Here is a 115,343-nt window from a genome sequence, read left to right as displayed (position 1 = left end):
CTGCTAATCAAGTAGATTATATTTTGGAACCTTCTCAAAAAGAAATTGTTGAACAGTTGATCCCTAAAAACATCAAATTGCAATTATATAAAGCGGTTTTAGATTCTCATGCTTCAGAGCATGGCGCAAGAATGACAGCGATGGACAAAGCAACCGATAACGCTGGGGATCTATTAAAAAAATTAAAATTAGCTTATAACCAAGCCCGTCAAGCTGCAATTACTACAGAGCTTTCTGAGATTGTGAGTGGTGCTGCTGCATTATCTAACGGATAAGTTTTTTAAACTCAAAAGCGGAAGGCATTATGCTGAAAGCTAGAAAACCTCAATCATGAAAATGGTTGAGGTTTTTTTGTTTTTAATGAAAAACTAGAAAAAATTGCACAGATAGTATATCAAATTTTATGTGCAAGACTTTCCTTGTGACGCTTTTCGTTATTTAATTGGATTTCATTGATTACTTCCCACCTTCTTCCAATTCTTTATTACGTTTAAGCTTAATCAGATTATCGACTATCACATCTAAAACTTGGTTACGCTGACTAATCATTCTATCTGCAAGGGCCATTAGTTTTTGGATATTTCTTGCATCGGCAGCATCTAAACGCTCTTCTACACTTTGCAGATTTTGCGGTTCCAAACGGATGTAATTGTCTGGAATTCCTAAAAAGCTAAAAATCTGCTTCATGTAAAAGTGACTGGTTTCTGTAGCGGCGCCCATCATCATGTCTAACAAAGCTGGAACCACAAAAAGTGCCTTGGTGTCCCGCAGTTCATTACTATCGTAAGATTGCTTAGAAACGCCAGTACCTAAAGAAAGGATATGGATGTCATTTGGAAAAAACTCTTGTTCGGGTTCTCGTTTGATTTCAACAAAGGCACTTAAAGAAGGGTTTGTGGCGAATATTCCTCCGTCGAGCAATGGATATCTTACACCTGCCAGTGATTTTATCTCGGCAACACTAAAGTAAGTAGGAGCGGCAGAAGTAGCTCGGCAAACATCACGTACGTAAAAATCCCGGTGTACACCTCTGCTTTTTGCGGTTTTTTGCCTAAAGATGTGGGCTTTTCTTAACTCAATATTGTAAGCCGTAATGATACAAGGTTTTATCAACTCGCTCAGCTTTACATCCTCAAAATATTCCAATAATATTTTTTCTAAAAATTCAGCATCGTATCTTTCGGTTACCCAGCCTATATCTGCAAAAACTTTTTTGAAGCCTTTACTTTCGAATATTTTTGTTCCGTTTGTAATATAGAGATCCAGTGCCTCCCTTGCAGAAAAGCGTGGTTTTGTGGGGTCATCTTTTGAAGGACAAAGTAATAAACAAGTTAGGATGCCACCGGTACTGGTGCCTGCAAAAAAATCGAAATAACTGGCAATGTGTGCGTCGTTGTCTCCTGTTCGTTGCCTTAATCGTTCTTCAAGCTCTACCAAAACCATCCCAGGGATAATTCCTTTTATGCCACCACCGTCAATAGATAAGATTGTCTTCATTCTTTTAAATGTAGTAATAAAAAGAAAGTTTTGGGTTAGTTTCTGAAATTTTGGGTCACCATAATTCCATATATACCACCATCCATAATGCCAATGCCTATACGGCCAAATTTTGGATTTAAGATGTTTGCCTTATGCCCTGGTGAGTTCATTAAGCCCATGTGTGCAATTTCTACTGTTTGTGCCAAAGCTAGGTTCTCTCCCGCGGTAAAATAGTTTATGCCGTGTGCCTGAATTCTATCAAACGGAGTGGTATTGTCTAAACTGATATGGGAGAAATAACCTTTTTTAAACATATCTAATGAATGCGCTCTAGCGACAGTTCTTAAGGCAGTATCACGAGCAAAAGGCGGTAAATTGGCTTTCCTTCTTTCCTGATTTACCAATACCAACAAATGGTTTTCCATTTTCTCGTTTATAGTTGGGTTTTCAACGTTAAAATGTAAGTAAACTGTTTCGTCTGATTCGGGTTCGATGGTTAATTTGCTGATGCTTTGTTTCACCTTTTCGGTTATATCAGATGCAATTTTGGCATCTATAATTTCAATGTTTTGCGTGAGACTGTTAGCAATATAGCTTTCCCTAGTTGTTTTTGTTAAACCACCCCAAAGGTTGACGAACAGAAACAGCATGGCAATTAAGGAAGCATAAAAAAAACCTCGTACAAAGCCAGGAATTAAACCAGCGTATTTATTCAATTTGTTTTTATGTAAGCGTGGCGGTAGTTTTCTGATTAGAAAGTAAACGATAATACCGATTATAAAACGTGATAATACCAATGTTACTAGAAAGGAGAATGGTAAAGCCCAACGTTCTTCTAATTGCAGATATTGCGATAAGTAGGAAGCGGTTGTTTGGTAAAAGTAAAAAGCTGTCAGGATACTGACAGCTAGTGCAAAGAGTTCTAAAAAACCTAAAATAAAACCACGGCGGTAACCATGATATATACTCAGGATTATAATAAGGAATAAAATTAGGTCAACATAGTTAAGCATTTTCTGATATTACAATAAGTAATCCAAAAGCATGCCTTTTTAATTTTTAGGGGTTGTTAACCAATATAACTTTCTAATATTTTAAAGCTTTTGTTTGTACTTAGTACAACTTTTTCTGTGGTTGCCGGAATTAAAACACAATCGCCCATTTGTACAGGTAATTCTTCAATTCCATACTTTAAAATATAAGAACCTTCCACACAAACATGAATTACAAAACTGTCATTGGCGCTGTAGTCCCTTAATGTATCTTCTGTGTAGGTTAAAATATTGGTTGTAAAATATTTACAGTCAACTAATGCCACCGGCTCGTTGATGGTGTCGTTGTATTTTGTTTTATACTCGTCGTAAAAAGTATAATCAATAGCGTCTAATGCTTCTTCAACATGTAACTCTCTTTTGTTCCCCTGGTCATCTACACGGTCAAAATCGTAAATTCTGTAAGTAATGTCCGAGGTTTGCTGAATTTCTGCAATCAATAAGCCTTTACCAATGGTATGAACACGACCAGCAGGTAAAAAGAATACATCGCCAGCTTTAACTTCTTCTTTATTTAAAATATCGCTTAATTCGCCAGCATTGAATTTTTTTAGATAAGTTTCTTTATCAAGTTTTTGGTTAAATCCCGAAATTAAAGTAGCACCTTCATCTGCTTGTAAAACATACCACATCTCTGTTTTTCCTTTAGAGCCATGGCGCTTTTCAGCTAGTTCATCATTTGGGTGGACCTGAATAGAAAGATCTTCATTAGCATCAATAAACTTGATCAATAACGGAAACTCATTCCCAAATCTTTCATAATTTTTTTTACCGATGAGTTCGCCTTTTTGATCAGCTAAAAGTTGTGCAAGTGAAGTACCGGTTAATGGGCCGTTTGCGATGATAGAAACATCAGATTTTACACCAGATATTTCCCAGGTTTCGCCACAGTTGGGTAGGGGAGCAAAATCTTTTCCTAAATAGGTTTTAATTTTTTCTCCGCCCCATATTTTGTCTTTAAATATAGTTTTGAATTTTAGTGGATATAGCATTTTGGTAATAGGTTATAAGTAATAAGTAGAAAGTAATAAGTAGAAAGTATGGATTAAGAATTACAAATTAAAAAGCATTATCGTCGCCTTTTATGGTTACTAAAACGGTTTTAAATATAATATCGATATCTAACCAAAGACTCCAGTTTTCGATGTACCAAACATCGTATTCGATTCTTTTGATCAGTTGTTCTTCATGTTTAATCTCGCCTCTAAAGCCATTGACTTGTGCGTAACCAGTAACGCCGGGTTTTTGATAATGGCGGATCATATATTTCATGATGATGGCCGAATATTCATCAGTATGCTTTAACATGTGAGGACGTGGACCTACAACAGACATATCGCCCTTTATAACATTAAAAAACTGCGGAAGTTCATCAATGCTGGATTTTCTTAAAAATTTGCCAAGCTTGGTAATTCTTTTATCACCGCGTGTAACCTGTTTGCTGTTTGCTTCGTCATTAATTTTTAAGCTTCTAAATTTTATACATTTAAAAGGTTTATTGTTTAGTCCGGATCGTTCTTGCAAAAAGAAAACAGGACCTTTTGAATCTAACTTGATGAGAATTGCAATGATGGGAACTAACCAGCTTAATAAGAATATGGTTACCAAAAGACTAAAAACAATGTCGAACAGTCGTTTTTTTACTTTTACGCCAAAATCTTCTAAAGGCTCTGAACGTAGGGATAATACCGGTATGCCGTTTAAGTAATCAAAATGTACATCACGGTCTACAAAATAATGAAGGTCTGGCACAAACCTAAATCGCATACAAAGATTTTCTGCAGATTGCGCAATTTCATAGATTTCTGGATAAACTTCTGGCGAAAGGGTACAGTAAATTTCTGTAACTTGATTGTTTAAGGCATATTTCATGCAATCATCGAGGGTTCCTAAATACGGGAACTGGTCATCGTTTTCTGGTGTGGTTTTTTCGGAAAAACAACCTAAAACGGTTAAAGTTTTGTTAGCTTCCCTAAGCTTAATAACCAAGCTTTTAGCAAAAATATTATTCCCCAAAACGATAATTTTATTAAAGGCTAACTGTTTGCGAGCAATACGTTTGGAAAGCTGTAGAAACACCAATCGGCTGATTACCAAGAATCCTGCAAAGGAGGCAAAACTAATAATTAGATAGTTTCTGTTAAAATGAAAGCGAGAAAAATACAGGTAAACAGCTAATAAAACCACATATAAAATGAATGCTCTACTGGTTCTTTTTGCAAATTTTTTGAAATTTAGCATCTTATCATTGATGTAAACTTCTGTTAAGTATGAGCTAAACAACCAGAAAATGTTGTTCATGATAAAAAACTCTACATGGCTTATGTTTGCTGAATTGGTTTGAAAACTAAAGTTTAAAAGCAATACTAAATGCAACACACACAAAAAACCTAAGTCGGTAAATGCAAAAAATATTCTAAAAAGATTATCAAATCTACTATTCATATCACGTTTCGGTATGATCAACTAATTTTGCCGAAGCTCGAAGTTAATTCAATTTTATTGTTTATTTTAGGTTGTATTAAAAAATGAATTCAAAGCTCCGTTTTATTAAACTCTAAACATTTTCTGGCAAAAACTCAACCACGTAGTTAACTATTCCTAATTTACAAGCTATCGATATAATCACTCAAATAGTTCATGATCACAGGCTTGTTAGAAACAAATGGAACTGGTTTAAAATCGTCAATCTTATTTAAAACACTTTCAAGTTTATCTTGCTCATGCCAAGGCATAACATAACCTAACTCTACAAACTTATCTAAAATCTCGAGCTGATGGTCGTCAACGTGTTCGCCATGTTTTATTAAACGGGCTACGCCAATAATCTTTTTATGGAAACCCACAGCTTTAATCAAAGAACCAGTGCCCGCATGGGTGATAATAATTCTAGCATTCTGATGCAGTTCGTCAAGCTCTTTTGGGGAAATAAACGGTTTCATGATCAAATGCTTTGTATCAATAACCGTATGTCCACTTTGTACTATTACTTCTTCGGTAATTATACCTTCTCTGCAAAGCCTGTCAATTTCTAACAGCGGTCTTTTAAACTCTGTAACAAAGGTTCCTAATAAAACAAGAATCATTAATATATCCCTCCCAAATAAATGCCTTTTTTATAATTGAGTGCTTCATCAGGCCACTGTATGATAAATTTATCGGCAATTTTATACATTAAATCAGCTGATTTAGCCCGAGATTTCACCCTTGCATAAGATAAAATAAAAACTACTTTGATACCCAGTAGTTTTCCTAAAAAGCACATTGGAATAGCTGTATGACTTCCAGTAGAAATAATGACTTTTGGGTAATGCGTTAACAGTATTTTTAGTGACAAAAATGCATTGTAAAGCGCTACCAAATAAAAAGAGATTCCGCGTCCTTGTCCCTTAGATCTGGCGGCAAGAAAAAATGTGTTGTAGGTTTCTTCTAAAGATGCTGTTGCGGGTGTTTTTTCTGTAACCAATAAGTAATTGTACTTTAAAAACATTTTTTTCAAGTGCAAGGTTTGAGCTAAATGGCCACCGTCCGAACAAATTAGAATAATCTTTTTCCGTTTATCTTTTTCCATCCTTTGATTGAATGATTTTTCCTCCTAAAATTTTAAATAAAAATTCTGATACCACAGCTCTAGCGAATAAATGGTATAGATCTGCTTTCTATAATCTCTTTTACCCTGCTTGTGCATATTGATCATTTCCAGTAATGCAGGTTTGTTAAAGTATTGATCCGAAAGACTGTTGCTCTGACTCACTAAAGAAATCAATTCATCATATAAACTAGTTTTGAACCATTCGCCAACCGGAGTTTCAAAAGCTCGTTTCTTTCTGTTCATCACCTCGCTTGGCAAAAAGCTTTCTGCTGCTTTTCGTTCTACGTATTTGTGAATTTTTCCGTTCAGCTTAAAGTTGGAAGGTAAGGTTTCAACAAAAGCGACCAAATCTTTATCTAAAAAGGGTACCCTATTTTCAATGGAGTGCGCCATTGTTGTTTTATCGTTGAACAACAGTAGATTATCTGGTAACATGGTACGTGTATCAATGTACAATAGTCTGTTTAGCGAGTCTGATTTTCCACGTACTTCTTCGTAAAACTTACTGAAAAACTTATCTTTTTTGATTGCTATAGTAGAAAGTAGGTCGTTTTTATAAATTTTCGATTTCAAATCATCCGAAAACAAAGTGTAAATCGCCATAAAGCGATCTTCCTCGTTTTTAAACTGTGCAGAGTAAACTCCACGTTGAAATGTCTCGTTTGCTTTAAAAAACTGTTTAAGAATTTTATAGGGCATCAGGTTTAAAATACCTGCATATTTAGACATCAAAGCCTCGCCATAATAACGCTTGTAACCAGCCATTGGTTCGTCGGCTCCCTGTCCGCTTAAAACTACCTTTACGGATTTTGAGGCCATTTTTGAAAGATGGTAAAGTGCAGGAATGGTTGGCTCGGCAATGGGCTCTTCGGTATGGTAAAACGATTGTCTGAAATAATCAAGGTATTGGTCCTGACTTAAAAAGTCGGAAGTGTGATCCGAACCTAACAGCGTTGCCGTAGTTTGTGCATCTTCTAGCTCATTAAAATTTCCTTTTCCGGTAAAACCTACGGTAAATGTTTTAATTGGGTAATTGAGGTTTTGGCTCATCACCTTGCCTATAAAAGCTGAATCCAAACCGCCACTCAAAAACAAACCGACTGGTACATCAGCCAAAAGTTGTCTTTTAACAGCGTTTTCAAACAATTTCGAATACTCTTCTACAGCTTCGTTAAGTGTAATAGTGCTGTTTACTGCGTATGTTTCTTTTTTGTAGTTTTCAATTTTATGCTGATGAGATTTAAGATCATATTCAATATAAGATGCGGCGCTTAATTTAAAAATATTCTTAAATATAGTAGTTGGAGAGGGGTTGTACCTCAATGTCAAAATTGAATCTAACGATGATAAATCGATTTGTTTTTCAACGCCAGATTTTAATAAAACCTTTAATTCCGATGAAAAAACTAAACGATTTCCAGTGATATTGTAGTAAACAGGTTTCACACCAAAGTGATCTCTTACCAAAAACAATTTCTCTTTTTTTATGTCGAGGAAAGCAAATGCAAAGATCCCATTAAAATCGTTCACGCTTTTTATCCCGAACTCTCGAATATAATATAATATGGTTTCTGTGTCGGAATGGCCTCTAAAAGAGATGTTAGTTAGCTTTTTCCTGAGTTCCAGGTGGTTGTAGATCTCGCCATTAAACACAATGGCGTAGTTTCCGCAATCAGTTAACATGGGTTGGCTACCTGCCTCGGTAAGGTCAAGAATGGATAGCCTTGTATGTCCTAAATATACTTTGTTATCTCCAACTTGTTTTTCAATCAAGCCCTGCGAATCTGGACCACGATGTTTGATATAATTAAGTACTTCTAAATTAAGAGGTACGTTGATTGAGCCTGCTATTCCACACATATTTTCATTAAAATTGGATTGGTAAACTTACATATTTGAAGCGGTAATTGATGACTCAGCTTGCTTTGGCAACCATTTTCTGGTAGCCTCTTCTGCAAGCGAGCGAAACTTTGCGTATTCAAATCAATAAATTTTATGTTGTTAAATAATTCTCAAATATTCTTTTACAAACCGATTTGTTCTCATAATTCCCTTTTTTCAAAAACGCTGCTCTGATTGGGGCGTTGTTGTTTTCTATTGCTTTGATGGTTAAAAGAGCGAGTTCATTTGCATCGTAACTGTTGGACATAAAACAGTTTGGTATATCTTTTATTACCATATCCACATCACCAACTGGTACCGAAACTATGGGTAAGTTACAAGCTAATGCTTCTTTAATTACTTGTGGCGAACCTTCGCTTATCGAAGTCATAAGCAAACAATCTGCTTGGTTTAAAACGTCCCGAACTTGTGTCCTTGTCATGTTGTGAATACTTGCCAAACTGATATTAAAAGCACTTTTTGTTTTTACAAGCTCTGTAACTTCCTTAAAAAGGGGGTAGTTCTTCACTGTCCGTTCTGGGTCGCCGGTAAATAGAATTAAACGTGAGCTGTTTTCTTTTTCTTTAAGGGTGTCATCAACGGTGAAAAAATCTGCATCTACGCCACAGGGTAAAACTTCGTAAGGCACATTCAGTTCCTTCATAATTTCTTCCATCTCCGCATTCAGAATAAATACTTTATCGGCTTTTTTTGCGATATATTTTGAGATGATAACCTGTATGTAACGGCCCTGTTTTTTTAAAATATCTGAGCCATGAAATGTAACGAATATTTTTTTTTTCGGTCTGAAAAACAATAGAAACAATGCTGATAAGCCATAATGAATATGGATGATGTCAATTTCTTTGTCTTTTTTTAAAATTCGGAAAACCTTAAAAATAGATTTTAAATAAACTAAGTTTCCTTCTTCTTGTGCGTTGATGAAATAGGTTTTAGCTGTTATTCCAAAGTTTTCTACTAAACAATCTATTTGCTCCTTTACAAAAATCCCAAAATTGATAGATTTTGGATAAGGAAACATATTGGTGATATATAAAACTGTTAGTTTTTTTGCAATCATTAACTTTATTTAAATAACAATCATATTACGACTCCTGTTAGCATTTAAGCCTTCAATTTCTTAATTGTTAGATTTATATTTTCCGTGGCTTCGCTTCGTTTTGCAAGCTCGTCCGAAGATAATATTTTTTCTCAATATGAAATCTCGGGTTGCTCGTTAATCGTTTGAAGCGGTGTCTCGTTTTATAAATAAGGTTTTACGCTACGGCGTTACTAATGTTTCTTTTTATTAATATTTATTAAAGTAAACGGGGGCTCTGTATCAAAACGCAAATTTGGCTTAGCCAAGCTCCTTTAAAGCCAATTACGTCTAAAGGTTTAATGGAGCGATGAATCTTTTGGCATTACTGTTAAATATTTAGTGTGGAAATTTATGGTAACCTTACCCCAATTTTCTACGTAAAAACAATCAGCGAATCACGCAAAATATTTGTTGAACCAAATTCTTTTGATCGGAAATCATTTTAGGTTGTAAGAATTTAATACTTGTACCATGTTAAATTGTAGTTTTACGGAAAAAAAGCGAATAATGATGTTCTCGATGCTTTTGTTGTCTGTTTCTACAATGTTTTTTGGTTGTGCCAAAGAAGAGTTGCCGATTGCCGCAAAAAGCATGACTATCGGAACAACGAGTCAGCCCTTCGTTATAACTGGTCCCACACCATATCAAGCGGGGACTGATATTACTGCAATTTTACAAAATGAAGTAACCGAGGAGAAAGAGATCTTAATTCCGAAAGGGCTTTATTATATTTCTAAACCTATTACAAAAACCAATGGCACTTTAAACATAAAAAGTGACGGGGCTGTTTTACAGATGGTTTCGTCATTTCCTTCTGGGAAAAGGGATTTAAGTGCAGGGTTTATTCTGAAAAATCTTTCTAATATCGTTATTGAAGGTATTACAGTTGATGGTAACAGGGCTAATCTGACCAATGCTGGAAAAAATTGGACCAACTACATCATGGGGGTAGAGATTTTAAACTCTTCGAATATTCAGTTGATCAATTGCGATATCATCAATGCTCCTTCAATATCATTCAACATATCAAATTCGCGTGATATTCAGCTTCTGAATTGTAGCTCTGTTAACGGAATGTTCCATGGAGTAGTTTTCGAAAATTGTTCCAATGCAAGTGTTAGCGGTTCAACGGTGACGGGTATTGGTAATCAAGGTTTTGATAATAAAAAGGGGGGTATTGGAATACTGGGAATTGGCGGAGACCATTTAACTTTTACAAACAATCATATAGAAAATATTTCGGATACAGGAACTAAAACTGAGGGAAGCAATTATGTGACTTGGAGTGGTAACACTGTGAAAAACTGCGGTAAAGACGGTATCAAGTTTCAGAATTTAATAGCGGGAGAGAATCCTGGCATGGAACCTCTTTATGATTTTGTTACCAATGCCAAAATCATAAACAATACCATCGACCAGATTTATAACGGAAGAAACGACGGTAGCTCACTCATCCAACTTTGGAATGCGCATAATGTGGAAGTTATTGGCAATACAATAACTGGAGGTTTAAAAAATGGGCAGGAAGACGGAATCTGCGTTTGGTCAAACACAGCAATTAATGCCGATAATATTTTGATTTCTGGAAATACGATTAAAAACACCAACCGATTTATCTTTTTAAGTAAGGTAAACAACGCTATCATCACTGAAAATAACTGCGAAAATTTAGTGGCTCCAAAAAATCAGTACGACGGTTTAGCTGTTGAATTTTCAGATAAAATTACGGTTACCAAAAACTTAGTTAGAAGAAGTGCTACCGGATCAATTGATGGGTTTGCCGTTAAAATGTACGAGGCTACCAATTTTATAATTCAGAACAACCAACTGGAAAATTCTTTTGGAGCTGTAACTATGCAACTGGCTTCTTGTACATCATCATCAGTTATTGGAAATCAAATGAAAAACTTCTCAAACAAAGCAATCTCTTTGTATGCGAATACTCCGGGCACTACTTTAAATACTTTAAAAATTACGGAGAACACGATTTCTAATGTTGGTACAGTATCAGGATACAATGCAGTCATCAGCGTTGATCCTTCTAATTTAACACTTGATGTTTTAGATCTCTCAGGGACTAAAATTATTGGGAACGCAAAATTCGGCGATGTTGGGCTTGAGGTTAAATCAACTGCAAAAAAAGTAGATGTACTTAATTTGACAGGCCTTTCGGTATCGGGTAATGTTTTTTATCCTGCATCCGTAGATTTAACAGCTTGCAGAACAATTATCAAATAAAATGTAATTCTTACGCTTCTTAAGATTTAAAAAACCTTTGCCAGACCCCAACCATTCTACAAATTGCCTCCAAGTTAGATACGTTTTCAAACACACCAAACCTAGGAACCTCATAGATATGTGAGAGCGCAGTTTTGGTTAATGGCAATGGCTTTGTTGTGTACGCAATTTTATAATCTAATTGTTTTAAATAGGTTATCTCTCTTGAACTGTAATCTCCGTTAGGGTAAGCAAAGCTGTTTATATCTTGCCCAATCCAGTCTTCTATCATAACTTTTGAATCTTCCAGTTCCTTAAAAGATTGTTCATCATCGCAATTTGTGAGTATTGGATGCGTAACTGTATGCCCGCCGATAATTACGTGTTCCGATTTGGCGATTGATTTGATCTGTTGCACAGTCATAGCTTCCCTAGGTAAGGAAACCGTTTTTTTGATTTGCGCTAAAGCCAGTTCACGTTCCTTATTGGGTACTTTTTTAAGACCTCGAACTGTGAATTCCGCGATTTTGTTCTGCTCCGCGAAATCGACAGAAGGCCACCAATAATTGCCGTTTTCGATGGGTTCTGTAGAAATGAAAATAGTTACGGGGATTTTATATTTGTTTGCGATAGCAACTATATTTTCTTCATTGGTTTCCCATCCATCGTCCACCGTTATTACAACTCCGCCTTTTGGGAATGCTTTCTGATTATTCGAAATCGCTAGCACATCATCTTGCGTTAAAAAATGGAAATTGTTATTTAACAACCATTTGACGCAAAATTCAAAAAGCTTTTTGCTAGGGTTATGGAAGTAGATGGACAAAATATATTCCCCATTCAGTGCTTTCTTTTTTGATCTTCGTACAAGGCCAAATAAAATAAAACTTAAACTAAGGAGCCATGCTAGTGAATTTCTTACTTTGCTTTTCATTGAATAAGTTGCTTATAGGCTTTTAGGTAGTTGTTTGCGGTATCTGTTACCTTAAACTTATCTCTGGTAACTTTTAAACCCTGTAAACATCTGTCTTCCATTTCATGATGCTGGTAATCAGTAATTACCTGTTTAATCTGTGAAGCAAATTCATTTACACTATTTATATCAAAAATATATGCTGAATTAACGTTTTCTAGCACTTCTAAGGGGCCTTCGATATTTGAGGAAATTACTGGTATCCCCGTGGCAACCGCTTCAATTACTGTGATACCAAAACCTTCAAATCTCGAAGGCTGTACCAATGCGTGATAATTAACCAAATGCTCATAAATCCATGAACGGTCTTTAGGCCCTAAAAAGGAAACATAAGGCTGTAGTTTTAAGTTTTCACAGAGGTTTTTAAGGTATTCTTCAGAAGGGCCATCGCCGATGATGTCCAAATGAACGTTTTTTACTCCGAGATTATTCACCAGCACTGATATCGCTTCTAGCGAAATATCCTGTCCTTTTTGCTCATGTAATAACCGGCTGACTTGAACGAGCTTAAATTGTTCATCAGGCTGTGTTGTGTAATTTTTCTTTGTTTTAAAGAGGCTGAAATCTATTCCGTTATAGATCATCTCAGATGTTAACCCGCCTCTAACCATCAAATCGTCCTGAACTGCTATGGAAATAGAAAATAGCCTTTTGTATTTATGGAGGTTTTCAACGGGTACACCAGTAGTGTGCGACGTATAAATACATTTTGATTTAAATGGCGAGAGAATATCGATAATATTGGGTGTATGACAATGGATTACTGCAGGGTTAATGCGAAAGAGGGTAAGCCAAAGTTTTGCTAGGTAATACGGATTTTTACTTCCTTCTGGGCGATCTATCAATATTATTTTAACACGGTTTGAAATCCTGTTTAAAATCTTTTCATCGTAGTTTTTGTTGATTACGATGAGTGTGGTCTCAATATGTTGGGATTGTTCCTCCAAAATATCAACCAACATGTTTTCGATACCGCCTATTAAAAAAGAAAAACTGATGTGGCAAACTTTCATATAACTAAATCATCTGTGGGTACTTTGTGAAGTACCAAAACCCTAAAATCCAAAAATATATAATAAGCCATAACCAGTATGGTAATTACGTATGTGCTAGTAGCCAAAGAATTGTTTGACGAAGAAACGGCAATAAGTGTAAAAAGAATAGGAAATTTTATATCTGCGCCAATATTGTGCATCATATTGTATAAAAACATAATCAGGCTAATGATAAGAACTACGGTAACCACCAATCCGAAATTTAACAACCATTCGATATAAAAATTTTCAATAATTTCTACACCAGATAAATATTGAAGCATGTCAATCTTATCTAAACTAACGCCCGTCCACATTAAATCTTTTAAATCCACTTGTTGTAGGATATCAAATGAACCCACTCTAGCCTCGGCACTTTCATCAACGTGGGCAAGTCCGGCAATACGGTCGCCCAAGTTGGTAAAGCTAATCACAACGATTAATATTAACGCAAAAGAGGCAAGGTACATTAAACCACTTTTTATATTTCTACTTGGTTCTTTGGTAAAGCCCAGCCCATTTAAAATGATGTTTAACAAAATAGCACCAAAAACGCCTAATAATGCTCCTCTGGCCCCAAAACAGAATATAGAAAGCATACCGGCAAGTAATACGCCCATTTTTAAATAGGTTTCTTTTGTTGCCAGGAAAAGTATAATGGTTAAAACAGACATGATCAATGCGTTATTTAGCGGATGACCAAATAATGCAGTTGACCTAAAATAATCAAAAAACCAAGGCGAGTCTTTTAGAAATAATAACCTACTAAAAACCTTCTCAATTACTGCTATTCCAGCGTTCAGAAAGAAAAAGATATAAATCCATTTTCTGAAATCGAATAATATTTTTTTGTCGGTAATCCTTAAAAAAATCAAAATAATACAGGGAATTACCAACGAATCTAAAAACCACGACATCGGATTTGAATTCTTTGTGATTTGCCCATATATCACAATTCCGAAACAAATAGATAAATAAGCAAGCTCGTTTTTCATCCTGAATAGGAGGTCGGCTACAGTGATTTTACCGATCATGAAATAATAAGCGATTAGACCTAAAACGATGTAAAAAAGAGGATAAACCCTATAGATAAATAACGAAGTGAAATCGCGGTGGCGCCAACCAACCATCTCTAATACATTGTCTCCAAGTACAAAAATGATGAATGAGATACCAAAGAGCGTAGTACGTTTCATTTAATTATTTATGCTTTTTGCTATTTTTGTTTTTTTGTGAGTTTATCTTTAATCTTATCTTTTACTGTTAATACGTTGATCCTAAGTATATCATACGTGAAATATTCTGATCTAAATAAATGAATATTGCTTTTAACTAAAATAATGTACATGGCTACTGCACAATAGGTTTCTGTTAAAAACCACGAAATTGCAGCGCCCGGAGATCCTAAATACTTTATCAGTCCTAAATTTAAAACTACATTAATTAAAGCTGCTGATAAAGTAATGAGAAAGAATTTTTTATCCATTTTTAAATTCACCATGGTTTGGATGCCAAAAAGCATGTTTAGTGCTAACATCATAGGCATGAAAGCTAAAATTTTAAAAATTAGAATACTCTCTAAGAACTTGTCTCCATAAAATATTCTGACCGTTAAACCTCCAAACATTAAGATACCAAAAGCGATCGCTAGGGTAGAAAAGATAATAATCGGAACCATTTTTTGGATAATAGCAATACCGTCTGTTTTGCTGGTGCCAAATGCTTGCCCTATAATCGGAAAAAGAACTACGCCCAGCGGCGAAATTAAAAGTGCCTGAATCAAAATAATAAGTTTCCACCCGGCGGTGTAAAAACCCACCTCGGCTAAAGTGCTAAAATAACCTAGAAATATAATGTTGATGGTGGTATAAACAGTGTGTGCAAATGAATGGAAGAATAGTGTTTTGTCTTCCCAAAGCATACGATAAATTGCTTTTAAGCCCGGATAAATGATTTTTAGCGTGTAAAGCCTAATGGCCCAATAGAAAGAACCAACAGCAACAACGATCTGAGAAATGCTGATTAAAAGTGGTTGTAAAATGTAGTCACCCTGTTGTCTGATAAAGTAAAGAAATGATACGTTTAAAACCACTTTTGCAATTAGGTTGAATAATGCAACCTGTTTTAAATCTTGTTTTGCGGTATATAAATAGTTGCAATCAAAAATGGACGCAACACATATTAAATAGGTGTAGATAGATAAAAGAAGGTCGTTTCTCAGATTTTGCGAATAAAATATCAAACCCGCGAAGATGACAGTTGAGATAATAAACAACAGTATCTTAGTGAACAAAACCTTGCTGAAAATACGATTCAATTTTGCCTGATCACCTTGGTTCATGGCGATAGACCTTGAAGCAGATAATTCAAAACTGTAACCTATAAACAAAACAAAATAGGCTACAATAGAGCTGATGTAATTTATTGAACCAAAGTTAGAAGGACCTATAATCCTAACTATTATAGGGATAGTTACAATAGGTAATACATAATTCAATAGTTGCACAATAACTAGTGCCCCCATGTTAGTTAATGCTTTCTTCTTTGTACTCAAGGTTCTTCTTTTATATTAATTAGCTTTTACGGTTGTCTTGAAAACAAAGTTCTATAATAGACGTTTTGGTTTTTCAGTATCATTACTTATTACCTTTTCGCGATGTTCATGAATCAAATAAAATTTAGATGTAATGGGTTCCTGGCAATAGCATTGAAAAAACAATAAGATTTAAAATGTTGATGGGTATCTACCGCTAGGAAATTAACCTATAATATCCCTTGGTGAAATTTAGTCGAGCATATCATAATCGAAAAAATTAACCGTTACACTACTCAGAATCTTTTCCAGAAGTCAGTAAAAATGGTTCTCTTCTCTGTTTTATTGTAATAGCTGTTGCCGTAATTATAACCATATCCGTATTTGTCTCTTTGCACACCATTAAATACAATTTGGATGTTCGGAAGGTGCTTTTTACTATCTATTTCTTTTAAAAACTCCAATTCAACCTTGCTGGTGTAGCCTTGTTTTATAACATATAAGGTAACGTCCGCTAAGCGGGAAAGAATCATCGCATCTGGAAACAAATGAACCGGAGCGCTATTAATAATGATATCATCAAAAGTATCCTGTAAAGAAACAATCAGATTTTTCAACAGCTCTTTTTCCAATAATTCAGATGGGTTAGTTACACTAGTGCCACTACCAATAATATAAAGGTTTGGATTGACCTTAGTTTGTTGAACAATTTCTGCTAAGCTTGCTTCATCGTTTAAAAAATCGGTAATACCCGGATCGTTATTTTGTAAATTAAAAATATCCGCAAGTTTTGGTTGCCTCAAATTCATTTCTAGGATCACTGTCTTTCTCGCAATTTGCGCTAGCGTTATCCCTAAATTACTACTAATGAATGTTTTGCCCTCCTCGGCCACACTTGAAGTGATCAAAGTAACCCTGCCCTTTGCCTTATCGCCATAAAGATAATAGAGGTTGGTGCGCAACGTTCTCAGTTGTTCGGTAATGATATTTGTATCAAATGTTTTAAACGAAACTAAATCTTTAGATTTTTGAAGCGCAACCTCTCCAATCACTGGAATGTCAAGTTCAGTTGTTATTTCGTTTGCCTCGATAATACTATCGTTAAGATTATTCCTTAAATAAATAAGCCCAGTAGGTAAGGCAAGTCCTAAAAATAAGGCTAACACTAAAGCAAGCATTTTTTTAGATGCCTTTGTTTTACTAGCATATGCCTGATCTACTACTCTTACCGTAGAAACAAGCGTAGCATAGTTCGCCGAAATTTCTTCTCTTTTCTGTAGCAGGTAAGTGTAAAGTCCTTCTTTTACAGCTTGTTGTCTTTTAATACTTACCAGTAGGCGTTCCTGTGTTGGAATTTTTTTAATAGAAGACTCTAAAACGGTGTTAAAGGACTCTAGCTTAGCTCGAGCATTTAGTAACGACGACTTGATATTATTTACACTTTCTTTGATGGAAGCTCGCGTAGTGGCAATCTGTCTGTCAAGAGGGTCAAAATCAGGGTTGGTTTCTGGAGAGATTGCCAATAACTTATCTCGTTGTAACTGCAATCTTGACAAATTTTCAACCAAGTAGTTTAACGCCGGATCGTTGATTTGTAATGGCGCAGGAGCCTGTCTTGATTGCGGAGAATTTACATAGTTTTCAATTCCATTGATAATACTCAGTTGTACATTTACCTCGTTCAAACGCTTATCATTCTCCTGTAAGTTTTCCAAGCTTATCCGAGATTCTGTGCTGATATCGGTAAGTCCACGACTACTTTTAAAACCTTCAATATCCCGTTCTACAAGATTCAGTTCGGCAGTTAAGGAGTCTAAGCGGTTATCTAAAAAGGCAAGTGTTGCTTTCGCGTTAAGCTCATTTTCTTGTACACCGTACCATTTATAGCTGGAAATAAGTGTATTCAAAATATCTTTACCTCGCTGGGCAATCTCGTCATCTAAGGTTAAGGAAATAGAAGTAGATAGTTTGTTGGTTAAAGAAACGTCAATTGCTTTCTGATATTCTAAGGCCAGTTTTTCGTTGTCTAAAAATGTTATCTGTATGGTTTTGCCTTTGTATTCTGATAATAAAAGTGTTGGTTCTAACCTCCAAGTGCCCCAAGTATTACTTAAATAGGTGTTAAAAGAACATTCTTTTAATTTGTTGTCTTTAGTTTTTAGGTAAAAACTTTTATCGTCTTTTATAACAATATAAACTACCTTCTTTTTTTCGGTATTCAGCTTTTTACCCTGTGCAGGTAATATCGGATTGAACTGAATCAATTTAACCGGAGATATTCTGTACAGGTCCGTTAGTATTAAACCTTCTTTTTTATGGTAGGCTATTCCCAGATTTAACTCTTTGATTACTTGACTAATTAAGCGATTAGACTTAATAATCTCCATCTCATTTTCAATCTGCTTTGAGGCGCTTACAAGGTCAATTTGGCTAAGTGCTGATTGTTGATCGGGTGATTTTTTATTTTCTTTAATGATTAAAGTCGCTGTAATTTCATAAGAAGGCTTCGCAAATTGCAGGTAGAAAATTGCTACTGCTAACAAAACAAATAATGTTATCGCAAAAAGTGGCCAGTGATAAAGATATTTAGCTACAATACCCCTAATATTGAAAGACTTTTTACTTTCTTCCGGAATAATAAGTGTAGTAATCTGCGGTCGTTGTTTAGCCATAAAACCAGATTATCGGATAACAGTGGATAAGGTGATGGCAATTATGGATAAGCCAGATAGTACAAGCGTTAGCGTACGGAAGCCAATATCGCCAGGAGCATATTTGGTTCGGCTTGGTTGTACGTAAATCTCATCGTTATTTCTCAGGTAATAATACGGAGATTGAAATGTTTTTTTGGATGTCAAATCAATAGGTATGTAATTTCTTACGCCTTCAACTTCTCTGACAAGGATTACGTTTTTTCGCTTGGCAGTGATGTTAAGATCACCTGCTAAGGCAAGCGCTTGGGTAATCGTTGTTTTTTCGTTCCGAAGGGTATATACGTCAGGCTTTTGTACATCGCCATAAACAGTGACTTTAAAGTTGATTATTCTGACGCTCACCGTTGCATCTTTATAATAAGTAAGCAGGAGAGGGCGCATTTTCTCTTTTAATTGGGCTGTAGTAAGTCCAGCAACTTTTAAAACGCCAATTAACGGTAACTCTATTTCTCCGTTTTTATCTACCAAATAACCAGTAACAGGATTATCTGGCGAATTATCGAAATTATTGCCGTTGACCTTATTTAAGTTATAGTTAAACACCGAAGATGATTCCGGGTTTCTACTATTTACATTAATTCCTAAAATATCTGCAGGCTGTATCGTAAGTGGCGAGTAGTTGGTAATCTGTTCTTGACTAGGACTGTCGTGATTAAGGTCTTGGTAATATGGAATATCCTTATAAGAGCTACAAGAGCTAGATAGGATTAAAAATACCAAGAAGAAGAAAATGTTAATTTTTTTCATAGAGTTAGACAACCAAACACGGCAATAAAGATAATGATTTATGTTAAATAGAAAGAAATAAAACGGCTTCAGTGGTGGATGTGGTATTTGAATCAACGAGAATAATGAGAAGTAGATTTACCTCAAAAAACGTTTGTGACTACTAATGACTTGATTGTCACCTGATTTGTGTGGGCCATATATTCTCGTTGTGCTATTGTTATTTGTAAGGCAATGCTGGCTTTCTAACGCTTAGTAAATTATAATTTACATTTGTAGTTATTCCTCTTTAATAAACCGTGTTTTATACAAAATAAGTCAACTAATAAAGAACATTAATTTTAACAATGCATCCAACTACCATCTACATTCTCCTTATTGTTTTCATTGCTACACTTGTACGTTCTACTTTTGGTTTTGGCGAATCTTTGGTAGCTGTTCCTTTGCTTTTATTTTTCATGCCCATTGAAACTGCGGTTCCCCTGTGTGTTTTGTTATCCGTTTTTATTGCGATGGTTTTGCTTTCGCGAGATAGAAAAAAAGTGCAGTTTAAAAGTGCCAAATGGCTCGTTGTTTTCGCAATATTAGGTGTGCCTATTGGTCTGTTTACCTTGATTTATATGGACGAAAGCATCGTGAAAGTGGGGTTGGGAGGTCTGATAATTGGCTATTCGGTTTATTCTTTAGTTTCCACCAGTGTCTTTAAGTTGAAATCAGATAACATGTTTTGGCTTTTTATCTGTGGGTTTTTCTCTGGTATTTTTGGTGGAGCTTATGGATTAAATGGGCCACCAATTGTGATTTACGGTGATATGCGCAGTTGGACTCCTGCATATTTTAGGGCAACTTTACAAGCTTATTTTCTTCCACTCGGAATCGTTGGTCTTTTTGGTTACTGGTTTTACGGAATTTTAGATGTGGAGGTTTTCCGTTACTTTTTAATGAGTTTGCCCATAGTTTTACTGGCAATTTATTTCGGGAATTATTTGCACAGCCACATTAAGGAAGGAGCTTTTTTGAGATATGTTCACATTGGCTTGTTAGCCATTGGTGTGTTATTGCTTTGCCACGCTTTTTAAATGAGCTAGCGGAGTGTTAAGGTTGCTTATAAGCACTAAGCTTATAGCTATAAATTCTGCCATTTGTAATTACGCCGGTGCTGATATTCTTCTCAATATCTGTAACGGTTTTTTGTACTAAGCCAACGTTTTTGGCATATGTCGATTTTACCAAGTCTTCTTTGATGAGGTTAAACTCGTCAATTTCTTTAACGGTTACGGTACTGTCAAAGTTGAGTGTGTTTACGGTTAAAGGTGAAATGTCGTCCTCAATAGTATATTCCTGCTTATCTAAGGTGTTTTTTGAGTTCCCATTCCACTCAGAACCACGCAAGGGAGGAAAAACCAAACGGATAAAACGTTGGTTATTGATGAATTCTTCCGCCGCTCGGATAGATTTATTTCTGCTGTAAACCTGTTGTATTTTCCACGCGTCGTTTACTGTATTTCTTTTGTAGCGCTCAATGCGGTAATTAACCTGACCGGTTAAATCGGTAAAAGTATCGGCAACGCTATCTTTCAACTGAAATTGATACTGCACTTTTCCGCCGGTAAAGTTGCTATAAGCTGTTGAGTCAACATCGTAAATATAAACAGCACCTACGTTGAGTGGATAAAATTCTGGTTGTAGGTCAATAGCTGGAGCGTTATTTTCTTTGGTACACGAAGTCCAAATTAAACTACTAAAAGCAATCAAAAATAAAACTCGCTTTAACATCAAGCTAATTTAGCATTATGGAGTTCAAAAAAGAAGAATTACATTAAAAATCCGCCACCCAATAAATCATTCCCTTCGTAAAATACGGCAGACTGCCCAGGAGCAATCCCAGAAACAGCATGGTGGAAGTCAACTTTCATGTTATTTCCAATCTGTTGGATATGACTTGTAGCCCCAGCGTCTTTGTATCTTATTTTGGTGATGGCTTCTAAAGGTTCAGGAATTGAAGCGTATTTAATCAGATTCACGTTTTTAACCATAGCCTCGGTTCTTTGCAATTCACCCTCGGTCCCTAAAACCACGGTATTGCTTTCGGGCATAATTTGGGTAACAAACATCGGGTGACCAAAAGCTACACCCAAGCCTCTGCGCTGGCCAATTGTGTAAAAAGGATAACCTTTATGCTTACCTACTTTGGTTCCATCGGTTAAAACGAAATCGCCACCGTCAACTTCAGCTTCTAAATTAGGAACGCGGTGCTTTAAAAATGCTCTATAGTCATTTTCTGGAACAAAACAGATTTCGTAGCTCTCGCTTTTGTTTGCTAATTCTTGTTGGCCCATATCTAAAGCCATCTGTCTGATTTCCGACTTTGCAAAAGAACCTAACGGAAAACGGGTACGAGCTAAGTTTTCTTGAGATACGCCCCAAAGCACATAAGACTGATCTTTGTTTTCGTCTTTTCCTTTCGAAATCACGTACCTACCACTGTCTTGTTGTCGGATATTGGCATAATGCCCGGTTGCAATAAACTCGCAATCTAATTTATCGGCTCGCTTTAATAAAGCTTCCCATTTAATGTGTGTATTACATAAAACACAAGGGTTTGGCGTACGACCGGCAAGATATTCATCTACAAAATTATCAATCACGAAATCGCCAAACTCATCTCTAATATCCAAGATATAATGAGGCATTCCGTAACCTACTGCTAAAGAACGGGCATCGTTGATAGAGTCTAAACTACAGCAACCGGTTTCCTTAGAATTTGCACCAGACGAAGCGTAATCCCAAGTTTTCATAGTTAAGCCGATAACTTCGTAACCTTGCTCATGCAACATCACCGCCGCAACAGAACTGTCCACACCACCGCTCATTGCCACTAAAATTCTCCCGTGTTTACTCATTTTTGTGCCCTAAATTTCTGCAAAGATAATTTTTAATTTTTGGATGCGGAATTAGGCGTGGTCAACTGGAAGTAAGATTTGATTTAGAAAAGTAAAAAGTAAAAAGTAAAAAGTAAAAAGTAAAAAGTAAAAAGTAAAAAGTAAAAAGTGTTGGATGGTAAATACTTGGTCTGCTTTGTGGTTAATAAACCGAGCAAAAAAAATCCCCAACCGTTTAGGAAGGGGATTAGTATTTTAAAAGTATTCGATTTGAAAATCAGTTTTAAGCTTTTCGCTTTAAGCCTTCTGCTTTTTATTTGAAACGATCTTTCAACCCTGGTTTTTCGCAACAGCTTTTAACAGTGCTTGCAACGGTTTTATCTGTGGTTTCCTCCATATGGCAGGTTTTACCTTCTTTTTCCATTTGTAGCATTTCTGCCTCGGTACAAACTTTTTCGCCGGTGCAATTTACATGAGCCATTTCTGTAGTGGCATGCTGATGTGCGTTAGCTAAAGTAGAGCTTTGTACTGCGATATAAGGCGCAATTACCAAAGAAACGATAGACATCAATTTAATTAAAATGTTCATCGAAGGACCAGAAGTGTCTTTAAACGGATCTCCAACGGTATCGCCCGTTACAGAAGCTTTATGTGGTTCAGAAGATTTGTAGTGCATGGCACCGTTAATCAATACCCCTTTTTCGAAAGATTTTTTAGCATTATCCCAAGCACCACCAGCGTTTGATTGAAAAATCCCCATCAATACACCAGAAACGGTAACACCTGCTAACAATCCACCTAACATCTCTGCAGAACTTGCGTCAACAAAAACATTTTTAAAACCAAAACCAACTAAAATCGGCGTAAGCAAAGCAATAGCACCAGGCAATATCATCTCTCTAATAGAAGCTTTGGTAGAGATAGCCACACATTTTTCGTACTCTGGTTTGGCTTTGTATTCCATAATCCCAGGGATTTCTCTAAACTGGCGTCTTACTTCGTTCACCATATCCATGGCGGCTTTTCCAACTGCCTGAATACATAATGCAGAGAATATGAAAGGGATCATCCCGCCAACAAATAAAGCTGCTAAAACTGGCGCTTTATAAATGTCGATTGCAGAAATGCCTGCAACACCCACAAAGGCGGCAAATAAAGCCAAAGAAGTTAATGCTGCAGATGCAATAGCAAAACCTTTCCCCGTAGCAGCCGTGGTATTCCCAACTGCATCTAAATTATCAGTACGTTCACGAACTTCGGGGGGTAATTGTGCCATCTCTGCAATTCCACCTGCGTTATCCGCAATTGGTCCAAAAGCATCAATTGCTAACTGCATGGCAGTAGTAGCCATCATTCCCGCGGCTGCGATAGCAACGCCATACAAACCTGCAAAATGGTAGGAAATCATGATTCCAGCGGCCAAAGTTAAAATAGGGACAACCGTAGATTTCATGCCCACTGCTAAGCCAGAAATAATATTGGTAGCGTGACCTGTTGAAGATTGCTGTACAATAGAGTCAACAGGTTTTTTGCCCATTGCCGTGTAGTACTCGGTAATCAGACTCATAATTGTACCTACAACCAAACCTACAATAATGGCATAAAATACATTCATGCTGGTAAACTCATACCCACGCAAAACCATTACTTCTGGCAACATCCATTTTACAATAAAAAATGATGCAACCGCGGTAATCGCGATAGAAGACCAGTTTCCTAAGTTCAACGCATTTTGAACGTTAGATTTTTCATCCTTAATGGTTACAAACCAAGTTCCCACAATCGAAAACAAAATTCCTAACCCACAAATCACCATTGGCAACAAAATAGGAGACATTCCTCCAAAATTATCTACAGCAACAATTTCTTGTCCCAATACCATGGTAGCTAAAATAGTGGCTACGTATGATCCGAATAAATCGGCTCCCATTCCTGCAACGTCACCCACGTTGTCTCCAACATTATCTGCAATTGTTGCTGGGTTTCTAACATCGTCCTCTGGGATTCCTGCTTCCACTTTTCCAACTAAATCTGCACCTACGTCGGCAGCTTTTGTATAAATACCACCACCAACACGGGCAAATAAAGCAATAGATTCTGCTCCTAAAGAAAAACCAGTCAGTACTTCAATAGAAGTTTTAACGGTATCTGCACCTAAATCAGAAAAGTAAGAAAGAAATGCGATGAATAAACCGCCTAAACCTAGAATAGCTAAGCCTGCCACACCTAAGCCCATTACGGTTCCACCAGTAAAAGAGACTTTAAGCGCTTGTTTTAAGCTTGTTCTGGCAGCTTGAGTGGTACGTACATTTGCTTTTGTAGCAGCTCGCATACCAATGTATCCTGCAAAAGCAGATAATACAGCACCAATTATAAATGCAATGGAAATAATCCAGCTTGAGTGGATTTCTTTACCGTTCACTTCGTGTATTGTACCCGAGTAAGCTAATAATGCGGAGGCAAACAATACGAAAATGCTCAGCACTTTCCATTCTGCTTTTAAAAATGCCATTGCGCCATCAGCAATGTAGCCGGCAAGCTCCTGCATTTTTGCGTCTCCTGCATCTTGCTTGCTCACCCAAATGGATTTGAACACCATAACCAGTATACCTATAAGGCCTAATACGGGTATTAAATAAATTAAATTTGTTTCTAGTAATTCCATATATAAAGAAAATGAGGGTTAAAATTGGTTAATTGGTTCTGCCTCAATATTCCAAATTTAGCAGGGTAAATCATATTTCCAAACATTTATTTCTGAATGGTGAAAATAGTTTGAGTAACACGAACAATAGAACTCATTTTTTTTAGCAAGATATTCTCAATAAAGTGATAATATATACAATGTTAAAATGCGCTTTAATAAATTAATAACTGTGTTATTTTGTTATAAATCGTTTAATTATCATTGATAAATAGGTAAATGTTTTCGTTACATAAACTTGATTAAACTCAAAGGTGTTTATCAATTTCAATTTCTTATTTTTGCAGAAATTATTAGGACGATACCATGAAGAAAAACGTAAAGCTAGGCTTGGTGCAGATGTCTTGCTCGCCAAACAAAGAAGATAATTTAGAGAAAGCATCCATCAGGATAAGAGAAGCTGCCGAGAAAGGTGCGCAGATTATCTGTTTACAGGAGCTTTTTACCTCATTATATTTTTGTGATGTTGAAGATTACGACAATTTTGCTTTGGCAGAAACTATTCCTGGTCCATCTACAGATGCGTTGCAGAAACTCGCTGGCGAGTTGGGTGTAGTTATTATTGCTTCTCTTTTTGAAAAACGTACCGAAGGAATTTACCATAACACCACTGCGGTTTTAGATGCTGATGGTTCTTATTTAGGTAAGTACCGTAAAATGCATATTCCGGATGATCCTGGTTTTTACGAAAAATTTTATTTCACTCCGGGTGATTTAGGCTATAAGGTTTTTAAAACCAAATTTGCAACCATCGGTGTTTTAATATGTTGGGATCAGTGGTATCCAGAAGCTGCCCGTTTAACTGCTTTAAAGGGTGCCGAGATTTTATTTTATCCAACAGCAATTGGTTGGGCAACCACACAAGATCAAGCAACTAACGACGAGCAACACAACGCTTGGCAAACTATCCAAAGCTCTCATGCCATTGCAAATGGCGTACATGTAGTCGGAGTAAACCGAGTTGGCGAAGAAGCCGGCGTTAAGTTTTGGGGCGGTTCTTTCATTTCCAACCCATTCGGAAGACTGTTGTACAAAGGTTCTGTTGATAACGAGGAAGTTCATGTGCAGGAAGTGGATTTAGGAAAATCTGATAGCTATCGCATACATTGGCCGTTTTTAAGAGACCGCCGTATTGATTCTTATGGTCAAATTGTGAAGCGATTTATTGATGAGGAGTAGTTTTTAGTCCATGGTCCATTGTCGATAGTCCATAGTCTGGAAGAATATAGAAATTCAACTTTTTACTGTTAAATAATAGCTATGGCATTTAAATTTGAAAGCTTAAAGGTTTGGCATGACGCCATGGATGTCAATGATAAAATATTATTGATGACTAAAGATCATTTCCCGAAAGACGAAAGATTTATATTGACTCCTCAAATAAGGAGAGCGGCCGACTCAATCGTTTTAAATATTGCGGAGGGTTGTACAGGACAAACAAATGCGGTATTTAAAAATTTCTTAGGCTATGCACTACGTTCAGGAATCGAAGTTGTGTCATGTGTATTTTTAGCAAAAAGAAGAAATTATATCAGCGAAGAACAATTTAAAGAATTATACACGGATATCGAAATCTTATCAAAAAAGATAACCGCATTAAGAAACACGCTATAACTATGGACCATCGACCATCGACCAATGACAATCTTACTCCTTACGGCTACACCTTCCCACCCGAGTGGGCAAAGCATGAAGCTACTTGGCTAACTTGGCCACATAAAGAAGAAAGTTGGCCAGGGAAAATTGATGCTATTTATCCTAAATATGCAGAGTTTATTAAATATCTGGCATTATCTGAAAAGGTTCGTATCAACGTGATTGATGAGAAAATGAAAGCTTTTGCTTTAAAATATATTGCACAAGCTGGAGCTGATTTGAAGCAGGTTGAGTTTTACTTTAACCCAAGTAACGATGCCTGGTGCCGAGATCATGGACCTGCGTTTTTAGTGAACCCAGATGCTGAGCAAAAGAAAGTAATTGTTGATTGGGATTTTAACGCTTGGGGCGGAAAATATCCTCCCTTTGATTTAGATGATGTAATCCCGACCAAAATTGGTGCACATTTTAATATTCCGGTTTACCATCCAGGAATTATTATGGAAGGTGGTTCTGTAGAATTTAATGGCGAAGGAACTGTTTTAACTTCTAAGAGTTGTTTGTTGAACACCAACAGAAATCCGCAACTGAACCAGCAACAGGTTGAACAATATTTAAAAGATTATTACGGACAAAAACAAGTGCTTTGGGTAAGTGATGGCATTGTAGGAGATGATACCGACGGACATATTGATGATACTATACGTTTTGTAAACCATAACACCGTTTTAACCGTAGTTGAAGATAATCTGGAAGATGAAAACTACGAGTTACTACAAACCAATTTAGAAGAACTGAGAGCTATGCGTTTGCCAAATGGTGAGGCGCTTAACATCATTGAATTACCAATGCCCGATGCGGTGATTTTTGAGGATACTCGATTGCCAGCTTCTTACGCAAATTTTTACATTAGCAATGCTCACGTAATTGTGCCGACTTACCGATGCGATAAGGATGAAACTGCGTTAGAAATTATAGCGAAATGCTTTCCAGAGAGAGAAACCGTTGGTATAGACTCTACAGATATTATCTGGGGTTTGGGTAGTTTCCATTGTTTAAGTCAGCAAGAGCCACAGGTTTAGTACGTAATTAATTTGGGCGGACGAACGGGCTTTGCATGGCTTCGCTATCGCTACGGTACCGGCGAAAAGCCGGTACTAAACCATTACAATCCCTGCCGCAAAATTTTGGCAAAAAAAAAATTATGATTAACAAATCCTAATCAGCTATCGCTTCGTTATTACAATTCATGATTAAGAAACCGTTTGAAACCAACTAAGTATTTCATCTACCGTCACGTCATCACCTTGATATTCTTGGTTTTGATAGGTTTACGCTTCGGTAAAATTCGCGGTGTTTTAATTGTGCTCGTATTATATCTAGCTTTGAATATGGATTTTGTTAGATGGATAATCAATAGTTTCAAAAAGAATTCCTGATTTATTGTGCTATCATTATGACCTCACTCGTGGCTCGTCATCTCGACGATAGGAGAGATCTGTAAGTTCTTTGCATTAATTTGGTATACCGAATAAACCAACAGATTTCTCCTCGTACCTCGTTCGAAATGACGAACAAAGTAAAATGTCATCTCGATAAAACAATTAATCTTGGTATCAAAATTGAACCAAAAATCAAAGAATATAAAATGAATCATGGGAAATTTCAAAGAAATAATCAATCAAGATAAACCAGTGTTAGTCGATTTTTTTGCTACTTGGTGCGGTCCATGTAAAACCATGTCGCCAATATTAGAGGAACTCAAAAAAGAGTTGGGCGATAAAATCAGTATTGTGAAAATAGACGTTGATAAAAACCAACAAGCTGCACAAGCTTATCAGGTACAGGGCGTTCCAACCCTTATCCTTTTTAAACAAGGCAAACAACTTTGGCGACAGTCTGGCGTGGTGATGAAAGCAGAATTAATGAAAGTTATTAATCCGCAACTCTAAAAAAAGACCTAATCGATTTCTAAATTAGGTCTTTCCCAGCTTTCTTCTCTCGTCCAAGCAGGGTCTGTCGCAGACGACCTCGCATTTTCCTTGCGGTTGGTGTTGTCGCCATACCGCTCTTAGTATATATGAACTAGTCCAAGCAGGGGCCGCAGACAGCCCTGAGATAGTAGAACCCTGCTACTTAATACTGTCAGTAGTTTTCTTCTTGAAAAAGTTATTCAATTTATTCTTCACCTCATTTTGTATCCTCTGCTCGGTTTGCTTTTTCAAAGTGTCGGTTTTTTCTTGCAATTTCTCTTTTGCTTGGTCTGTAAACTTCGTCACCTCTTCTTTTGCTTTTGTCTCAAATTCTGCTTTTTTATCTGCAATAAGCTGATTCACCACACTTGTGGCTTCGTTTTTTAAGTCGCCAGCTAAATCTAGTTTAAGCGTTGGTTTTGTAATGGTTCCGCCTAACAGCGCATTAACTTTCACCATCTCGTTTACCGCTACATTACTTCCAACTTTTTTGTTCAAACTTGCCAATAAACTATTGGCTGTTTCGTTCGCTTTACCCAACATCGCCCGCGGAAGATTAATTCCCAATACATAATCCAAGCTTTGGTCTAAACCGTTAGAGCCAGCAATGTTCATCAAAATATCTCCCTTCTTAATGTTGAACGGTGCAACGTTCAATCGTCCGTCCGTAATATTGAATTTAGTAAGCAAGTCGTGTATTTCGAGTTTTTTTAGATTCCCGTTGCTTAAGCCCGAAGCCAATTTGTTTAAGGGTTCAAAACCTTCTAGCACCGCTTCAATAATATTTGCCAAACCAGAAGCATTAATGCTAGAGTAGATTGGCATCATATCCTGTTGTAGCAAGGAATTGAATTTAAGCTTGGTACTAAATACACCGTTTGTATATTTTGCTATTGGTGCTAAAAGTTTAATGGTATTTAAAGTTGCGAATGCCTTTTGGATACTCATTTTCTCAATCCCGAAATCAATATCAACAAATGGTTTTTTAGGATCTTTTGTGGTGTACATACCGTTCATTTTTACCGTACCGCCGAGCATCTGCAAAGCCATATCTTTAAAATAAACGCTCTCGTCTTTTACCAATAAAGCACCTTTTGCATTGCTAATGTCGTAATTATCGTATAAAACCTGCTTCGCGTTTACGCTCGCTAAAAAGTTAATGTTGGCTGGCACTTTGATTAAACTCAGTTTTGAGGTGTCTGTTTTAGCAGTAGTGGTATTTTCTGGCCCCATCAATTCGTTGATGTCCATTAAGTTGGAGTTTAAGTTAAACGTTCCACCTAAAGCCTGGTTTTTGTTGAAAATATAGCCCAAATAATTGGTAATGCTGCCATTTGCTGCAAAATCACTCTTCCCAACTTTGGCGCTTAAATTACTTAACGTGATGTTCTGCGGATTAAAAGTCATTTTAGCTGAGCTGATGCTCACTGGTTTCGCAACCGCATCCCCGGTATAAATAACGTTGCTTGCCAGCATTTGTCCAGAAGCTTTAAAGTTTTGGTATTGCTGTTTGTCAATGGCAGATTTATTTCCTTTTGCCTTTACGTCAGCATCTAAAATCCCGCTTAAAGTCACATCTTTCATCGGAAAAATAGTGGTCAGTTGTTTTAAATCTAGCTTACCTTTTAAAGCCATATCGATATAAGGATCGCTCGTCGGATTTTTTACAAATAACCTTCCGTCAATCGGTGCCTTATCAAAAACTAAATGGAAAGCAGGAATATTCACTTCGGTATGGTCAATCACGCCGTCAGGATTTGTTATTTTTGCATTTATCTGAATATCGTTCACGGCAGCAGGTAATCCCACATATTTCATTTTTCCATCCTTAATGCTTAGGTTCACATCAAAAGCTGGTAGAGAGGTTTCGTTATAAGTTCCTTTGGCAAACCCGTTGAAAGCAAATTTTCCACTTGCATCCATATCCTTAAAATTACTTGCATAAATGGCAGGAATTAAAGAAAGAAAGTTCTTAAGATCTGATTGCTGTGCATCAAACTTAAAATCAATCAGCATATCTGTATCATTTGGCATCGCTAAACTCCCGGTAACCGCCAAAAGCAAATCGTTCAGCTTGATTTTGTTGTCACCGAAACTGAACTTCATATTTTTCATGTCGATGTCTATTGGCAGTTCGGCATTTAATTTTACATCATTTAAATAAGGGATCCCGCCATATTTTATCGTTAAGTGTTGCAAGTCCGATTGAGTTTTCAATTGAAATAAATCTTCCGTAAAATCGCCTTTCCCGCTGTGGTTTACGTCTTTAATGTTCATATAAAAACCTAAAGAAGCATCATCATAAATGATATTCCCTTTTTCGATGCTGTATTTTTGTAAGCTTGCTTTAAATTTTGTTTGAGCGGTATCGGCAGGAGTAGTTTGGGTAGAATCCACTTTCGTGATATCCCAATTTGCCTTTCCGCTTTTTAAAACTTTAGCGTAGATGTTTGGCTCAAAAAGGTTGACTGAGTTAATTTGATAGGTTTCGCCTTTAATTACACTCAGCAAATTAAGGTTCAATTCCACCGTTTTTATATTCGCTAGCGTATCGTTAGCAAAGCTATCGACGCCAATCACAACCAAATCATTGAGTTGTATACCCAAATTAGGGAAAGTGCTAAGGATACTTAAATCAATAGCCTTAAAGTTGACGTTGGCATTCACATTTTTATTGATGGCAGTTTTTACGCCGGCAACAATTTTATCTTTAAAAAGGTAAGGGATGCTTGCTAATGCAATAACAATCACCACTAAAAAGGCTACAATACCAATAATTATCTTTTTATACATTCTGATTCGTCTTTTAGTTTGGAATTAAGATAAACAAATTTGAGGTTTTTTTCGAGAAGAGCGATGTTTTTACGGTATTTAGCTTTTTTGGGTTAAATTTAATCACAGTGGAGAGAAGGTTTGCCAAACGTAAGGGTTAACCACAGGGACGTGGAGTCTCCTAGTTTTAAGTGAATAAAAGATTATGTTTTGTCGCTGAAAGTACGGTTCACTTTCCTTTTTTCTCAAATTGTCGACAATAAGAGCGATCCGAAAGTTTTTTGACCCACCATTTGTGTGTGTTGGTATCAAAAAAAGCGAATTTTATAACTAAAAAATCACTTCCAAACAGGATTTGCGCCTTCCTTGGTAATTACAATGCTTGCTACATTTTGCCAGTTTTGTATAATCTGGTTGTAAAAGGGTATATCGGCCGATCCACCTTTCCATATCACGTATAGTCCATCTTGATATGTTTTTGACCTGGTTTCTATCTCCGAATTAGAGATGCCTGTTAATACTTTACTTAGGTCGAAATTGAAAGTTGCTTTATAATTGTCTGATGGGTTAATTACAATATCATTCACCTTAACATCTACTTCAAATGCAATGGAACTACGCACCATCAAACTATCTTTCCCTCCTTTGGTATTGCTAAATTTTCCTATAAAGTCTAAGCCAAGCTCCTCCGCAGAATTTTTTCTGCAAAACATTTTAACATTAATGTCTTTATAAACACCTGCGGGGAGTTTAATTACGCCCATTAAAGCTTCAGAACTAAAAATATTCAGCTTCTTTTTAACCATAATGGTAGTATCCAATAATTGTCCATTTTTACCAACAAAGGAGATTTTTTCTACCCAAACAGAGGCCGAAGACCAGTTTACTGCAACTCTATTTACGACAGAGTCAGCCATAAGCTTTACCGAATTTTTTACGCTGGCTGAAGATTTACCCCAGAAGTAGAGGCATTGCAAAATAGGCTATATTCCCAAAAGCAGAGTTATTTTTATTTTCGCCTGCTTTATTTTCACTTTTTTCACAGGAGATTAGGCTTGTAGCTAATAGCAAAATAATAAAGATATGTTTTAAAAGGTAGTTGATAGGTTTCATAAGCAGTGATTATTTTTTTTAAATATAAAAATAAATTATATTTTTTGACTTAATTTTTATCGCTGATAATCGGCGCAATAAATTGGAACCCAAAAGCGATAAAATGGTATCCTTCTCATAAGCTGTTATAAAAGGTAGCTGGGGGAAACGGTTAAAATAAGGGTTCGGAAGTTCATTGATGAGCTTTGCTGATTTTTCCAAATTCCCCGAAGGATTCTTTAGGTATAGCATGGAAATAACACTTTGACATCTGAAGTAGAACGAGACGGTTTGGAGTACATGCGAAAGAATTTATGCTGAGAATAGCATCGGGAGGTTAAAAAACTCTTAAATCAAAAAAGCCATCGCTTTGTGGCGATGGCTTGATGACTTTAAATGTGATTATATTAAGAGACCTGCTTAAGCAAGTTTAACATTCACTGCATTTAATCCTTTTTTTCCGTCCTGTAGGTCGAAAGTAACTTCGTCATTTTCTCTGATTTCGTCAACCAGACCCGAAACGTGTACAAAATATTCTTTGTTTGTTCCGTCTTCTTTAATAAAACCAAATCCTTTGGTTGAATTAAAGAACTTTACTGTTCCATTATTCATTGTGATATTCTAATTATTATTTAGACAAATGTAAATATTTAAAATTTAATAATCGCTATTATTTTAATTTTTTGATAATCAATAAATTATTGAACAAAAAAAGGCTAAACTTTTTTAAAGTTTAGCCTTTTAAATATGATTTTGATTTTTATCCTCTTAGAAAGAAAAATCGTCGTCTGTTTTTTCTACTACGTGGTCTGGATTAAACTCGTATCTTTTTTCAACAACATCTTGGTTGGCTTTTACATATTCAACAGTTTCTGTTAAGCCTTCAGCAAATTTTTCAAAGTCCTCTTTGTATAAGAAGATCTTGTGTTTAACAAATACCCCATCTTCTAATCGCTTTTTACTTTCGGTAATAGTAATGTAGTAATCATTAGATCTTGTAGCTTTTACATCAAAAAAGTAAGTTCTTTTACCCGCCCTAACCTTTTTAGAATAAACTTCTTCTCGTTCTTTATTATCGTAATCTCCCATTGATGTGTTGTTGTTTAAAATTTGATGGGTTAAATAAAGAAAGAAAATATTAAACTTCCAAATAATAGCGTCAACAATTAAGATAATTGTTGTTCTTCTAACAATTGTTTCTCGTAAAGCTCAAAGTAAAGGCCTTTTTTATGCATGAGTTCCGAATGATTTCCCTGTTCTGCAATTTCTCCTTCGTTAAGCACTAAAATTTTATTGGCATTTTTAATAGTCGATACGCGGTGCGCAATTAAAACACTTGTTTTGCTTTTCATCACCTTACCTAAATTGCTTAATATTTCTTCTTCGGTTTTGGTGTCAACTGCGGATAAGCAATCATCGAAAATTAAGATTTCTGGTTCTTTAATAATCGCTCTAGCGATAGAAATCCGCTGTTTCTGTCCGCCAGACAGGGTTATGCCACGTTCGCCAATGTATGTTTCAAACTTTTTGTCAAAAGCCATGATGTTTTTATAAACCGCGGCGTTTTTTGCAGCCCGTTCTACACGTTCCATATCCAGCTCGTCTAAACCAAAAGCAATATTTCTAGCAATTGTATCCGAAAAAAGAAAAACCTCTTGCGGTACAAAGCCTGTCTTCCTCCGGTAAGCTTCTAAATTAACGTGTTTAATATCTTGGTTATCAATTGTAATTGCACCATGGTCAACATCATACATCCGCATCATTAAATTTGCGATGGTAGATTTTCCAGAACCTGTTCTGCCAATGATAGCCAATAGTTCACCTCTTTTAAGCTCAAATGATATGTTTTTTAATGCTTGTATGCCGGTATCGGGATAAGTGAAGCTTACATTTTCAAACTTTATATTTCCTCCTACATAAAAAGGGTTTGGATTTGGGTTGATGATCTCTGGTTTGGTTTTTAAAAACTCGTTGATGCGTTTCTGAGAAGCGGCCGCCCTTTGCACCAGTGAAGTAACCCAACCTAAAGAAGTAACCGGAAAAGTAAGTTGCGTAACGTAAACAATAAATTCGGCAATATTTCCCGAACTTATTTTACCCGCCATAACCTGTAAGCCACCAATATAAACTGTGATAATGGTGCTTAATCCAACCATCAATAGCATAATTGGATAAAAATAGGCCTGCACTTTTACCAAAGAAAGAGATTCTTGTTTGTACTCTTCACTTTGAGCTTCAAAGCCCGTCCTAATAAAGTCTTCTTTTACATATGATTTTACCACCCTAATGCCAGAAAAGGTTTCCTGTACAAAAGAAGAAAGCGTACTCAGCCTTTTTTGGATTTGTTCACTTTTTTGGTGGATAATGCTGTTTACATAGTAGATGGTAATTGCTAATAATGGTAAAGGAACCAAGCTGTAGATGGCGAGTTTTAAATTCACGTTTACCATTGCAGTAATCGTCAGCGCAAAAAGTACCGCGGTATTTATGGTATACATCACGGCTGGACCAATATACATCCGCACTCTGCTCACGTCTTCTGTAACGCGGTTCATTAAATCGCCAGTGTTATTTCTTCTATAGAACGCTAAAGAAAGTTCCTGGTAATGCTGATAAATCTCGTTCTTTAAATCAAACTCTATATGTCGCGACGTTAAAATAATAGTCTGTCGCATAAAAAACAGAAACAGACCCCTTATAATTGCCAGCAAGATCACCAAACCTCCAAAAAACAAAAGACTGCTTGCAAAAATATCATAGATTAAACCTTGCTTGTCGAACCCGTTAAAAAGGCGGTAAAGCGCAATATTTTCTTTGACCAAGTCAAAAGCAATCCTAATAATCTGCGCAGGTAAAACAGCGAAAAAGTTAGATATGATTACAAAAAACACCCCAGGTAAGAGCTGCCATTTATACTTGTAGAAAAATTTATTTAAATACGCTAGTTCTTTCATTTATCAAACGCAAAGGTATGATTTTGTTTTTTTTCTATTTCATTTTCCCAAAACAAGTTTAACCATGTAATTGTCTTTTTGTTTGGCAAGGTTGGTTAGCTGTGATTTTTTGCTTGGAATTGGTTTTGGGCGTTTTAACACGCCTTACACTATATCTTTTTGGTTTGATCCTTCGTCTGCGCTCAGGATAAACCAAAAAGGATGCCGTTTCAGTCGTTAACGCACATAATAGATTAGTCATTTTGTTTATAAGCAACTATTTAATCTGTACAGCTTCCTGTTGCAAAACCTTGAATCTTTTACAAAGCACAATCATCTTAATTCAAAAAAAACAGCTACTTTTGCCCAGAAATGTAACCATACCCATATGTCATCAATTCAGTTAGAAGAGAATTCAATATTTAATCAACTAGGTGCTTTTGGTCATCAGAAAGTGGTTTTTTGTAAAGATGATGATACTGGTCTTAGGGCAATTATTGCAATCCACGATACAACATTAGGTCCGGCAATTGGAGGAACACGTATGTGGTCATACACCACAGAAGCAGAAGCTTTGTACGATGTTTTGCGTTTATCACAAGCGATGACTTACAAAGCTGCCATCACAGGTTTAAACCTAGGGGGAGGTAAAGGTGTAATTATCGGCGATAGCCGCACAGATAAATCTGAGGCTTTAATGCGTAGATATGGTCGTTTTATTGAAAACTTAAATGGTTCGTTTATTACTGCTGAAGAGGTAGGTACCGGCACAAAAGATATGGAGTACATCCGTATGGAAACCAAATACGTTACCGGTGTGCCAGAATCTATAGGCGGTAGCGGAGATCCTTCTCCAGTTACGGCAAAAGGGGTGTTTTTTGGAATAAAGGCTGCAGTAAAAGAACTGTTTGGCACAGATAGTTTAGCCGGAAGAACTGTTGCAGTACAAGGAACAGGAAATGTAGGCGAGCATTTGGTGAGCTTACTACGCCAAGAAAACGCCAAAGTTTACGTTAGTGATATCAACGAAGAAGGTTTGCGTAAGGTTGCTAAACTGTACGGCGCCGAAGTGGTAAACAACAACAACCTTTTTGATATAGAATTTGATATTTACGCCCCATGCGCATTAGGTGCAACGGTAAATTCCGAAACCATTGCCAAAATGAAGTGTGGCATTATTGCAGGTTCTGCAAATAACCAACTGGCAGATGAAAAAGCGGACGGACAGTTACTTTTAGAAAAAGGGATTTTATTTGCTCCTGACTACTTAATTAATGCTGGTGGTTTAATCAACTGCTATTCGGAAATGGCTGGTTACAGCAAAAAGAGAACCATGCAATTGGCAGAAAATATTTACGAAGCTACACGTAGCGTACTTAAAAAATCTAAAGCAGACAATATCCCAACAAATATTGCAGCTAATAAAATTGCCGAAAAAAGAATTGCAGATATCAAGAAGATAAAATCGAGTTTTTAGGAGGGGTGAAAGTTGGTAGTGGGCGGTCCGAACTCTGGGTGGATAAACAGATTGGAAATAGAACGGACTAAAACCTCTGACTTAAAAATAAAATACAAGAGTAGATTAGCCTGCGGACAGCGGATTAAAAACCTCGGACTTTAAAACAAATAAATATAAAACCGGCTTTACCAAGCCAAATCGTTCTTTAAAAATGTTAAATAGAAGGCACCTAAGGGTTAAAGTAATGCAAGTGATGTACGCATTCCAACAATCAGAAGTAAAAGACATTAAGCAACAGGAAAAAAACCTATTGGCAAGTGTCGATAAGGTTTTTGAAATGTATATCAGTTTGTTGGCTTTGATAGTTGATGTTGTGCAATATGCGGAGGTTGATGCGATAGATAGAGCCAATAAATACTTGCCATCTGAAGATGATTTAAATGCTAGTTTAAAAGTTTTGGATAACAGATTTATCCAGCTTTTAATCAATAACAACGCTTATATCGATGCCGTTAAAAAGTACAAGGTATCTTGGAGTTTTGATCCTGAATTGGCGAGGTCTTTATTTTCTACGTTAAAGAATAGCGAAGAGTACAAAGAATATTTGGCTAAAACAGATGATGATTTACACAGCGATAAAGATTTGATTAAATTCATCTTTAAAAAGGTGATTCTTAAATCAACATTGGCACAACAGGCTTTAGAAGAAAAGCATTTGAACTGGCAGGTAGATCAAGATGTTTTGCAGGCCATGATTGCAAAAACGCTGAAGAATTTCTCTGGCGAACCTGGAGATCAAAAGCTAGCTCAGATCAGCGCAAATTGGGACGAAGACCGAGAATTTATTTTAGATCTTTACCAAAAAACGATTGCACATAATGCTACCTTTCAAGAGTTAATTGGTGCAAAAACCCAAAATTGGGAAACAGACCGGATTGCCATGATGGATGTTATTTTAATGAAGATGGCATTAGCAGAATTGATTTATTTTACTAGCATACCGGTTAAAGTAACTATTAACGAATATCTAGAACTGGCCAAAGAGTTTAGTACTCCAAAAAGTAACTCGTTTATAAACGGGATTTTAGATAAAATTTTGGATGATTTAAAAGAAGAAGGAAAAATTAGAAAATACGGTAGAGGTTTATTATAAGTGCTTAAAGCAGAAACCTCAACCTAATCTACAAAATCGTTACGGCGTGTGTGTTTTTTAACTTTATTAATGAAATAGAAAATAAAATGAGAAATGTTTTTTTAGGATTAATAGCGCTGATCTCGGTTAGTGCTTGTAATACAGATGTTAAAAATGAGTCGGCTACAGATACCAGTGCTGTTGCAGTTGATTCAACAATGGCTCCAATTATCAGCTTTGAAAAGGAGAGCTACGAATTCGGGAAAATTAAACAAGGAGAAAGCGTTTCTTACAGCTTTAAGTTTGTAAACACAGGTAAGTCGCCATTAATTATCAAAGAAGCCTCTGCTACTTGTGGTTGCACCGTTCCAGAATTTTCAAAAGAGCCTATTGCAGCAGGTGCCTCAAGCGAAATTAAGGTAACCTTTAACAGCGCAGGTAAAGAAGGTTTGCAAGATAAAGTGGTTACTTTGGTAGCCAACACCATTCCACAGAATACCGAAGTGCATTTAATAGGAGAAGTTATTAAGTAAATAAATTAGATAAATATGTTAAATTTTGTTTTGTTACAGTTGCCAAGTGAAGTCATGAATTTTTTACCCATGATTTTAATTGTGGTTGTTTTTTATTTTTTCATGATTAGACCACAAATGAAAAAAGCTAAGGACCACAAAAAGTTTATCGCCGAACTTAAAAAAGGAGATAAAATAATAACTACCGCAGGTATACATGGTAGAATTGCCGATATGAATGAAACTACTATTTTGGTAGAAACAGAAGGCGGTGGTAAAATCAGATTTGATAAAGCGGCAGTATCTTTGGATTCGTCAAAAACGTTAAACGGATAAGCTGTTTTTTAAATATAAGAATGCCGTTTTTCAACAAAAACGGCATTTTTTTTTATTTTTACTTTAATCCTCAGAAATCTACTGAGCTGAAAATATAAAATGGGTTTAATCAAACTAACAGCAGTTGAAAGACGAAAAATAAGTATTTTTTTTACTTGTTTGATTTTGGCGATAGCAACGTGGCTGTTTTTTTCTTTATCCAATAAATACGAGTACGAGGTTAAAACCATCGTAAATTTTAAAAACTTACCAGTTAACAAAGCTTTTAATCCACTCCAGTCAGATACAGTTTTGCTAACTGTACAAGGCACAGGCTGGCAACTATTATTTACCAGGCTAAGAATTTATCCGCGGGATGTACGTGTAGATTTAAGCAACCTGAGTAAAAGAAACTACGTGACTTTTACAGATCAGATGCGTTCTATCAACGCTTATTATTCATCAGAACAAAGGATCGTGAGCGTACAGCCCGATACTTTATACTTTGATTTTACCACACGGCAAGTAAAAAAAGTGCCCGTTAGGTTAAATAGCAAGCTTAGCTTTATCAAACAGTTTGGGCAGTCTGAAGATATTGTTTTAAAGCCCGACTCGGTTACAGTAACCGGACCATTAGAGCAATTACAGAAAATAGAATATTGGACAACGGATACCTTTTCTAGAAAAGATATTAGTAATACCATTATTGATAAAATTACGCTGAAGGCTACATCTGCACCAAATATCACCATTTATCCTCCGCTTACCGAAGTAAAAATACCAGTAGAAGAGTTTACAGAAAAACAGCTTTTTGTACCCATCAAGGTTATCAACAATAACCAATACTATAATGTGAAATTGTTTCCAGATCGGGTTAAAGTTACCTTTATGATTTCTTTATCTGATTATGAAGATACAAATGAAGACGATTTTGATGCGGTTGTGGATTTAAACACTTGGAAAAATTTCGGCGCTACTATGCTTCCCATCAGGATTGTAAAAAAGAAACCTTTCTCGAGGATCAGATGGATAGAGCCTTCTCAAGTACACTTCATGGTGAAAAAATAATGTTAAAAGTAGGGATTACCGGAGGAATAGGTAGCGGAAAAACTACCGTTTGCGAGATTTTTGAATTGCTGAATATTCCTGTTTTTAATGCGGATGATAGCGCCAAAACTTTAATGGTAACAGATAAAGTGCTGATTGCCGAAATTAAATCAGCTTTTGGGGCAGTTTCTTATTTTGAGGATGGTAGTTTAAATAGAAAGCATATTGCAGAGCTGGTTTTTTCGAATCCCGAAAAATTAGCACTTTTAAATTCTTTTGTGCATCCGGCAGTATTTAAAGCCATGGAGTTATGGGTGCTTGAACAAACTACTCCTTATGTGTTAAAAGAAGCAGCACTGCTTTTTGAAAGTGGATCATACCTTAGTAATGATTTTAATATTTTGGTAAGTGCGCCAGAAAAATTACGCATTGCCCGCGTAATGAAACGCGATAACGTAACTGCAGAAAAAGTCAAAGAACGCATCCAAAACCAAATGCCAGAGGAAGAAAAGAAAACAAAAGCAGATTTTATTATCGATAACAACGAAACTGAATTTTTAATTAACCAGGTTTTAGCATTGCATCATCAATTTATTGAAATAGCGTCTAAACAAAAAAAATAATGAAAGACGATTTTTTGGTAAAAACCACAAACGGACTTTATTGCAAATACGGCGATTTTTACCTCGATCCCCAATTGCCGGTAAGCAACGCCGTAATATCTCATGCGCATGGAGATCATGCCAAACCCAACAATCAAAATGTATTTTGTACTGCCTTTACAGCGGAAGTAATGAAACTTAGGTTTAAAAAAAAGGCGGGAAATTATTTCGAGGTGTTTGATTATCATCAAACCTTTAAAATAGGGCCTGTAATTCTTAGCTTTTTGCCGGCTGGGCATATTTTAGGTTCGGCAATGGTGAAAATGGAATATTTAGGGAGTACTTATCTTTTTACCGGAGATTTTAAATTGCAAAAAGACGAAAGTTGTGAGCCAATTGAGTTTTGCAAGGCGGATGTTTTAATTACAGAAACAACATTTGCCAGCCCCGATACCAAACATCCAGATCCGGAAAAGGAAATCAAAAAGCTTAATGCTATTTCAACAAATATACTTTTAGGCGTTTACGGATTAGGGAAAGCGCAACGCTTAACCAAGCTTATCAACCAAGTTTGTCCGCAAAAAGTAATTCATTTACACTATTCGATTTTCCCTATTCATCAACTTTATCAAAAGCAAGGTATTGACTTAGGCGAGTTCCAACATTACGATAGGAAAGCATTTAAACAAAATCAAACAAATCAGGTTTATATGGTGCCACCACTTACCTTCAATAGTTACGGTAGGGCTTTGGGAGTAGTCAAAATGTTTGCTTCGGGTTGGAAAAATCTGCAATATGGCAATGATGAAAGTCTTTATATATCAGATCATGTTGATTGGGATGATATTTTACAGACCATCAAAGAAGTTGACCCTCAACAAGTTTGGACAATTCATGGTGATGGTAAGCAATTAAAAAGTTATTTTAGCGATTCGTTAGTGGTGAAGATTCTTTAAATGTTAACAGAGAAAGTTGATTACTACATTAACGAAGACGGGAACTTCGTTTTTACTGAGCATTATCACTTACAAAGGGGGTATTGCTGTAAAAATGTTTGTAAGCATTGTCCTTGGAAATTTAAAAGAGAAAAAAAAGCGGATCGGCCAAACAATTAATTTTAGTGCAAAATGGAAATTGAAAAAGAAATACAGAATGCAAAGTTTAAAGACGAATATCAAAAGGCGTACATAAACATCATCTATACTTACAATTGGCTTAACGCCATGATTAAAGCGGAGCTTGCAAAATCTAAAATTACCCCACAGCAATTTAACATTTTACGCATTTTAAGAGGTCAGCATCCTAAACCGGCGACAATCAACACTATCAAAGAACGGATGTTGGATAAAATGTCGGATGCTTCTAGAATCGTAGATCGCTTAGTAAGTAAGGATTTGGTTAAGCGTACCGTGTGCGAGGCCGATCGTAGAGCAGTTGATATCGTTATCAGCGATAAAGGCTTAGCACTTTTGGAGGGTGTAAAGTTAGAAGAGTCCATGGCTATCACACTTTCAGGTCATGTTACCAATGAGCAAGCGCTACAATTGAGCGATTTACTTGATGCCTTTAGAGGTTAATGATAAAATTTTTACATGCTTAATAGATTAAAAGATATTACCACGTTTGTTTTCGACGTTGACGGAGTACTGACCAACGGAAAAATTTTAGTAGCCGAAAATGGCGAGCAATTGCGGGAATACAATATAAAAGATGGCTATGCAATGCAATTAGCCGTTAAAAAAGGTTACCACATGGCAGTAATTACCGGTGCCAAAACAGATGCTGTGAAACTAAGGCTGCAGGGGTTGGGCATTAAGGATATTTACTTAAACGCATCGTACAAAATGCCTTTCTTTTTAGATTTTCTTGCCAAAAACAATATAAAGCCAGAAGAAGTTCTTTATGTGGGTGATGATTTGCCAGATCAGGAAATTATGGAAAAAGTAGCTATTGCGGTGGCCCCCGGAGATGCTGTACAGGAAATTAAAGATATCAGTAATTATATTTCTCCGTTTAATGGGGGAGAGGGTGTGATAAGAGATATCATCGAAAAGGTACTTAAAGTACAAGGTAAATGGTTTGTAGATAAACCCAACGCCGATGATGGCGCTCTAAAATAAAAAAACCCCGAAGTCTAGTTTATAAGCTTCGGGGTTTTTTTTTGTTTGATTAAGATTGGTGTTGAATTTTAAGGCTTTCGATTTTAGCCAGAGCACTTGCAATACCTTCTCTTTGCTTAGATAGCATCGCATAATGGTCAGCGTGGTCACGATAGTCTTCCAATACCTCATCGTATTTAGCCAAAGCAGCTTTTTCTCCAGTAGTTATTGCCTCTAAAATTGCAGCATCGTTATCTGCTGTAAAAGCATCTTTGATATCTAACCAAGCTCTGTGCAAAGCACCTAATACGCCACCTTCATCATTATCTGATGAGCCTCCATGTTGCAAGATATGTGCTTTCAGTTCTTCTTCATAAGCATAACGTTGATTGCTCAGCTCCAAAAAAGTAGATTTTAGATTTTCGGATTTTACGTTCCCAACGGCTTCTTTGTAGCCAACTTTTCCATCATTTAAAATGTTGATTAGTCCTTTTAAATCCGACACGATTTCATTTTGATTTTTCATGATAAATTGATTTTAATTAATTTATAATAAGAGTAGAATTTGCTTTGCGAAAACTTCCCATTTAAGGTAATTAAGGAAGCTTCTGGATTGATCAATTGTGATTTGGTTAGCAATTTTAATATCCATACTAATGGTATTAATAAGCCTTTTTAAATGTAACTCGCATTGGTTTTTTAAGGTGCCGACTGGCGAAAATTCATTTAATTCCGGACTGTCTACTTGTCTAAGTTTGATGCACATAGCCTCTTCAGAAAGGTCTTCCTCTTTGATATGCTGAACTTCGTCTACAGCAAACCACACAGGTTTATTGGCACCACCGTGGGCTGCGACTTTTAAATAGTCGCCTTTTTCAAGCTCTTTTTCTACAGCTACACCTAAACTGTTATGAGTGCTTATTTGGTATGCAAAGTTGAATAAACTCATGTAATTCCATTGCTGGATATTGAACAGCCGATTTTTACAATCGTTGTAGAAGTTACTTACCTCGCCTTTGTTGTTAATCCTCTTCACTTGCGTAAACCTGGCAGACGAAAAGGTTTCTAAATGTTGATTTTCTAAGATAGTAGACATTGTTTTTGTTTTTCTGTTTGGGGGTTATACAGAATTAGTACCAGAAAACAAGATGTAGCTAATAGGACTATTTATAAATTTGATAAAAACATTTTTTCAAACTCAATTTGATTTTTTCATTAAAGGATAATTATTGCATTTTTGCCTGTCAGAAAAACAGAACAGTGTATAGAAAAATATATTTAGCATCTAAGTCGCCACGTAGGCAAGAACTTTTAACCCTAATGGGATTTGAATACGAGTTATTGTTGAAAGACGTTGATGAAAGTTATCCGGATTTGTTGCCTTTAGCGGAAGTAGCAGGCTATATTTCAAAAGTAAAAGCAGCTGCTTTTGAGCTGCCCACAGCGGGTTTATTGATCACTTCAGATACGGTAGTGATTCTTGGAAGCGAGTTATTAGGGAAGCCAAAAGATGCGGATGATGCATTTGCAATGCTTAAAAGCCTGAACAACCAAACGCACACCGTAGTAACTGGCGTAACGCTAAAATCTATAGAAAAGATCTTTACTTTTTCCGAAGCAACGGATGTCACTTTTAGCAATTTAAGCGACGAGCAAATTTGGTATTACATCAATAATTTTGAACCTTTTGATAAAGCTGGTGCTTATGGTATTCAAGATTGGATAGGGATGATTGGCGTAAAAGCAATCAACGGTTCTTACACAAATGTGATGGGTTTGCCAACGGAAAGATTGTATAAAGAGATGCTTGAGTTTTGAAGGAGAGAATGAGAGAATTTTGAATGAATGAATTTTTTGCGGAATGTAGATGTTTACGTTTGCAATTATTCAATCATTTAAAACCCACTCCTTCAAAAATACTCCTCCATTAATCAAGACTAAGCAATAAGCCTTCTTTTAAAGAATAAGTACAGGTAATTATTTCTGTGATTTTTGATTGATTTAAAACAAAGTCGGTAAGTATCGAAGCCATTAAAATCATATCCACCCTTAACGGGATTAAGCCTTGCATTGCTTCACGCTGTTGATGATTGCTGGTGATAATTTCTTTTAACAAATTTTTAAAGTCGTGGAAATTATGATCGAAACGTTTGAAATTACTGGCATCAAAAGTCTCGTTTTTACGTACCGCAATTATATTGGCGTAGGAATCGAAAGAACCTGCAGTACCTATAAGTTTTATGGGTTTTAGCTGTTCAATTGCTGATTGTAAGTCTGCCAGCGTATTTTTAAAAGCTGTCTCCATTGTTGCAATGGTGCCTGGTTTAATTGCATCCGTATAATCATCGTAATCTGCTAATAATCTGGCGGCGCCCAGTAAATAGCTTTTCTTCCAGAATATTTCAGCTTGATTGCAAAGTATAAATTCAACGCTTCCACCACCAATGTCCATAATCAGGTCGGTTTGGTTGCTTAAAAGCCCAGCGCCTTTTGCACCAGTATAGATGTACTCGGCTTCTTTTAAACCATCGATAATTTCGATTTTAATATTGGCTTTCAACAAAGCTTCATCAATAAAAGCTTGTCCGTTAGTTGCACCTCTCACCGCAGCCGTTGCAGTGGCTTTTACACTTTCAATTCTGTGTTCCTTTAGTGCTTCTCTAAATAAAATTAGGGCATCAATTCCGCGTTTGTATGCTTCGTTAGTTATATATCCGTTGTTTACACCGCCTTCGCCAAGCTTTACAGGAATGGTATTTCTATAAACTACGTTAATGTTATTATTTTTATCAACCGTAGCAATTAAAAGATGGAACGTGTTGGTGCCAATGTCTATTACCGCTTTTTTGTTAAGTATTTGTTGGTTGGTTAGCATTTAGGTTGTTAGTTGGTTCGTCTTTTACTAGCTATAAATTCCATCGTTGGTCGTCTTTTATCAGTTTGGATTTTTTAATTTAGTTCCTCGACCTCGCAATTATTCAATCCTTCTCTCATTCAATTCTTCAAAATTAATTTAGCTATTCTGTCCCTCAAAATTATTCTCTATATGTAAACCACTTTGCCAGTTCTTTGTAAGTGATTTTTTTACCATGCATTAAAATACCAACTCGGTAAATGCGAGACGCAACCCAGGTTGTGAAAATAAAGCCAGCAATTAACAGCACAATAGAAAGCGCCAATTGCCAAGCAGGTACTCCAAACGGAATTCTAATCATCATGGCAATGGGGGAGGTGAACGGGATAATGGAAAGCCAGAAAGATAAATTGCTGTCTGGATTGTTTACAATCACATTCATCCCTAAAATAAAAGTAAATATGAGCGGTAAGGTGATTGGCAACATAAACTGTTGAGTCTCTGTTTCGTTATCTACAGCAGAGCCAACCGCGGCAAAAAGCGCACTATATAGCAAATAGCCACCTATAAAGTAAAACAGAAATGTGCTGATAATAAACGGAAAATTGATGGTGTCTGCCGCTTTGAAAAACTGTTGTGCAGCACCTCCATTTTGAGCGGATATTTCTGTTGGTATCTTGTTTTTAGTGTCAGTCTGTTCTGTTTTGGTATCGCTCTGATTCATAAAAGCATTAGCACCTAAAGTGGATAAACCTGTACTCAAGATAATCCAAAGTAGAAACTGCGTTAAACCTACAGCGCCAACACCTAAGATTTTCCCCAACATGAGTTGGAAGGGCTTTACTGATGAAACAATCACCTCTACAATTCTGCTGGTTTTTTCCTCGATAATACCACGCATTACTTGGGCTCCGTAAATAAACAACGCTAGATAAATTAAAAATGCGCCTAAAAAACCAACCACATAAGTTGCTCCAATGCTTGCGTCTTTCTCACCCTCGTCTGTTAATTGTTTGGCGTTGATATTCACTTTCGCTTTTGCGCCGTTTAAAACAGCTGTATCAATCCCTGCGGCTAATAGTTTTTTGGTCTGCAAAATACTTTCCATCTGATTTTCTATTTCGCTAACCAGCGCAATTCCAGGTTTCTTTTCCGCAATAATTTCTACGTCGCCAGTTTCCTTAAAATTGTTGCCAATGTAAAGCAGAAAAACGTCTTTTTCAGTACGGGCTTCTTTTTTTGCCGTTTCGTATTCTGCATCAATGTAATTGAACGTTACGTTAGACTGGTCTTTAAACTGATTCTCGAAAATTCCACTTTTGTCAATTACATTGAATTTTTTTGCGGTATCGTCGCTGTTTTTATAGATAAAGAATATAGCAGCGTACATCCCTATGAATAGCGATGGAACTAAAAAGGTGAGTATCAAAAACGATTTCTTTCTTACCCTGCTTAGGTATTCTCTTTGGATAATTAAAAATACTTTATTCATAGGCTTAGGCTTTCACTGTTTTAATGAATATCTCGTTGATGGTTGGTATAACTTCTTTAAAATAAGTTAAGTTAACCAGAGGAATTAGTTCTTGAAGCAGATTATTAGCACTAAAACCGTCTCTTAATTTTACAGTTTGTACGATAGCTTCCTCGTCACTAATATTTGTGTTCAGCAAATCTGCAGTTTGCAGGTCAGCTTGTTCAATAGCTTTGTTTAAACCGATTTCAAAAGTATTGTTTCGGTAAGCGTTTTTGATAGATTTTACACTCCCGTCTAAAATTTTGTGCGATTTATGGATAAGCGCAATGTGCTTACAAAGTTCTTCTACCGACTCCATGCGGTGGGTAGAGAAAATGATGGTTGAACCTTTTTTATTGAGTTCTAAAATCTCGTTTTTGATGATTTCCGCATTAACCGGGTCAAAGCCCGAGAAAGGTTCATCTAAAATAATCAATTCGGGTTCATGCAAAACCGTAGCTACAAATTGAACCTTTTGTTGCATCCCTTTTGAAAGGTCCTCAACCTTTTTTTTCCACCAGGTTTGCATTTCCATTTTCTCAAACCAGTATTTGATTCTTTGGGTAGCATCAGCTCTGCTTAGACCTTTTAACCTGGCTAAGTAAAGCATTTGCTCCCCAATTTCCATTTTTTTGTACAGCCCTCTTTCCTCTGGCAGGTAACCTATTTTACTGATGTGGCTTTGGTTTAGTTTTTCTCCATTCAAATAAATTTCTCCACTATCTGGCGCAGTAATCTGGTTAATAATTCTGATTAGTGATGTTTTTCCAGCGCCGTTTGGCCCCAATAACCCGAATATAGTACCGCGTTCAATTTCTAAACTTACATCGTCTAATGCCCGGTGTTTAGCATATTCTTTTACAATATTTCTGATACTTAGCATTTCGCTTTTTTGTGTTTGACTGTTTAGGTAGATTTTTATTACACGTTTATTGCTGAGGGACGAGCTTGAAAATTCCTTCGCCCTCAACGGCCATGTACAGATAACCGTTTGGCGCCTGTCTTACATCTCTAACACGACCAATGTTTTTAAATAAAAGCTCTTCTTTAACCACTTTTCCATCTTTAATTACGCATCGGTTTAAATATTGAAACCTTAAAGAACCCACCATTAAATTACCCTCCCAGCCTTTGTAGATTTTGCTGGTAACAAATGCCATTCCGCTGGGAGCAATAGATGGATTCCAATAATGCAGAGGACCCTCAATTCCTTCTTTTTGAGTAAGTGGCGTAATCACCTTACCGTTGTAATTTATCCCGTATGATACCATAGGCCAGCCGTAGTTTGCCCCTTTTTTTATGATGTTGATTTCGTCTCCACCTCTTGGACCGTGTTCGTGTTCCCAAATTTCGTTGGTGAAAGGGTTTAAAGCCAAGCCTTGTGGATTTCTTTGCCCATAACTATAAATGGTTTTGTCAGCTTCGGGCGTATTATAAAATGGGTTGTCTTTCGGAATATCTCCGTTTTCCGTAATTCTGTGGATTTTACCTAAACCATTTCTGATATCCTGCGGGTTTTCTTTTTCATTCCCTCTTTCTCCCACAGAAAAATAGAGCATTTTATCTTTTCCAAATATCATCCGAGAACCGTAATGGTGCTTGGTTTTACTGTATGGTTTTGCTATAAATATGTCTTTCCCGTTTATAAGTTCTTTGTATTTAAGTTCGGCTTTAAAAATAGCTGTAGTCTGTTGCGTTGCATCATCTGGGTTCGGTTTTGAGTAACTCAAGTAAACGATTTTATTCTTTGCAAAGTCGGGATGTACCAATACATCCATTAAGCCACCTTGGCCTGCAAAAACTACTTTTGGTACTCCGTTTACTTTGGTGTTTTTACCATCGGCCCCGACTAAATAAAGTACGCCAGATCTATCCGTAACCAACATTTGGCTGTTCGGTAAAAAGACTATTCCCCAAGGATTCTTTGATTCATTGAATACTTTCTGCAGTTTTATTTTTCCGTTTTCTGTTTCGAAAATAGTTGATTTTGGTTTGTCTGTAAATGAGTATTTACTTACATTTTCGATTCCCTTAATAATGTAATCTGCCAATGCTTTAATTTCATCGTCTTTAAAGGTTTCTGCAAACGCAGGCATTCCGCCCTCCTTATAGCCGAACTTTATGGATTTGAATAAATCTTCAGGGTTTTTTCCATTTTTCCATTTTCTATCTGCAAAAGCGTTCATTTTTGCGCCGTGGCAGCCAGAACAATACGATTGGTAATTAGCTTCGGGAGACGCTAAAGTGTTGCGGTCTTTTTCTTGTAAGCCTAATGATAAAAAGGAAATAATGGTTATGGCACCTAATAAGGTGAGTGATTTTTTTGTTTTCATAAAACTGATTTATAGCTCAACAAAATAGTGAATTTAATACACATTAATCTAAATTTCAGGTAAACACTATCCTATTGGAAACCGCCTAAATTGTAGTGTAAGTCACTATAAACCAATAGAAAAAGTTTGTTTAATTTGTCGCTAACTATTTTCTGATTTAAAAACCTGTACGTCTCTTTTAGGGAATGGCACTGATATTCCGGCTTTATTGAAAGCTTTTCTTACGTGTTCCTGCTTGCTTAAGTAAACGTCCCAAAATTCATCATTGTTTACCAAAGCTCTTACTCTTATGTTCACTGCGCTATCACCCAAACTATCTACGTAGATGTAGGGAGTTTCCCTATCCATAATCCGTTCATCCGAAAAAATAGTTTCTTTGATGATTTCTTTGGCTTGGTCAATATCGTCGTTATAACCGATACTAAAGATCCACTGCATTTTTCTGGCAGGCTCAGTGCTATAATTGGTGATGATGTCGTTATAAAGTTTTCCGTTTGGGATAATGATGGTTTTATTGTCGTAGCTTTTTAAAACGGTATAAAAAATCTGTATTTCAGAAACCGAAGCTATTACGCCTTGTGCTTCTATCACGTCACCAACTTTGAAAGGTTTCAATATCAGAATTAGAATACCGCCGGCAAAATTTGCTAAACTGCCCTGTAAAGCCAAGCCAATAGCCAAACCGGCAGCTCCTAATATTGCCACAAAAGATGTCATTGCAATACCCAGTGCAGATAATATAGTAAGGATAAGTAATATCAGGAGCGCATTTCTGACCAGACTTTTTAAGAAAACACGTAAAGATGGATCCACATTTTCGCGTTCCATTACGTTGGCAAAGGTCTTTGTTAAAAACTTGATGATCTGATAACCTATAAAACCAATGATAACTGCTTTTATTAATGCAATTCCTAAGTCGGCGCCTTTTGTAAGTAAAAATAATTTTGCTTGTTCTATATATTCCATATTTATTGTTGATCTGTAGTTAAGTAATTTAGGGTTGTTAAAGTTCGTTTATTGTTTCCACAATGGTTTTACACGCAAATTTGATCTCTTCCTCTGTGATATTTAATGGTGGCGCAATGCGTAATGCCGAATCACAGTGTAAAAACCAGTCGATAATTATTCCTTTATCCAAACACCTTTTGCTTACCTCTTCTACTTCGTTAAAATTAGCCAGTTGTACCGCAATCATCAAGCCTAAACCCCTTATTTCTTTAATTTTTGGGTGAATTAGTAGGTTTTTGAATAAGTTTTCACGTTGTTTTACACCACTTACCAAATCCTCATCTAAAATAGTATTTAGCGAAGCCAAGCCAGCAGCACAACTTACTGGGTGACCGCCGAATGTAGTAATATGCCCTAAAATTGGGTTTTCTTTAAGCACATCCATTATTTCTTTGGATGCGATAAAAGCGCCAATAGGCATCCCACCGCCCATTCCTTTGGCAATTAAAAGAATATCGGGAATAATATCATAATTTTCAAAAGCGAAAAGTTTTCCAGTTCTGCCAAAGCCAGTCTGTATCTCATCAAAAATCAACAAAGTTCCTGTCTCGTCGCATTTTTTGCGTAAGGCTTTGATATAATCCAAATCCGGAACCCGAATACCTGCCTCGCCTTGTACGGCTTCTAAAATTACCGTAGCAGTTTTGGTTGTAATGTTTGCTAAATCTGGCAGGGAGTTAAGTTGGATAAATTTAATATCTGGCAACAGTGGCCGATAAGCCTGTTTGTAATACTCGTTACCCATTAAGCTTAATGCGCCATGCGTACTGCCATGGTAAGCGCCGTTGAAAGATACGATTTCTGTACGATTGGTGTGCTTTTTGGCAAGTTTTAAAGCGCCTTCTGTAGCCTCTGTACCCGAATTGGTGAAATAGACGGATGAAAGGCTTGGTGGTAAAACTTGGCTTAGCCGATGGGCAAACTTTACTTGTGGCGATTGAACAAATTCGCCATAAACGGTTACGTGTAAATATTTTTCGATTTGTTGCTGTATGGCGCTAATTACATTTGGATGTCGATGCCCAATGTTGCTCACCGCAAACCCCGAAACTAAATCGAGATATTTTTTTCCGGATGGATCAAATAGATAAGAACCTGTTGCTTTTTCAACTTCTAATAGTCTGGGAAAGCTAGAGGTTTGGGCAGTATTTAATAAAAAAAGTTGTTTCTGACTTAACATATCTGCAAAGATACATTAATTCATAAATGTGTTTTTGATTGGTTTTTTTGAAGATTTAGTTGTTTTACGGACGATTTTTTAATTGTTTGATCAACTCTTCTCTGAAACTTCGTTCTGCTTGATATAATTTTTTTATTTTCTCTGGAGGGAGAACTTTGCCAAACTCCATTCGGTATTTTTTCTTTAGTTCTAACAGTCTACTGTCAAAACTAAAATCATCATCCACAGCCTTATTGGGGTCGTTTGCGTTGGCTATTCTGCTTTGCTTTTTTTGTTTGATGAGTTGATTCCATTCGGCTTGATAGTCTTTATATAAAGGCCAAAATTCTTTAGACTCCTCATCATTAAGTTCTAGCTTGCCCGATATGTAACCAAATTTAATGGCTTCAATCTGCTGTGTTTTTTTATTGGGTTGTTGCGCAAAAGAAACTTGGTTTATCCCTAAAGAAAAGGTTATGGCAACTACAAATGTTATAAATAGTTTCATGTTTAATTAGGTGTTTTTTTCAATTGAAAATCATCAATACTTAAATCAGAAGCATCGTCAATATTTTCAATTAACATGGGTAAATCACTGTTTTCTGTATGCTGATTTAAATAAGTTTCTATATCGTCGGCGGGTATTCTAGATAATTGGTGTGATACAGTAGTATTGTATTTTACATTGAAGTAGACGCCTAAGGTTGTTGTAAATAAAATACAAGCTGCAGCTGCATACCTAATAAAATGTAGTTTTATGATTTTTGAGGTTTTTGGTTTTGCAACGCTGTTTTGTATGCGTTCTTGAGCTTCAGAAAAATAATTACTAGGAACGTCAAATCCAAAACCTTTAGATTCAAGATTTTTAAATGTGTTTAAGTGAACTGAGGATGTAATCTGCTTACTAAGTTCGTCGAAATAATTATTGGGTACTTCAAATGGATTATTAATTAACTCGCTGATTTTTATCTGATTTGTAATTTGCTCAGTTAGCTCGTTGAAATATCCTTCTGGAGTTTTAAAGGTATTTTGTTTACTTATTGTTGCTAATGTTGGGGCTTCTTTTTCTAGTTCCATTTTGTCATCCTCGCTTTTCATAAACATTGATTGATTTTTAAGGAAAAGGTTTAATCTGTGGATAATAAGTAATGCTCTATTTTTTTTACCGCCAAATGGTAGGATGCTTTTAACGCACCAACACTTGTACCTAAAACGTCTGATATTTCTTGAAACTTCATGTCGTCATAATATTTCATATTGAAGACCAACTTTTGTTTTTCTGGCAGAATTAGTAAGGCCTGCTGTAGTTTTTTCTGAATTGCATCGCCCGAGAAATAATTTTCTTCGTTTAGATTATCAGTAAGTTGTTCGGGTATTTCATCAAGCGACACATTGTTTTTTGCTTTCTTTTTATTTAAAAAAGTGATGCATTCGTTGCTTGCAATGCGATAGAGCCATGTGTAAAGCTGTGCATCCTGTCTAAAGTTAGACAGATTTTTCCAAACCTTAATAAAAACATCCTGCACTAAATCATCGGCATCGTCATGATTTAAAACCATCCTACGTACATGCCAATAAACTTTCTGCTGATATTTTTTTAGCAATAGAGAAAAAGCCTCGTGACGAGTTTTTTCATCTTCAAATTTCTGAAGTATTATCGAGTCGGCTATCTCCATTTATTTAAAAACTAATAAGCCGAAGGTATTAGACTTCGGCTTACGTTCAACGATATGTTAAGAAAATTATTTTCTTTTCATTACTTTTTTAACAGCGGCTACAATGTTGCTGCTATCTAAACCGTATTTTTTCATTAATTCTGCTGGAGTTCCGCTTTCGCCAAAACTATCATCAACTGCTACAAATTCCATTGGAGTTGGTGTATTTGTTGATAATAATTGTGCAATGCTTTCTCCCAAGCCACCATAACGGTTATGCTCTTCGCAAGTTACTACGCATCCAGTTTTCTTAGCAGATTTTAAAACTGCTTCTTCATCCAAAGGCTTAATGGTATGTATGTTGATGATTTCAACGTCTATTCCTTCTTCTGCTAATTTTTCGCCAGCTAAAATTGCTTCCCAAACCAAATGCCCAGTTGCAAAAATACTTACGTCTTTACCTTCATTCACCATCCAAGCTTTTCCAATTTCAAATTTTTGATCTGGATCTGTAAAAACAGGAACTACAGGGCGACCGAAGCGTAAATAAACCGGACCTTCAAACTCGGCAATAGCTTCTGTAGCTGCTTTTGTCTGATTGTAATCGCAAGGATTAATTACTGTCATCCCTGGCAACATTTTCATCATCCCGATGTCTTCTAAAATCTGGTGTGTTGCACCATCTTCTCCTAAAGTTAAACCAGCGTGAGATGCACAGATTTTAACGTTTTTGTTAGAGTAAGCTATAGACTGGCGGATTTGATCATAAACTCTTCCGGTAGAAAAGTTAGCGAAAGTACCTGTAAATGGAATTTTTCCACCAATGGTCATACCAGCTGCAACACCCATCATGTTTGCTTCAGCAATACCCATTTGGGTAAATCTTTCTGGAAAAGCTTTGATGAATTCCTGCATTTTTAGCGAACCAATTAAATCAGCACAAAGCGCTACCACTTGGTCGTTCTTTTTACCAGCTTCTAAAAGCCCCGCTCCAAAACCAGATCGGGTATCTTTACTTTCTGTATATGTGTATTTTTTCATGTGTTTATATTTTAAACAGCGGCATTCAAGAGTGCTCCGCAGTTTTTCACGATTTTTTATTTTATGTTTTTGAGTTCAAGCATGCTATGCAAGACTTCATGTGTTATATTTTCTGTAAAGTCAGTCGTTTGACTTTATACTTTACACTTTTAACTTAAAACTAGTAATCTCCGTAAGTTTCTTCTAACTGGCCCAAAGCATCAGCAAGCTGTTCTTTGTTTGGTGCTACACCATGCCATTTATGAGAACCTTCCATAAAATCAACACCTGCACCCATTTCTGTTTTCATCAAAATCATGATACATTTTCCTTGTCCGGTTTTTGATTTTGCAAGTTCTAAAGTTTTTACAACTTCGTCCATTTGATTACCGTCCATGTGTAAAACTTCCCAGCCAAAAGCTGTAAATTTCTGGTGCAAATCTAATAGACCCAAAACTTTGTCAGTTGGTCCATCAATCTGTTGTCCGTTAACATCAACAACGCAGATTAAATTATCCACTTTATTGAAAGGTGCAAACATTGCCGCTTCCCAGTTTTGACCTTCTTGTAATTCGCCATCACCATGTAGGGTGTAAACAATACCTTGGTCTTTATTTAGTTTTTTTGCTAATGCGGCACCAATTGCAACAGACATTCCCTGACCTAAAGATCCAGAAGCAATTCTGATTCCTGGTAAACCTTCATGCGTTGTTGGGTGACCTTGCAATCTTGAGTTTAGCTTTCTGAAAGTTTTTAGCTCTTCAATATCATAATAGCCAGATCTAGCTAAAACGCTGTAAAAAACTGGAGAAATATGTCCGTTTGATAAAAAGAACAAATCCTCACCTATACCATCCATATTGAAAGATGGATCGTGTTTCATTATTTTAAAGTATAAGGCAACTAAGTAATCGGCACAGCCTAAAGAGCCTCCAGGATGCCCAGACTGGCATTCGTAAACCATACGTACAATGTCTCTTCTTACCTGAGAGGCCATACGTTTTAAATCGTTATTTTCTAGTGTCATATTAATGATTGTAATAATCCAGCTAAGTTAAAAAAAAATACTTGAAAGCTGGGCTGCTGGTGGAGGTTGCAGATGTTAACAACACAATGTGGAAAACTTTTTGAATATAAAAGTTTTATATGGATAATCTTTGTTTATTGGGTGTTTACCTAGGATTATAGATATTAACAATGTTTATAAATAACGTTGATAACTTTTCGAGAGTATGAAAAAAACTTTATCTGTCAATAATTATTTCAAAAAAAGCAAGCTGTTTTACCTGTTATTGATGGGTTTTGGGTTGAGTTTAGTACTTAACCAGCAAGGTTTTGCCCAAGGATCTGTAGGTGTTGGTACCGCAACTCCAGATAAGAGTGCTGCATTGGATGTAACTTCTACCACTGGTGGAGTTTTGGTGCCACGATTAACAACTGCGCAAAGAAATGCTATTGCCACACCGGCAAACGGCTTACTGGTTTATAATACTGATGATTCTAAATTTAATTTTTGGGATAAACTCAAGTGGAGCGAAATTGGAGAATCTTTAACATGGTTTACTGGTCAAGGTTTGCCTAATAATGATATGGGTAAATTGGACGATTTGTACCTAGATCAACAAACGGGATATGTTTATCAACAAGAAGTAAGTTCTTTTCCGCCTCAGCAGTTAGCTTGGACGCGTAGAAATCTAAATAAAAGCAACAAGCAAACACTTAATATTGCTTCTTCAACAGTTCCAGCTAATGGTTCTTTACCTTATGTGTTTGATTTTGTAGGTGCAAAAACAGAAAACGCAGTTGCTTGTTCTCCTGCTTTTTCCTTGCCAGACGGAATCATCATTTCTCATGCTTGGGTGAGTGCTCCAGATAAAATTTCAGTTAAGTTTTATAATATAAAGACAGCGGGCGGGGCTGTTTCAATCGCAGGGAATTACCAAATCGCTATTTTTTAATTTTTATTGATGAAGATTAAAAACAAAATATCCTTTTACAGTTTTTTGATGGTGCTGTTGTTTTCGGCGTCATCCAAAGCGCAATTTGTGAATAATGGCAATAGCTTAACAATACAAAACGGGGCGTTTTTAACGGTTAACGGAGATTTTAGCAACCTTGCCGGAACAATTCAGAATTTTGGAGAGCTTACCGTTAAAGGTAATTGGCTTAATAATGATGCATCTGGAGTATTTGCTTTAGCATCTACCGGAAACACTGTTTTAAATGGTACAGACCAAAGTATAGGCGGGTCGCAAAAAACTAATTTTCCAAATTTAACACTTGCAGGCACTGGCGTTAAAAAGTTATTGACTGATGCTGATGTGAGAGCAACGCTAAGGCTAAACAATCTAGAGTTTGCGGTAGAAGATAAAAGCTTGTCGGTTTTAGGAACTGCTGTTGGCTCAATTGTTTACACCACTGGTTTCGTGAGTACCAACTCAAAAGGATTTTTGTACAGGCATACCAATACCGCTGATGATTATGTTTTTCCACTTGGTTCAAAGCTTAACGGTAGTTTGATTTATCGTCCCGTAACGGTTAAAACCAAAGACAATTTGGATAACACCGTTGGATTAAGCTTTGTTGAGAAAGACCCAACAACTGAAGGTTATGATAGAAGTTTGAAACGTTTCGACGTCAACGAAATTAATCCAAAATATTTTTACTTAGCAGATCAAAAATCTGGCAATAGCTTATTGGAATATCAGTTTCTGTTTGATAAAACGGTAGACGGTAACTTTAATCAACTGGTAAATTGGATAAACTTTGGTCTGTGGGAAAAAGCAGGTGTTTCCAACATCCGTCCACTTGCTACGGCCCAACCTGATATGATGTTGGCAACCTTCACTACACTTAAGCCGGTAAGTAAATTACCCCTAACGATGTCGTTTATTACACCTGTAAATGATCCGATTACTATTTTCAATAGTTTCTCGCCAGACGGAGATGGTAAAAATGATACTTGGGAAATAAAGAACATAGACCTGTTTCCGGATAACGAAATTACTATTTTGAATAGATGGGGAAGTGAGGTTTTTAAAGCGAAAAATTACAATAGCGCAAACGCCTGGAACGGTGGTGGCTTAAACAGTGGGACCTATTTTTACCTTTTAAAAGTAAATATTAACAACGAAGCGAAGGTTTATAAAGGCTTCATAACATTACTGAGGAATGATTAAAATAAAGAAAAGTACACTGATATGCTTTGCTTTATTAGCAAGTTCTTTTTATGCTGTTGCCCAACAAGATGCACAGTATAGCCAGTACATGTTTAATACTTTAGTAATTAACCCCGCTTATGCAGGATATAAAGGGGATTTAAATTTAAGTGCATTACATAGAAGTCAATGGGTTGGTATAGATGGTGCGCCAAAAACACAATCCTTGGTTTTAGACGGTAGTTTTGTAAACGATAAAATGGGCTTTGCATTAACAGTTGTTAATGATAGAATTGGGATTCAGGGGCAAACAAATGCTTACTTAAATTACGCCTATAAATTAAAAGTTAGCGAAGAAGGAACATTGGCTTTTGGTATGGGTTTGGGATTAGCGCAGTTTACTTTAAACACGGGCGATGCGCATTTTAACGATCCGTCTGACCCAAATTTCAATGCTGGAAAGCTCTCTTTTATTTCTCCAGATGCTAAAGCAGGACTACATTTTAGTACAAACAAGTTTTACGTGGGTTTATCTGCAACTAATTTGTTTTCAAAAGCAATTGATTATAGCACAGCATCAAAGAACTTAGTTATTAAACAAGGCCAGCATATTTTTTTTACAGCAGGTTATTTAGTAGATGTTAACGATTTTTTAAAATTTAAACCCTCTTTTCTTATCAAAGAAGATACAAAAGGCCCAACTAATTTAGATATCAATAACTTTTTTCTGATAGGCGAGAAGGTGTGGATTGGTGCATCTTACAGAACATCGGTAAACTTATGGAAGAAGAATAGTACTATGGGTGCAGTAAAAGCAAGTGATGCAATTGTAGGCTTGTTAGAGATTTACGCTGGCAAACGGGTTCGGGTAGGTTACGCTTATGACCATTCAGTTTCTTCATTACAAGGATTTGATAATGGTTCGCATGAGATTTCTATAGGCTACACATTTGGTAGCAAAACAGAGTTTAGTATACTTTCACCGCGATATTTTTAAGGCAATGAAAATTAAACGTTTATTATTAATTCTATCTTGCGCCGGAGCTATCATCTATTTGGTCCCTTTTACCCTTTTTTCAGACGATTTAGGTAAGGCAAATAAGTACTACGAAAAATACGACTACAAGTATGCGATGGAAATCTATCAACAGGTGATGGAAAAAAATCCTACTGTGGAAGTTGCAGAAAAATTAGCCAATTGCTATCGTTTTACCAGTAACTCTATAGAGGCCGAAAAGGCTTACGCAACAGTGCTTACTTTTCCAGGGTTTAACCCAATAAACTATATTTATTATGCCGATGCTTTAAAGGAGAATGGAAAATTTGAACAGGCAAAGCGTAACTATTTAACCTATGCAGAAAGAGTGCCTGCGCAAAGCGACGAGGCAGTAAAGCTAGCTAATGGATGTGATGCTGCGAGAATATGGTTAGAGAATCCAAACTTAAACATCCAGGTTACAAACGAGAGCGGGTTTAATACCAAATATTCGGATTTTTCTCCGATTCCGTATGAGAAGGGGTTTATTTTCGTTTCTGACAGAGAGTTTTTAAAACCACTAACCGATAAAAGATCTCCTAAAATTTACGGTTGGACAGGCAATCCGTATTTGAAATTATATCAAGCAGAAACAAAGGATAGTGTATTCACTGGTGAAATGAAGTTAACTTTAATGCCAGAGCAGATTAATGATAATTACCATTCTGGGCCGGCAACTTTAAGTGCAGATGGCAATACCTTGTACTTTACCAAAGCAGGTGTTACTACTGTAGAAGAAAAGCCGAAAGGAAAAGATGTTGTTTTTAAGAAAGCTATCTTTTATAGCACCAAGCAAAACGGCACTTGGACACAAGCAGTTTCATTTCCATACAATCGCCCTTTTGAGTATTCGATAGAACATCCAGCTTTAAGCCCTGATGGTAATATCTTATATTTTGCTTCTGATATGCCAGGAACCATGGGCGGTTTAGATATTTTTTATTCAGAGAAATTAGGTTCGGGGTGGTCAAAACCTAAGAACTGTGGGTCTGCTGTTAACACTAAATATGATGAGGTTTTTCCAACAGTAAGGAAAGACGGGAAATTATTTTTCTCTTCAAGAGGGCACATTACCATTGGTGGACTAGATATATTTTCTGCTATTGGTTCAAAAGATAGCTGGACTGAAGCAGAGAACTTAAAAGCACCGATTAACTCATCGAAAGATGATTTCGGGATTTATTATTTCAATGATAATTTAACCGGATTCTTATCTTCTAACAGACCAGGCGGTAAAGGCGGAGATGATATTTACCAGTTTAGTGAACGTCCTAAAGAAATGTTTTTTGCTGTAGAGGGACAAGTGGTACAAAAACAGGATGGTTCGCCCATAGAAGGTGTGCGAGTTTTCTTGGTTGATAAAGATACAGGATTGGAAAAGAGTTTGGTTTCGGATGAAAACGGAGCATTTAAATTTGAGTTAGCACCCGAAACTGATTATTTGGTGAGGGGAGATTTGGATAAATATTTTAACCGCCAACAAGGGCAAATAACAACCAAAGGCGCAACGGAGTCAACAGTTTACAATGTGAAGTTTGAAGTTGAAAAAGGAGAGGAAGCTTATTTAGTGCGGTTGAATAATATCTATTACGATTTTAATAAGTTCAACATCCGTAAAGATGCAGAAGCTGATTTACAGAAAGTGTTAAACTTTATGAAAACTACGCCGAATGTTAACATAGAATTGAGATCACATACTGATGCTAGAGGAAAAGCGACTTACAACATGGAGCTTTCTAAAAAGCGGGCAATTTCTGCCGAAAACTATTTATTAAAAGCTGGCGCAGATAAGGAACGTTTAACCGCTAATGGTTATGGAGAAACGCAACTGCTAAATAAATGTGCTGATGGTGTAAAATGTACCGCAGCAGAACACCAGTTAAATAGAAGAACAGAGTTTAAAGTGGTAAAAGTTGATCCGGTGATCACGTACGTTCCGGGCTACACCTTAAACCCAATTTTTCCATTAATTACAGGAACACAATAGCAATAAAACATAGATTAGATTAACCCAAGAAGGCTGCTTTTGCACAAGGCAGTCTTTTTTTGTTTGCGAACAGTGTTGTGGTAAGATTTTTGTATTCCTATCTGTTATAAAAACAAACAATTATGGCAACCAATAACCCACCCAAACAGCGGACGGAAATAGATCCCGAAAAGATTACCAACCAATCAGAAAAGGTTGTAAATGACCAAATTCCTCATAACCACGAACCAACCAACGAAGAACAGTGGGCTCATGATATTAATGAGGAATTTGGTGATGACTTTGTGTTGCCAGATGAAGAAAGTGAAGGGACATAGTCCCTTTGCAGGATATTTCTTCTAATTAAATTAAATAAAAGAATTAATTCACCGTAATCTCATCGGCAAACAGCCAAGCCGGTTTTCCTTCGCCACTGTGTCCTTTTGGTAGCGCATCTAAAACTTTTGCACTTACCCTTATAAATCTTGCTTGTATAGCTTTAAACTGAGCGGTGAAATTATAGATTTTTGATTTCTCGCTTAACGAAACTGGGTTTTTAATCAGCTGAACCTCCGTGAAATCTTTCCCGTTTTCAGAAACTTCAAATTTGACCCACTGTGGCATAAATATCCAATCGCTATAATTTTGTAGGCATCCCAAAGAAATTGTACTCACAGCTGTTTGGGTGTCAAGATCTATAGTGGCAATAAGGTCTTTTCCGCTGAACCCATGCCAGTACTTACCCACAGCATAAGTTCCTTTAACACCGTCGGTAAGAGAATTTGGACCGTCCGCTTGGTAGTAGCGACTCACAGGATAAGTGTAGTTTACATTTTTACCAATCGCTTTATGAATCACAAAAGTCTGCTCTACAGGTTTTGTTCCCATTGCTTTACCATTTATAACCGTGACCGCTTTCAGCACAGCAGATGAGTTAATTAATATTGGCTCCGTATATCTGGTGCTTTGCGTATCAGGGTCAGTTCCATCTAAAGTATAGTAGATTTCGCCGTTTACTATTTCTGTGCTTAAACTTATAAGCAGTTTGCCTTCTTTAGATATAGGTGTGATATGAACTGTAAAATTCCCCGGCGAGTAATGATAGCCTTTTTGCTCAAAACCGCGGAAATGGTACTTTAATCTCTGGTTAAAATCGAGCCAATCTTTATTTTCTTTTGGAGTCCACACCACTTCAGCTAGTGCAAGCATTCGCGGAAGCACCATATATTCCACATTTTCTTTAGTGGTAATGTATTCTGTCCAGAGATTTGCTTGAGCGCCCAACACAAATTTCTGCTCTTCAGCATTCAATTCATGGGGAATAGGCTCATAATCGTAAACTCGTTTAAGCGTATTAAAACCTCCAATTGCAAGCGGTTCGCCTTCTGGCCCAGCTTGGTAATGATCAAAATAAACTGGATTTCCGGGAGTCATCACCACATCATGTTTCATTTTTGCAGCCTGGATTCCTCCACCTTCACCTCGCCAGCTCATCACTGTTGCTTCTGGGGCAAGTCCGCCTTCCAAAATCTCATCCCAACCGATCATCTTTTTGTTTTTACTGATCAGGTACTTTTCGATACGGGTTATAAAATAGCTTTGCAATTCGTTTTCGTTCTTCAAACCTTCATGCTTTATCCTTGCCTGGCATTTAGGGCAGTGTTTCCACGATGTTTTATCTACTTCATCGCCACCAATATGTATGTATTTGGAAGGGAACAAGGCTGTAACTTCGTCCAATACATCTTCTAAAAAAGTAAAGACAGAGTCGTTTCCTGCGCAATAATTTGATGACATACCTGTATAATCACCGCCAGTTAAAGGAAGCTGGGGTTTTTGTGTACAGCTTAGATAAGTGTAGGAGGCAATGGCCGAAGCTACGTGACCAGGCATTTCAATTTCTGGAACGATGGTTATATTTCGTTGGGCGGCGTATTTGATAATCTCTTTAATCTGTTCTTGCGTATAAAAACCGCCGTATGTTGCTGGCTCACCTGGTTTAGCCTGTGGTCTTGAACTCCATACTTTATCAGTCTCGTCCACTCGCCAAGCACCTATTTCGGTAAGTTTTGGGTATTTTTTTATTTCAATTCTCCAGCCTTGATCATCTACCAAGTGCCAGTGAAAAGTATTCAGTTTGTAAGTGGCCATTAAATTAATGTACTCTTTAACAACCTCGGGTCCAAAAAAATGGCGACTAACGTCCAAGTGCATTCCACGCCATTTGAATCGTGGAAAGTCTACAATTTCCATTGCAGGAACTTTTAAAACTGCATTGGTTCTTATTTGAGGAAGGGTTTGTAGCAAAGATTGTATGCCATAAATAATCCCAGCCGGGGTATTTGCTTCTATTTTAATTCGGTTTGAAGAAACCTGCATTTTATAACCTTCTTCCCCAATTTCTTGGTTGTTGGTTAAACTTAGTTCAATTACATTTGTACTTTTATGCTTAACAGAAACATTGTAACCAGAAATTTGTTGAATAGCGGCCGCTAAAAATGTAGCCACTGGTTTCAAAGTCTTCCTTTTTCCGTTTAGCGAAATAACCGTTTGCGGGTTTAAGGTAAAGCTACCTGCTGTAAGTTTTAAACTTACGGGTTTAGGAATAATGTTGACAGTTTGCTGTGCATAAATTCCTTGATAAAGGAAGACAACAAAGGTGATCAGTAATAGCTTTTTCATCGATTTCTGTTATAGATTTTTTGGTTAGCTTATATAGTTGCTAAACAAATAATTAATTTTTCAAAGCATTTTTATAGAGTCCGATTTCTGCAAGCGTAGGGTTGAGGCGAGATGCTTCAATATTAATTCTCACTTTCCTAGCGGTTACTGGTGTAAATCGTACTAATCTTTTATACCCAACGGTGGTTCCTTCTGTGGCTTTTTCCCATTTTCCATCTTGCCAATAGTCAAGCGAGAACTTTTCAATCCGTTGCCCTATCGTGATGTTTTCTTGTAGCATCAACACATCAAATAATTGCGGTGTTTTTAAATCCAGCTCAATTATAGCAGTTGTGTCTGCTCCATTTGTGGTGAAATAGGTTTTATAATTATTGTCCAATAATGCTTTTGGATTTTTGCCCTTAGCAATTTTTATGTCGGCATTTTTAGCCAGATTATTGGTAAAGGTTTCATCGCGAAGACGCTTCCATTCTTTTAAGTTTTTGATATCACTTTCGTGGATGAGTCCTCTTTGATCCGGCGGGATATTTACAAGTAATACCCCATTTCGCCCTACAGAACTGTAATAAATATCTAAAAGCTTTTCGGGGCTTTTTACTTTATCATCTTCTTTGGCATGATAAAACCAACCCGGACGAAGAGAAACATCAGTCTCGGCTGGATACCAAGCCAAGCCTTTTGCATTTTTTATTTTATCTCGGCTACCTAAGTCGCTTCCACGCATATCACCAGCAGGTTTAAAAGCTACTGCTTGCTGTGAATTTTCTGAAGTTGCTGTAGGGTCGAGGTTATTCATTGGAACAACGCTCCACTCGGATTCCCGGCCATAGCCAGTTTCTGTTCCTACCCAGCGTACATCTGGCCCCATAATCGCAATTACGGCAGATGGCTGTAGTTTACGTATCAATTTATACCAACGTTCAAAATCATAAACCTGTTTTTTTCCGTTTGGACCCTCACCGTTTGCTCCATCAAACCAAACTTCATCAATTTGACCATATTGCGTAAGGAGTTCGGTAAGCTGTTTTACAAAAAAGTCATTATACGCTGGTGTGCCATATATTGGAGCATTCATATCCCAAGGAGAGAGGTAAATACCGAAGCCCATTTTGTTTTTTTTGCAGGCATCAGCAACTTCTTTTACTAAGTCTCCTTTACCATTCTGCCAAGGACTGTTTTTAACAGAATGTTCGGTGGTGGCAGTTGGCCATAAACAGAAACCATCATGATGTTTTGCCGTTAAAATAACCTGTTTAATTCCTGCTTCTTTTGCCGTAAGTACCCATTGGTTTGCGTCGAGTGCAGAAGGGTTGAAAATTTGAGGGTCTTCTTTTCCTGTTCCCCATTCTCGGTTGGTAAAAGTATTTACACCGATATGAAAGAAGCCTGTAAGTTCTAATTGTTGCCATCTAAGTTGCCGTGGAGTGGGCGTGATATTGGCAGCTTTGTAAATAATGTTTTTTTGGGTATCTGAAGGATCGATGATGATTGAATTGTTTTTTTGCGCAAAAGCCGAGCAAGTTGAAAGGACTAAAGCTAAGGCTGTGGTTTTAATTATTTTATCCATAAATCGATTGATTTTTAAAAAAGGAATTTAAAGATAAAAATAAATATTTGGTGTAAATTTTAAAATCTCTCGGTCTTGCTTTATACAATACCGAGAGATTAAAGTTTTAATACTATTTACGAATAGTTATGGCATATCCCACCAAATTCTTCCTTTGGTATCTTCTGCATTTTTACCGTAAGCAACACTTTTTTCTTTCATTTGATCAATGGCTTTATAATAATTAGCGGAGTTCGGGTTAGATCCAGTGCTAAGAATAAGAGCACTTCTTCTTGGCGCAACCAGATTTTTGGTGCCATTCCATACGCTTTCTAAATAAGCGATGGAAGAACCGTCTCCTATTTTGTTAGGAACGCCTGCTCTAACGTCTTCAAATTGAGGATATCCGGTACGTTTCCACATTGCCCAAGCTTCGTCTGGTTGCAATAGGAAGTTTACCCATGCCTGTGAATAAATGCTCTTAAGTCCTGAATACGGAAGATCAGTCTTGAAAGTTCCCATTGTAACTTCTGTAGCCTTAGGTATATAAGCATTAATTGCAATTGCTTTGTATTGGTCGAAAGAAGCTTGGACGCCTTCGTAGAACCACTGAGATGCAGTTTTTCCAAGTCCGTTACCTCCTTTTTCGGCAATCTCTGCCATCATAAAACAGGTTTCTGCGTAGCTAAGATATAATGTCTTCATCTTGATGGTTCCGCCTTCTCTGATAGCACCTTCAGTATCATGCATGAAGCCTGGAGCTGATCTTGCATCAAACCCACCAAATCCTCCATTTTTTACAAATAAGCGTGTTTGAATTTGAGATAGAACACCAAGATTCTGAGGGCTTGAACTGCCTTGAATATTAAATGCTTTGTTTCTTACACCTCCAGATCTTCCATAACTACTGTTAGTAGATTCTGGAAAAACATGCTTGCCGTAATACCGGACGGTGTTTTCAGGTAAAGCTAATTCGGCTTTGGCTGCAACAGTGCCGTTGTCTTGCACATTCTTGTATCCTTTGTAGTTTATTCCTAAATCATTTTCTCTTACCATGAATTTTATTCGTGGATCATTTGTGGATTTTAAAAGCTCCACGAACGGATAAGAGGCATCATAATTTAAAAGTATTGCATTGATGTCATCCACATTATTATTCCAGTCTCTGGTGTGTTTGTACGCGAAAGATGCATCAACAGAAGAGATGATATTACCACTAAAATTTGTTGCAATATCATTTAATACACTCGTCAGATTTGCAGCATCTCTTTTTTCATATCGCTGAGCAATTTTGATGCGCAACGTATTTGTAAAGGCCAACCATTTGTTATAGTCACCATCATAGAAAAAATCTTGTGCCGCAATATTAGTTTGGCCGGTTAAATTCTGTTTTAAAAGAGTAGCGGCATCTTTAAGCTGTTGGTCAAATGTTTTATAAAGTGTAAAGTCTAGGTCGTATTCTGGGAGCGGGTATTTGTCGCCATCAAAAGCTTGACTGTATGGCAAGGCACCAAAAACATCTGCAATACGCCATGCATGGTATACATCCACTACTCTAGCGATTGCTTTTAAACCCTGATAAGTTTTTTGATTATCTGCGGGCAATAGGTCGATTTTGTCGATTATACGGTGCATGTCTCTGCCAATCCCTGTGTAGTAATCATCGTAAAAGGGAAAACCGGGGTTAGGTCCAGTTTCTTTTGCTGGATCCCAATAAGGCGCAGCCAGAACATCGGCGGTACCGTCATCTCTCACGACATACTGCATATAAGTTAAGGTTGTAGCGTATTTTTTTGAGGTGTTATTACGACTTGTTAAGTTGATGTCTTTTGTAGCACCAGTGAACAGAAATTCAGGCGCAACATCGTCCAATTTATCTGGATTTGTATTAATCTCAATAAGATTTTTCTTACAAGATTGTGTTAATACTGCGACAGACAGGACTGCTATTAGATATATTTTAATTGTTTTCATGTTCGTGTTTTTAAGATTTAGAAACGTACATTTAAAGACATAGAGTAACTACGGTAAAACGGAACTCCACCGGTTATGTAGGGTCTGAAAGGGTCATTACTTTGAAGCGATTCAGGATTTTGTCCTGCATTTAAGGTTTTATACAAGTAACCAATGTTACGGGCAGTAAAGTTAAGTCTTGCGCCTTGCACCTTTAACTTACTTAAGAACTGAGAGGGGATATTGTATCCAAGAGTTATTTCACGAAGCATGATCCAGGAGTTTTTGCTTACAGCGCCTCCCGTGTTGAAATTTGTTCCCCAATTGTTAGTGTAGGCATGGTACCATGATGCTTTCCAAGGTTCTACTAATCCTTGATCATATGCAGCTTTAAACGTCATACCTGCAATGGGTGTTCCTGGTTTAAGTGGGCTCATTTCTCCTTCAGCGAAAATAACATTCGGAACTACACCATCATAACGTGTTTGTCCATTATAAGAATCAATCCGTTGCACACCCCCATGTTCTTGATCTCTACCATAAAGAGATTCTTCCAAAGTTCCTTGACTCATTCCGTAACTGTATGCCTGAGAATAAACGTCACCTCCAAATCGGCCATCTACTTGAGTAAACAAGCTAAAGTTTTTGTAGCGAAGATTCGCACTAATACCTCCAACTAAATCAGGTTCAACTTTACCTAAAATCTCTCTCTTCTTGGTAGCAGTGGCGCTAGGATATACATAATCATATGTCTGTACTTTGTACTTAGTTGCTGCATTGGTGCTTTGTGCTATATCGCTAACCACCACCAATGGCCAGCCTGTTTTAGGATCTACATCAACAGTTGCACCCATATCAGCGGTAAGGACACCAAAATCTCCGCCTTCATAGGCCCAAACGTTTGCCCCATCATAGCCACCACTCAACTGCCATTCTTTTATCCCGTTTCCAAAATCAATGATTTTGCTTTTGTTTTGCGCTAGATTAACAGCAAAGTCGAGTTTCCAATCTTTTGTTCTGATCGGATTCACATTCACCAGTAATTCATAACCCCTGTTTTGTATGTTTCCGGCATTAATATATAATTTATCATATCCAGTTTCTATCACCGCGGGGAGGTTTAATAATTGGTTAAAAGTGTTGGTTTTATACCAAGCAAAATCTACAGTGATCAAATCATGTAACAAACCGAAATTAGTACCAAGTTCAAGAGAACGTTGACGCTGGGGTTTTAAGGAAGGATTAGGTTTGACACTACCATTGAATTCAATAGCTGAGCCAACTGATTGTCCATTTTCATTATAGATTGCACCCGGAATGTAACCTCGTCCTGTAGAAAATGACCCGGCAACACCTGCGTTTCCAACATAGGCCAAAGATGCTCTAAGTCTGCCGGATGATAACCAAGAGGGCATCTTCTCTGTAAATTGGTCATAAGGAGAATAAGAAAGGCTTACTGCTGGGTAAAAAACTGAATAGTTATTTTCACCTTCAACATTACCAGGATAGGTCAAAGTTGATAACCAATCATTTCGGCCGGTAATCTCTAAGTTTAAATAATCTTTGTAGTTTAAGTTTGCAACCGCACCTACACCGATAGTAAGAAGTGAAGGGTATTTTGGACCGCCGTACTGAGTTACGCTTTGTACTGATTGTACAGAGTTGAGTAGGAAAAACTGATTCGGTACAGCTAACCCTCCCACAGTGTGGGAACCATAACTCTCTGATAAACGGTTTCCGTAAATCTCATTAATCAATCGGAAATCAAAATTTAAATCTTCATTGATTTTTTTGGTGGCGTGTCCCATAAACAGGAGGTTATAGTCTGTGCTATAGCTTCCATTTACACCATAATAGCCACCTTTTTGGTTCGCCTCATTACCATAGTTTTTTTCTTCTGAATTTATTTTATACAAATTGATATTCAACTTTCCCGAAAAATCCAACCAGGGATTTACCTGTGCTTTTAATTGGGTGTAGGCCAGCAAGGAATTCTCTTCCTTTTCGAAATTGTTTTTGTCAAATTTTGAAAAAGCACTCACTATTCTATCCAGCCCTGAGTTTCCAGGATTCTTTGTTGAATTATCGGCGTTACGATAGGTCGCATACCAATCTACGAAATCTATATTTCGAGGTAAATAATAGGTGTCAAAACCGAGGTTTTGCCCGCCAGAATGATAATATCTTCCTTGGCCATAATAATTTTTAGTTACGGTATTAGCATAAGATATTCCTAATTCGGTAGAAAAAACTTTATTTACATCTCCACCTACTTTGATATCCACCGCATTTCTTTTCAATCCATTATTAGGAAGCATACCCTTGCTAGAAGTATTTGAATAGGATACACGGTAATGAAACTTGTCGCCTGCTCCACTTAAAGCGAGGTTGTTGTTGATGTAATTACCATTTTGGAAAAAAACCTTCCAGCTATCAGGTTGTGGCGAGAATGGGACAAGTTTAGACTGATCATATGGAGCTGGGTGCATGCTGCCGTCCATTTTAGGACCCCAACTATATCCGGTAGCAACCTGAGTTCCATCCGGAGCAAAGTTTCCTTCTCTAGAACTGTAACTTCCTTGGCCATATATATTCTGTAGCTCAATCGGGCTTCTATAAAGATTCTGAGTTTGGTAGGTGGTATTGTATTCAATACCTAAGCCCTGGCCTTTCTTACCTTTTTTAGTAGTGATTACAATTGCTCCGTTTAAACCACGAGACCCATAAATTGAGGTGGCAGCAGCACCTTTCAATACGGTAATTGACTCATAATCATCTGGATTAAGGTTTTTCAGTTGGGAACCGCCATCTACACCATCTGCATCCATTATATTATTTTGTAACACGTTGCCGTCAACTACAAAAATAGGTTGGTTATTGGCTTGCCCTGGGGTGTTCCCTAACACTTTGGCTCCTCTAATTTGAATGTTTGGAGAGGTTTGTACTCCCGCTGCACTCATTACGTTAATATTTACCCCAGCTACCTTTCCTTGAAGTGCTGTAATAGGATTAACAGTATTGGTTTGCGCAATTTCGCTACCCTTTACGGTGGTAACAGCGTAACCTAGCTTCCTGTTTTCTTTCTCTACACCCAGGGCAGTTACAACCACCTCTCCGAGTGATTGGTTTGAAGGTAAGAGGCTGACATTAAGTACTGATGATGCACCAACAGTAAGTTCTTTTGGAGAAAATCCAATAAATTTAAAGATAAGCACATTACCGTTTTGTGCCGAAATTGAATAAGCACCATCGGTATTAGTGCTAACCGCATTTTTAGTTCCTTTTACTTGTACACTAACACCAGGGAGCGGTTCTCCCGTGTCATCTTTAACTGTACCAGTAATTGTTTTTTGCTGTGCTTGTGTCGCCAACGAGAAGAAGGCGAGTAACATGCAAAACAAGAGTCGTGTGGTAATTAATGTTCTCATTGTTTGGTTATTTAGTTGGTTAAAAATTAGATTTCATATATATTGAGGTTGGAAAGTTTTTCTGTTGATTTTCGCCGGTTTAACTGATTCCAGATTTTCCATAATGAGGGCAGCAGCACCTATTAATTCTGCCTCATAACCAAGGTTGGAAACTTCTATTTCGGTGTTTTCTGCTATTTTTGGGATACAGTGTTCGTTAATTGCTTGTTGGATTGGTGGTAGCCAAAGTCGGCCTGCCAGCGATCCGCGTCCACTTAGAATAATTAATTTAGGATTGAGCAGATGTATAAGTATGGCCGCTCCTCTACCGATATTGTATCCCGCTTCTGATAGTAATTCTACTGCGAAACGATCTCCGTTAGATGCTTCAGATATAATAGCATTTATGGTTTCTTCTATATCTGCGTGTGGAAGTTGTTTTATAGCGCTAAGCCTGCCTTCTTTAAGTCCATCTTGTGCTTTCTCTACCATCATCAGCAAAGAAGTTTCTGTTTCTAAACAACCGCTTTTTCCACAGCTGCATAATTTATTGTTAGAAAACAATGGAATGTGACTAAGCTCACCAGCAAGACCTGTATCACCTCTAAATAAATGGCCATTAATAAGCATCCCAAGACCAATGCCCCAACCAATATTAATTACCATTACGGTTCCTCGGCCTTTGGCTTTACCAAAACGCTGTTCCGCAAGCGCTATAAGGCTTGAGTCGTTATCAATAAAAACAGGAAGTCCAATGCGTTCTTTGATATAACCTGTGATACTTTTTTTCGATGCTTCCAGATAGGAGTGGTTGTGACCTTTATTTGCATCAATAAAACCGGGCATTCCTATGCCAATACCAGCTATTTTTTCTTTTGGAATCCCAGACTCTGCAATTAATCTAATGATTGCGTCTGTAATCACACGTACCGCATCTTTATTGTTCTTAAGAGGGAGCGCAAGTTTTTCAATACGTGTTACGGGATTGTTATGGATATCCATAATAACAATGCGACTAACGAACTGATCCATAGCAACTGACACCAGATATAGTATATCTTGCTTAAGCGCAAACGTAACGGCTCTTCTTCCTCCTGTAGAAGGAGCATAGCCTTCTTCTACAATTAACCCCTGCTCTATATGCTCAGCAAGTATTTTCGCTGTTAATGGAAGGCTTTTGTTAAGATGTTTACTTAAAGCTGCACACGATAAGACCTGCTCAAAATAAAGCTGCTTTATAATTTTTTTTCGGTAACCCTCGGATTTATCCATTGGTTGCTTAATATTTAAGTTCGTCTAATTGGTGATGCAAGATAAGATAGTTCTTAAAATTATGCAAGAAGTTTTTAAAAAAATAATAATACTTCGTTTTGTTATGTTAAAAAGGTAGGTAACTTTGATTGCGATAGGGGACAATGTCATTATTTAAGAGGTTTCCTCCGCTTTTCACCATGTCCATATTGGGTGCTCTACCTATTTGTGAGATGTCTCACTGGCATTCGGTATGACGAACGCCTTAAATAATAACATTGGGATATACTCTTATTGGCTTATGGTTTGGGGAGTAGTAGAACAAAAAAAACTCTCCGAAAATTGGAGAGTTTTTTTAAAATGGAGAATGGATTGTGGTAATTTGAAGTAATAATCCTAACCAGATTTATTGGTCTTTTTTGTTTTCTGTAATTTTAGCTCATTATAGTGTTCCATTACTAAAGCAGCTGCGCCAATTAATTCTACGTTGCAACCCAAAGATGAAATTTCTATTTCTGTATAGGCTGCAATTTTAGGAATGCAATGTTCATTTACGGCCTGTTGAATCGGCGCAAGCCACAAGCGCCCAGCTAAAGAACCTCTACCGCTTAGAATGATTAAACCAGGATTAAAAAGGTGAATCAAAATTGCCGCTCCTCTGCCAATATTATAACCTGCTTTTGATAAAAGTGAGATTGCGTATCTGTCGCCGCTCGATGCAGCTTTAATTACCGCGTTAATCATCTCTTCTGCATTGCTGTGTGGAAAATTGCTGATAAATGATAGTTCTCCTTTTTTTAGAGCGCTCGTTGCTTCTTCTGCAATCATTTGTAACGAAGTTTCTGTTTCTAGACAGCCCGTTTTGCCACAACTGCAAAGTTTGTTATTGGTAAATAATGGAATATGGCTAAACTCACCTGCTAATCCATTATTGCCTCTAAAAAGACTTCCATTAAAAAGCATCCCTAAGCCAATACCCCAACCAATATTGATAACCATTACTGTTTTTTTGCCTTTTGCTTTTCCAAAACGGTGCTCCGCCAAGGCAATTAAACTGGAGTCGTTATCGATAAAAACTGGTAGTCCAGTAGTTTCTTGAATATGAGCGGTAATACTTTTATCGGTCGTTTCTAAAAAAGAATGGTTAACTCCTTTATCAAAATCAATTAAGCCAGGCATACCAATTCCAATACCTGAAAACTTCGCTAATGGAATAGCAGATTCTTTAATGGCAACAACAATCGCTTCGGTTAGTGAGGCTAATGCGTTTTTGTTAGCTTTCAATAACAAGTCTAGTTTTTTTATGGGTGTTACCGGCATGTTCTGCATATCCATGATAGCAATCCGGGTAACAAACTGATCCATTGCTACTGAAACAACGTAGGTGAAATCAGGTTTAAGGGCATAAGTAACTGCTCGTCTACCACCAGTAGACGGAGCCAGTCCGTTTTCCAATATTGACCCTTCGTTAATATACTCATTGAGTATATTGGCAGTTAAAGGCAGGCTTTTGCCCAATTTCTCACTCAATGCAGAACAAGAAAGTGCCTGCTCAAAATAGAGTTGTTTAATGATTTCCTTTTGATATATAATGGCTTTATTCACGATCGCTTAGTGGTAATTTTAACGAAAGTATAAAAACTTCTCCAATCTGTGGTGAAACTTGTTGTTGTATCAAAAACTTTATAGCAATTTGGGCGATTATCGGTTACAATGAATAAAAGACGGGAAAAACCTAGAATTCCATTAGCTACCGGTGTTTAAATGATTAACTAAGCTTATCAAAAAATCTTCATCTATAGGTTCTCTTTTATGCTTGGAAAAGTAGGGGTTAAATATTGCGTCACTTCCATCAAATACTTCTTCCAGAGATTTCTTTTTAAAAGATATCGGTTTGTATGCCTTCTCGCCAGGTAAAACAATGTAATAGCGAAAATTATCAATATACTGATCAAAACGGTTGCCACTTTCATACATTCCATGATTCATGTAATCTGCTTTTTTATACTCTGTAGCTGTTTCTTTATACAGAGAATATTTAGTGGTATTTTCAACAAGCGTTTCGAAGAAAACAATTGGTTTAATTAACTCCATCCGTTTAAAAGAATGATTGATATTGCCGTCTTGCAGTATAAAAGAGCGTATATTTTTGTTTTCTACTTTCATAGTCCGCTTATGGTCATAGGTATAATAAAGGTTGTACGAAATTTTATCAAAATAGTATAGAACGCTATCATTTTTTACCAATGTACCATCTATGGCAGTAACCGTTCCTTTTAGCCATTTGCTTAGAAAGAAACGGGCTCCCTTGGTGCTTTCTTTGGCTTCAAGCAGGCTGAGTTCGTAACCAGACGCATTTAAGATATTACCTAGGTTTTGGGTAGAAAAGCCGGTGGTTTGTGCACTGGCTATCGTAGCGTAGCCACAGAGAATGGAAAAAATAAAAAGATATCGCATATCAAAATTAATTATTCGTGTTTTTTAAGCTTTTTTGAAGAGTCGTAATGTTGTTTAAATGTTCGGTAGAGAGAAGAACTTGTACTGAACTGTTTTTACTTTTTTTGAGGTTATTCCTGCAAACCTCCTTTTCCCCGGTACAGCTCAACAGAACCATCTAGCTCTACCGCTAAAACTGTCATGTACTCATCGTGAACCGTTGCTGGAACATCGATATAAACCAAGCCGGGTACGGGGCTCCAAGATATCTTCCCTACTACTTTATGTTGAAGTTGCTTATCTGAACCCAGCACTCTAATTTTTTTAATTTTGTTTTTCAACCCTTTTAGCATTAAACTTCCACTGGTTTTGGCCGGAAGAAAAAGATATAATGTGGTAGAGTCTTTTGATAAGGTTGTTGGGCCATAAAAATGCCCTTGAGGTATTCCTCCGAGGGTGTTGAAAATTGCTTCGCCATGTTTCTGATTCCATTTTCCGAGCTCTTTTAAAACATGAATTTCTTCTTTTGGGATTGTTCCATCTTCTCGTGGACCGATATCCAATAAGAGATTTCCACCATTACTTACAGCGTCTGCAAAGATGGATATAACCTCGTAGGGTGTTTTCCAAGCGGTATCCTGCGGTTGATAGCCCCAACTTCCGTTAATTGTCATGCATAGTTCCCACCAATTGTATTTGGGCTTAGTTACTGGAAAGTTCTGTTCTGGTGTTTCATAATCGCCATAACCGGTTAAACGACTATTAATGATTGTTTGAGGGTTAGCGCTCAGTAGATTTTTTCTCACCGTAGCAGCTTGCCATTCTGCTGCGCTATGCTCCCAATCGCCATCAAACCACCATAAATCTGGTTTGTACATTGTCGAAACTTCCTTTAGCTGGGCTTGATAAAATTTTTGAAAACGCTCCCAACGCTTGGGGTCATCACTGATTTTATAACGTGTACTGTCTTTCGTGAAGCCCGGATAATCTGGGTGACTCCAATCAATCAAAGAAAAATATGCGCCTCTTTTAATTCCTTGTTTATCCAAAGCCTGATAAAATGGGCTTAACAAATCACGACCAGCAGGAGTGTTTTTTACGACACTAAAATGTTTCTGTTTGGTTGGCCAAAGTGCTACACCATCGTGATGTTTGGTGGTAATTACCGCATAACGGGCGCCACTTTCTTTAATTAATGCGGCCCAGCTTTCGGGGTCGTACTTTGAAGCGGTAAAGCCTTTTAACTGCTTCATATAATCTGGATAGCTGATTTTTTTATTGTAAAAGCTCCAGCTTTCATCAATACCGTTTACCGCATAAATTCCCCAATGGATAAAAATTCCCAGTTTGGCATCGGCAAACCATTGCATTTTGTTTCGGATAGAATCTGCATTTACCTGTTGCTGTGCTAATAGTGGCAGGGAAACTAAGTTTAAAGCAGTTAAAATAAGAAATAAGAGTTTTTTCATGATGGTTTATCTTTCTTTTAGGCGAATTCTCTTTTTAAACTTCTCTGCACCGTTTACAAATACTTTGATGTAATAACGACTTTTAGGAAATCTGTCCAGATTGTAGGTAAATATCCCTTCTCTCAGGTCGGGATAATGGTGTTCTTCTACTATTTTGTCTCCTGGGTCGGTAATAATCTGAACTTTTACATCAGCAGAAGCGTTAGCGAAATAATCGAGCGTAGTCTTGGTAGATGTAGGGTACGAACTGATGGAAACGGCATCTGGAATGGGCGTTGGTTTTTTCCCAACTGTAAAGTCATATTGAAAAGACGAACCAAAATCAGATTCGATATCTTTAATCATTAAACCTTCTTTGTTTAAAAGCCGAACCTTGCCTCTGCCTCCTTTTGGATTTGCCCAAAACTCCAAACCATCACCTGTTGTATCTGCTAATAAAAAGCGGTAATTTCCATTAGATAAGTTAAGGGTATCGCGGTAAACCGTATTTGCTTTTAATGTTCCTAATGCTCTTTCTTTGACGATGTTAAGGTTTTCGTTGTAGATTGCCCAACTGGATTGTTCTGGCTGGTTATTGGTTAAAAGGTAAACAATAAGCGTGGTGTCAAGTACTGGTGCTGATTCAAAAATGCTTTTCATCTTATTGTCGGCAGGCCATGTATCTCGTTTACCATTTGGGTTAAGTAGCTCTGCTTCAAATATATTTGTTCCAGCTTTACCTTCCACAGTGCCTGGCAGTATAATATCCGTGGAAGCTGTAGGTTCAATTACTCCTTTCCAGTTATAAAATTTTGTGGGGTAACCTAGCGTACCATAACGAATCCGCAGTTTGTTTACTGGCTCGGACCCCATATTTTTTACCCTTACTATTGGATTGATGGTGGCGGGGTTTTTTCTGCGGAACGCATCTTTTAAAGATGGAACTGGCAAAGCTTCGATAGCTACATCATAAGCTGATGCTTTTTTGTACTGAATAAGGTAAGCAGTGATGGATTCGTCTGCGCTGGGATTGCGAGCTATATAAGGTTGCATATTCAGATCGATAATATGTTTGCCACCTTGCTTAGTTTTTAAGTCGTAAATATCTGGTTGCATTAAATTGCCTGGGCACCAGTTGGCTCGGTTGTAAATCCAAGTTCCGGCTTGGGGATATAAAGGATTGTCGCCACATTTTTTCCATACAGATTTAACATCTATCAGCTTTCCATCGTACCACAGTTCTCTGTATTTATTGCAAAACTCCGAACAGCCATCGGGTTCATCCATGCCATGTCCAGTTTGTACAACCCTTAAACGGGCAAAATCTGCTTTGGCATCGGCGGTAAATGTGATGGGTTTCAATTCCTTTTCAATACTGTTTAGGCTATCGCCGTAACGGAAATATCCATCGTATATTTTTTGAATGGTTATCGGCTCCCAAGCTGGTTTTCCTTTAATAATTTCAAAATCAAGGATAACGCTCCAGCCACGGTCTTTGTTAGGCTCCCAACCGGTATGGTTATATTCAATCTCCACCGAATCACGCAAAAGCATGGTGAAATCGGTAACATCAATCTCCCATTCAAAGTTCCAATCTTTATTAAAAGCTCCTCCGTACGGGGTAAGCATACGTCCAATTTCATAGTCTTTGGAAGTGCCATTTTTTCCACCGGTGCGTTTGATCGTGATATGGTCTTTATAATCCCAATCGGCACAGCGCATACTATCTGGGCAAGCAAATTTTACTTTTAATTTTATTTGGCGGATCTGCTCTTTTACGGAAGGGAATTTTCCCCAGCGTTTATATAAATTGAATCCTTGTGAGGGATCTGTGACCACTGTAACGCGGTTATGTGTTACTACGTGAAGCGTATCTGCCGCTTTTGCCTGTGGTAGCAAAAAAAACACCACGCAACTAAGGAGTGTAGTTATAAAAAAGGATTTCATCTTAAGGTTTATATTTCAAAGGAGCTCGTTTAGTTTATCGAACTTTGATTCGTAGTTAAACGAAGATATGAAACTTCTTAAATAAATTACAATAAGTTTTGCTAGAAATTTTCAGCAAATTTAAATTTCTGTTTTGGATTACAGCTTATCCATGATCGCAAGCAATAGATGCTTGACAGCATAGAGAACAAACGAGTTGTTAGCGTGGCTTTTGTGCAAGCGTTAATAAAATTATAGAAGGTCTAGATGTTGTAATTAAGCTCCAGTTGGCAAAACCTCGCACTTAACGCCAAATTTATTTAAGAAATCAACGCCCTCGTCATTCGCTAAACCTTTATATAAGGCGTAAGATTCTTTAAAATAAACAGCTTTAATTCCTGATGATAGAATTAACCGAGCACATGCTATGCATGGGGAAAGCGTGGTGTATAAGGTAGATCCTTGGACTTGTGTTCCGTTTTTTACCGCATAAAGAATTGCATTTTCTTCTGCATGTAAAGCTAGCGAACAGCTGTTTCTTGAATCGCGAGGGCAACCTTCCTCTGGCCATTCTTCATCGCAGTTATGTGTACCGGGTGGCGGGCCGTTATAACCTATAGAAACAATACGAGTGTCTTTTGTTAAAACTGCACCAACTTGCCTTTTAACACAGTGTGAACGGAACGCCAAATCAGAAGCTAAGTTCATGAAAATGGTATCGAAACTTAATTTCAAAATGTTATGTTTAGAATTTTACGTTATAAAACTGAGACGAAGATAAAAACAATACATTCTGCCAAAGCAATTTTATATCAAAAATATACGTTTAATTCAATTAAAAATGTGTTTTTGTTTTTGAAAATCGCATCTTCGCTTAAGACGCAATCATAAAAAAGGTTAATGCTAGAACTTATTATTTCGGGAATCGGATTAGGAATTGTGCTTTCTTTTTTAACAGGACCCGTGTTTTTTGCGTTGATAAAAACCAGTATTGAAAAAGGTTTTTACGCAGGGCTTTCACTTGCAGGTGGCGTGGTAGTCAGCGACTTTATCTACATGACCATTACCCTTTTTGGGACTTCCTTATTAAGTTTTGAGAGTAAATATAGGTTGCCAATTGGTGTGGTGGGTAGCGTGATCTTAATGAGCATTGGCCTATACTATTTGTTGAAAAAGGTAGAAATTAATTTTGTGGAAGAATCGTCGCGAATTAAACATGCGGGTTACTTTTTTAAAGGATTTTTCATGTGCATTTTTAATCCTTTTATTTTATTGTATTGGGTAAGCGTGTCTAGCGGTGTGTATTCTCTTTATGGCGAACTTACCTCCAAACAAATTATACCGTTTTTTGGGGCTATATTGATTACACTTTTCGCAATGGATACGTTAAAAGCGTATTTTGCTTACAAACTACGTTATAAGATTAAAGCGAAATCTATCCAAAACCTAAACCGAATTGCAGGCGTTTTAATTATCATTTTTGCGCTAAAGCTGATTTATAATTTATTTACCGGGCATAGTTTGATCTAGCTACAAAGAACTTGTTCCTGCGTAAATATCAACGTAATCTACCAACATTCCACCTTCACAGTTTGTCATATTTTGTAATCTAAAATAGGTTCTGTCGTCTTTTGCGAAAAAAGACTGTTTGCCTTCCTTTACACATGGCTCACTATTATTGTTATGGCTTACTTTAGTTATAATTGTACCATCAAACTCAAGTTCTTTTTTGCTGATTCTTTTTATTTTTCCATCGATGGTTAAATAATCTCCAGCTTTGTTTTTTTGAGAACCTTTAATGCGGTACCATTCATCGTTCATAGGTGTTACTTCAACATTTCCTCGGATATCCCAACCAATCCACTGGAGTGAAATTGGATGTTTTCCAGCTTTTTTATTCGCAACGTAAGTTTTTTCGTCAGACTTAACTGAAGATAAAGAATCTTCAATTTCAGGTTTGTAAGAAAACTCTGGATTTATGCTGTCTATTTCTTTCTTTGTTTCCATTTTATTTTGGTTACTCCTTGGGTTTTGAGTACATGAGATACTAATAGAAATTGTAGTAATCAGTAATAGGTTGGTTATGAGTTTCATTACTAGTTTTTTGATGCTTAAACCCAAAAAACGTACCAAGCAAAATCAGTTTACATCAATTAAACATTTTGGTTAATGATTAATCATAAATTTGCGTCAGCAATTTTTGATTAATGATACTTACAGATACGCATACACATATTTACTACGAAACAGATCCCGAAAAGCAGGAAGCGCAATTGAACCGTTGTTTGGATAACAATATATCACGCTTGTTTTTACCAAATGTAGATAGTAAGTCTATTCCTTTAGTTTTAGCATTAGCAGAACATTATCCAGAAAACTGTTTTCCGATGTTGGGCTTGCATCCATGTGATGTAAAGGACAATTACGAGGAAGAATTAGGTCTAATTGCGCAAGCAATCGGATCGAATAAAATTTATGCAATTGGAGAAATTGGAATTGATTTATATTGGGATAAGTCTTTTTTACAACAACAGCAAGATGCTTTTAATAAGCAGATTGAGCAGGCAAAATCTTTAGATCTTTCAATCGTAATCCATTGCCGTGATGCTTTTGATGAGGTATTTGAAGTCTTGGATCAACAGAATGATGATAAATTGAGAGGAATTTTTCATTGTTTTACTGGCGATTTACAGCAGGCCAACCGAGCAATCGAGCTAGGATTTTATTTGGGAATAGGAGGGGTAGTTACTTATAAAAAAGCAGGGTTGGACAAAGTGGTGGAGCAATTGGATTTGAGTAATCTGGTGTTAGAAACTGATTCGCCATATCTGGCACCAAGTCCACATCGGGGTAAGCCCAATGAAAGTTCGTACCTTATTCATATTGCAGAAAAAATAGCCGATTTGAAACAAACGACTTTGGAACACGTTGCCGAAATAACTACTGCCAATTCGCATAAAGTTTTTGGCATCTAAATCTTAAAGCGTTAATTTGCGGTTCATCAAAACCCTTAGCTAAAATGACTAAAATATTTGTGATATATACCGGCGGAACCATTGGTATGATCACAGATCCTTCATCAGGAGCATTAAAACCGTTTACTTTTGAACAGATTATTGAGAATGTTCCGGAGTTACGGAGAATGGATTACGAATTAACCGTTTATTCATTCGATCCAATTATTGATTCCTCTGATATGACACCCGAAATTTGGGCTTTTTTAGCAAAACTGATCAAAGATAATTACGACGACCACGATGGTTTTTTAATCCTCCACGGTTCGGATACGATGGCTTTTACCGCTTCTGCTTTAAGCTTTATGTTAGAAGGTTTGGGTAAGCCTGTTATTTTTACTGGTTCACAGTTGCCAATCTCTGAAGTTCGTACAGATGCAAAAGAGAATTTTATCACCGCATTAGAGATCGCATCGGCAAAAACGGAAGACGGAAAGGCCCGTGTGCCCGAAGTTTGTATTTATTTTGAGAACAAGCTTTATCGGGCAAACCGAACCTTCAAGTATAATTCTGCAAAGTTTGAAGCTTTTAGATCACCAAATTATCCGGTTTTAGTAGAAGCCGGTGTACATATAAAATATCACGACGCTGTTATTGGTCGATTGGGAAACCCGGTTTTAAGGGTGCATACCAACGTGAGCAATAAAGTTGCTGTACTCAAACTTTACCCCGGTATTAGCCCAGCAATTGTGGATAGTGTATTGAATTCGGATGCGGAAGCCATTATTATGGAAACTTTTGGCACTGGTAACACCACCACGGCAAAATGGTTTTTGGATAAGCTTAAAAGTGCCATTGATAAAGGAAAAATTATCTTAGATATTTCGCAATGTAAGGTTGGTTCGGTTGAAATGGGACGTTACGCTACAAGTAGTGCTTTAAAAGAAATGGGTGTAATTAACGGTTACGATATGACTTTTGAAGCTGCGGTAACCAAGCTGATGTACCTTTTAGGTCGTGATTATCCGCGTGATCGATTGATCCGTCGTTTAAGTAACTCTATCCGAGGAGAATTGACAAAAAACTAGTGCTTTTTAACGTTTGAAATCATAATCGAAATTTCTTCACTTTAGGAGTTTAAAAAACCTACCTTTGCAAAATTATTTTCTAAAACTAATACGCTAAATCAGCAAGTTTTAGAATTGATTTGAAATTGTTTTATGAAAAAGATTGTTGATTACCGTAAGTTTTTAGAAGTATCAGAAAAAGCTACCCTTGCGGATTTAAAGGTGGTTTACCGTTCACTGATGAAAAAGTGGCACCCAGATAAATTTCAGGATAGTGAAGAAAGTAAAGCAGAAGCGGAAGAAACCAGTAAATACATTATAGAAGCTTATCATTTTTTGGTAAGTATTGCGCCAGAAACCAGAAGTCAGTCTTTAGAGGAGTATACCACAACCATTAATGAATCGAATATTACGGATTTTGAGTTTAAATCTCAGGTTTTGAAAATTTGGTTTCACGATGGAAACGAATACGAGTATTTTGATGTACCAAAAGCAGTTTATGTGAAATTGGTAAATGCAGATTCTAGAGGACGTTTTGCCCGTCGCCATATATTTAATTCATACGTTTACCGTAGTGTAAATAGGTTGGTTGCTACTGCTTAATTTTTAAGCTAAGCAAGCCTATAAATTAAAACCCTTCCATGAGATAATCGTGGAAGGGTTTTTTGTATTTCCAAATTCGTATTATAATAATTCAAATTTTATTAGTCAAGTCTTTTTAAATCACCATCTTGTAAAGATCAAAACCTGGCGCCCAATAATCCTTTTGGAATTCTTTTAAAACAAATCCGTTTTTCTCGTAGAATTTATAAGCATGCTGAGAGGTTCTTACTAAAACATTTTCAACAGAGGGAATGGATTTCAGGAAATTTATTCGATGAGCCAATAGCTTCTGACCTATTCCTTTTCCTTGGAAATCTGGAGCTATAAAATCCCAGCTTATTTTACCAATTGTATAATTGTTCTCGAAGTTTATTCCACCAGCTCCAACTATTTTACTGTTGAGTTCGGCAACAAAATAATGCTCAATCTCGTTATCCAGATAAGATTCTAAATCGTCAATTTCGCTAGGAGCAAAATAATTGGGCACATTGAGTTTTAAAATATCAAGCAATATTTCCTTGTCTTCAAGTTGGTATTGCCGGATTTTTAAATGTTCGATCATGTTTGGTTTTCTATTCGGCAAATTATATAAGGTGTTTAAATAATCCCATAAAGCGAGCCACCTTTCTTCCCCAATTCATCAACCTTAGCTTCCACGGTAGCATCCATGATTAAAGGTGGGGCATGATGTGGTTTCACACGAGCATCAATAACCATTGGACCGTTACAGCCCCAATGTTTATTTTCGATAAAGCTGTCAATCCCATAAATATCTACTGCGGGGTTGCTCCGCGTAAAGGTAACCCATACAAAGTTATTCGCGTTTTTTGCAACGAATTCAGCATCATCACAAAGTACAATTAAACCTAAACCTAAACCGCTTAAATCGCTGGTTTTTAAATGCTGGTTTAAAATCTCCATGGCATTTACGGTTTCTTCTTCACTAACAAACTTGGGTGCTTCAATAGCTAAGATACCAGGCATCACCATTTTGCAGCTATTAAAAATAGCAGGTAAAGAAAAAGAAGCTGGCAACGCTTCCCAAAGTTTACGCTTCACTTCGCCGGCAACGGTAACTGCAACTTTAGAACCAGCGTTTAATCCCGAACCGCTATAATCAAGCGTATCAATGGTGGTTTTGGTGTAAAAATGTAGATCTCTGGTGAAATCGATACGTTCTAAAATATGCGTAAAAAAGGCTTTAATATCGTAGATGTCTAAATCCGGATAATCTTCTTTTGCACAGATGAATAGATATTTGGCTAAGCTCAACTGGTTTTTTCCCAATATGTGATTAGCAATGGTGATAATTTCCTGAGGTTTGCGCTCTTTTAGATATGGCGTATAACGTTCGCTGCCAATCGCAAACAAAAGCGGATGTACGCCAGCGGCATCAACAGCATTTACTGCATGTAAACCCGGAATCTCTTTTGGGATAGCAGCACCAGTAATTTCATGAATCAATTCACCAAAACTAGTATCTTCCTGTGGCGGGCGACCAACCACGGTAAAACTCCAGATCGGGTCTTTTTTATGGTAGACGTTATGTACTTTCATTAACGGAAATGGATGCGTTAAGCTATAATAACCTAAATGGTCGCCAAATGGACCTTCAGGTTTGTTTTGCATAGGCTCAACCGTTCCTGTAATTACAAAATCAGCATCTGCAGAAAGGCAAAAACCTTCTTCATCATACAAATACCTAAATCTTCGGTTGCCCAATGCACCTGCAAAAGTCATTTCAGATAAACCTTCTGGCAATGGCATAACCGCTGCCAAAGGGTGGGAGGGAGGTCCGCCTACAAAAATGCTCACCTTTAAAGGTTTGCCTAAAGCATTTGCTTTGGTTTGGTGCACACCAATACCACGGTGCAGTTGGTAATGCAAACCAATTTCCTCATTTAATATATAATCGTTTCCGTTTAGCTGAATGCGGTACATTCCTAAATTGGCGTTCATAATACCCGGCTCGTCGCTATCTTCCGTATAAACCTGTGGCATGGTAACAAAAGGCCCTCCGTCCATTGGCCAGTTTACAATGCCTGGGATATCTGATATTTTACATTTTGAAAAAGTAATAGGAGCGCTTTTACCTACTTTCATCGGCAAAGCAGATAAGGCCGTTAAAGAGACCGAAGCATATTTCAGTGGATTTTTAACTGCTTTTATCGGGTCATTTTTTAGCGTAACCAAGGTTTTGATCTTTTCTAAGCTATCCCTGAACATAAACTTACTACGTTCCACCGTTCCAAATAGGTTAGAAACCGCAGGAAACTTACACCCTTTCAAGTTCTCGAAATACAAAGCTGGACCTTGTTTCTCGTAAACCCGCAGGTGAATGGCAGCGGCTTCTAAATAAGGGTCAACCTCTTCTTTAATCCTAATTAAATGACCATGTTTCTCTAAATCATCAACGCAGTCTCGCAAACTTTTATAGCCCATAGCTTACAAATATCACATTAAGAAAATTGTTTTGCGAGTTTATTATAACATTTAAAAAAAATGGTTTTTTTAGATAGAAAGCACAAAAAAGCCTTTAGAATTTATCATCCTAAAGGCATCTTAATTAATTTCTAATAGAAAAACTATCGTTTTTTAAACGATATGCTGTCTTTATTCACATTTACATCTGTTGTTTTGGTGGTAACTGCTGCCCCACCGCCACCAACCGTTACAGATGTTGAAGGTTTTGTCTCCGTAGCCGCGTCGGTAGTTGTTGTGTTTTCTTTAACAGTTGTCGTGGTGTTTTTCTCAACCACAACCGTATCGGCGTTATTGTCCGTTTTAGCTTCATTATTACAAGCCGTAGCAACAGTTAAACCTAAACCAATCGCTATTAAGTATAAATTATTTCTTTTCATGATTTAATATTTTAATCAATAGCTTACAAAACAAATGCCATTAAAATTTCCGTGTTTTAGTAGCAACTCTTTTTCTCCTTTTCTTGAAAGCAAGTTCCGGCTATTCACTATACGCCGCACCGCCAGCGGATACGGGGTGCCGTTGCTATCCGGGCTATAAACTTAAGCCTTTGTCATAAAGCTATGCAATTGGAAACCTTTTAAAATCCCAGTTATTTGGTTTGTTGAAATACTCGTAAGACAGTAGGTTGGAATTTATCTCAACAGGATGATTTTGATGAAAATAACGTTTTACCAAACTCGCTTTTATAGCACTCCATAAACTCGGAAAACCAATTTTGAAATAAAACCCTAGACTTCCCAATTTACGCCATTGTAAAATATGCCCAAATTCATGTTGGATTAAACCAATATCCAACCTATTAGAAAATGCACCGGGATAAGTAATTACACCTATTTGGGGAATGGTTAATCCATGTCCTGGTTTAAAAAATTTGCTCTCATAAATTACGGTTGCTTCAAATAGTCCAACTTTTTTAAACATCTTCTTTTTCCTCGTCGCCCAAAATAATCGCCCAAGCGTTAAAACTATCTACTCTTTCAAAAATAATTTTAATTACCGCAATTATCGGAATGGATAAAAACATGCCGGGAATACCCCAAATTAATTCGCCCACAACTACGCCTAAAACTGTAATCAATGCGTTTATTTTTACTTTAGAACCCACAATCAAAGGCAATAGAATATTGCTATCAACCAAATGCATGGCAACTATAATAATTGCGACAATCATTACTGTTCCCAAAGCGCCAGAAGTTGCAAAAGTAATCAGGGTGCTTATTACTAAGGCGGTAAAAATCCCTAGGTAAGGTACAATGTTGAAAATACCGGTAATCAAGCCTAGCAGTATGGCGTATTTTATTCCTAAAATCCAAAATGCTAAACATACTACAATCGAAACAATAGTCAGCTGAAAGAATATACCAATGATGTATTGGCGAATCATAAACTGCACTTGTTCTATAATGTCATGTACTAATGTTGCATTTTCTTCGCGGAATACGCGGATAAAGAAACGCTTAATCAATCTTCTGTAAAGTAGAAAAAAGAACGTGTAGATAAATGTAAATACGAAGAAAAGTAAGGTTGACGATAACGAAAGCAAGGTTGTTGTGGCAATTGCCGTTCCCGAATCCAGCATTTTTGTGGTTAATCCATGGATGAAATCCAACTGTTTTCTGGCGTTGATGTGGAATGTGTTAGTTATCCAATCCTGAATACTGTTGATAGAAACCGTTAGCTGTTTTTGAAACTGAGGCCAATCGTTTATCAAGTCGCTCAATTGATTTCCCAAAACGTATAAAACCGAAATAATCACTGTCAAGAATAATATGACCGCTACAATTGCAGCAACTGCTCTTGGAAATTTAAGCTTCCGTTCAAAAAAAGAAGCCAATGGTAATAGCAGTATTGAAAATATACAGGAGAAAATTAATGGAGAAAGTATTTCTTTCCCCACAATCATGATGTACGAAAGCGCTATTAAGCTAAAAAGCACACAAGCCAGTTTAAGGTAAAAAGGGAGTTTAATGATTTTTTCTTCCATAATTTATCTAAGATACAGATTTGCTGATATGCAATTTTGGTACCTGATAATTTTACGTAAAATATTTTCTTGTCATACTTATTGTAAGACTCGTTAGTTTAAATGGTGCTTTACCTGAGCAGCAAGTTAGGTAACAGAAATAGGCGCAAATCAGGCTCGTCTCCGCAGGGATAGGTTCTTCAACTTGCGCCTATAAAGAACTTTTAAACACGAACAATGCAATAAACAAGACAACTGGAAACCTACTGAAATTTCAAGTCTGTGGCTCGTTAAAAACTGGACTTTCGCGAGATTTTCAAACACAACATCTTAGCTACTTACGTTTTTATTTTTGTGGGATTTTAAAGCGGACTCCAAAATATAATTCTCTTCCACGAGTTGGACCCCAAACAGAACTTGTATCGAAATATTGGGAGAACGGATCTTGCCAACCTATAATTGGCTGCTCTTGTCTAAAGTTAAAAATGTTCTCGCATCCGCCATAAAGTTCAAACTTGTTCACTTTGTAAGTGAACTGGGCATTAAAAAGCATAAAGTTTTCAGAAAAATCAGGTCTTTGAAACTGTGGCGGGTTGCCCTGCGTATTCGGCAATCTTTGCTTACCAAACCAATGGATATTCATATCAAAATGATATTTGTTTGATAGTGGTTTGTAGCCCAAAGTTGTTACCACCTTGTGTCTTGGATTAAAGGGCAGTAAGGTTTTTGCTCCGTCAATTTCTCTATAAACATCTAAAAAGCTATATCCCGTTTTAAATTCGAGCTGTTGCCAGAAGTTAAGGTAAACTTCAGCCTGAAAGGTATTGCTGGTACTTTTTCCAGTAAAATTTTCAATAATTGCTTTTGTAGGGTCGGTATCATAGTCGGGAAATATCTGATTCTGGAAATCAGTTCTATAGTAGTCTCCACTAAAAAAACCGCTCACCTGATTACCATTGAATTTTTGGGTAAAATTTACCCCGGTGTTTAAGGCTTTTTCAGGCTTAAGTTCTTCTACAAAAACAATATCTCTCGAACTTACCAATAAGCCAATATTTTCGCTAAATAAATTTGCCGTTCGCCACCCTGTACCAATATTTGCTCGAACAACTGTATTGGGTGTAATGTCGTACTTTAAGAGGGTTCGTGGTGTTACCTTTGTTCCAAATCGATTATGATCGTCTACCCTAATACCTGCAATCCATGTCAGTTTATCGCTCAGTAATGCGGTGTTTTCTGCGAATGCGCCTACAATATTTTCCTGCTTTAGGTAATTGCCTGCATAAGTTCGTTGCAAAGTGTTGTCTGTAAAGGCAATATCTTCATTCAAATTTAAGTGTCTAAAACTCAAGCCTGTTTTTAATGAGTTTTTCCCATAGGTTAATTCATATTGTAGGTTTCCGTAGAAGTTCGTCTGTTGCGCATCGTATTTTGTTGTTCCAAAGTACGATTTTTGGTTCTGATAGAAGCTGGAAGCAAACAGCAAAAAATTATGTTGGTCATTTAACCTAAAACCCGTTTTCGTCCAAACTTCAGGTTGGTTAATGTTTACCGTTGCCCATAAACGGCGGTACTTCCTTTATCGGTAGCTTCGTTAAAATTGGTTTGTCCGCCAACTCTTTGCTCGTTCACAAACCGAAAACCTACTCGGCTATTCCATCCCCAATCGTTCTCGTTCCCATATTTTAACTTGTTAAAAACCATATACCTGGTTAACTTCGGTAAATCAAGAAACGTGTCATTGTCTCTGTCAAATTCACTTGCTGGTTGAACAGAATGTACCGATGTAAGGTTGCTCCATTTTTTATTTTTTATTGTGTAGTTCGCGTTTAAATGCTTTTCAGCGAAGCTGTTGATATAGGTGTTTAGAAGAAGTTTATCGGTTTTGTCAGGATCTTTTGTTTCCACATTAATCTGACCACTTATGCTTTCAAAGCCTTGCAACACACTGTTTGCGCCTTTTGAAATATAGATGTTGTCCACTAAAGTTCCTGGGATACTGCTTATTCCATAAGTAGAACTCAAACCCTGAATCATGGGAAGACCATCAATTAAAACTTGACTGTAAACACCCGAAAGCCCAAGAATACGAAGTTCTTTGGAATTGGTAATTACATTGGTGGTTTGTGGTTGAACAGTTGATTGTGTTTCAAAACACCCTGCTAAATCACAACAAGCTGCTTTGGTCAATTCGATTTGGGTAAGCAGTTCGGTTTTTATAGGAGATAAGTTTGAAATGATTACCCCGTCGCGTTGGCTTTTTACAATAACTTCATTAAGGGCCTTCGATTCTTTTAATTTGAAAACGACTGACTTTTGCTTCGATATTTCTATCGTATCCGATGTATGACCAAGATAACTGGCTATCAATAATTTTGGTGAAATATCTTTAGTAGAAAGTTCGAATTCACCGTTGAGGTCGGCTGTTTTGCCAATAGTAGAGTTTGCCCAAAAAACACTCGCACCAACTAATGGTTCGTTGTTCTTGTTGGTCACCTTCCCTGATATATGCTGTGAAAATAAGGCATACGGAAGCAGTAAACCAGCAATGAATAGATATATTTTCATTATCTGTTGTAAAATGAGTGGAAAAGCAAAGCACAAGTTTGCGTGTGCTTTACCTAAAATCTGACTACTGCTTTATTTGGTATGGCCTGTCGTTAGGGCTTTTGCAACCAGGTGTGCCTTGAATAGCGGAATATATTTCCTTTTCTGTAATTAGCGCTGGATTATACGATACTTCAAATGCAGTTGTTGGACCTGTTTTTCCAGCTTTACAAGCCTTAACACCTTTTAACTTTTCAACATTTGCCGAAATTGTCTTTAGGTCTGATGAACAAGTGATTCCCTTAACTTTGGTTGTTAAGGTTTTAGTTGAACTGATAACTTGAGCCTTATCTTCTGTTTTCTGTGCTAAAGTTGTGGTTGCTGAGGCTAATACGAATATGATAGCCAAAGAGAAAATATTTAAATATTTCATTTTATCTGATTTTAAAAGTTTAATAAAATTGAACCAATAAATGGCTCGTTCTCATGGTTGAGTTATTATTAAACAAACTTTGGCGGTTGCCAAAAATCAGAAACGAATTGAGAAGCTACGAATGATTGATAGTTGATATGCTTTTCAATTGAAAAAGATGGTTTCAGTGCATGTAAATTAGGTGCGGATACACAAAATAATGCACAAGAAATGCAAGATTGAAAAGGGTTGCACATTTCATTGTCGCCTTGGTTTTTTTTACTTTCAGAAAAGGGATTGCATTTACTACTACTGAAACAACTCTGAGGCTTTTCCGTCCACAAGGGAACTGCATCAATCGCTGGTTTTGCCGAAAGAAAAATTACTGTAAGGGCTAAAATGTAAGTTAACGTTTTAATCAAAGCGTTGCAAATCTACAAAATTCAATTCATTAGCTTCCCATGATTGGACAAAAAATAAATTTTTGGTTTCGCCCTGGGGATTCCGTATCTACGATATTTGTTGAGATTATGAAGAGGGATATCCTATAAAACAAAAAACCTAACAGGATTTAAAATCTTGTTAGGTTTGAAAATGCATTTGACCAGCTTTTTACTTTCTACTTTTAACTTTGATTATAAACCTGATTCCTCAAATAATGATCTGCAATTACCAAAGCGGCCATTGCTTCAACAATAGCTACTGCTCTTGGCACTACGCAAGGATCGTGACGACCTTTACCTTTAATTTCGGCAGCTTCGCCAGCAGCGTTTACAGTTTCTTGGTTGGTCATAATAGTAGCAACGGGTTTAAAAGCAACCTTAAAGTTGATATCCATTCCATTGGAAATGCCACCTTGTATACCACCAGAGAAATTGGTTTTGGTAACCACTTTTCCGTTTTTATCTGTTAGAAAAGTGTCGTTATGTTGCGAACCTCGCATGGTTGAACCATCAAAACCAGAACCGTAATCAAAACCGTGAACTGCGTTAATGCTCAACATGGCTTTACCTAAATCTGCGTGAAGCTTATCAAAAACAGGTTCACCTAAACCAACCGGGCAATTCTTGATGAAACAAGTTACTTTGCCACCAATGGTGTCGCCTTCCTTTCTGATGCTATCAATTAAATGAATCATCTCATCAGCAGTTGTAGCATCTGCACAGCGTACGATATTGCTCTCGCGGAGTTTTACAAATTCTTCAACGTTGTTAACTTCCACTAACGGAGCATCAATAAAACCAACGCTACTTACGTGAGCAACTACATCAATCCCTAATTGCTTCAAAAATAACTTGGCCAATGCACCGGCTGCAACCCTAGCCGCAGTTTCACGGGCAGATGAACGTCCGCCACCGCGGTGATCTCTAATGCCGTATTTGCTTTGGTAAGTGAAATCAGCATGTGAAGGACGGAAAGTATCCTTATTATGATCGTAATCTTTTGATTTCTGATCTTCGTTAGGGATGATGATTGCAATAGGTGTTCCTGTAGTTTTTCCTTCAAAAACACCAGATAAAATCTGGCAAGTGTCAGACTCTTTTCTTTGTGTAGTAATTTTGGATTGACCAGGTTTACGTTTATCCAACTCTTGCTGAATAAAATCTAAATCAACTTCAATATTTGAAGGACAACCGTCTATAATTACACCAATTGCAGCGCCATGTGATTCGCCAAACGTGGTGATTTTAAATATTTGCCCAAAGGAATTTCCTGCCATTCTTGTTAGTTTAAGGTTTAAAGTTTAAAGTTAAAAGTTACAAACTGATTTTCAGTTTATAAAACCTGTACTTATTTACTTCAAACTTTTTTTATAATGTTAAAAGTTTAAAAAGCTAAATAGGAGCTTTCTACTTTAAACTTTCCACTTTTTACTTTATCTCAAAGCCTATCTTCTTAAAATCTTCCCAAAAATGAGGGTACGATTTTTCCACCACCATTGCTTCTTCTACTAAAACTTCATCAATAACAATTGCAAGTGGCGCAAAGGCCATTGCCATACGGTGATCTTCGTACGTTGCAAAGTTGACTTGTTTTGGAAAATGTAAATCGTTACAGTTTAGCTGATAAACGCCGTCTTGAGTTTCGATTAGCGTTACACCAATTTTAGCCAGCTCTGTTTGAAGCGCAAAAATACGATCAGTTTCTTTTATTTTTAAGGTTTCTAGCCCTGTAAAACTGAATTCTTTCCCTAAAGCTGCAGCAACAACAACCACCGTTTGTGCTAAATCTGGACATTTTTTAAAATCCAAAAGCTGTGGTTTAATTTCTGACGTCACTTTTTCGATCGTGATTCCGTCTTCGTTGTAAAACGTATTAACCCCAAACAAACTCATGATGTCTGCAATAGCGCTATCGCCCTGCAAACTGTTTTTCTTTAAGTTTGGAAGGTGGATAATAGATTCATCAGAAAGTGCAGCAACACTGTACCAGTACGAAGCAGCGCTCCAATCTGGCTCTATCGTTAAGGTAGTTTCTTCAAATTTCTGTGGTGCAATGCTGATGATCTCATTATTCCACGAATATTGGATGCCACATTGGTGCAACATCGATAAAGTCATCTCTACGTACGGACGAGAAGTTAACTCATCAACAATCTCTAAATCTAAACCCTCTGGTAAAGAACTTCCAATTAATAGCAACGCTGTTAAAAACTGAGAACTGATATCACCTCTAATGGCAATATGTTTCGATTTTTGTTGAAATGCACCATCAACTAAAACAGGAGGGAAGCCGTCAACTTCTTTATAAGAAATATCAGCACCTAAGCTTCTTAAAGCATCAACCAAAATACCAATCGGACGTTGTTTCATCCTTTCGGTTCCTGTTATCTCTACTTTTTTTCCGCGTAAAGAAAGGTAAGCAGTTAAAAAGCGCATTGCTGTACCGGCTGGGCCAACATTTACAACAGCATTGTTGTTTTTGATTTGCTGGTTGATGATGTTATCCAATGTTACAGTATCTGCCGCGGAGGAAAGGTTTTTGATGTTAACCTTTCCATCGCTCAATGCAGCTAAAACTAAGGCTCTGTTGCTTTCGCTTTTTGAGCCCGTTAGTTCTATCGTTTCTTCTGTTTTTAGTTTTTCCCTTTTAACGGTAAATGATAAACTCATTATCCTAAATCAGCTTTAGCGGTATTCATAATTGCAGTTTGCTTACGAATAGACTCGCTGTGAATTAATTCTAAAATTTTCTCAGTAAATTCTTTTTCCAGATTTAATGCCTTACCAAAAGCAGCTCTTTTCTGTAGAATTTCATCCCAACGAGAAACTTGTAAAATGGTAACGTCATTATCTCTTTTATACTCACCAATCTGCTCAACAATCTTCATACGCTCGCCCAGTTTTTGAAAAATTGAATCGTCTAACTGGTCAATTTTTTCCCTTAATCCTGCTAATTTATCGGCAAAGTCTGGGTTTTTTGAATCAGCAGTACGCAGAATAAATCCATCAATCATATCGCTTAATGCCGCTGGAGTAACTTGTTGTTTAGCATCTGTCCAAGCAACCGAAGGATCAATATGTGCTTCAATCATCAAACCTTGCATATCTAAATCCAAAGCTTTTTGAGAAATGAAAGGAATCAATTCGCGAGATCCACAGATGTGTGATGGGTCGTTAAGAATTGGTAATTCTGGAATTAAAGTTTTTAAACTGATTGCCAAATCCCACATTGGTTCGTTACGGAAAGCCGACTTCTCGAAAGAAGAGAAACCACGGTGAATAGCCGCTAGTTTAGTGATTCCGGCACCGTTGATACGCTCTAAAGCACCAATCCATAAAGATAAATCTGGATTAATTGGGTTTTTTACCATTACTGGGATGTCAACACCTTTTAAAGCATCAGCAATTTCCTGTACAGTAAACGGGTTTACCGTTGAACGGGCGCCAATCCAAAGGATATCAACTTTTGCTTTTAAAGCTTCTTCAACGTGTTTTGCGTTTGCAACTTCCACAGCAATGGGGAAACCTGTTTCTGCCTTAGCTTTGTTTAACCATTCTAAACCGATAGCACCAATACCTTCAAATTCTCCTGGGCGAGTACGTGGCTTCCAGATTCCTGCTCTTAATACATTTACCTTACCAGTGGCTTTTAGTAAACGGGCAGTTGCTAATAATTGTTCTTCAGTTTCTGCACTACATGGTCCAGAAATGATAAGTGGTTTTCCATTGCTAACCGGCGCCCAGTTACTTAATGGTTCTATATTTAGGTTAAGTTTCATACGTATTTATTTAATTTTGAATGATTGAATGAGAGAATGATTGAATGCCTTTAATTCTGAATGATTGAATTTCGAATGCGTCTTAAAACTCTTATTTGTTTTATTATTTATTTTTCTTTTATCGATTGTTTTTTGACTACTCACTACTTCACTAATGACTAATGAACTCCTTTTTACTGATTACACAGCATCGTTTCTCAAATACTCGCCCATAATGCTAAAGTTGATGGTGTGTTTTACTATTCTACGGATGGCATCATCGTAATTTTCCGCTTTGTTCCATTCAATGTCAACGTAAAAATTGTACTCGTTACGTTTGCCTAAAACCGGCATCGATTGTACTTTACTCATATTAATATCTAGCTCGGCTAAAATATTTAATACTTTAACCAAAGAGCCTGCATCATTTGTTACCTGAAAACATAACGACGCTTTGTTCGCGTTTTTGATTTCTATCTGCTTATCTGTTAATATTAAAAAGCGTGTATAATTTTTTTTGTTTGATTCGATGCTGCGCTCTAAAATGGTTAAACCGTAAAGCTTAGCAGCTAAATTATTGGCAATAGCGGCGGTATCAAACAGTTGTTCATCTCTTATTTTTTTTGCACAGGCCGCGGTATCACTACTTTCTGTCACTTTTATCTTTGGAAATTCATCCAAGAAATCTCCGCATTGGCGGATAGCGATTGGGTGAGAAGTTACCGTTTTAATATCCTCAAACTTTACGCCTGACAGTGCCATTAAGTGCAGTTTTATAGGCAAGTAAACTTCGCCAATAACAGGGAAATTATACTCTCTCAATAAACTGTAATTCGGTAATAAACTACCAGCAATGCTGTTTTCTATAGCCATCACTACATAATCTGCTTCGCCACCGGCTAACTTTTGAAAAGTTTGTTTAAAAGAATTGCACTCAATGGTTTCAATATCTTCTCCAAAAAACTTAAAAGCAGCTTCCTCGTGAAACGAAGCTTTGATTCCTTGTATGGCAACTCTCTTTTTTGCGCTCATTTTTTTGATAAAAAAAAACCCGGCTTATTCGGCCGGGTTTTAAAGTTCTTATATATTTTAAGACATAGAAACCCGGCTCTTATTTCTAAAATAAAAGTAACCGAAGTAATATGTAGTGTTAGTGTTCATTTTTCTCTGTGTGGCAAATGTAAATAATATTTTCAACGTTTAATAATAAATTATTTTTTTTTCAGCTGGGCCTGTAAAACCTTTGCTGTTTGTGTACGACCGTCATGGCTCCAGCCCGGTGGATAAAAGATGTATTTCAGCTTATCGTTAAAAACAGGAGATAACGAGATATCGTGTCTGATGTTCTTAAACTCGTGGAAAATGGTGTCCTTAAAGTTAAGGTTACCCAATTCTTCGGTAATTCCGAACACTACTTTTTCTTCTGGGAGTTCTTGTTGGAAAGTACCAAACATTCGATCCCAAATAATTAGAACCATGCCCATATTTTTATCGAGATAAAGAATATTAGAAGCATGGTGCACCCGGTGGTGTGATGGGGTAACAAATATATATTCGAACCAAGCGTACATTTTATTGATGGCTTGGGTGTGGATGATGTTGCCGTAAATCTGGGTAACTAAATACATAAATAAAACGTCCACAACTTGAAAGCCCATTAGTGGGAGTGGAATATAAAAGAACATCCGATATAGGGGTTCAAAGACAGTTGACCTGAAACCTGTTGTAATATTGAATTTTTCTGAGGAATGATGCGTGACATGCATTGCCCAAAATAAACGGCTGTAATGACCTACAGCGTGTAACAACCAGTATAAAAAGTCTTGAGCTAGGAACAGTACGAAGTAATAGATGTAGATATCTTTGATTTCAAAAAAGCGTAAATGGTAAAAGAACTCCAAGACAAAGAAGGAACTGCCTTGTGAAGCAATATTTACCAGAAAAGCAGCACCCATGAGATAAATATTCATGAATGTGTCTTTTTTGTCGTAAAGGTTTTTACCCTTAGCGTAACTATAAATCATCTCGGTAATGGAGAGGATGCATACCAATACAAAAAGGAGAATGATTGCCAGGTTTTTATAATTGTCAAACAACATATATTAAAACATGTTAAAGAGCTTCTAATAAGGTTCAAAGGTAGAAAACATAAAAAAACCGTTTATTTTTTCGTGAAAAAATTATTTTATCCTGACAAATTAAGTATTGCTAATTTATGATGTAAATATCTTTAAATAAGTTATTTAGTAGTCAATTTAGATTTATTATAAATAATATTTGCTGGTTAAGCTTTTAATTATTTTCTTTGCGTCATTATTTAGAATTAATCCTAATAAATGTTGAAAATGAAAAATAGATTACAATATATTATACTCATTCTATTACTAATCACCTTTAACACTGCGCAAGCTGAAGAAAAACAATATGCCTCCATTCAAGGAACTGTTCTGGTTAACGGAAAGCCAACAGAAGATGCGACTGTTTTTCTGAGTCCGAGACAGCGTATTTCCTATACCGACGAAAATGGGGTCTTTAAGTTTTCAAATGTAAAGCCAGGCGATTATAAAATCACAATAAAAGTAACTGGTGCACCCGCACAGGAAAAAGAGGTTAAACATGGAGATACCAATACCTCACTTACTTTCGCCTTCACTGTAAAAGGACAGAATCTGGCAGAAGTAAAAGTGCAGAGCCGGAAGACAATCAATGAAAAGCCGGTTAATGTAGGTAAAAGTGGTATCAAGGGGTTTGATTTACCGCAGAGTATCACGGTTATTGATAACCAGATTATTGAAGATCAGCAGGTAAACAAACTTAGCGATGTTATAAGAAACGTTAACGGCGTGGCTTTGGGTACTGCAAGAGGTAGTACTTCTGAAGCTTTTTATTCGAGAGGATATAGTTTGGGTAGTAATAATATTTTAAAAAATGGATCTAAAGTAAGTTCTTCGGTAATGCCAGAAGCAAGTACTTTGGAAAGTGTAGAAGTATTAAAAGGTAGCGCGGCATTACTTTACGGAAACGTAAGTTCTGGCGCTGTTGTAAATATGGTGACCAAAAAGCCCAAGTTTGAGTTTGGTGGGGAGGTTGCTTTACGTACCGGAAGTTACGATATGTATAAACCAATTGTTGATTTTTATGGACCAATTTCTAAGGATTTAGCTTTTAGGGTAGTAAGTACTTATGAAAATGCGGGAAGTTTTAGAAACAATGTATCATCGGATAAAGTATATGTAAACCCTTCTTTATTGTATAAATTAGGTGCAAAAACAGATGTTTTGGTTCAGGCAGATTATCTAAAATATAATAACACACCAGATTTTGGTATCGGTACTTTAAATAGCAAAATCCCTACGACAATTGATAGAAAAAGTTCATTTAACACACCTTGGGCTTATAATAAAGTCGATCAAACAACAACCTCTGTCACTGTTAATCATGAGTTAAGGAATAATTGGGATTTAAATTTTATTACCGGCTACCAAAATTATGATCGTGATTATTTTTCTACAGAACGTATCCAAGCTGTTGAGAATGGCGATTGGGACAGAAAACTGACCCGAGCAAATAGCATTGAGAACTATTTTAATGGACAACTTAATTTAACTGGGAAACTAAAAACAGGAAAGATTAGCCATCAAATATTAATGGGTACAGATGCCGATAGTTATACTACGAAGACCAACGGTTATGCAGCCTTTGCAACTTACGATAGGGTAAATATTTTGGACCCAACGAAGTTTACACCACGTATTGATGAACCTAATGCGGTTTTAGAAAAGATTACCAAATCTCCTACTTACCGTTACGGAATTTATGCTCAGGATTTAATCAGCCTGACGGCGAAAATTAAATTATTAGCTGGGATAAGATATAGCTACCAAAGAATTACCGCTAGTAAAATTACCGATGTAAATACCGGCATAACCACTACTAATACAGCTGCCAAAAAATCTGATGATGCTTTTTCTCCGAGAGTTGGATTGGTTTATCAACCTAATAAAACCACTTCATTATTTGGGAGTTACGCCAATAGTTTTGAAGTTAATACCGGAACCGATATTTATGCAAACAATTTAAAACCTTCTATTATTAACCAGTTTGAGTTAGGTGTTAAAAAAGATTTGTTCCAAAACCGTTTCTCTGCAAACTTTACGGTGTATAAAATCATTAACAACAATACAACGCAACAGGCAGAGTTTTTGGCCGATGGTTCTACCACAAATACAAACAGCAGTATTAAAGAATTTTTAGGTGAAACTACTAGCGATGGTTTTGAGGTTGATTTGAGTGGGAAAATTGTAGGTCAGTTGAGCTTTTTAGCAGGATATAGCTATACCTTTATGCGGTTTACCAATGTAGCAGAAAAGGATAATAGTCCTGTTTTAGGTGAGGAATTCGTAAGAAATGTGCCTCATAATGCTAATGGAAGTGTGTTTTACACTTTTAACAATTATAAAGTAAAAGGTTTAAAATTAGGTGCTTCTGTATTTTATACTGGTGATAGATACGCAGGTTGGAATAATAAGCAGAAACAGTTAGAAGATGATGGAACTAGAATTATCCCAGTGGCAGGTTTCACAACTTTTGACTTATCGGCAGGTTATACTTTTAGAGGTGTTTCTATCTTAGCGAAAATTTCAAATATTACAAACGCACTTAATTATACGGTACATGAAAATTACAGTGTAAACCCGATAGCGCCTCGTCAGTTTGCTACAACTTTATCCTATAAATTTTAATTACCTATCAAAAACAGCTAATAGCAGATTTCTGTCAAAGGGATCTGCTATTTTTTTGTAGTAATGAAAACGGCTTAAAAAACAAAAGGTACTGTAAATTAATACAGTACCTTTTATAAATACGATTATGAAGATTAAAGTGACTGGTAATAAGCTAAGCTTTCTCTAATTAACTTTTCTTCTACAAAAATATCAAACTTGCAATTACCAATTTTATCTGGTAAGGAGAAGCTAATTTTTCCAGATTGGTTTTTCTTATCCTGCTTCATGATGTTTAAAAGCTCGTTTTCAATGCCTTCTCTGATATTATACTTTCCGTAATATTTCAAAAATGTTTCTGTAATGGTAGCTAAATCTTTTTCTGATAAGCCAACCAATTGCATAGCTAAATAAGCTTCGCAAATCATCCCAATAGCAATGGCCTCGCCGTGTAATAAAGAATTTTTTTCGTTAGATAAAGACCAAGACTCTATCGCGTGACCGATGGTGTGTCCGTAGTTCAACGTTTTTCTTAAGCCTTTTTCAAAAGGATCTTCAGTTACTACATTGTTTTTTATCTCTACAGAATGATAAATGTGTGCTTCGGTTATAGCTCTGGCATTTTCTAATTGTGCAACGTCAGTAAAAAAATCAGCATCAGCAATAATTCCGTGTTTAATAACTTCCGCAAAGCCAGAAGTCATTTCCCTATCCGATAATGTTTTGAAGAACTCGGTGGAGATAATTACAGCTTGTGGCTGTGCAAAAGTGCCGATAATGTTTTTAACATCATCCATATCAATACCTGTTTTACCACCAACGGAAGCATCAACCTGCGAAAGTAAAGTGGTAGGAATCTGTAAAAACTCAATTCCTCGCTTAAAGGTAGAAGCCGCAAAACTTCCCATATCAGTGACTACGCCGCCACCTAAGTTTATTAGAATAGCATTTCTATCAGCTTCGAAATCTAAAAGGGTTCTCCAAATACCGATACAGAAATCAATGGTCTTGTTTTCTTCGCCGTTAGGCACTTCAATTAAATCAAAATCTGTAAGTTCAGGTAATTTTTCACGCAATACTGGCAAGCAGAGCTCTCCGGTTACTTCATCAGTTAAAATAAAAACCTTTGAGTAGGTTTTCCTCGCAAGAACTTCGTTTAAAACGCTTAAACTATTATCAAAGTAAACTTGGTAGTTGCTGTTTTGTATCGATTTCATATAATACTGATGGTTTGTCCGTTAAATTCAACTATATCGCCTCTTTTTACTTTTAATCTTTTTCTATAGTCGATTTCGCCGTTATATTTAACCAAACCGTCCAATACTACCATTTGTGCTTCTCCTCCAGAAGAAACCAAATCCGTAGCTTTTAAAAGCTGAATTAAGGGGATAAACTCTCCTTCTAACGTAAATTTAATCATGGTAACAAACTTACAAAAAACGCTTGTTTCAGATGCTTTTAATCGCAAATCATTTTATAATTTTGTTGGTAACCTAAAAAAACCAATGGAAAACCAAATTCCTGTTTCTAGTTTGTCTTTTGACAATACCGAAATTGCTTTTAAGCATTTAAGCAATAAGGAGCTCAAAGAATCTTACTGGCTATTTAAAATAATTAGCAACCGCTTCTTAGCGAAAGTAGGGCCGGTTTTAACAAAAACCGCACTATTTTTAAGAATGCCAGTTTCTGGAATTATCAAAGCAACTTTATTTAAACAGTTTTGTGGTGGCGAAACAATTAGCGGATGTACGCCCGTAGTTTTAAGGTTATTCGCCAATAAGGTTGGAACAATTTTAGATTATTCTGTAGAAGGTGCAGCTGAAGAAAGCGTGTTTGACCAAACCGCCCAACATATTTTAAACAGTATTGATAAAGCAGTAGAAATGCCACAAGCAATTCCTTTCTGTGTTTTTAAAGTCAGTGGTCTGGCTCGGTTTTCTTTGCTAGAAAAGATAGCTAGTAAAGAAGAATTGAAACATTTTGAAGCGGTAGAGTGGCAAAAGGCATTGAACAGAATTGAGCTGATCTGTAAAAAAGCTTCCGATTTTTATCAGCCCGTGATGATTGATGCCGAGGAATCTTGGATTCAGGATGTGATTGATGACGTTGCAATAGCGATGATGCAGAAATATAATAAAGACAGACCAATTGTATTTAACACTTATCAGCTTTACCGTAATGATAAGCTGACGTCGTTAATTGCAGATTTTACCATTGCAGAAACGGGACAATTTGTTTTGGGCGCTAAACTGGTAAGAGGTGCTTATATGGAGAAAGAGCGGATTAGAGCGGTTGAGAAAGGTTATCCATCGCCAATACATTTAGATAAAGAAGCTACCGATAGAGATTTTGATGCTTCGGTTTCGTTCTGCTTAGATCATATAACGCATATTGCATTTGCAGCAGCTACGCATAACCAGCACAGTTGCGAAATTTTAGTAGCGGAAATAGAACAACGAAAAATAAAATCCAATCATCCACATATCTATTTTGCACAACTTCTGGGGATGAGTGATAACATCAGTTTTAATTTATCCGTCAATAATTTCAATGTGGTAAAATATGTACCGTATGGGCCGGTTAAATCTGTTTTACCTTACCTTTTTAGAAGAGCCGAAGAAAATACTTCCATTGCGGGGCAAATGAGTAGGGAATTGAATTTGATTAATAGGGAGCTGAAGAGGAGAGGGGTTTAGTTTTTAGTTAGTTATTTAGTTATTTAGTTATTTATTTATTTATTTAGTTTTTACTTGCCATTTTGAACTGGGGGTATGAGGAGAACTGCAACCATGGGTATGCTATAAAAAGCCTAATCATAAACAGGAAGATTAAGCACTAAAGAAGAATGTAAAGTACAGCGATGAACCAATTAAAGTTTAGCTCGTTCTATTTCCGCTCGTTTTTATATTTTCTTAGGTTCTTTTTAAACTCAGAAACTTTGTTGTCCTTTATAGAGATAATGATAACGCCATATTTGCCATCTTCACCGAATTTATCGGTTGCTTCTTCGGCCTTTAATATGGTAACTGTTTCGATGTTTTCTGGGGAGGTAAGCTTTGGAAAGGGAGAGCTGTCGTTTTTAAAATGATATTCTTGGTTGCCGTATTTAATAACAAGAAGAGGTTGTTTCCCAATTTGGCTTGCCCTTGAAGGAGCGCATATTCTGATATTTTTGTTTAAAACGCCAGGCTGTCCACTTTTTATTGGTAAGCTATTGGTGTTTTCTTGAGCAAATCCTGTTAAGCTCAAGCAACATAAAACACAGCTGAGTAGTTTTGTCATAACTAAATTTACTGTAAATATTTTTAATTACTTGTATGTTTGTATTTTGTTAATCTCTTATTTGTAAATTTAAATATAAACAACAAATCCCAACCAATTTTGGTTAGGATTTTGTTATTTAACTTTCGTGATGGAGGGCTTTAAATTTCCTGACCCTTTGCTAATTTTTCTTTACGATGATCTTGCCATAAATAATGCAATAAGGTGTTCAATACTACTGCGTTCCAGTCATGGTGCAAGCTAAATGTTGCTTTTTTGCTTCTATCGTCTAGGCTTTCCACGTATAAAATTCCCTTATTAAGGTAATATTTAAGGTTGGCCCAAGGTACCAATTCTATTTTTTGTTTTTTCCAGAACAAGAAACCACTACTGTACTCAAGCATAAATCCTTGGTGGGTAATCTGCGTATTCCCTACCGAAAAATCAGATTTATTATTAAGCACTTCAATAAAATGGCTTACCAAATATTTTTTAACATATTGCCAAACGCCAGACATGATATAATAATAAGTATGGTCTTCTTCTAACAAATCTTCTACTTTATTAGATTTAAATCTGATGCTTATCGTTTTATCGTTTTTGCCTAAAATATCAATGTTGTACTCTTTTCCGTTCGGTTTTTTTGTACCACCAAGCAAAGAAACACCATACTTAACTGCCTTTACGTCTTCACAGGCTATTTTGTCGTTATTAACTTCTATAAAGTCTTTGTTGATTTTGATTTTTTGGTTTGTAGATGGCGTGGTAATATCTACATCAAAATTATGTGTTTGCATGGGGTCTAATATAATAATTTCTTAAATTTAAAAAAGAGTACCTGTGCCTCCTATTTTTAATTTTCCTAAATGTTTGTATGCACTTTCTGTCGCTTCTCTTCCTCTGGAGGTACGCATTAAATACCCTTCCTGAATTAAAAATGGCTCATAAACTTCTTCAATAGTGCCTTCATCTTCGCCAACAGCGGTAGCAATTGTTTTTAAGCCTACGGGTCCACCTTTAAATTTATCAATAATTGCCGACAAAATTCGATTATCCATTTCATCTAAACCGTGTTCATCTACATTTAAAGCATTGAGTGCATATTTGGCAATTTCCGTTTCAATACTTCCATTGCCTTTAATTTGGGCAAAATCTCTGGTTCGTCTTAAAAGTGCGTTTGCAATACGTGGTGTTCCACGGCTTCTGCGAGCAATCTCAAAAGCGCCTTCATCTGTAATGGGCGTGTTTAAAATCTGTGCAGATCGCATTACAATGGTCGTAAGTAATTTAGCGTCGTAATATTGTAAACGAGAATTAATTCCAAATCTGGCCCTTAAAGGGGATGTTAGTAAGCCAGAACGTGTTGTAGCGCCTACTAAAGTAAATGGATTCAATGATATCTGCACAGAGCGGGCATTTGGACCGGTCTCCAGCATAATATCGATTTTAAAATCTTCCATTGCTGAATATAAGTACTCTTCTACAAGTGGACTTAATCGGTGTATTTCATCAATAAATAAGATGTCGCCTTCGTCCAGATTGGTTAGTAAACCTGCTAAATCTCCAGGTTTATCCAGCACAGGACCGCTTGTGATTTTTATGCCCACGCCCATTTCATTAGCGATGATATGCGAAAGTGTAGTTTTTCCTAAGCCGGGAGGGCCATGTAGTAGTACATGATCTAAAGCCTCTCCTCGTAATTTAGCGGCCTGCACAAAAATCCGAAGATTCTCTAAAATTTTTTCCTGACCGGTAAAATCCTCAAACTCCTGTGGTCGAAGTACTTTTTCAATCTCCTTATCGGTATTGTTTAAGCGTTCGATGTTAGGGTCTAAATTCTCATTCATGGGATGAAGATAGCAAAATCACTTTTTGTTTGCTTAACAAAATTTAAACAAGACTATTAAATTGTGATTTCCATAATCACGTAATCAATTCCACCTTTAGAAAAAACTTCTCCAATTTCGGTAAAACCTAGTTTTTTGTAAAATCCGGTAGCACTTAAGCGGGCGTTACACCAAACTTTTTGCAGCTGTTTTTCTCTAGCATAATCGATAACATAATTAATCATTTTACTCCCCAAACCTAATCTTTGATATTTACTATCGGTTGCCAATTTTCTGAACTGTAAATGGTCTTCTTTTTGAAATAAAGAGACCACGGTGGCTAACTTGTTTTCGTAAAACAAACCTAAATGCGTACCTAAATCATCTTCCGGTAGTTTAATTACATCAATCGATAAATCCGGATAAAGCTCCTTTTGTCGTAGTTTCCAAGTGAGTTCCTGAGTAATCTGCTCTATATCGTTCATAATCTGTAAAATAAGAAAGGAATTGTTGGTTTAGGTAATCTTGAAGCACTGTTTTATAGATGTTTAAATTAAATCAAAATAAAGTTTCGATTTTGTTCATTCCTGCAAAACAAAGAACGGAATATTAGCTGTTTAGATTGTGTTAATAATTTTTTTACAAAAAAATAGCATTGATAATTAAAATTAAATGATCTTGATTTTTACTTTTGTTGTGATAATTTAGATTTATTTAACATTTAATTAGTGCTAAAGCAAAGTCGCATCTTTTTTTACGGTATAATATTCCTTTTCATCTTTGCGGTGAAAATGTTTATAGCTGTTGCTCCTGTTGTTTTTAATTTAGATAAAAAGTTAGTGAACTCTGCAATCATGCAACTCGAATTAGAGAATGAGACTAGAGATACAAACGAGACCAATAAGGTTTTTAATAATGGAAATGATTTTACAAAATCTTACAATCTCTCCTTTAATTATTCATTAAGTACTAATTTTTCAAATTATCACTACTTTTCAAAAAAATACTTAACCCTATATTTCCCGGCGGTACCTACGCCACCTCCTAATTTCTCGTAAATTTTTTCTCAAAAAAAGGTTTATTTATTTAAAAAAGAAATTAGGATGATTGATTATAAAGAATCTCTCAAGGGGAGTGGTATGGCTAAATACTATAATCCCAAGAATTTAAAAAAAGATTTACCCGCTGGTGTAGTAGTCTTTTTAGTAGCCTTACCTTTATGTTTAGGTATAGCTTTAGCATCTGGTGCACCATTGTTTTCTGGTATTTTATCTGGAATTATTGGGGGTATTATTGTTGCTAGTTTTAGTGGTTCGCAATTAAGTGTTAGTGGGCCAGCGGCAGGTTTAACAGTGATTGTTTTAACCGCTATAACGGATTTAGGAAGCTTCAATGCGTTTTTGCTAGCCATTTTTATTGCGGGTTTATTGCAGATTGTTTTGGGGGTTTTAGAAGCAGGAACAATTGGCAACTATTTCCCAAATAGTGTAATTATAGGAATGTTAGCTGCAATCGGTATTATTTTAATACTAAAACAACTTCCACATGCAGTAGGTTATGACGCTGACTACGAAGGCGACCAGTCTTTTTTTCAGTCCGATAATGAGAATACCTTATCTGCGATAGGCAGTGCAATGAGTAGGTTTAACATGGGCGCCATAATTATTGCAGCGGTTTCTATGTTGATATTGGTGCTGTGGCCAAAAGTTAAGAAATTTGCCGTAGTTCCTGCACCGTTGTTAGTTGTTGCGGTAGGGGTTTTATTGGCAAATTTGTTTGATGGAACTTCGTTTTCATTACTAGCGGGTCAAATGGTACAAATACCTGTTGTAGAAAGCCTAACAGACTTCAAAGGACTCTTTGTTTTTCCAGACTTCACGCAATTTGCTAATCCTAAAATATGGACTGTAGCGGTAACAATTGCAATTGTGGCGTCGTTAGAAACATTGTTGAGTTTAGAAGCGGTTGATAAAATTGACCCAATAAAAAGGGTTTCGCCAACCAATAGAGAGTTAATAGCACAAGGTATAGGGAATACTCTTGCTGGTTTAGTGGGCGCTTTGCCTATGACAGCGGTTATTGTACGCTCATCTGCCAATGTAAATGCTGGTGGACGCACCAAAATGTCTGCCATATTTCACGGTATATTTTTGATGCTAGCGGTGCTTTTAATACCAACATTAATAAATCAGATTCCCCTTTCATGTTTGGCGGCAATTTTACTGCTAGTTGGTTATAAACTAGCGAAATTATCTTTGTTTAAAAAAATGTGGAATGATGGGAAAGATCAGTTTATTCCATTTTTAGTTACGGTGTTAGCGGTAGTATTCACCGATCTTTTAATGGGAGTAGGTATTGGTTTAGCCGTTGGAATTATATTTTTATTACGAACTAACTATAGAAACCCTTATTTTTACAGCGTTGATCAAAGTAAAGGCGATAATATCATTAGAATTAAGCTTGCACAGGAGGTTTCGTTTTTAAATAAAGGCACAATTCAATATACGTTAACCAATATTTTAAGAGATAAAACAGTAATAATTGATGGAACGGAATCTTTATTTATAGATAAAGATGTACTAACAACTATTTTTGATTTTGAGGAACATGCCCACACAAAAAAAATTAAGGTAGAACTCGTTAATATTCGCCAGAATTACGAACTACCAAAACTAAAAGATTTGATTATTAAAACACAAAAAGAAAATGCCTAAAAGAATTCGAAAAGCTACACAGTCCGGAAAAACTATAAATATATCTCTCGGTCATGATAGCGATGATATCAGTTATGAGAACCTGTTGAGCTGGAATAAAGAATGGGTAGCGGAAACTTTGAAAGAAGATGAAGACTATTTTAAAAAGCTAGCGCAGGGACAAAATCCGCCTATTCTATGGATTGGCTGTGCGGATAGTAGAGTACCGGCAAATCAGATTACCGGTACTAACCCAGGAGATATTTTTGTGCACAGAAATATCGCAAACATGGTTATTCATTCAGATATGAACATGTTAAGTGTGTTGGACTATGCTGTTACGCTTTTAAAAGTAAAGCATGTTATTGTATGTGGACATTATGGTTGCGGAGGAGTTTTGGCGGCGATGAGCCACAAACAATACGGACTTATTGATAACTGGCTTTGTCACATTAAAGACGTTTATCGTACTCACGCTTTTGAGCTGGATATGATGGAGGATGAAACCGAACGTGGAAAGCGGTTGGTGGAATTAAACGTAATAGAGAATGTTTATAACCTAGCAAAAACAAGTACAGTACAAAATGCTTGGAAACAAGATCATCAATTAAGTGTTCATGGTTGGGCGTATAGCCTAGAAACCGGTATAATTACCGATTTAAAAGTATCATTTAATTCTGATGAGAAGATAGGTGATGTGTTTAAGTTCGATAAGCCCTAGATTTATTATTTCTAAAAGTTTATTTCTTAAAATATGACGCCAGCTGAGTTTCTTAAGGTAATCTATATCGATGATTATGCTGCCACGCCAAAATATCTACAAGTGGCTAATGCTATAATTGAGGCAATAGAGGATGAGAAACTGATAAAAGATGACATTCTTCCGTCTATAAACGAGTTGAGTTACATGTTGGAAATCTCTAGAGATACTGCAGAGAAAGGCTATAAGTATTTAAAAAATGCTGGAATAATTATATCCGTTCCGGGCAGAGGTTTTTTTGTCTCCAATATTTCTTCGGCAAAAAAAATCAAAGTCTTTTTACTTTTCAACAAGCTATCGGCCCATAAAAAAATTATTTACGATAGTTTGGTGAATTCCTTAGGTCCAGATGCTTTGGTAGATTTTTATATCTATAATAACAATTACAGTATATTTAAAAAGTTGATCCAAAACCGCCGGACAGATTATTCTCATTATGTAATTATCCCACATTTTTTAGAGAGTGGAGATATTGCTCATGATATCATAAATACACTTCCAAAAGAGAAATTAATTTTATTGGATAAAAAAATTACTGGAATTGAAGGTGAATTTGGGGCAGTTTATGAGAATTTTGAACAGGATATTTATAACGCTTTAAAAGAAGCAATCTGTCGCTTGGAGAAATACGATACCTTAAAGATTATTTTTCCTGAAAAAAGTTATTTCCCTAAGGAGATTATCAAAGGGTTTAAGCGCTTTTGCCAACAATATGCATTTAACCACGAAATTGTAAATAACATCACCACACAAAGCCTAGCTAAAGGCGAAGTTTATATTAACTTGATGGAGGATGACCTGGTGATATTGATTGAGAAAGTAATGGAACAAAATCTAGTACTGGGAATAGACGTAGGGATTATTTCATATAATGAGACTCCGTTGAAAAAACTTATTTTAAAAGGGATAACCACAATTTCTACAGACTTTGTTGAAATGGGAACAATGACTGCCGATTTAATCCTTAATAAAAAAATTGAGCAGAATGCCGTTCCTTTTCATTTAACGCTACGTCCGTCTTTATAAGATTCCCGAAAAGGTATGCTTTTCGGGAATCTTTTTTTAATCATTTTACTTCAACAGATCCATCAATTGTTGTGAAGCATTTTTGGTGTCAACTTTTTCAATAATTAAGTTGATTTTTCCGTCTCCATCAATTACGAAAGTTTTACGGGCAGTACCCATATAGGTTTTTCCGTACATGCTTTTTTCAACCCAGACGCCATAAGCTTCAACAACAGTTTTTTCTGTATCGGCAATTAAGGTAAACGGAAGGTCAAATTTTGCTTCAAACTTTTTATGTGATTTTTCATCATCAGTGCTAACACCTATAACCTCAAAACCCTTGTTGGTAAAAAGCTGGTAATTGTCTCTAAAACTGCATGCTTCTGCGTTACAACCGGGCGTATTGTCTTTCGGGTAAAAATATAGGATGATATTTTTTCTTTTAAAATCCGAAAGGCTAACAGTTTCCCCATTTTGATTGTTTGCAGTAAAATTTGGTGCTACATCACCTACTTTTAAATTCGCCATCTTCTATCTATAAAAAGTTATCTGGTAAGTTTTGCTATTTTCTTTATTATCGGTAACAACTAATTTGAATAAATGTTTACCAAAGCCGGTTTTCTCATCGAAAGTATGCCAAAGCTTCCCGTTTCTTGAATCGTATTCCATCAATACCCATTGGTTATCAATATAGCCATTAAAGCTCTTAATTCCCGAAAGACTGTCAGATATCTTAAACGTCATTACGCTTTGTTTTGATAAATTAGCGCCATCGTTAACGTTAATTGCCGAAATAACGGGTGCAACAGTGTCGGCTCTCAAACAAAAATTTCCGAAGGTTTTTGGGTTTGCCAATATATAACCATCTTTAAAAACACCACCCTGCGAACCAGTTTCTAATTGATAAATGATGAGTTTGTCTGCATAATTCAGCTTACTAGAATCAACTTTGATAGCCAGTTCAAAAGGATTGTGCAAAGGCGTAAATTTATTGTGTAGCTGATAAATTTTAGAGATTGCGTAGCTGGGCTGGGCTTTTTCTGCGTAATCAAAATATAAGTCGTTATATAAAACTCCCACCGGTAGGCTCATCTTAACTTCGCTGGTTTCGTATTTATTAACAGTTTTGTAGCTCATCAGCAAACCTTTGTTGTCAAAAGGCTTATTACTAATTGTAGCGTTGTTTTTAACATTAAATGTGAGTACCGATTCGTTACCTTCGACATCTTTTAACACATACTCAATCTTGTGCGTAGCCTGGTCGGTAAGCTCCATTAAACCTCGGTTCTTAGCTGCTTTTATAAATTTGATTTTAGGACTTTCAGCTATAAATCCTTTTTGGATTACCCTGCCAGAACTTAGCTTGCTGTAATAATCTATATAGGCATTGATAGCTCTGGAATTTTCAAAAGCAAATTTATCAATTACACACTCGTATATAATTTCACCATCCAGCTTAATGGTGGTAGAAAACACGCCATTGTGGTTTGCGCTCCCGTCTTGTTGGTCAAAGGCGGTAATACCTAAGCCAAACTCACCGTTTACAGCTATTGTTCCAACTTTACCTAAATTATAAATGCCATTGCTTCCGTATACTGCAAAGTACTGTTTGGGTGTATGTTCATTAAAAACCGTTTTATTGGTTTTATAAATGTATAGTGCACTCATCTGCGGTTTTGTGGTGTCCTTAATTTTGATTCCTAAAGTTATCGGATTAATGGTTTCCTCGGTTTTTGTATTCCGTAATTCAAAATGTAAATGCGGCCCCGCAGACCCGCCAGTATTGCCTGAGTATGCGATGATATCGCCTTTTTTTACCCTAATCTCAATCGGAGTAAGTATAACGTCGATAGGAAAACTTTGTTTTTCGTACTGAAAAGCTTTAACTCTAGCTTCAATAAGCGGGTCAAATTTCTGGAGATGTGCATAAACACTGGTTACACCATTTGGGTGGTTAATATACAACGCGTTGCCAAAGCCTCCAATTTGTACACGCAAGCGAGAAACGTAGCCGTCTGCAGTAGCATATACAGGCAAACCTTCTCTTTGGTTGGTTTTAATATCGAGGCCGGAGTGGAAATGGTTGCTTCTAAGTTCTCCAAAATTACCAGCTAAATAAAGCGGAATAGCTAAGGGATTTCTAAAATAATCGGAAGCAATTGCGGGTAAATTATTCTCCTGACATTTTGCAGTGGACGTAAAAAGACTGATAGGTAATAAAATAATGAAGCTAAGCTTCTGTAGTTTGGTCATTGCAGAAAACGCTTATTTAATTTCGAAATTTAATAGTTCTGTGTGCTGTAAGTAGCCTTTTAGCTTATCGCCGATGTTTATTTTTGATACGCCAGCAGGAGTTCCCGTAAAAATTAAATCACCTTTTTTTAAGGTGAAATACTGGGATGCGTAGCTTATTATTTTATCAAAATTGTGGATCATGTCGGCAGTATTTCCGCTCTGCTTTAGCTCATCATTCACCAATAAAGAAAATTCGATATTATTCAAGTCTTCGAATGCTGTTTTTGCCATAAACTCGCTAACTGGTGCCGAGTTATCAAAAGCTTTGGAGATTTCCCAAGGCAGTCCTTTCTCTTTTAGCTGGGTCTGCAGATCGCGAGCCGTAAAATCAATCCCTAAACCAATTTCTTCATAGTATTTATGTGCAAATTTCTCAGCAATAAATTTCCCTTCTTTACAAACTTTAAGAACCACTTCAATCTCGTGATGGATTTCATTGGAGAACTTTGGATGATAAAAAGGTTTGTTGTTTTTTAAAACCGCTGTATCTGGCTTCAAAAATAAAACCGGATTCTCTGGGATAGCGTTATTTAATTCTTTAGCATGTTCAGCATAATTCCTGCCGATAGCAATAATCTTCATATTTCTAAAATTTCAACAAAAATAAAAAAGCCCCGATGAGATCATCAGGGCTTTCAAAAATATTATTCCAATTACAGTACTGATATTCTTTTTACAATAGAATCAGAACCTGCTACAATTCGTACAAAGTAAAAACCGGTATTTAATTTACTCTCGATGATGAACTTATTGGTTTGTGTACCAGCTAACAGTTTTTGGTTAAGCAAAGTATAAATGTCATTCCCCAACACATCTAAAATTTTTATAGTAACCAATCCGTCTTTTTTTAGATAATACGTTAAGTTTAACTGATCTGAAACCGGGTTTGGATAAATTTTAACATTATCAATAGGTTTTTGAAGATCTAAAGCAAATGACGATAAATTTTTTGCGGGTTGATTTTTTGCGCTAATAACAGATTTATCTGCGTTAGAAGCGGCTTTTAAGCTCGTCATCTTAAACATAAAAGCATCAAAGTCTGTTTTAAAACTGTTTTCAAAAACAGGGCGGTTTGGTCTATTGTCTTTAAACTTTAAGATTGATTTTGTAAGTGTAGAGTCACCATCAAGTGCACTGTTTTTTGCAAATACAGGCATCATCACCGCAAAACCTGCAACGATAACCAGAGCGAAAAGTGCTTTTATGAGATTCCTTTTTTTCATTTTTATCTACACTAACAAAAGTATAAAATAAATTTTTAATAACTCATACTATTATTTATAATTCTCAGTTGTTAACAAATTTTAACATTCTAATCCCTATAGTACTAATCAATTTTTACGCTACTGAAATTTTAAAGTTTCGATTGAATTATTTTAGTTTAATTTGCATAATTAATTTTCTACTATTTTGTCTAAGCATACTAACTTAAATAAATTATCTGCCGCTGGCGTACTCATTAGTTTAGGGATAATTTACGGAGATATCGGTACCTCTCCGCTTTATGTTTTTAAAGCCATCATCGGTGATCGAATTATATCAAAAGAACTTATTCTAGGTGGTTTAAGCTGTGTTTTTTGGACATTGACTTTACAAACAACCATTAAATATGTGCTAATTACCCTAAAAGCAGACAACAAAGGAGAAGGTGGGATTTTTTCGCTTTTTTCTTTGGTGAAACGAAGAGCCAAATGGTTGGTTGTTCCAGCCATTATTGGCGGTTGTGCCTTACTGGCAGATGGAATTATTACACCACCAATTACCATTTCGGCAGCTATTGAAGGTTTGGAGATTTTTTATCCCGATTTACAGACCATTCCCATTGTACTTGCCATCATCACCCTACTATTTATTATTCAACAGTTTGGCAGTTCTTTAGTAGGTAAGGCTTTTGGGCCTATTATGTTTGTTTGGTTTACCATGATGGGCGTTTTAGGGATTGTATATATTGTGCAGTTTCCAATGATCTTGAAAGCGCTCAATCCTTATTACGCTGTGGATTTGTTGATTAATAATCCAGGTGCGTTGGCTATACTAGGAGCAGTTTTCTTGTGTACAACTGGTGCCGAAGCTTTATATTCAGACTTAGGGCACTGTGGCAGAAAAAACATCAGAATAAGCTGGATTTATGTAAAAAGCTGTTTAATCTTAAATTATCTTGGACAAGGTGTTTACCTATGGAATATCCAAAATGAGTTGCTAGATGACCGTAATCCTTTCTTTAGGATGATGCCAGATTGGTTTTTGATTTTCGGAATCTCTATTGCTACAGCAGCTGCAGTTATTGCCAGTCAGGCATTAATTTCGGGCTCTTTTACTTTAATTTCTGAAGCAGTAAGATTGAATTTATGGCCAAAGGTTAAAATAAATTACCCATCAGAAGCTAAAGGACAGCTTTATGTACCCAGTATGAACTGGTTGCTTTGGGCAGGCTGTTTAATGGTTGTGCTCTACTTTAGAAGGTCGGAGAATATGGAGGCCGCTTACGGTTTGTCCATCACCATTGCGATGCTGATGACCACTATTTTAGTCTCAGTTTATCTTAAGAAGAAAAAATATCCAAACTATTTGATTGCCTTGTTTTTGCTGGTTTATGGAATTTTAGAGAGTATTTTCTTTGCTGGTAACTTAGCTAAGTTTTTACATGGTGGTTGGTTTACGGTATTAATCGGTTCCATTTTGTTTAGCGTAATGTGGGCTTGGCACTCTGCCCGGAAAATTAAAAACCGATTTGTAAAGTTTGTGGAGATAGAACAGTATTTTGATGTGATCAAATCACTTAGTGAAGATGAAACGGTTCCTAAATTTGCATCGCAATTGGTGTATTTAACCAGCGCTAACTTCTCTTCAGAAATTGAATCGAAAATTATTTATTCTATTCTTCAAAAGAAACCGAAGCGGGCGGACGTTTATTGGTTGGTACACGTTGACGTTTTAGATGAGCCGTATGAGTCGAGCTATAAGATTGAGCACCTTATACCGGGTAAATTGATTAGGATTGATTTTAAGCTTGGTTTTAGGGTAGAACAGAAGATTAGTGTGTTGTTTAGAAAAGTAGTGGAAGATTTGGTTAAAAATAACGAGGTTGACATTACAAGCAGATACGAATCTTTAGCTAAGTTTAATATGGTTGGCGATTTTAGGTTCGTGGTTTTAGAGAAAATACTGTCGAGATCTAACAAGCTTTCGTTTTGGGACAAGGTAACTTTAGATTATTACTTTATCTTAAAGCATTTCAGTTTATCGGAAGAGAAAGGTTTTGGTTTAGATTTAAGCTTTGTGAGCCTGGAAAAAGTACCATTGATGGTAAGCGAGTATGATAATGTAGAGTTGGTTAGGTTGAAATAATAAAATTTTGTGACTGTGAATATTTTTGTTGAGGGGAAAACTTTTGAAAAACAAAGTTATAAGCGGAATCTGTTGCAAAAGGGAGAGTATGATGATTGTACATTTAACAATTGCGATTTTTCTGAGGCAGATCTGTTTGCAATAGACTTTATAGATTGTAGGTTTATTGACTGTAATTTGAGCTTAGCTAACATTGCGAAGGCATCTTTTAAAAATGTAAGTTTTGTTACTTGTAAACTGCTGGGTTTACACTTTGAGCATTGCAATCCTTTTCTTTTTTCGGTGAGTTTTAAAGATTGTAATATAAACCTGTCGTCCTTTTATCGCTTAAAGCTAAAGAGTACTCATTTTGAAAACTGCAGTTTAAAGGAGGTTGATTTTAATGCTGCTGATTTAACGCAATCGAAGTTCTTGAACTGCGATTTGGCCGATGCTAAGTTTGACCAAAGCAATTTGGAAAAAGTTGATTTTTCTACGGCATATAATTATACCATTAACCCAGAAAGCAATCGGGTCAAGAAAGCTAAATTCTCTACTAATGGCTTAGCCGGGCTGTTAAGTCATTATGATATTCTGGTGGACCACTAAAAAAATACAAAACCAAGAAAAAAGGCCTCAACGTTATCCGTTAAGGCCTTGTGTGTTACTTAAACACTTATAAAAAAGGATTAACCTTTCGTAAAATGCTTCAACTGAATAACTTCTTTTTCAGTTAAATATCTCCAGCGACCTCTTGTAAGATCTTTTTTGGTAAGATTTGCATAAATAACGCGGTCAAGTTTTACAACTTCATAACCAAGACTTTCAAAAATACGACGTACAATTCTGTTTTTTCCGCTATGGATTTGAATACCGATTTCGTTTTTTGCACCACCTCTAACATAACTTACTTCGTCTGGCTTAATTAAACCATCTTCCAATTCAACACCGAAAGCAATTTTATTAAAATCACCTTGCGTTAAATTTTTATCAAGTTCTACGTTATAAATCTTGCTGATGCTGTTTTTTGGATGAGATAGTTTATCTGCTAAATCGCCATCGTTGGTCATCAACAAAAGTCCAGTAGTATTTCTATCTAAACGACCAACCGGATAAATACGCTCGTTGGTAGCTTTTGAAATCAGCTCCATTACTGTTTTACGTTCCTGAGGATCATCAGTAGTAGTAATATAATCTTTTGGCTTATTCAATAAAACGTAAACCATTTTTTCACGCTTCAATATTTCGCCATTGTATTTGATTTGGTCAACAGCTGGGTTAACTTTTGTGCCAAGTTCAGTTACAGCTTCGCCATTAACAGAAACAACACCCGAAGCGATCAATTCATCTGCTTTTCTTCTAGAACATATTCCAGAGTTTGCAATGAATCTGTTCAGCCTAATTAAACCATCGTCTTTTTTGAAAGATCTATTGCTTTCACTGCTTTTTAACCTGATTTGATCATCCTGGCCTTCGGTAGAGCGTTCGTCAAATCTTTTACGAGGTGATTTTCCGTCTCTATCCTTGTAGTCAGATCTTTCGCCATGATGTTCTCTTGGTTCGTACGGGCGATCTTCTCTCTTGAAATCTCTATCAGTACTTACAAAAGGTTTGCGGTCCTCATCGCTTTTAGGGCGGAAAGGCTTATTGCCGTCAAATTCTTTTCTTTCTCTAGGTGCTTTTCTTTCGTCAGATGTTTCGCTTTTACGTTTATGGCCATAAACTTCTCTATCTTCAGAAGAACTTCCACCTTCGCGGTTTCCATAAGGTTTCCTGTCTCCAGATTCCGCTCTTTTGCCTTTATCACCGTAAGCTTTTCTGTCTTCAAAAGTCTTTCCACCTTCGCGGTAACCAAATGGTCTTCTGTCACCAGAATCTTCTCTTTTATCACCGTAAGGTTTTTTCTCACCGTATGAACTTCCTCCTTCACGGTTTCCGTAAGGTTTTTTATCTCCAGAGCCTTCTCGCTTATCACCGTAAGGTTTTCTGTCGCCGTAAGAACTTCCGCTATCGCGAGTTCCGTAAGGCTTTTTATCTCCAGAGCCTTCTCGCTTATCGCCGTAAGGTTTTCTGTCGTCGTAAGAACTTCCGCTATCGCGAGTTCCGTAAGCCTTCTCGCTTATCGCCGTAAGGTTTTCTGTCGCCGTAAGAACTTCCGCTATCGCGGGTTCCATAAGGTTTTCTATCCCCAGAACCTTCTCGCTTATCGCTATAAGGTTTTCTGTCCTGGCTGAAGCTAGAATCGTCTTTTCTGAATTTTGAAAAAGGTGGGTTGTTACTGTCTTCGCGATTGGATCTGCCGGTAGATTCAGATCTGTCAGACTTTTTGTGGTCTCTTCCGGAGTTGTCATCGCGACTGTTCCTGTCTTTATTAAATGGCATGGTCTTATAAAATTAATACCTGTTTTAAGGGGGACAAAGGTACTAAAATGTTTAAGATTACGATAGCTTT

At 36.7% G+C, this 115,343-nt stretch carries 105 protein-coding genes (1 of these 105 cut by a window edge); 34 read left to right on the top strand and 71 right to left on the bottom strand.

From position 1 onward, the window contains the following. A protein-coding gene (gene atpG / locus B176_RS0114110; RefSeq protein ID WP_017259475.1) for an ATP synthase F1 subunit gamma crosses the window boundary here: on the top strand, positions 1-275 show its 3' end. The gene continues 610 nt to the left of window position 1, outside the view; the window shows 275 of its 885 coding nt (coding positions 611-885); the start codon falls outside the window, past its left edge; it ends in the stop codon at positions 273-275. 181 nt (positions 276-456) lie between these two features. Here the strand turns inward: atpG and B176_RS0114105 are convergent, their stop codons facing one another. From B176_RS0114105 to B176_RS0114070, 8 genes are all read right to left on the bottom strand, one after another. Further along, the gene (locus B176_RS0114105) at positions 457-1,497 is read right to left on the bottom strand and encodes a patatin-like phospholipase family protein (RefSeq protein ID WP_017259474.1); all 1,041 of its coding nucleotides are present in this window, start codon (positions 1,495-1,497) and stop codon (positions 457-459) included. Positions 1,498-1,532: 35 nt separating this feature from the next. Then, positions 1,533-2,492: a CvpA family protein gene (locus B176_RS0114100; protein ID WP_017259473.1), complete on the bottom strand. Its 960-nt coding sequence runs from the start codon at positions 2,490-2,492 to the stop codon at positions 1,533-1,535. Between the two features lie 56 nt (positions 2,493-2,548). Continuing rightward, on the bottom strand, positions 2,549-3,523 hold the full coding sequence (locus B176_RS0114095) for a type I phosphomannose isomerase catalytic subunit (RefSeq protein ID WP_017259472.1): 975 nt from the start codon (positions 3,521-3,523) through the stop codon (positions 2,549-2,551). Positions 3,524-3,590: 67 nt separating this feature from the next. Next, on the bottom strand, positions 3,591-4,976 hold the full coding sequence (locus B176_RS0114090) for an undecaprenyl-phosphate glucose phosphotransferase (RefSeq protein WP_017259471.1): 1,386 nt from the start codon (positions 4,974-4,976) through the stop codon (positions 3,591-3,593). A 161-nt stretch (positions 4,977-5,137) separates the two neighbouring features. Continuing rightward, entirely contained in the window at positions 5,138-5,617 is a 480-nt protein-coding gene (locus tag B176_RS0114085; RefSeq protein ID WP_017259470.1) for a glycosyltransferase, read from the bottom strand. After that, positions 5,617-6,102 carry a PssD/Cps14F family polysaccharide biosynthesis glycosyltransferase gene (gene pssD / locus B176_RS0114080; RefSeq protein WP_017259469.1) on the bottom strand — a complete coding sequence of 162 codons (486 nt, stop codon included), beginning with the start codon at positions 6,100-6,102 and terminating at the stop codon, positions 5,617-5,619. The genes B176_RS0114085 and pssD overlap by 1 nt, the downstream gene beginning before the upstream one ends. A gap of 24 nt (positions 6,103-6,126) precedes the next feature. Continuing rightward, on the bottom strand, positions 6,127-7,983 hold the full coding sequence (gene asnB, locus B176_RS0114075; RefSeq protein WP_017259468.1) for an asparagine synthase (glutamine-hydrolyzing): 1,857 nt from the start codon (positions 7,981-7,983) through the stop codon (positions 6,127-6,129). Positions 7,984-8,116: 133 nt separating this feature from the next. Further along, positions 8,117-9,085: a glycosyltransferase gene (locus B176_RS0114070; RefSeq protein ID WP_017259467.1), complete on the bottom strand. Its 969-nt coding sequence runs from the start codon at positions 9,083-9,085 to the stop codon at positions 8,117-8,119. 492 nt (positions 9,086-9,577) lie between these two features. Here B176_RS0114070 and B176_RS0114065 point away from each other — a divergent pair, with 492 nt between their 5' ends. After that, positions 9,578-11,344 (top strand): right-handed parallel beta-helix repeat-containing protein, encoded by a 1,767-nt coding sequence (locus B176_RS0114065; protein WP_083852722.1) that lies wholly within the window; start codon positions 9,578-9,580, stop codon positions 11,342-11,344. A gap of 19 nt (positions 11,345-11,363) precedes the next feature. Here the strand turns inward: B176_RS0114065 and B176_RS0114060 are convergent, their stop codons facing one another. From B176_RS0114060 to B176_RS0114035, 6 genes are all read right to left on the bottom strand, one after another. Then, positions 11,364-12,257 carry a polysaccharide deacetylase family protein gene (locus tag B176_RS0114060; protein WP_017259465.1) on the bottom strand — a complete coding sequence of 298 codons (894 nt, stop codon included), beginning with the start codon at positions 12,255-12,257 and terminating at the stop codon, positions 11,364-11,366. Then, the gene (locus B176_RS19650) at positions 12,254-13,309 is read right to left on the bottom strand and encodes a glycosyltransferase (protein WP_017259464.1); all 1,056 of its coding nucleotides are present in this window, start codon (positions 13,307-13,309) and stop codon (positions 12,254-12,256) included. The genes B176_RS0114060 and B176_RS19650 overlap by 4 nt, the downstream gene beginning before the upstream one ends. Further along, complete coding sequence (locus tag B176_RS0114050; RefSeq protein WP_154647991.1) at positions 13,306-14,526, bottom strand: VpsF family polysaccharide biosynthesis protein; 1,221 nt, start codon at positions 14,524-14,526, stop codon at positions 13,306-13,308. The genes B176_RS19650 and B176_RS0114050 overlap by 4 nt, the downstream gene beginning before the upstream one ends. A 20-nt stretch (positions 14,527-14,546) precedes the next feature. Then, positions 14,547-15,884: a flippase gene (locus B176_RS0114045; protein WP_193372308.1), complete on the bottom strand. Its 1,338-nt coding sequence runs from the start codon at positions 15,882-15,884 to the stop codon at positions 14,547-14,549. Positions 15,885-16,159: 275 nt separating this feature from the next. Continuing rightward, on the bottom strand, positions 16,160-18,535 hold the full coding sequence (locus B176_RS0114040; RefSeq protein ID WP_017259461.1) for a GumC family protein: 2,376 nt from the start codon (positions 18,533-18,535) through the stop codon (positions 16,160-16,162). A gap of 9 nt (positions 18,536-18,544) precedes the next feature. Continuing rightward, positions 18,545-19,324, bottom strand: coding sequence for a polysaccharide biosynthesis/export family protein (locus B176_RS0114035; RefSeq protein ID WP_017259460.1), 780 nt, complete (start codon positions 19,322-19,324; stop codon positions 18,545-18,547). Between the two features lie 326 nt (positions 19,325-19,650). On the opposite strand from B176_RS0114035, the gene B176_RS0114030 reads away from it, so the two are divergent. After that, complete coding sequence (locus tag B176_RS0114030) at positions 19,651-20,382, top strand: sulfite exporter TauE/SafE family protein (protein ID WP_017259459.1); 732 nt, start codon at positions 19,651-19,653, stop codon at positions 20,380-20,382. A gap of 16 nt (positions 20,383-20,398) precedes the next feature. Here the strand turns inward: B176_RS0114030 and B176_RS20365 are convergent, their stop codons facing one another. From B176_RS20365 to B176_RS0114010, 3 genes are all read right to left on the bottom strand, one after another. Beyond that, complete coding sequence (locus B176_RS20365; protein ID WP_017259458.1) at positions 20,399-21,079, bottom strand: hypothetical protein; 681 nt, start codon at positions 21,077-21,079, stop codon at positions 20,399-20,401. A gap of 38 nt (positions 21,080-21,117) precedes the next feature. After that, on the bottom strand, positions 21,118-22,206 hold the full coding sequence (gene mnmA, locus B176_RS0114020; RefSeq protein ID WP_017259457.1) for a tRNA 2-thiouridine(34) synthase MnmA: 1,089 nt from the start codon (positions 22,204-22,206) through the stop codon (positions 21,118-21,120). Positions 22,207-22,498: 292 nt separating this feature from the next. Then, complete coding sequence (locus B176_RS0114010; protein ID WP_017259455.1) at positions 22,499-24,850, bottom strand: sodium-translocating pyrophosphatase; 2,352 nt, start codon at positions 24,848-24,850, stop codon at positions 22,499-22,501. A 345-nt stretch (positions 24,851-25,195) separates the two neighbouring features. On the opposite strand from B176_RS0114010, the gene B176_RS0114005 reads away from it, so the two are divergent. From B176_RS0114005 to trxA, 4 genes are all read left to right on the top strand, one after another. Then, on the top strand, positions 25,196-26,068 hold the full coding sequence (locus B176_RS0114005) for a carbon-nitrogen hydrolase (RefSeq protein ID WP_017259454.1): 873 nt from the start codon (positions 25,196-25,198) through the stop codon (positions 26,066-26,068). An 81-nt stretch (positions 26,069-26,149) separates the two neighbouring features. Continuing rightward, positions 26,150-26,503, top strand: a complete 354-nt coding sequence (locus B176_RS0114000; RefSeq protein WP_017259453.1) for a four helix bundle protein — start codon at positions 26,150-26,152, stop codon at positions 26,501-26,503. 2 nt (positions 26,504-26,505) lie between these two features. Beyond that, positions 26,506-27,567, top strand: coding sequence for an agmatine deiminase family protein (locus B176_RS0113995; RefSeq protein ID WP_017259452.1), 1,062 nt, complete (start codon positions 26,506-26,508; stop codon positions 27,565-27,567). Positions 27,568-28,140: 573 nt separating this feature from the next. Continuing rightward, complete coding sequence (trxA, locus tag B176_RS0113985; protein ID WP_017259450.1) at positions 28,141-28,437, top strand: thioredoxin; 297 nt, start codon at positions 28,141-28,143, stop codon at positions 28,435-28,437. Between the two features lie 180 nt (positions 28,438-28,617). Here the strand turns inward: trxA and B176_RS0113980 are convergent, their stop codons facing one another. The 5 genes from B176_RS0113980 to B176_RS0113960 all read right to left on the bottom strand — a co-directional run bounded on the left by B176_RS0113980 (position 28,618) and on the right by B176_RS0113960 (position 35,276). Beyond that, the gene (locus B176_RS0113980) at positions 28,618-31,251 is read right to left on the bottom strand and encodes an AsmA-like C-terminal region-containing protein (protein WP_017259449.1); all 2,634 of its coding nucleotides are present in this window, start codon (positions 31,249-31,251) and stop codon (positions 28,618-28,620) included. Between the two features lie 317 nt (positions 31,252-31,568). Then, complete coding sequence (locus B176_RS0113975; RefSeq protein WP_017259448.1) at positions 31,569-32,147, bottom strand: hypothetical protein; 579 nt, start codon at positions 32,145-32,147, stop codon at positions 31,569-31,571. 595 nt (positions 32,148-32,742) lie between these two features. After that, entirely contained in the window at positions 32,743-32,934 is a 192-nt protein-coding gene (locus B176_RS0113970) for a cold-shock protein (RefSeq protein ID WP_017259446.1), read from the bottom strand. Between the two features lie 156 nt (positions 32,935-33,090). After that, a complete protein-coding gene (locus tag B176_RS0113965) occupies positions 33,091-33,411 on the bottom strand; it encodes a DUF3276 family protein (protein ID WP_017259445.1) in 321 nt (106 codons plus the stop codon). A gap of 77 nt (positions 33,412-33,488) precedes the next feature. Further along, positions 33,489-35,276: an ABC transporter ATP-binding protein gene (locus B176_RS0113960; RefSeq protein WP_017259444.1), complete on the bottom strand. Its 1,788-nt coding sequence runs from the start codon at positions 35,274-35,276 to the stop codon at positions 33,489-33,491. Between the two features lie 367 nt (positions 35,277-35,643). Here B176_RS0113960 and B176_RS0113955 point away from each other — a divergent pair, with 367 nt between their 5' ends. The 10 genes from B176_RS0113955 to B176_RS0113910 all read left to right on the top strand — a co-directional run bounded on the left by B176_RS0113955 (position 35,644) and on the right by B176_RS0113910 (position 42,442). Further along, positions 35,644-36,732: a Glu/Leu/Phe/Val family dehydrogenase gene (locus B176_RS0113955; RefSeq protein WP_026063353.1), complete on the top strand. Its 1,089-nt coding sequence runs from the start codon at positions 35,644-35,646 to the stop codon at positions 36,730-36,732. A 193-nt stretch (positions 36,733-36,925) separates the two neighbouring features. Next, on the top strand, positions 36,926-37,867 hold the full coding sequence (nusB, locus tag B176_RS0113950; protein ID WP_026063352.1) for a transcription antitermination factor NusB: 942 nt from the start codon (positions 36,926-36,928) through the stop codon (positions 37,865-37,867). An 86-nt stretch (positions 37,868-37,953) separates the two neighbouring features. Then, complete coding sequence (locus B176_RS0113945) at positions 37,954-38,379, top strand: DUF1573 domain-containing protein (RefSeq protein ID WP_017259441.1); 426 nt, start codon at positions 37,954-37,956, stop codon at positions 38,377-38,379. A gap of 15 nt (positions 38,380-38,394) precedes the next feature. Beyond that, the gene (yajC, locus tag B176_RS0113940; RefSeq protein WP_017259440.1) at positions 38,395-38,694 is read left to right on the top strand and encodes a preprotein translocase subunit YajC; all 300 of its coding nucleotides are present in this window, start codon (positions 38,395-38,397) and stop codon (positions 38,692-38,694) included. A gap of 99 nt (positions 38,695-38,793) precedes the next feature. Then, complete coding sequence (locus B176_RS0113935; protein ID WP_017259439.1) at positions 38,794-39,741, top strand: CdaR family protein; 948 nt, start codon at positions 38,794-38,796, stop codon at positions 39,739-39,741. Beyond that, positions 39,741-40,343 (top strand): dephospho-CoA kinase, encoded by a 603-nt coding sequence (coaE, locus tag B176_RS0113930; RefSeq protein WP_017259438.1) that lies wholly within the window; start codon positions 39,741-39,743, stop codon positions 40,341-40,343. The genes B176_RS0113935 and coaE overlap by 1 nt, the downstream gene beginning before the upstream one ends. Continuing rightward, positions 40,343-41,278 carry a hypothetical protein gene (locus tag B176_RS0113925; RefSeq protein ID WP_017259437.1) on the top strand — a complete coding sequence of 312 codons (936 nt, stop codon included), beginning with the start codon at positions 40,343-40,345 and terminating at the stop codon, positions 41,276-41,278. Before coaE ends, B176_RS0113925 begins: the two co-directional genes overlap by 1 nt. After that, positions 41,279-41,437 carry a DUF5522 domain-containing protein gene (locus B176_RS21125; protein WP_017259436.1) on the top strand — a complete coding sequence of 53 codons (159 nt, stop codon included), beginning with the start codon at positions 41,279-41,281 and terminating at the stop codon, positions 41,435-41,437. It begins immediately after the preceding gene. Positions 41,438-41,449: 12 nt separating this feature from the next. Continuing rightward, positions 41,450-41,899 (top strand): MarR family winged helix-turn-helix transcriptional regulator, encoded by a 450-nt coding sequence (locus B176_RS0113915; RefSeq protein WP_017259435.1) that lies wholly within the window; start codon positions 41,450-41,452, stop codon positions 41,897-41,899. Between the two features lie 15 nt (positions 41,900-41,914). Continuing rightward, positions 41,915-42,442: a KdsC family phosphatase gene (locus B176_RS0113910; RefSeq protein ID WP_017259434.1), complete on the top strand. Its 528-nt coding sequence runs from the start codon at positions 41,915-41,917 to the stop codon at positions 42,440-42,442. 49 nt (positions 42,443-42,491) lie between these two features. Here B176_RS0113910 and B176_RS0113905 read toward each other — a convergent pair whose 3' ends face one another. Both B176_RS0113905 and B176_RS0113900 read right to left on the bottom strand, forming a co-directional pair. Next, a complete protein-coding gene (locus tag B176_RS0113905; RefSeq protein ID WP_017259433.1) occupies positions 42,492-42,947 on the bottom strand; it encodes a ferritin-like domain-containing protein in 456 nt (151 codons plus the stop codon). Positions 42,948-42,968: 21 nt separating this feature from the next. After that, positions 42,969-43,517 carry a hypothetical protein gene (locus tag B176_RS0113900; RefSeq protein WP_017259432.1) on the bottom strand — a complete coding sequence of 183 codons (549 nt, stop codon included), beginning with the start codon at positions 43,515-43,517 and terminating at the stop codon, positions 42,969-42,971. Between the two features lie 164 nt (positions 43,518-43,681). On the opposite strand from B176_RS0113900, the gene B176_RS0113895 reads away from it, so the two are divergent. Next, positions 43,682-44,239, top strand: coding sequence for a Maf family nucleotide pyrophosphatase (locus B176_RS0113895; protein WP_026063350.1), 558 nt, complete (start codon positions 43,682-43,684; stop codon positions 44,237-44,239). Positions 44,240-44,348: 109 nt separating this feature from the next. Here B176_RS0113895 and B176_RS0113890 read toward each other — a convergent pair whose 3' ends face one another. The 11 genes from B176_RS0113890 to B176_RS0113840 all read right to left on the bottom strand — a co-directional run bounded on the left by B176_RS0113890 (position 44,349) and on the right by B176_RS0113840 (position 54,990). Beyond that, on the bottom strand, positions 44,349-45,296 hold the full coding sequence (locus B176_RS0113890) for a Ppx/GppA phosphatase family protein (RefSeq protein WP_017259430.1): 948 nt from the start codon (positions 45,294-45,296) through the stop codon (positions 44,349-44,351). Between the two features lie 160 nt (positions 45,297-45,456). Then, positions 45,457-46,767, bottom strand: a complete 1,311-nt coding sequence (locus tag B176_RS0113885; protein WP_026063349.1) for an ABC transporter permease — start codon at positions 46,765-46,767, stop codon at positions 45,457-45,459. A 4-nt stretch (positions 46,768-46,771) separates the two neighbouring features. Continuing rightward, complete coding sequence (locus tag B176_RS0113880) at positions 46,772-47,671, bottom strand: ABC transporter ATP-binding protein (protein ID WP_017259428.1); 900 nt, start codon at positions 47,669-47,671, stop codon at positions 46,772-46,774. Positions 47,672-47,717: 46 nt separating this feature from the next. Beyond that, entirely contained in the window at positions 47,718-49,121 is a 1,404-nt protein-coding gene (locus tag B176_RS0113875) for a PQQ-dependent sugar dehydrogenase (RefSeq protein WP_017259427.1), read from the bottom strand. A gap of 141 nt (positions 49,122-49,262) precedes the next feature. After that, positions 49,263-50,087: a mechanosensitive ion channel family protein gene (locus tag B176_RS0113870; RefSeq protein WP_017259426.1), complete on the bottom strand. Its 825-nt coding sequence runs from the start codon at positions 50,085-50,087 to the stop codon at positions 49,263-49,265. A 37-nt stretch (positions 50,088-50,124) separates the two neighbouring features. Beyond that, the gene (locus tag B176_RS0113865) at positions 50,125-51,309 is read right to left on the bottom strand and encodes an aspartate aminotransferase family protein (protein ID WP_017259425.1); all 1,185 of its coding nucleotides are present in this window, start codon (positions 51,307-51,309) and stop codon (positions 50,125-50,127) included. 64 nt (positions 51,310-51,373) lie between these two features. Further along, complete coding sequence (locus B176_RS0113860; RefSeq protein WP_017259424.1) at positions 51,374-51,796, bottom strand: hypothetical protein; 423 nt, start codon at positions 51,794-51,796, stop codon at positions 51,374-51,376. A 2-nt stretch (positions 51,797-51,798) separates the two neighbouring features. After that, positions 51,799-52,386, bottom strand: a complete 588-nt coding sequence (locus B176_RS0113855; protein WP_017259423.1) for a hypothetical protein — start codon at positions 52,384-52,386, stop codon at positions 51,799-51,801. Between the two features lie 29 nt (positions 52,387-52,415). Continuing rightward, a complete protein-coding gene (locus tag B176_RS0113850; protein WP_017259422.1) occupies positions 52,416-52,964 on the bottom strand; it encodes an RNA polymerase sigma factor in 549 nt (182 codons plus the stop codon). A gap of 66 nt (positions 52,965-53,030) precedes the next feature. Next, entirely contained in the window at positions 53,031-53,984 is a 954-nt protein-coding gene (locus tag B176_RS0113845) for a transketolase family protein (protein ID WP_017259421.1), read from the bottom strand. 160 nt (positions 53,985-54,144) lie between these two features. Next, a complete protein-coding gene (locus B176_RS0113840; RefSeq protein WP_017259420.1) occupies positions 54,145-54,990 on the bottom strand; it encodes a transketolase in 846 nt (281 codons plus the stop codon). A gap of 205 nt (positions 54,991-55,195) precedes the next feature. On the opposite strand from B176_RS0113840, the gene B176_RS21190 reads away from it, so the two are divergent. From B176_RS21190 to B176_RS0113815, 5 genes are all read left to right on the top strand, one after another. Further along, the gene (locus tag B176_RS21190; RefSeq protein WP_017259419.1) at positions 55,196-55,921 is read left to right on the top strand and encodes a hypothetical protein; all 726 of its coding nucleotides are present in this window, start codon (positions 55,196-55,198) and stop codon (positions 55,919-55,921) included. A 9-nt stretch (positions 55,922-55,930) separates the two neighbouring features. Continuing rightward, a complete protein-coding gene (locus B176_RS20360) occupies positions 55,931-57,142 on the top strand; it encodes a gliding motility-associated C-terminal domain-containing protein (RefSeq protein ID WP_017259418.1) in 1,212 nt (403 codons plus the stop codon). Then, positions 57,135-58,118 carry a PorP/SprF family type IX secretion system membrane protein gene (locus B176_RS0113825; RefSeq protein WP_017259417.1) on the top strand — a complete coding sequence of 328 codons (984 nt, stop codon included), beginning with the start codon at positions 57,135-57,137 and terminating at the stop codon, positions 58,116-58,118. The genes B176_RS20360 and B176_RS0113825 overlap by 8 nt, the downstream gene beginning before the upstream one ends. Before the next feature lie 4 nt (positions 58,119-58,122). Further along, positions 58,123-60,144: an OmpA family protein gene (locus tag B176_RS0113820; RefSeq protein ID WP_154647990.1), complete on the top strand. Its 2,022-nt coding sequence runs from the start codon at positions 58,123-58,125 to the stop codon at positions 60,142-60,144. A gap of 122 nt (positions 60,145-60,266) precedes the next feature. Next, entirely contained in the window at positions 60,267-60,461 is a 195-nt protein-coding gene (locus B176_RS0113815; protein WP_017259415.1) for a hypothetical protein, read from the top strand. A 43-nt stretch (positions 60,462-60,504) separates the two neighbouring features. Here the strand turns inward: B176_RS0113815 and B176_RS0113810 are convergent, their stop codons facing one another. The 10 genes from B176_RS0113810 to B176_RS0113760 form a co-directional block, all read right to left on the bottom strand. Continuing rightward, complete coding sequence (locus B176_RS0113810) at positions 60,505-62,805, bottom strand: glycoside hydrolase family 20 protein (RefSeq protein ID WP_017259414.1); 2,301 nt, start codon at positions 62,803-62,805, stop codon at positions 60,505-60,507. A 52-nt stretch (positions 62,806-62,857) separates the two neighbouring features. Further along, positions 62,858-64,372 (bottom strand): alpha-L-fucosidase, encoded by a 1,515-nt coding sequence (locus B176_RS19635; protein WP_017259413.1) that lies wholly within the window; start codon positions 64,370-64,372, stop codon positions 62,858-62,860. Positions 64,373-64,498: 126 nt separating this feature from the next. Beyond that, complete coding sequence (locus tag B176_RS0113800; RefSeq protein WP_017259412.1) at positions 64,499-66,325, bottom strand: SusD/RagB family nutrient-binding outer membrane lipoprotein; 1,827 nt, start codon at positions 66,323-66,325, stop codon at positions 64,499-64,501. A gap of 17 nt (positions 66,326-66,342) precedes the next feature. Then, positions 66,343-69,732: a SusC/RagA family TonB-linked outer membrane protein gene (locus B176_RS0113795; RefSeq protein WP_083852721.1), complete on the bottom strand. Its 3,390-nt coding sequence runs from the start codon at positions 69,730-69,732 to the stop codon at positions 66,343-66,345. A 33-nt stretch (positions 69,733-69,765) separates the two neighbouring features. Beyond that, positions 69,766-70,983 carry an ROK family protein gene (locus B176_RS0113790; protein ID WP_017259410.1) on the bottom strand — a complete coding sequence of 406 codons (1,218 nt, stop codon included), beginning with the start codon at positions 70,981-70,983 and terminating at the stop codon, positions 69,766-69,768. A 375-nt stretch (positions 70,984-71,358) separates the two neighbouring features. Next, positions 71,359-72,567 carry an ROK family protein gene (locus B176_RS0113780; RefSeq protein WP_017259408.1) on the bottom strand — a complete coding sequence of 403 codons (1,209 nt, stop codon included), beginning with the start codon at positions 72,565-72,567 and terminating at the stop codon, positions 71,359-71,361. A gap of 141 nt (positions 72,568-72,708) precedes the next feature. Beyond that, a complete protein-coding gene (locus B176_RS0113775) occupies positions 72,709-73,419 on the bottom strand; it encodes a hypothetical protein (RefSeq protein WP_017259407.1) in 711 nt (236 codons plus the stop codon). 110 nt (positions 73,420-73,529) lie between these two features. Beyond that, positions 73,530-74,867 carry an alpha-L-fucosidase gene (locus B176_RS0113770; RefSeq protein WP_017259406.1) on the bottom strand — a complete coding sequence of 446 codons (1,338 nt, stop codon included), beginning with the start codon at positions 74,865-74,867 and terminating at the stop codon, positions 73,530-73,532. Positions 74,868-74,873: 6 nt separating this feature from the next. Further along, entirely contained in the window at positions 74,874-76,793 is a 1,920-nt protein-coding gene (locus tag B176_RS0113765) for a peptide-N-glycosidase F-related protein (RefSeq protein WP_017259405.1), read from the bottom strand. Between the two features lie 255 nt (positions 76,794-77,048). After that, the gene (locus B176_RS0113760; protein WP_017259404.1) at positions 77,049-77,480 is read right to left on the bottom strand and encodes a deoxycytidylate deaminase; all 432 of its coding nucleotides are present in this window, start codon (positions 77,478-77,480) and stop codon (positions 77,049-77,051) included. 192 nt (positions 77,481-77,672) lie between these two features. Between B176_RS0113760 and B176_RS0113755 the strand changes: the two genes are divergently transcribed. Then, complete coding sequence (locus B176_RS0113755) at positions 77,673-78,302, top strand: LysE family translocator (protein ID WP_017259403.1); 630 nt, start codon at positions 77,673-77,675, stop codon at positions 78,300-78,302. On the opposite strand, the gene B176_RS0113750 is transcribed toward B176_RS0113755, so the two are convergent. Continuing rightward, positions 78,303-78,866 (bottom strand): hypothetical protein, encoded by a 564-nt coding sequence (locus tag B176_RS0113750; protein ID WP_154647989.1) that lies wholly within the window; start codon positions 78,864-78,866, stop codon positions 78,303-78,305. It lies immediately after the preceding gene. Positions 78,867-78,979: 113 nt separating this feature from the next. Here B176_RS0113750 and B176_RS0113745 point away from each other — a divergent pair, with 113 nt between their 5' ends. From B176_RS0113745 to B176_RS0113735, 3 genes are all read left to right on the top strand, one after another. Then, entirely contained in the window at positions 78,980-79,747 is a 768-nt protein-coding gene (locus B176_RS0113745; protein ID WP_017259401.1) for a TatD family hydrolase, read from the top strand. Between the two features lie 44 nt (positions 79,748-79,791). Then, positions 79,792-80,814, top strand: coding sequence for an asparaginase (locus tag B176_RS0113740; protein WP_017259400.1), 1,023 nt, complete (start codon positions 79,792-79,794; stop codon positions 80,812-80,814). A 132-nt stretch (positions 80,815-80,946) separates the two neighbouring features. Continuing rightward, entirely contained in the window at positions 80,947-81,396 is a 450-nt protein-coding gene (locus B176_RS0113735; protein WP_017259399.1) for a KTSC domain-containing protein, read from the top strand. A 115-nt stretch (positions 81,397-81,511) separates the two neighbouring features. Here the strand turns inward: B176_RS0113735 and B176_RS0113730 are convergent, their stop codons facing one another. The 13 genes from B176_RS0113730 to B176_RS0113670 all read right to left on the bottom strand — a co-directional run bounded on the left by B176_RS0113730 (position 81,512) and on the right by B176_RS0113670 (position 95,102). Further along, positions 81,512-81,958, bottom strand: coding sequence for a GNAT family N-acetyltransferase (locus tag B176_RS0113730; protein WP_017259398.1), 447 nt, complete (start codon positions 81,956-81,958; stop codon positions 81,512-81,514). 35 nt (positions 81,959-81,993) lie between these two features. After that, complete coding sequence (locus B176_RS0113725; RefSeq protein ID WP_017259397.1) at positions 81,994-83,838, bottom strand: UbiD family decarboxylase; 1,845 nt, start codon at positions 83,836-83,838, stop codon at positions 81,994-81,996. Positions 83,839-83,981: 143 nt separating this feature from the next. Continuing rightward, positions 83,982-84,257 carry a hypothetical protein gene (locus tag B176_RS0113720; RefSeq protein ID WP_017259396.1) on the bottom strand — a complete coding sequence of 92 codons (276 nt, stop codon included), beginning with the start codon at positions 84,255-84,257 and terminating at the stop codon, positions 83,982-83,984. 181 nt (positions 84,258-84,438) lie between these two features. Beyond that, entirely contained in the window at positions 84,439-84,801 is a 363-nt protein-coding gene (locus tag B176_RS0113715) for a hypothetical protein (RefSeq protein WP_017259395.1), read from the bottom strand. Beyond that, a complete protein-coding gene (locus tag B176_RS0113710) occupies positions 84,794-85,864 on the bottom strand; it encodes an AI-2E family transporter (RefSeq protein WP_017259394.1) in 1,071 nt (356 codons plus the stop codon). The genes B176_RS0113715 and B176_RS0113710 overlap by 8 nt, the downstream gene beginning before the upstream one ends. Positions 85,865-86,189: 325 nt before the next feature. Further along, entirely contained in the window at positions 86,190-87,329 is a 1,140-nt protein-coding gene (locus B176_RS21295) for a TonB-dependent receptor plug domain-containing protein (RefSeq protein ID WP_237739834.1), read from the bottom strand. A 62-nt stretch (positions 87,330-87,391) separates the two neighbouring features. Continuing rightward, on the bottom strand, positions 87,392-88,411 hold the full coding sequence (locus tag B176_RS21290) for a TonB-dependent receptor (protein ID WP_202803352.1): 1,020 nt from the start codon (positions 88,409-88,411) through the stop codon (positions 87,392-87,394). Between the two features lie 64 nt (positions 88,412-88,475). After that, positions 88,476-88,823: a heavy-metal-associated domain-containing protein gene (locus tag B176_RS0113700; RefSeq protein WP_017259393.1), complete on the bottom strand. Its 348-nt coding sequence runs from the start codon at positions 88,821-88,823 to the stop codon at positions 88,476-88,478. Between the two features lie 604 nt (positions 88,824-89,427). Beyond that, positions 89,428-90,522: a chorismate synthase gene (aroC, locus tag B176_RS0113690; protein WP_017259391.1), complete on the bottom strand. Its 1,095-nt coding sequence runs from the start codon at positions 90,520-90,522 to the stop codon at positions 89,428-89,430. Positions 90,523-90,673: 151 nt separating this feature from the next. Next, a complete protein-coding gene (aroA, locus tag B176_RS0113685) occupies positions 90,674-91,915 on the bottom strand; it encodes a 3-phosphoshikimate 1-carboxyvinyltransferase (RefSeq protein ID WP_017259390.1) in 1,242 nt (413 codons plus the stop codon). Further along, on the bottom strand, positions 91,915-93,024 hold the full coding sequence (locus tag B176_RS0113680; protein WP_017259389.1) for a chorismate mutase: 1,110 nt from the start codon (positions 93,022-93,024) through the stop codon (positions 91,915-91,917). Before B176_RS0113680 ends, aroA begins: the two co-directional genes overlap by 1 nt. 180 nt (positions 93,025-93,204) lie before the next feature. Continuing rightward, complete coding sequence (locus B176_RS0113675) at positions 93,205-94,035, bottom strand: prephenate dehydratase (RefSeq protein WP_017259388.1); 831 nt, start codon at positions 94,033-94,035, stop codon at positions 93,205-93,207. 179 nt (positions 94,036-94,214) lie between these two features. Then, the gene (locus B176_RS0113670) at positions 94,215-95,102 is read right to left on the bottom strand and encodes a sterol desaturase family protein (protein WP_017259387.1); all 888 of its coding nucleotides are present in this window, start codon (positions 95,100-95,102) and stop codon (positions 94,215-94,217) included. A gap of 246 nt (positions 95,103-95,348) precedes the next feature. Between B176_RS0113670 and B176_RS0113665 the strand changes: the two genes are divergently transcribed. Further along, positions 95,349-97,745: a TonB-dependent receptor gene (locus B176_RS0113665; protein ID WP_026063346.1), complete on the top strand. Its 2,397-nt coding sequence runs from the start codon at positions 95,349-95,351 to the stop codon at positions 97,743-97,745. A gap of 134 nt (positions 97,746-97,879) precedes the next feature. Here B176_RS0113665 and aroB read toward each other — a convergent pair whose 3' ends face one another. Then, positions 97,880-98,941, bottom strand: coding sequence for a 3-dehydroquinate synthase (gene aroB, locus B176_RS0113660; RefSeq protein WP_017259385.1), 1,062 nt, complete (start codon positions 98,939-98,941; stop codon positions 97,880-97,882). Beyond that, positions 98,938-99,144, bottom strand: a complete 207-nt coding sequence (locus B176_RS0113655; RefSeq protein WP_017259384.1) for an RNA-binding S4 domain-containing protein — start codon at positions 99,142-99,144, stop codon at positions 98,938-98,940. The genes aroB and B176_RS0113655 overlap by 4 nt, the downstream gene beginning before the upstream one ends. Here B176_RS0113655 and B176_RS0113650 point away from each other — a divergent pair. Next, the gene (locus B176_RS0113650) at positions 99,143-100,420 is read left to right on the top strand and encodes a proline dehydrogenase family protein (protein ID WP_017259383.1); all 1,278 of its coding nucleotides are present in this window, start codon (positions 99,143-99,145) and stop codon (positions 100,418-100,420) included. The two genes, B176_RS0113655 and B176_RS0113650, sit on opposite strands and share 2 nt — an antisense overlap. 190 nt (positions 100,421-100,610) lie before the next feature. On the opposite strand, the gene B176_RS0113645 is transcribed toward B176_RS0113650, so the two are convergent. From B176_RS0113645 to B176_RS0113630, 4 genes are all read right to left on the bottom strand, one after another. Next, positions 100,611-101,006: a hypothetical protein gene (locus tag B176_RS0113645; RefSeq protein ID WP_154647988.1), complete on the bottom strand. Its 396-nt coding sequence runs from the start codon at positions 101,004-101,006 to the stop codon at positions 100,611-100,613. Positions 101,007-101,146: 140 nt separating this feature from the next. Further along, on the bottom strand, positions 101,147-101,782 hold the full coding sequence (locus tag B176_RS0113640; protein ID WP_017259381.1) for a hypothetical protein: 636 nt from the start codon (positions 101,780-101,782) through the stop codon (positions 101,147-101,149). 27 nt (positions 101,783-101,809) lie between these two features. Next, the gene (ruvB, locus tag B176_RS0113635) at positions 101,810-102,832 is read right to left on the bottom strand and encodes a Holliday junction branch migration DNA helicase RuvB (protein WP_017259380.1); all 1,023 of its coding nucleotides are present in this window, start codon (positions 102,830-102,832) and stop codon (positions 101,810-101,812) included. Between the two features lie 56 nt (positions 102,833-102,888). Beyond that, complete coding sequence (locus B176_RS0113630) at positions 102,889-103,296, bottom strand: GNAT family N-acetyltransferase (protein WP_017259379.1); 408 nt, start codon at positions 103,294-103,296, stop codon at positions 102,889-102,891. A gap of 618 nt (positions 103,297-103,914) precedes the next feature. Between B176_RS0113630 and B176_RS0113620 the strand changes: the two genes are divergently transcribed. The 3 genes from B176_RS0113620 to B176_RS0113610 are packed head-to-tail and all read left to right on the top strand — an operon-like array spanning position 103,915 to position 107,290. Next, on the top strand, positions 103,915-105,525 hold the full coding sequence (locus B176_RS0113620) for a SulP family inorganic anion transporter (RefSeq protein ID WP_017259377.1): 1,611 nt from the start codon (positions 103,915-103,917) through the stop codon (positions 105,523-105,525). After that, on the top strand, positions 105,518-106,225 hold the full coding sequence (locus tag B176_RS0113615; protein ID WP_017259376.1) for a carbonic anhydrase: 708 nt from the start codon (positions 105,518-105,520) through the stop codon (positions 106,223-106,225). The genes B176_RS0113620 and B176_RS0113615 overlap by 8 nt, the downstream gene beginning before the upstream one ends. Positions 106,226-106,258: 33 nt before the next feature. Then, a complete protein-coding gene (locus tag B176_RS0113610) occupies positions 106,259-107,290 on the top strand; it encodes a GntR family transcriptional regulator (protein ID WP_017259375.1) in 1,032 nt (343 codons plus the stop codon). Positions 107,291-107,335: 45 nt separating this feature from the next. Here the strand turns inward: B176_RS0113610 and bcp are convergent, their stop codons facing one another. The 4 genes from bcp to B176_RS20355 form a co-directional block, all read right to left on the bottom strand. Next, on the bottom strand, positions 107,336-107,797 hold the full coding sequence (bcp, locus tag B176_RS0113605; RefSeq protein WP_017259374.1) for a thioredoxin-dependent thiol peroxidase: 462 nt from the start codon (positions 107,795-107,797) through the stop codon (positions 107,336-107,338). A 3-nt stretch (positions 107,798-107,800) separates the two neighbouring features. Next, entirely contained in the window at positions 107,801-109,522 is a 1,722-nt protein-coding gene (locus tag B176_RS0113600; protein WP_017259373.1) for a M23 family metallopeptidase, read from the bottom strand. Between the two features lie 12 nt (positions 109,523-109,534). Then, positions 109,535-110,146, bottom strand: a complete 612-nt coding sequence (locus B176_RS0113595; protein WP_017259372.1) for a fumarylacetoacetate hydrolase family protein — start codon at positions 110,144-110,146, stop codon at positions 109,535-109,537. Positions 110,147-110,217: 71 nt separating this feature from the next. Then, on the bottom strand, positions 110,218-110,787 hold the full coding sequence (locus B176_RS20355; protein ID WP_017259371.1) for a T9SS type A sorting domain-containing protein: 570 nt from the start codon (positions 110,785-110,787) through the stop codon (positions 110,218-110,220). Between the two features lie 187 nt (positions 110,788-110,974). On the opposite strand from B176_RS20355, the gene B176_RS0113585 reads away from it, so the two are divergent. After that, on the top strand, positions 110,975-112,912 hold the full coding sequence (locus tag B176_RS0113585; protein WP_017259370.1) for a KUP/HAK/KT family potassium transporter: 1,938 nt from the start codon (positions 110,975-110,977) through the stop codon (positions 112,910-112,912). A gap of 15 nt (positions 112,913-112,927) precedes the next feature. Then, entirely contained in the window at positions 112,928-113,500 is a 573-nt protein-coding gene (locus tag B176_RS0113580; protein WP_017259369.1) for a pentapeptide repeat-containing protein, read from the top strand. An 80-nt stretch (positions 113,501-113,580) separates the two neighbouring features. Here B176_RS0113580 and B176_RS19620 read toward each other — a convergent pair whose 3' ends face one another. Continuing rightward, entirely contained in the window at positions 113,581-115,065 is a 1,485-nt protein-coding gene (locus tag B176_RS19620; RefSeq protein ID WP_154647987.1) for a pseudouridine synthase, read from the bottom strand. Then, entirely contained in the window at positions 114,983-115,273 is a 291-nt protein-coding gene (locus B176_RS21005; protein ID WP_154647986.1) for a hypothetical protein, read from the bottom strand. The genes B176_RS19620 and B176_RS21005 overlap by 83 nt, the downstream gene beginning before the upstream one ends. Positions 115,274-115,343 lie beyond the last annotated feature (70 nt).

The sequence above is a fragment of the Pedobacter arcticus A12 genome (genome assembly GCF_000302595.1).
GTDB classification, from domain to species: Bacteria; Bacteroidota; Bacteroidia; order Sphingobacteriales; family Sphingobacteriaceae; genus Pseudopedobacter; species Pseudopedobacter arcticus.
Note: the sequence above shows the minus strand (reverse complement) of the source record. Positions and strands in the feature narration are given on the sequence as shown.

Excerpts from the sequence above, each read along its gene's own strand:
- B176_RS0113980 (WP_017259449.1), bottom strand. The coding sequence starts at position 31,251 with ATGTATAAAAAGATAATTATTGGTATTGTAGCCTTTTTAGTGGTGATT.
- B176_RS20355 (WP_017259371.1), bottom strand. The coding sequence starts at position 110,787 with ATGAAAAAAAGGAATCTCATAAAAGCACTTTTCGCTCTGGTTATCGTT.
- B176_RS0113655 (WP_017259384.1), bottom strand. The coding sequence starts at position 99,144 with ATGATTAAATTTACGTTAGAAGGAGAGTTTATCCCCTTAATTCAGCTT.
- aroA (WP_017259390.1), bottom strand. The coding sequence starts at position 91,915 with ATGAGTTTATCATTTACCGTTAAAAGGGAAAAACTAAAAACAGAAGAA.
- B176_RS0113610 (WP_017259375.1), top strand. The coding sequence starts at position 106,259 with ATGACGCCAGCTGAGTTTCTTAAGGTAATCTATATCGATGATTATGCT.
- B176_RS19650 (WP_017259464.1), bottom strand. The coding sequence starts at position 13,309 with ATGAAAGTTTGCCACATCAGTTTTTCTTTTTTAATAGGCGGTATCGAA.
- B176_RS0113650 (WP_017259383.1), top strand. The coding sequence starts at position 99,143 with ATGGTAACAAACTTACAAAAAACGCTTGTTTCAGATGCTTTTAATCGC.
- B176_RS0113945 (WP_017259441.1), top strand. The coding sequence starts at position 37,954 with ATGAGAAATGTTTTTTTAGGATTAATAGCGCTGATCTCGGTTAGTGCT.
- aroC (WP_017259391.1), bottom strand. The coding sequence starts at position 90,522 with ATGGCAGGAAATTCCTTTGGGCAAATATTTAAAATCACCACGTTTGGC.
- B176_RS0113880 (WP_017259428.1), bottom strand. The coding sequence starts at position 47,671 with ATGCTAAGTATCAGAAATATTGTAAAAGAATATGCTAAACACCGGGCA.
- B176_RS0113640 (WP_017259381.1), bottom strand. The coding sequence starts at position 101,782 with ATGCAAACACATAATTTTGATGTAGATATTACCACGCCATCTACAAAC.
- B176_RS21005 (WP_154647986.1), bottom strand. The coding sequence starts at position 115,273 with ATGCCATTTAATAAAGACAGGAACAGTCGCGATGACAACTCCGGAAGA.
- B176_RS0113670 (WP_017259387.1), bottom strand. The coding sequence starts at position 95,102 with ATGTTGTTTGACAATTATAAAAACCTGGCAATCATTCTCCTTTTTGTA.
- B176_RS21190 (WP_017259419.1), top strand. The coding sequence starts at position 55,196 with ATGAAAAAAACTTTATCTGTCAATAATTATTTCAAAAAAAGCAAGCTG.
- B176_RS0114085 (WP_017259470.1), bottom strand. The coding sequence starts at position 5,617 with ATGATTCTTGTTTTATTAGGAACCTTTGTTACAGAGTTTAAAAGACCG.
- B176_RS0114095 (WP_017259472.1), bottom strand. The coding sequence starts at position 3,523 with ATGCTATATCCACTAAAATTCAAAACTATATTTAAAGACAAAATATGG.
- B176_RS19635 (WP_017259413.1), bottom strand. The coding sequence starts at position 64,372 with ATGGATAAAATAATTAAAACCACAGCCTTAGCTTTAGTCCTTTCAACT.
- B176_RS0113665 (WP_026063346.1), top strand. The coding sequence starts at position 95,349 with ATGAAAAATAGATTACAATATATTATACTCATTCTATTACTAATCACC.
- B176_RS0113615 (WP_017259376.1), top strand. The coding sequence starts at position 105,518 with ATGCCTAAAAGAATTCGAAAAGCTACACAGTCCGGAAAAACTATAAAT.
- B176_RS0113840 (WP_017259420.1), bottom strand. The coding sequence starts at position 54,990 with ATGACACTAGAAAATAACGATTTAAAACGTATGGCCTCTCAGGTAAGA.
- B176_RS21290 (WP_202803352.1), bottom strand. The coding sequence starts at position 88,411 with ATGAAAATATATCTATTCATTGCTGGTTTACTGCTTCCGTATGCCTTA.
- B176_RS0114005 (WP_017259454.1), top strand. The coding sequence starts at position 25,196 with ATGAAGAAAAACGTAAAGCTAGGCTTGGTGCAGATGTCTTGCTCGCCA.
- B176_RS0113730 (WP_017259398.1), bottom strand. The coding sequence starts at position 81,958 with ATGATCGAACATTTAAAAATCCGGCAATACCAACTTGAAGACAAGGAA.
- B176_RS0113790 (WP_017259410.1), bottom strand. The coding sequence starts at position 70,983 with ATGGATAAATCCGAGGGTTACCGAAAAAAAATTATAAAGCAGCTTTAT.
- B176_RS0113885 (WP_026063349.1), bottom strand. The coding sequence starts at position 46,767 with ATGAATAAAGTATTTTTAATTATCCAAAGAGAATACCTAAGCAGGGTA.
- B176_RS0114010 (WP_017259455.1), bottom strand. The coding sequence starts at position 24,850 with ATGGAATTACTAGAAACAAATTTAATTTATTTAATACCCGTATTAGGC.
- B176_RS0113860 (WP_017259424.1), bottom strand. The coding sequence starts at position 51,796 with ATGAAACTATTTATAACATTTGTAGTTGCCATAACCTTTTCTTTAGGG.
- B176_RS0113760 (WP_017259404.1), bottom strand. The coding sequence starts at position 77,480 with ATGAACTTAGCTTCTGATTTGGCGTTCCGTTCACACTGTGTTAAAAGG.
- B176_RS21125 (WP_017259436.1), top strand. The coding sequence starts at position 41,279 with ATGTTAACAGAGAAAGTTGATTACTACATTAACGAAGACGGGAACTTC.
- B176_RS0113970 (WP_017259446.1), bottom strand. The coding sequence starts at position 32,934 with ATGAATAATGGAACAGTAAAGTTCTTTAATTCAACCAAAGGATTTGGT.
- B176_RS0113630 (WP_017259379.1), bottom strand. The coding sequence starts at position 103,296 with ATGAACGATATAGAGCAGATTACTCAGGAACTCACTTGGAAACTACGA.
- B176_RS0114070 (WP_017259467.1), bottom strand. The coding sequence starts at position 9,085 with ATGATTGCAAAAAAACTAACAGTTTTATATATCACCAATATGTTTCCT.
- pssD (WP_017259469.1), bottom strand. The coding sequence starts at position 6,102 with ATGGAAAAAGATAAACGGAAAAAGATTATTCTAATTTGTTCGGACGGT.
- asnB (WP_017259468.1), bottom strand. The coding sequence starts at position 7,983 with ATGTGTGGAATAGCAGGCTCAATCAACGTACCTCTTAATTTAGAAGTA.
- B176_RS0113825 (WP_017259417.1), top strand. The coding sequence starts at position 57,135 with ATGATTAAAATAAAGAAAAGTACACTGATATGCTTTGCTTTATTAGCA.
- B176_RS0113745 (WP_017259401.1), top strand. The coding sequence starts at position 78,980 with ATGATACTTACAGATACGCATACACATATTTACTACGAAACAGATCCC.
- B176_RS0113710 (WP_017259394.1), bottom strand. The coding sequence starts at position 85,864 with ATGGAAGAAAAAATCATTAAACTCCCTTTTTACCTTAAACTGGCTTGT.
- B176_RS0113765 (WP_017259405.1), bottom strand. The coding sequence starts at position 76,793 with ATGAAATCCTTTTTTATAACTACACTCCTTAGTTGCGTGGTGTTTTTT.
- B176_RS0113720 (WP_017259396.1), bottom strand. The coding sequence starts at position 84,257 with ATGAAAAGAAATAATTTATACTTAATAGCGATTGGTTTAGGTTTAACT.
- B176_RS0113915 (WP_017259435.1), top strand. The coding sequence starts at position 41,450 with ATGGAAATTGAAAAAGAAATACAGAATGCAAAGTTTAAAGACGAATAT.
- B176_RS0114035 (WP_017259460.1), bottom strand. The coding sequence starts at position 19,324 with ATGAAAAAAATTAACATTTTCTTCTTCTTGGTATTTTTAATCCTATCT.
- B176_RS0114030 (WP_017259459.1), top strand. The coding sequence starts at position 19,651 with ATGCATCCAACTACCATCTACATTCTCCTTATTGTTTTCATTGCTACA.
- B176_RS0113890 (WP_017259430.1), bottom strand. The coding sequence starts at position 45,296 with ATGCTAACCAACCAACAAATACTTAACAAAAAAGCGGTAATAGACATT.
- bcp (WP_017259374.1), bottom strand. The coding sequence starts at position 107,797 with ATGGCGAATTTAAAAGTAGGTGATGTAGCACCAAATTTTACTGCAAAC.
- B176_RS0113725 (WP_017259397.1), bottom strand. The coding sequence starts at position 83,838 with ATGGGCTATAAAAGTTTGCGAGACTGCGTTGATGATTTAGAGAAACAT.
- B176_RS0114100 (WP_017259473.1), bottom strand. The coding sequence starts at position 2,492 with ATGCTTAACTATGTTGACCTAATTTTATTCCTTATTATAATCCTGAGT.
- B176_RS0114065 (WP_083852722.1), top strand. The coding sequence starts at position 9,578 with ATGTTAAATTGTAGTTTTACGGAAAAAAAGCGAATAATGATGTTCTCG.
- B176_RS0113910 (WP_017259434.1), top strand. The coding sequence starts at position 41,915 with ATGCTTAATAGATTAAAAGATATTACCACGTTTGTTTTCGACGTTGAC.
- B176_RS0113875 (WP_017259427.1), bottom strand. The coding sequence starts at position 49,121 with ATGAAAACAAAAAAATCACTCACCTTATTAGGTGCCATAACCATTATT.
- B176_RS0113815 (WP_017259415.1), top strand. The coding sequence starts at position 60,267 with ATGGCAACCAATAACCCACCCAAACAGCGGACGGAAATAGATCCCGAA.
- B176_RS0113700 (WP_017259393.1), bottom strand. The coding sequence starts at position 88,823 with ATGAAATATTTAAATATTTTCTCTTTGGCTATCATATTCGTATTAGCC.
- mnmA (WP_017259457.1), bottom strand. The coding sequence starts at position 22,206 with ATGAGTAAACACGGGAGAATTTTAGTGGCAATGAGCGGTGGTGTGGAC.
- B176_RS0113925 (WP_017259437.1), top strand. The coding sequence starts at position 40,343 with ATGAAAGACGATTTTTTGGTAAAAACCACAAACGGACTTTATTGCAAA.
- B176_RS0113900 (WP_017259432.1), bottom strand. The coding sequence starts at position 43,517 with ATGTCTACTATCTTAGAAAATCAACATTTAGAAACCTTTTCGTCTGCC.
- B176_RS0114040 (WP_017259461.1), bottom strand. The coding sequence starts at position 18,535 with ATGGCTAAACAACGACCGCAGATTACTACACTTATTATTCCGGAAGAA.
- B176_RS0113845 (WP_017259421.1), bottom strand. The coding sequence starts at position 53,984 with ATGAAAAAATACACATATACAGAAAGTAAAGATACCCGATCTGGTTTT.
- B176_RS20360 (WP_017259418.1), top strand. The coding sequence starts at position 55,931 with ATGAAGATTAAAAACAAAATATCCTTTTACAGTTTTTTGATGGTGCTG.
- B176_RS0113800 (WP_017259412.1), bottom strand. The coding sequence starts at position 66,325 with ATGAAAACAATTAAAATATATCTAATAGCAGTCCTGTCTGTCGCAGTA.
- B176_RS0113735 (WP_017259399.1), top strand. The coding sequence starts at position 80,947 with ATGAAAAAGATTGTTGATTACCGTAAGTTTTTAGAAGTATCAGAAAAA.
- B176_RS0113905 (WP_017259433.1), bottom strand. The coding sequence starts at position 42,947 with ATGAAAAATCAAAATGAAATCGTGTCGGATTTAAAAGGACTAATCAAC.
- B176_RS0113775 (WP_017259407.1), bottom strand. The coding sequence starts at position 73,419 with ATGCGATATCTTTTTATTTTTTCCATTCTCTGTGGCTACGCTACGATA.
- B176_RS0113995 (WP_017259452.1), top strand. The coding sequence starts at position 26,506 with ATGGACCATCGACCATCGACCAATGACAATCTTACTCCTTACGGCTAC.
- B176_RS0113865 (WP_017259425.1), bottom strand. The coding sequence starts at position 51,309 with ATGTTAAGTCAGAAACAACTTTTTTTATTAAATACTGCCCAAACCTCT.
- B176_RS0114050 (WP_154647991.1), bottom strand. The coding sequence starts at position 14,526 with ATGAAACGTACTACGCTCTTTGGTATCTCATTCATCATTTTTGTACTT.
- aroB (WP_017259385.1), bottom strand. The coding sequence starts at position 98,941 with ATGAAATCGATACAAAACAGCAACTACCAAGTTTACTTTGATAATAGT.
- B176_RS0113755 (WP_017259403.1), top strand. The coding sequence starts at position 77,673 with ATGCTAGAACTTATTATTTCGGGAATCGGATTAGGAATTGTGCTTTCT.
- B176_RS0113600 (WP_017259373.1), bottom strand. The coding sequence starts at position 109,522 with ATGACCAAACTACAGAAGCTTAGCTTCATTATTTTATTACCTATCAGT.
- B176_RS0113975 (WP_017259448.1), bottom strand. The coding sequence starts at position 32,147 with ATGGCTGACTCTGTCGTAAATAGAGTTGCAGTAAACTGGTCTTCGGCC.
- B176_RS0113965 (WP_017259445.1), bottom strand. The coding sequence starts at position 33,411 with ATGGGAGATTACGATAATAAAGAACGAGAAGAAGTTTATTCTAAAAAG.
- B176_RS0113750 (WP_154647989.1), bottom strand. The coding sequence starts at position 78,866 with ATGAAACTCATAACCAACCTATTACTGATTACTACAATTTCTATTAGT.
- trxA (WP_017259450.1), top strand. The coding sequence starts at position 28,141 with ATGGGAAATTTCAAAGAAATAATCAATCAAGATAAACCAGTGTTAGTC.
- nusB (WP_026063352.1), top strand. The coding sequence starts at position 36,926 with ATGTTAAATAGAAGGCACCTAAGGGTTAAAGTAATGCAAGTGATGTAC.
- B176_RS0113595 (WP_017259372.1), bottom strand. The coding sequence starts at position 110,146 with ATGAAGATTATTGCTATCGGCAGGAATTATGCTGAACATGCTAAAGAA.
- B176_RS19620 (WP_154647987.1), bottom strand. The coding sequence starts at position 115,065 with ATGGAACCCGCGATAGCGGAAGTTCTTACGGCGACAGAAAACCTTACG.
- B176_RS0113935 (WP_017259439.1), top strand. The coding sequence starts at position 38,794 with ATGGGTTTAATCAAACTAACAGCAGTTGAAAGACGAAAAATAAGTATT.
- ruvB (WP_017259380.1), bottom strand. The coding sequence starts at position 102,832 with ATGAATGAGAATTTAGACCCTAACATCGAACGCTTAAACAATACCGAT.
- B176_RS0114060 (WP_017259465.1), bottom strand. The coding sequence starts at position 12,257 with ATGAAAAGCAAAGTAAGAAATTCACTAGCATGGCTCCTTAGTTTAAGT.
- B176_RS0113740 (WP_017259400.1), top strand. The coding sequence starts at position 79,792 with ATGACTAAAATATTTGTGATATATACCGGCGGAACCATTGGTATGATC.
- B176_RS0113955 (WP_026063353.1), top strand. The coding sequence starts at position 35,644 with ATGTCATCAATTCAGTTAGAAGAGAATTCAATATTTAATCAACTAGGT.
- B176_RS0114000 (WP_017259453.1), top strand. The coding sequence starts at position 26,150 with ATGGCATTTAAATTTGAAAGCTTAAAGGTTTGGCATGACGCCATGGAT.
- B176_RS0114090 (WP_017259471.1), bottom strand. The coding sequence starts at position 4,976 with ATGAATAGTAGATTTGATAATCTTTTTAGAATATTTTTTGCATTTACC.
- B176_RS0113855 (WP_017259423.1), bottom strand. The coding sequence starts at position 52,386 with ATGAAAAGCGAGGATGACAAAATGGAACTAGAAAAAGAAGCCCCAACA.
- B176_RS0113820 (WP_154647990.1), top strand. The coding sequence starts at position 58,123 with ATGAAAATTAAACGTTTATTATTAATTCTATCTTGCGCCGGAGCTATC.
- coaE (WP_017259438.1), top strand. The coding sequence starts at position 39,741 with ATGTTAAAAGTAGGGATTACCGGAGGAATAGGTAGCGGAAAAACTACC.
- yajC (WP_017259440.1), top strand. The coding sequence starts at position 38,395 with ATGTTAAATTTTGTTTTGTTACAGTTGCCAAGTGAAGTCATGAATTTT.
- B176_RS0113770 (WP_017259406.1), bottom strand. The coding sequence starts at position 74,867 with ATGAAAAAACTCTTATTTCTTATTTTAACTGCTTTAAACTTAGTTTCC.
- B176_RS0113675 (WP_017259388.1), bottom strand. The coding sequence starts at position 94,035 with ATGAGCGCAAAAAAGAGAGTTGCCATACAAGGAATCAAAGCTTCGTTT.
- B176_RS0114105 (WP_017259474.1), bottom strand. The coding sequence starts at position 1,497 with ATGAAGACAATCTTATCTATTGACGGTGGTGGCATAAAAGGAATTATC.
- B176_RS0113960 (WP_017259444.1), bottom strand. The coding sequence starts at position 35,276 with ATGAAAGAACTAGCGTATTTAAATAAATTTTTCTACAAGTATAAATGG.
- B176_RS0113715 (WP_017259395.1), bottom strand. The coding sequence starts at position 84,801 with ATGTTTAAAAAAGTTGGACTATTTGAAGCAACCGTAATTTATGAGAGC.
- B176_RS0113645 (WP_154647988.1), bottom strand. The coding sequence starts at position 101,006 with ATGACAAAACTACTCAGCTGTGTTTTATGTTGCTTGAGCTTAACAGGA.
- B176_RS0113795 (WP_083852721.1), bottom strand. The coding sequence starts at position 69,732 with ATGAGAACATTAATTACCACACGACTCTTGTTTTGCATGTTACTCGCC.
- B176_RS0113620 (WP_017259377.1), top strand. The coding sequence starts at position 103,915 with ATGATTGATTATAAAGAATCTCTCAAGGGGAGTGGTATGGCTAAATAC.
- B176_RS0113870 (WP_017259426.1), bottom strand. The coding sequence starts at position 50,087 with ATGGAATATATAGAACAAGCAAAATTATTTTTACTTACAAAAGGCGCC.
- B176_RS0113850 (WP_017259422.1), bottom strand. The coding sequence starts at position 52,964 with ATGGAGATAGCCGACTCGATAATACTTCAGAAATTTGAAGATGAAAAA.
- B176_RS20365 (WP_017259458.1), bottom strand. The coding sequence starts at position 21,079 with ATGTTAAAGCGAGTTTTATTTTTGATTGCTTTTAGTAGTTTAATTTGG.
- B176_RS0113680 (WP_017259389.1), bottom strand. The coding sequence starts at position 93,024 with ATGAAACTTAACCTAAATATAGAACCATTAAGTAACTGGGCGCCGGTT.
- B176_RS0113810 (WP_017259414.1), bottom strand. The coding sequence starts at position 62,805 with ATGAAAAAGCTATTACTGATCACCTTTGTTGTCTTCCTTTATCAAGGA.